Below are 115,343 nucleotides of genomic sequence, written 5' to 3'. Positions count from 1 at the left end.
GCACATCTTCGCCCCCTTCAATTTCAAAACCGTGAGATGCTAAGATTGCATTCGTCACCTGCACGCACATTACGGCCACTAAAGCATTGGGGTTTTTTAACTGACCAGGGTGAAAATCAATGTAATAAACTTGGCTCAACGCAACCTGATTAGAGCCTATCTCTATTGGCCCGATTAACGGCGTGGGTGATAACGGCTGATAATTTTCAGGTGGACGCACTTGAAACGGCTGCACGTCTACGCCCATGTATTGGGTCACTTGAGTTAAACACGCTTGTGCTAGTGCCAGTGGCGAATCCGCTTGAAGGGGAAAATATTCCGGCGTCGGTAAAATCAATTGGCGTTCAGTGGGGCTGCGTAAACCAAAGCGTTGTACGAATAAACCAAAACACATTTCTATCCATGCTTGTTGTGATTCAGTTATCAGATTTTTTTGCTGAAACAATGAAAACATTAAAACTCCCTGTTCTAACTATTGCTTGCAATCCAGATTACTGTTTATATAGGGGGCTTACCAACATTTTTTGCAAAATACTCACTCAAACGTGTTAAAGAGGTAGTTTTAACAATGAGTTCTCGTTCCACTGAAAGCCAAATACATCAAATGCTCGAGCTGCAGCACAACATGAATCTTAAAATTCATCCGCAATGGTTCAGGCAAAATTATGAATGGTATCGGGCTATTTGGGTGGAGTGTGCCGAAATGCTCGACCATTTCGGCTGGAAATGGTGGAAAAAACAAGTGCCAGATACCGAGCAAGTCATGCTAGAACTGGTTGATATCTTTCATTTTGGCTTGAGTTCACGCATCGATGGCAAAACACAGTTTGACCAAATTGCGCGCACCCTGGCTGATGAACTGGCAGCGCCCCAAAAAGCTGATTCCTTCTGTGCCACGCTAGAGGTACTCGCAGGTACAGCCATTTCTCATAAAGTGTTTGATGCGCAAGCATTTGCAGGTTGCATGGAGCAAATAGAGCTGAGCTTTGATCAACTCTATCGAGCGTATATCGGTAAAAACACGCTCAATTTGTTCCGTCAAGATCACGGTTACAAAACGGGCAGTTACATCAAGGTATGGCATGGCCATGAAGACAACGAAGTATTGATGGACATTATTCATAAACTCGACAGTGACGCGGCCGACTTTGCTGAGTTGGTGTATCAGGGATTAACCAAAAAGTACCCAGGTAAAGCCTAGTTTCGCTTAGCTTGTGGTCACTGCGGTGTGGCCGTCTAGCCAAACCTGACGATCGTAGCCATTGTTGGTTTTAACAGAGCGTGAGGCTAGCGCCCCTTCAACGATAATATGTTGGCCAAGTTGTAATTGGTTTTGCATTATCGACGCCGTTTTTCCTCTTAAGTTTACCTGCAAAGCATCACTGTCAGTTCCCACTGCCAATTGCAGATATGCGCTATTATTGACGCTGGTTAGCGTCTTTATGGCGGTCACTTCACCTTGGTGATAAGCCCGGTTCCAGTAGAGTTTATTGGGCTTTTTGACTAACGTCATTTGCTTTGCATCTATTACCTTGTTTAAGCTGCCTTGCAAATATACCGAGTCACCTGCAGCAACAGGAGCCAACAAAGACTGCGCCACCTCCCCTAACAAGCGCACGGAAAAGTAATCATCTTTGCTTTGTGTTTCGCCTTGGCCGTTTTGCCAAGATTTTTTTGTCAGCACATCTAGGTTTAACACGGCTTGGCCGTCAGCAAAAAATCGTAAGGTATTATCTTTCGACACCACGTTCGCTAACATGTTGACTTGGCACTGGCTTAAGTTTGATTTCATAGACTTAGTTATCCTTCTCACTGCCCACAGAATACAAAATTGCGCCATAAATGGGAAACATTCGCTGCTTGATGAGTTTCACAATGGCAATATAAAAAATCGCTAAACTTACCGCAAAATGGTCTTAAGTCTCATTACTGATTAGCAAAATCACTTACTCTGTCTAGACTTTAATAAACCCTATACTTTTTTATTAGAAATAACAGTATTTTGATTCAACCTTTACGCTTTACTGCCGATATCAAAAGACTCATAAAGAAATACTGTTACCGTCACAATGGAAAAACCAATGAATAAAACAAAAACCGTCACTACCGAAGACATCCTGTTGGTATTGTGTAACTCAGTGAAAGGTGTACTCAACGCAGCAACGGCCAAAGACATTCACTTCTCGGCCATGGTTCAGAAAATCAATAAAACCTGTCTTAAACCCGATATTGGTTGTTTCGTATTATTTGATGGCGGCTTTTCTGGCCTTGTTATCATTAATTTCACGGCTGAAGCGGCGATGGAAATGTACCAAAACTACATGGTTAACATGGGCTTTCCAAAAGAAGAGCTCGCCACTTTGCACACCTCAGATGATGTAGGCAACGTCATGGGTGAATTAATGAACCAAATAGTGGGCGACTTTACCGGCAACATAGGCAAACAGCTGCACACCTCTATCACCCAAAACCAACCGAAAATGTTGACCATTAATAAGCAAGTGATGGTGTCGATTGATACTAACCTAGATCGCCCACAAGCTCGCCGAGTGACATTCACGACAGAAAAGAACAACATTTTTTACCTCGAATTGGCGATGGATAAAACTGAATTCATCAAGCTTCATGACTTCGAGCCTCAAGAAGACATTGATCCCGATGATATTATTAGCTCAGAGCAAAATAAGTCGGCACAAAGCCAAAATGAAGCCGCACCTAAAGTCGATATTTCACAGGATTTATTAGATGAGTTAGGCATTTAAGCTACTGTTTAAAGATGCCTTACCTGAAAATGAAAGCCGCGTTGTGCGGCTTTTTTAGTTGTCATTGTGGCAAAATCTAAAGTAACCTTATGCCAGCGTTCACAATATAGGCTTAAACATGAAAAAACTTTTCTCTGTATTCGTTCTCAGCATTGCCACTTTATTTTCCGTTCAAGCGGCTGCCGACGATGTTAGTAACACCATTCAAGATTTTAGAAGTTCACCCGACGTTAATGCTTTCTTTGGCGACGCTTATGGCTATGCCGTTTTTCCAACCGTGGGTAAAGGCGGATTTGGCATTGGCGGTGCTTATGGCGAAGGCGTGGTGTTTAAATCTGGTAAACGCATGGGCGAAACCAATTTGGTGCAATTGTCATTTGGTTTTCAAGCGGGTGGACAAGCCTATAGCCAGATTGTATTTCTGCAAGACAAACGAGCGTACGACAAATTCACCAGTGGCAACTTTGAGTTCAGTGCCCAAGCATCTGCCGTAGCAATTACCGTCGGTGCCAGTGCCAAAGCAAGTACGGGTGGTAATACGGCTGGTACAGATGAAAAACACCAAACAGGTCACTATGTGAATGGCATGGCCGTTTTTACTTATGCAAAAGGTGGCTTAATGTACGAAGCTGCACTCGGTGGGCAAAAGTTTAACTATACGCCATATTAGTTTGACTAAACACGAACAGGCCAGCCGGTCTGTTCGTGAACCCCTTCCTCTACAAAACCATGCCAAGCTTTACATTCAACAAAATATTCAATACCTTACACGTCCCCTAGTTTTGAGCCATCACTTCATGACACAACTGACCATACCCTGGCCGACGTTACTGCCCGCAAATGCAACTTTCGCCCAGGCGACACCAGAAATGTGGCTGTTGCCATTATCAAGTCTTGAAGAAGCTTGCATCGCCAACGCTGTAGCCAAACGAAAAGCCGAGTTTCGCGCCGGTCGTCATGCATTAAAGCTGGCCCTTAAACACTTAGGGGCCAATCACGGTGACATCGTGGTCGGCCACATGCGCCAACCCGTCGTCGACCCCTCACTGGTCGTCAGTATTAGCCACTGTCAGAGAAACAGTGGGCCACAATGGCAAGGCTTTGCGGGGGCTATCTGCGCGAAGGCGAAGCCGTATTATGGCGTCGGGTTAGACATAGAGTTTAACACCGCCCTTGAACCGGCTTTAGTGGCCCAGATCATGACGCCAGCAGAACAAAACCAAGCAGCCAAGTTAGGTCTACCGGCAGCACTGATATTTTGTATCAAAGAGAGTATTTACAAAGCCTGTTTTAACGAGATGCAATGTTATTTCGACTTTCTTGACGTTGAGGTTACGTTGCGAGCAGAAGAAAACCGGTTTTCCTTCCGCTTTGTCCACTCAAAAATTGGCTTTCCTCGGCCGTATGATTTCGAAGGTCGCTTCTTTTTCAACCAGCTGTTATGCGTAAGCACAGCGACAATGAAGAAGCATTCGCGAGAGGCAGGCGAGGAGTAAATGTGAGACAGCCCCCAGACTGCCATCACTCTAAACGTAAAAATATCACTTATAACGCTATATTCGCTTCATACTTTAATCATGCCTTTAGCTGATTTTTGCTGCTGATTTATTCGCTAACTTGTTATTTATTTAACCAACTTTATAATCTGGCGGCTTACAGACATGGTTATAAATAATAAAACAATGACAAAGACATTTTTTAGCGCGAATAGCTTTGCGCTCGCTTGCAGTCTCTCAATTTTTAGTTCAACCGCGATGGCCGGCATCGATATTGCTCGCATCGAATTTGAAGATGAGAATTTTAAACGTTGCGTATTGAGCACTAATCAAACCAATACCGACCAAGTGAAACAATTAAGTTGTGTCAAAAAAGACATTGGTAGCGTGGCTGAGTTAAAGTACTTTACCCAGCTAGAGTCATTGGATCTTACCAATAATGTTATTTACGACATCGACCTTTCACAGAACAAGAAGCTAAAAAATCTGACTCTTAAAAACAACCTGTTTGAAAGCGTAGACATCAGTCAAAACATCGATTTGATTAAGCTAAATTTCACCAAAAATGATCTCTACAAAATAGACTTAAGTCATAACCCGCAACTGGAATCTGTGGACTTGGCTAAAAACCAACTCAGCGAAGTGGATACCCGTGGTAACCAGTATTTGTCAGACCTTGAAGTGTCACATAACAAGTTGGCATTTTTAGATGTCAGTCATAATGCACTGCTCAGTTCCTTGACCGCACGCCATAACCAACTGACTCAGTTAAAACTGCCCACAACCGAAACCCTGTCGCTGATAAATCTGAATAACAACCAATTACAGTCCGTCACCCTGCCCGCTCAAGATAAATCTTACGCTGCGTTAACCATCAGAAGTAACCCACTCACGAGTGCCAGTAAGGACGATCTAGACGCTTGGGCGAAAGCGGTTGAAGGGCGTAAAGTGATGTATTAAGGGGTCACTTCAAGGTGACAGAAGCAAGCCTAGTGACTTAACAAGTCGCCACTTCAGGATAGTCACCGGATAAGAGCTCTTGTACGTACTCACTTGGCGAGAGTTTATCCGCTAATAAATACGCCTGCAGTTTGGCACGCGTTAGCGCCACATAAAATAACCTGCGCTCTTCTTCACTTTGCGCACCAGAAGGCAAAGGTAACAATTGCGCCATGAGTGGTTCGCCTTGTTGCGCAGCAGGAAAACCAAATTTTCCCTGATTCATTGCCAGCACTATACTCACATCCGCTTCTTTACCTTTAGCGCCATGCACAGTATCACAACAAAATTGCCACTGTGGGTACGCTTGTTTTAAGGTCTCAATGTTTACCGTATTTGGCAGTTGATGCTTAAAACGAGCCAGCAAGTATATGGTTAATGCCGCTTTACCATGCTGCTTCTTCACCAGATTTAAGCACCGTTTAATGGCCTTCAACTGACCGTGTTGCTTGTTGTCAACTTCGTCTGATAGTGACTGCGCTTTTGGCAATGAAAACTGATGCACAAAGACTTGTGGTCCTTCTATTTGCTGTTTCGCGGTGATTTGTTTGTTGATTTGCTGCGGATTAGCCATCACAAAACGCGTAGCAACATTGGCCACTTGATTATTCAGACGAAATGTTTGATCAAGGCAGTGTTGCCGTGTTTTACCAAAATAGCGTTCAAACTCTGTTGTTAAACGCACATCAGCGCCATTGAATCCATAGATAGCTTGCCAGTCGTCTCCGACGGCAAATAAGGACGCATCACCGTGATTTTGCTGCAAAGCTTGTAATAGCTTGGCCCTTGATGGTGCGATATCTTGAAATTCATCAACCAGTAAATGCGACCACAAGCTGGAAAATTTCCCCTTAGTGACCAGTTGCGTCGCTTGATTGATCATAGAATCAAAATCAACCTGCCCTTGCTGCTTGAGCGTTTTTTGGTAGCGAACCTGAAGCTGTTTTAACCATTTCAAGCGAGTGGTTGCAACGGGATCTGTGTGAACGTTTTGCTTGATGTCATCAAGCCGCTCAGCTTGCAAAGCTTGATCGTACGCCGACAATTCATCAGCGAGTTGCTTGGTTAAGGTGTGGAAAGCATCGCTTTGAAATAACCAGCGTAGAAAGTCTTCGCATATCGGCTCATGTAATAACGCCTGCCACTGAGCTAACTGCTTTTTCAGCTTAGAGATTAAACTGGTGAGCTTTTTCATTTCATCGCCAGCGGCTAAGATCAACACCAAATAGTTGATATCCTTCTCTTTGGCCTGTGATTGACGCGCTTTCAATACCGCTAAACGTGCGCTGTCTGCATGACAACAATCAATATAGGCGTTATGGGTTGGCAAGAAAATATCGACCAATTGGCCATCGTTGAATGGACCACTTGCATTTAATTCGAAACGAATACTTTGGCTAAAGAGATAATTAGCCACTTTACGTTGTATAGGACAACTGGCTTCTAGGCCATTTAGGGTAAGCGCAGACTGAGTATCTAACCAAAAACAAAAATAGGGTAGGAGTGCTTTTTGACCACTTTGCGCAGTAAGAATTTGTTGTAAATTATTACTTAGCCAGCCTATTTTTGCATCATGACTTAATGCCAATTCACTGACTTCAGGGGAGCGGCCAGTAGCTGTATGGATGATATGCAATGCTAAACTGTGGAAGGTCCTACACGTCACAGCTTTGCAATCCGCGTGTAAAGCAAGCCGTTCTTGCATTTCTGTTGCAGCTTGTTTGCCATAAGCCAAACAGAGTATTTGATTGGCACTGGCTTGCTGGCCTCTGATCAAGTAAACCATGCGCGCAATCATCACGCTGGTTTTTCCAGAGCCTGCCCCAGCGAGCAATAAGTTATTATCATCGTCCATCACGCACGCTTGACGCTGAGCTAAGGTTAAAGCTTGCTTTTCGACACTATCAAAAAGGGACTGATGCACTGCAAGCTGGTGCTCGCTGAACCTCTGCTGTAACGCGTCAACACCTTGTGCTTGCCACTCTACCATCGCGCTCAGCTGCGACAATAACGTCGTTAAATCTTGCGGCAGGTTTGGCTGTTTATAAACTGGCAGCCAACGTTGGTGAGCGGCATTTACGGCGTAACTCAGCTTAGAAAAATGGCTGTTTCTGACGTATCGCCTTTGATAATAAGGCGTTACTTTAGCAACCAATTGGGCTAAACCTGCTTGGTGCGATGCAATCCAAAATTTTAACATGGTGGCTTCAAATCGCTGCGGGCTTTTATAACCTTGCCACTTTACCGTGACTTCACCTTCATTCGTCATTAAGTAACAGCGACAGCCCAACCACGCTTGCTGGAAATAAACCGGAGCGAGCAAGTCTTGCCAATTAATGACGTATATCGGGGTCGAGTAAGTGTCGTCACTGAAAACCACCACTCCTTTGGCATTAAAGCTAAGGCATTGCTGAGGCTTAACACGGGCGGCAATTTTGCCAAACCAACTTGGGGCTAAAGAAAACTCAGTGAGAGGCTTTGAAAGTTCAGGTTGAAGCACAGTACTGGCCTTAAAAAACGATAAGGCTCAACAATATACGGCGTTGAGCCAGTATCACCAAGCATTAATCTAACGCCATGGTGTGAATCGCACAAAATTGAATTCGGCTTAACGCGTTAACGTTGCGAAAACGTATAACAGCTATAAAAAATATCTGCTGTGAGCGTTTGCGGCGCTTCACATGTGATTAGCCTCTCAACCACAGCTTGAAATGGGTCGCTTAGGTGAAAAGCGTCGCGCAATAATTGATAACGCGATTCAGACGCCAACAAAACATGGGCAATTTGTTGGTGGCTAACAGCAATCGATAGCGTTTCTTGGCCTTGTTGTAACGGCGCAAAAATCCCGTGGTTGTCAAAATTGACTTGATGATCATATCCGCCTTCACTGGGCGGTGTGTGAATATCAAATCGTTGTAATAAAGCGTCTAAATGGACTTCAAAGTCATACACCAACACCTTGGCATCTGGTTGACATAATCGTTTCAAAGCAATGCAAAGTGACTCAGATTGTGCGTAAAATAATGAGCCTGCAAATGTCACGACATCCGCCTTATGCTCTTCTAATGAGCACTCTTGAGCCGTCGCCACCCGATATTCGACGCCTTTGATTGCTTGCGTTTGAGCTATCATGTCTGCACTAGGATCAATAGCCAAAATACGCTCACAATAAGGCGTCAGAGCCAAAGTGCTTACCCCGGTGCCACACCCTACGTCTAAACCTTGTTTGAAATGACTATTTAGCGGTATGAGCTTATTTAAAATCATTTGGTGCAGCGGCGGTCGGTATGCTGCGTAATGACGAGAAATATGGCTGTTGTACTGCTGGCTCATACCCATTCCTTATTGTAGGTAGACTGAGTTATTGATTAACTCGTTGCTGAGTTACGAGTTCAAACGTCAATTTACGTTGAGCCACTTAGGTCTGTCTCTGCTTTATGTCAACAAAATTGAAAAGTGTTCGCCCCCATGACATAAACCGTGAAGTTTGCCACATCATGAAATGGCAAACTTCACCGCGCAGGCAGCATGTATCGCCGTTGTGTCCAACAGCGGTACATCGCAATCGCTTTGCTTCACTAATAAGGTAATTTCAGTACAGCCCAGAATAACCGCTTCGGCGCCGCGTGCGGCAAGATCAGAAATAATGCGGATATAAGCGCGTTGAGATGCTGGATTGATGTCACCTAAACACAGCTCTTGATAAATCACTTGGTGCACTAATTCTCGATCAGCTTGCTCAGGCACAAGGACGTTAAGGCCATAGTTTTCGATTAAGCGCTGTTTGTAAAAGTCTTGTTCCATAGTGAAAGAAGTGCCAAGTAATCCAACACAAGTGAGTTTGTCTTGCACGATACATTCAGCGGTCGCATCGGCAATATGTAACAAGGGAATATTTACCGCCATGCTGACGTCTTCGGCGACTTTATGCATAGTATTAGTGCAAATTAATATGCAATCAGCCCCTGCGGCTTCGACTTCTTTAGCGGCTTGTTGTAATACACGCCCCGCCTCATGCCAATCTCCTTGTTGCTGCAGATTTTCGATGCTCGCAAAATCAAGGCTCACCATGGCAATTTTTGCGCTGTGCAGGCCGCCATATACTTGTTTGATGCCTTGATTAATATTGCGATAATAATCCAAAGTACTTTCCCAACTCATGCCACCGATTAAGCCAATGGTTTTCATTTACCTTCCTTGTGTGTGAACGGCACTTAAGTGGCCATCAAAGTAAAAAGTCATAAACAACAGACATTAACTTTAGTAGAGAGCTAGAAAATTAACAGTGTAGAAGGGTTGAAATGCCCTTGTATTATTGGCGCTCGCCTTTATCAGATTGACGATGAAACGGATGCACGAAAAAGTGGAATAGAAAAACACAAAAGGCAGGAATGCCTTAAGGTATTAAATGGTCAGGTTAAATGCAACTTAACGGGTTAAGCGTCACTTAATGACTGGCAGCACTATTCACACCACCAGCCGTATATATTTGCCAAGGGGCGCACTTAGTCTTGACTAGGGCGATATTTTTCACAGATAGCAAGCAACATGTTGCGCAATAATTGATCACCACAAGGTTTGTAGTTTCTACTGCCAGGTTTTCTGAATAAGGCGCTTAACTCTGATTTGGATAACGGAAAGCTAACGGCTTGCATTAATGCCAGTAAGTCTTCTTCTCTTAACTCTAATGCAATGCGGATTTTCTTCAAGATCAGGTTGTTATTTAAACGAGTCGCAGGCTGAGGTTTGTTATCACTTGGTCCTCGCTGCTTGATGATCAAGCCATCCAGAAATGCGGTTAACTGTTGATCATTACATTCCACGTAACCTTCTTCGGTTTCCTTCTTAAGTAAGGCATGAATGTCTTTTTGGGTGATTTTATGGTCAACCAAGGCAAACATCTTTTGAATATCGTCTTCGCGAAGGTTTAAAGCGTAGCGCAAGCGACGCATAACAAGGTTGTGGATCATATTGTACTCCAGTAAATTCAGGTCGTTAAATTAACACAAAATCAATATAAAGAAAAAATTCATGCAATAGCGCCTACTTATACCCCTGTGCTATTCTTAAGCCCCCTATTACAGTGCCACAGACGGAAATACGATGTCACGATTAGAAACAAACGCCGCACTCACATTTATTACTGGCAAAGACGCCGCCCTTGAAGACTCCATTGAGAGCATGCAAAACAAATTGCGACGCTTTGGGTTTGATATTGAAGAAGCCTCTTGGCTTAACCCAGTACCCAATGTTTGGTCCGTGCATATTCGTGATAAAGCTTGTCCAATGTGTTTTACCAATGGTAAAGGTGCCAGCCAAAAAGCCGCCTTGGCCAGTGCCCTGGGAGAATTTTTTGAGCGTTTGAGTTGTAACTATTTTTGGGCTGATTTTTACCTTGGTAAAAGCGTGGCTCAAGGTGAGTTTGTTCACTACCCCAATGAAAAGTGGTTCCCATTGACTCAAGATGATGCCCTACCAGAAGGTATTTTAGATGAGTATTTGCACCAGCATTACAACCCTCATCAAGAGCTCATGGCCAGCCATTTGGTAGACTTCAACTCAGGGAACGATAAGCGTGGCATCTGTGGCTTGCCTTTTACGCGTCAAGATAATCAAGAAACCGTGTACATTCCGATGAATATCGTGGCGAACTTGTACGTCAGTAATGGTATGTCGGCAGGCAACACTCGTACTGAAGCCAGGGTACAAGCTTTGTCTGAACTGTTTGAGCGAAGCGTAAAAAACAAGATCATCGCCGATGGCATCAGCCTTCCTGAAATACCGGCTAAAGTCATCAAAGCATACCCTGGCATAAAAGCTTCTATTGATAAACTTGAAGCGCAAGGCTTTCCTATCTACAGCTATGACGCCTCATTGGGCGGAAAGTACCCGGTAATATGTGTGGTGTTACTGAATCCTGCGAATGGCACATGTTTCGCCTCATTTGGGGCCCACCCGAAATTTGAAGTGGCGTTTGAGCGTACGGTAACTGAACTGCTTCAAGGTCGCAGCTTAAAAGACCTTGACGTGTTTTACCCGCCAAGCTTTGACGATGAAGAAGTGGCCGATCACCATAATCTTGAAACCCATTTTATCGACAGCGCAGGCTTGATATCTTGGGATTTATTTAAGAAAAAGCCGGACTATGATTTTGTTCATTGGGACAGCCCGGGCAGCAGCCCTGACGAATTTACCAGTTTAATGAAAGCTTTTGATGATTTAGGACAGCCGGTATACATTGCTGACTACCAGCACCTTAACGTTTATTCTTGCCGGATCTTAGCGCCTGGTTTGTCTGAGATTTATCCTGTAGAAGATCTCGTATGGCGCAATAATTCGGGCGGCAATCAACTGCGAAAGTTGATCTTTAAGTTATCCAAAGATTGGTTTAACCAAGATGTTGTCAATCAGGTCTTAGATTACCTTGACGTGCAAGATTACAGCGAACAAGAGCGTGTTTTCGAATTAATTGGCGTTGCCTTTAGTGCAGACAGCCCTTGGAAAACTCTACGGGTCGGAGAGCTCAGAGGCCTACTTCTTTTAAGCTTAGGCGAACACGAAGAAGCCCAGGAATGGATCCAGTGGACTCTGGATTACGGCCAATCAACCTTATCAGAGCAAAGACAGCGCTTTTTTGACTGCTTGAATCAAGCCTTACAACTGAACATGGATAATACTCGTAAACGCAAGCAGTATTTACCTGTGTTCAATCGCATGTATGGTCCGGCATTGGTAGCACAAGCATTTGAATTGATCGACCAACAAGCCCCTAGCCATGGTCTACATAAAATCAGTGCCAAGCTCAAAAACCTGCCAATGCATCAAAAACTGTTGCAAGCTTACGAAAAATTACAGCAAGCCAAAATAGCAGAAACCAGCAAAAAGCCGCTGTAAAAAACCAATGCAGCACACTTAAAATACATTAATCGTCTTTTTTATCAGTAACTTCAACTTAGATTACGAAGCCTGCTGATAAACAAAGGCGATTTTTTCATCATTATTTGTTGAAACCAAAAATGTAGTAAAATTACAAAACAAAACCGCCAAAACTGATTTAGATCAATTTTTAGCGTCGAGTGCTCTGCTATATTTTCAATATAGAAAATAAATAACAGGATTTCAGAGTGGAAAAAATGAGACAGCATCCAGCTTTCATCACCCAAACTGAAAGCAACACGGCCTTCACCATGTATCGCCAAGCACCTTGTTTACTTGTTATTTATTTTATTCGCACCACCCTTTCTACTTTTTATTCTTGTTTCCAGTCTGTTACCCAATCATCAAATATCGTTTCTGTTAATGACTTAATGCATATTTTGATGTTTAATTTAGTGCGCTGTGGTGATTTATTATTACCTGTATTAGCTAACGCAGACCAGACTGACGTAACAAAGGGCTAGGTGCTGAGAAGAATTTACAACTCTGCTTTGGTTTTATTCAAAAGCAGAAGTTAAAAAATTAGCAACTGAATTTCAGTTTCGATTCATAATCATACAGTAGGAATACCGTTATGGCAGAACAACAAAACAATGCAGCTTGGGATGGTTTCACCCCAGGTGAATGGCAAAATGAAGTCAATGTTCGTGACTTCATTCAAAAGAACTACACTCCATATGAAGGTGATGATAGCTTCTTAGCCGGTGCCACTGATGCCACAGACAAACTGTGGGAAAAAGTAATGGAAGGCATTAAGCAAGAAAACCGCACGCATGCGCCGGTTGACTTTGATACTTCTGTGATCTCTACCATCACTTCTCATGATGCGGGTTACGTTAACAAAGACCTAGAAACGATTGTGGGCCTTCAAACTGAAGCGCCACTGAAGCGTGCAATTATCCCTAACGGTGGTATTCGTATGGTTGAAGGCGGTATTGCTGCTTACGACCGCGAACTAGACCCTACAGTGAAGAAAATCTTCACTGATTATCGTAAAACTCATAACCAAGGCGTGTTTGACGTTTACACTGGCGACATCATGAAATGTCGTAAGTCTGGTGTATTAACCGGTCTACCTGACGCTTACGGCCGTGGTCGTATCATTGGTGATTACCGCCGTGTTGCACTTTACGGCATTGACTTCCTGATGGCTGACAAAGCGAAGCAGCATAAGTCACTAGAAGCGGAGTTGGTGGCTGGTAACCAACTTGAAGATACCATCAAACTTCGTGAAGAAATCTTCGAGCAATACCGTGCCCTTGGTCAAATGAAAGAAATGGCCGAAAAATATGGCTACGATATTTCAAACCCTGCGACAACGGCTCAAGAAGCCATTCAGTGGACTTACTTTGGCTACCTAGCTGCAGTTAAATCACAAAACGGCGCGGCGATGTCATTTGGTCGTACTGCGACCTTCTTAGACGTTTACATCGAACGTGATTTACAAGCGGGCAAGATTAGCGAAGTAGAAGCGCAAGAGCTGATTGATCACTTAGTAATGAAGCTGCGTATGGTGCGTTTCTTACGTACACCGGAATACGATACATTGTTCTCTGGCGACCCTATCTGGGCGACTGAGTCTATCGGTGGTATGGGTACTGACGGCCGTACTCTTGTGACTAAGAGTGCATTCCGTTTCTTGAATACTCAGTACACAATGGGACCTTCACCAGAGCCAAACATTACGGTTTTATGGTCTGAAAGCTTGCCGTCTAACTTTAAAGAATACTGTGCCAAAGTTTCTATCGACACGTCTTCAATTCAATATGAAAATGATGACTTAATGCGTGATGACTTTGACAATGACGATTACGCCATAGCGTGTTGTGTATCACCAATGATTGTTGGTAAGCAAATGCAGTTCTTCGGCGCACGTGCCAACCTTGCTAAAACATTGCTTTACGCCATCAACGGTGGTGTAGACGAGAAGCTAAAAATGCAAGTAGGTCCTAAGTCTATTCCTGCGATTACAGCAGAAGTACTGGACTACGAAGAAGTGGCAGCCAACCTTGATCACTTTATGGATTGGTTAGCAGAGCAATATGTTACATCGTTGAACTGTATCCACTACATGCACGACAAGTACAGTTACGAAGCGGCCCTAATGGCGCTGCATGATCGTGACGTATCACGCACAATGGCATGTGGCATCGCAGGTCTTTCAATTGCGGCGGACTCTTTAGCGGCGATTAAATACGCGAAAGTGAAGCCAGTTCGTGACGAAGACGGTATCGCGGTAGATTTCGAAATTGAAGGCGATTACCCTAAATTCGGTAACAATGATTCGCGTGTTGATGACATTGCGTGTGAGCTTGTTGAAAGCTTCATGAAGAAAATCAAAGCACGTCCTATGTACCGTAACGCACGTGCAACGCAATCTATCCTGACGATTACTTCTAACGTGGTATACGGTAAGAAAACAGGTAATACGCCAGACGGTCGCCGTGCTGGTACACCATTTGCGCCAGGTGCAAACCCAATGCATGGCCGTGACGAGAAAGGCGCAGTGGCTTCACTTACGTCGGTATCTAAATTGCCATTTGCGTACGCTCAAGACGGTATTTCTTATACTTTCTCAATCGTGCCTAACGCGCTGGGTAAAGATGATAACTCACAGCGTTCAAACCTTGCAGGTTTAATGGACGGTTACTTCAAGCACACGCCAGATTTAGAAGGCGGTCAGCACTTGAACGTGAACGTAATGAATCGCGAGATGCTGCTGGATGCGATGGAAAACCCAGACAAGTATCCCCAACTAACCATTCGTGTTTCTGGTTACGCGGTACGCTTTAACTCTTTGACTAAAGAGCAACAAAACGACGTAATTACACGTACGTTTACAAGCTCACTATAAGTCGCAGTGATTATTGATAAAGCCTTGCATTTGCAAGGCTTTTTTTTTATCTCTAGGTTAGAAAAGCGGCTTTAAAAGGCACCGACAATTGCCTTTTAAAGCTTTTACCCATGCAGTATTTTCGTTAGAATTAAGCTATTGTTGAGGGTAGACACGCCCACTTAAAGCTATCCAGTAATAAGGCCACTATGACCGCTGAACAATCTCTTATTGATATTAAAAACGAGCCCCCTGTTGGTATCGATTTCGACCAAGTAACCGGCCGTATCCATTCGGTAGAAACTTGTGGTACGGTCGATGGCCCAGGCATTCGCTTTATCGTTTTTACACAAGGTTGCTTAATGCGTTGTAAGTATTGCCATAACCGTGATACTTGGGACACAGAAGGTGGCAAAGAGGTCACCGTTGATGAATTAATGAAAGACTTAGTGCAATACCGTCACTTTATGAACGCGAGCGGCGGTGGCATTACCGCAAGCGGTGGCGAAGTGATGTTACAGCAACCTTTTGTAAAAGCCTTGTTCACCCAAGCGAAGAAAGAAGGCATTCATACTTGTTTGGACACCAATGGCTTTGTCCGTAAACTCGATCCACTTGTAGACGAAGTGCTGGATGTTTCCGATTTGGTCATGCTTGACATTAAACAAATGCACAATGATCGTCACATTGATCTTACCCACGTCAGTAATAAATACACCCTAGCGTTTGCAAAACACTTAGCTGAGCGAAACCAAACCGCTTGGCTGCGCTACGTCGTGGTGCCCGGTTATACCGACGATGAGCAATCTGCGAGAGATTTAGGCGAGTTTATCAAAGACATGAAAAACATCGAAAAGATTGAGCTACTGCCTTACCATGAATTGGGTCGTCACAAATGGATTGCCATGGGCGAAGAGTACCCATTAGAAGGCGTACATCCACCATCACGTGATGTGATGAACTTGGTCAAAGATGTGCTAAGTGAATACCACGACAACGTCATATTCTGATTAATAACGACACAAACGCAATATGCCAGACGAGCTAAGGACAGCCGTAACCCACTCTTTTACTACCTGGCAATGGCTAACCATGGTCATTGCTCTAGTGCTAACCTTATGGTCTTTCAAATTTCGCCAGTCTCCCTCGTTAGTAAGTGATAAACGCAAACAACACTTATGTTTGCTTGCTGCAATTTGCCTTATTCCCCTTTGGATCTTAAAAGCCGGGTTACACCCGGGCTTAGACATCCATTTTTTGGGATTAACAACACTCACATTACTACTTGGTTGGCGTTTAGCCGCGTACAGTGCTTTGGCTACCCTTATTTTGCTTGCCTGCCATGGTGAGCAACCTCTTGCCTACATTGGCTTACATGCTTTGGCCAGTATTGCTTTACCTGTATTAATCAGTCAAACAGTGTATTCATTGTATCTTAGGCACTGCCCATCTAATTACTTCATTTATGTTTTTGTCTGTGGCTTTTTTGCCGGCGGCATTAGCATGCTCGCCAGGCACTTATTCACTGCCAGCTATTTCTTAGTAACGGGTGACTACTCCACTGATATTATCTGGCAAGACTTTTTATCTTTGTGGCCCTTGCCTATTTTTCCAGAAGCTTTGCTTAATGGCATGTCTATTGCGCTGCTTGCCATATACAAACCCCATTGGCTAAGCCAGTCAGACCAGGATCAGTGGCGCTAAGTTGCTGTAAAGATTGTTGTAAAAACAGATGTAAAATATCCTGACACATTGCCCTATTCTGTTTATCCAAGACCAAATAGATAATGACCTTTTAATTTTTAATCGATTTATTTGCAAATTAAAACCTACCAGCAGCAAACAGCGTGGCAAATAAACGCTTAAACTTTAGTCAAACCATCAATAGATACGCTTAAACCGATCTAAAGTATCCAACCCATTATTTTAATAACTGGATAATACCGATATTGAGAACGTTCCCACCGGCTTAGCAAGCATTAATACTTACAAACTCATCAACTAATACTTATTCATTATGTCGATTTAATTTACAGATAAATGATCAAGTTATCACTATAACACGCTATGCGCTTGTTTTTATTAGGTTAACAAATAAATGTCAAATTGGTATGTAGATTGCTTTATTGATATTGAGCATATTTAGTTGTTTTGGTATGTGAACACGCAACATATTTTCGAGGACAACAAAATGAAAAAGCATACAAAAAGTTTGATTACAGCGGGAGTTGCAGCAGCATTGCTCTCCACCGCGTTTTCTGCTTCAGCAGGAAGGGATGTGATGCTGCAATTTACCGGCGTCAACTTCTTCTATGACCCCATGCAAACATTCAACGATGTTGGTTTAAACACTGACCCTGCAAATTATCCAAATTCTAATCGTCCAGGTCTGCTAGATTCTGATAATGATGGCTTCGATGACGCAACGGGCCAGTCAATGACGTTTGGCGTATTACGAGATGGCGTTAAGAATGATGGATATAGCCCTGGTGACTTTCCCGGCGGATATGACTATACATCTGATGTAGCAGGTAAATATGTAACAGGTGGCGCAACAACTCAAGATAATAAAGCTGACTCTACTTTCGGTGAATATGAGTTTGGTAGCCCAGTTTCTAGTTATAAAGCGTTTGCGAAAGACGATGACGGATTTTATACCATATTACTTGGTGAGTTCGTCAGTGAATGGTTAGCGTTAGATTTCCGTATGGTGCTAGATCAAAATCAAGTCAATGGAGATCCCGCACCGGGAGATTCCGTGAGTTATGACATTGCCACTGAGTACAGCTTCTTCGATATACTAACAGAAGAGCCTGGCACAGGTGAAAAAGAATGGGGCCTAGGTATTGACTCCATTCAAACCGGTGTATTAAATGTTTCTAACACAGGTCAATCAGAATTAGTATTTACCGCCTTGTCTGCGCGCGTATTTGATGAAGGAGCGCCCAATGGCACTACACGTACCGATAATATGCCTCTTCCAAATGCACCTGTGCTAGAGCCAATCACGTTTTCGTTTAGCTTCCAAACCGTCGGGGCTGCTAACGGCATACGCAACGCTCAAAGCTTTATAGGTTCTGGTACCGGTGAAGTAACTTACAGCATCCCAGAGCCAAGCTCTATTGCGCTATGGGGCCTAGCTTTAGCCGGGTTAGGATTCTACCAGCGTAAACGCACTATGAAGAAGTAACCCTCTGCTAAGGCAAGTAAGCCCTCTTGCCTTAGTTAACTGCTATGCCCTTTATTTTGCCACAAGTGTAACTTGTGGCTTTTTTGTGCTTCTGTCGTTACTCTTGCGATTTCATCAGCGGCGCTTTAAGCTTATCTTTCTTTAGTTATACTAATTGTCGCGATGAAACAAATAAAAGCTGTCAATCAACTGTTGCATAAACACCCTAAGCTTACCCACAGCGAAGATGTCAAAGTCGTTAGCCACACCCAAAGAGAGCTGGAAGATTGGCATCTTAACACTGTGATGATTAAGGGTTGTGATGCCCCGTTTAAATTTAAGCGTAAACACGCTTATCAAAACCTTAAAGGCGCCAGGGTCAATATTACTTATTACCCGGACGCAGAAAAAGTGGCAAACTTTGACGTTGAAGTGATGCGCGTTGTCCGGTTAAAACGCGCCTAATATCACTGAACCCTAAGCAAACCTAAGTAAAGCTCAAGCCAATATCTGCAACAAAGCACTGTTAAACCTGTGCAGGCTGGGATCAAAAATAATCCAGTAAGTCTTGGTAATAGGCGCAGCTATCGAGTAAATCACCGTGTTTACCCTGAGCGACAATGTGTCCTTGCTCCATCACAACAATGTTATCCATTTGCTGAAGCATTACGGGTTTGTGCGTGATCATGATTAAGCTTTGTTGGGTACGCGCTAAATGCAGTGACAACTTGTTCACTATGCTCTGCTCTGTAAGGGGATCTAGCCCCTTAGTGGGTTCATCTAATACCAGCACATGGCTCTCTCTTAATAACGCTTGCGCGAGCATAAGGCGCTGCTTTTGACCACCGGATAAACCGGACCCCGTTTCACCAAGCCAAGTATTCACGCCATCAGGTAAAGATGCTATCCACGCCTTTAAGCCTGCACTATCAAGGGCACTGTGCATTTGAGTCTCAGTCATGTTCGGCTGAGCTAAGCGTAAGTTATCGGCAATGGTTGACTTAAAAACATGGCCTGATTGACTCATTAATGCCGTGTACTGACGCAGCTCTTGCGCCTTTATCTTAGCGATTGGCACACCGGCAATCGTTAACTGTCCTTGCTCAATAGGCCAGAACCCCATCAGCAAGTTTACCAAGGTCGATTTTCCCGCCCCGCTGGCACCGATAATGGCCACTTTTTCCCCAGGTTGCAGACTCAAGTTGATATTCTTGAGTACCGGCTCTTTGGCATCAGGGTAAGAAAAACTGACGCGTTTGAATGCCACCTCACCTAGCACAGCGTTTTCAACCGCCGAACCTTCTGGGTGTTCACTTTCTTGAGGGACAGATTTATCCATAATTTCAAACAATCGCCGAGCACTGGCTAAAGTGGCGGGCAACAATTGCATCGCAAGTGGCAAAGCCAACACTGTCTCAACACACACCAAAATAAGTAACGCTAAACTGGCGATATATTCGGGGGCTAAATGACCTTGCTGCGCCAAAGGTACGGTAATCAGTAAGCTGATTAACACCATCATGTTGATGAGAATGAAGCTCATGCTTTCAAACAAGGTTTGTCGCCGATGTAAGGCTAGCTCTACTTGATATAGCTCCTGACTGACACGATTAATTTGCTGTTGATAACTGCCAGTGAGTTGATATACCAACACTTCTTTTATTGCGCTGACACTGTCTACCAATTGCAGCTTGAGTGTTGCTGTTAGCGCAACTTGTTGCACCGCACTGCGTTTGCACCAAAGGTAGCTAAGAAACGGGATGCCCAGACCAAGCAACAACAATGCTGCTGCCACCCAGAGTGCCAGTAACGGCGAAAAATACGCCACCGCGCTGCAAACTAAAGGCACGCTGATCAATGCTAAGGTTAAAGGCAACAATATTCTAAGATAGAAATTATCTATATGATCAATATCTTGCTGCATTCTTGACATTAAATCACCAGAGCGAAGTTGCAGCTGATGATAAGGAATCAAGGGCTCTAACTGGCGATAAAAATGCACCCTTAAATGGGCTATTACCTTGAAGGTTGCCTGATGAGTCACTAATCGCTCGGCATATTTGCCAACGGTTCTGACGATGGCCAAAAACCTAACAATGGCGCCGGGCGTGAAGTAATTAATGCTGGCCCCCGTCAGCCCCGCCATGGCCATGATGGTTAAAAACCATCCCGACACTGCGAGTAAGCTGATATTTGCCAACAAACTGAGCAAAGATACTAAGGCACCAAGTAACATCCAGCCTAACTGTGGCCGCATTAAGGCACATAACCTAAGAAACTCATTCATGGCGACCTCCCGCATGCAACATTTGTTGGTATAGGCCGGGTTGCTGACACAATAATGAATGGCTACCTTGTTGTTGTAATCTCCCTTGATGAATCACATAAATGCAGTCTGCTTGGCTAACGGTATGCAAGCGCTGGGCAATTACGATCACAAGATGATGCTCGGCGTATCGCTTAATGGCTTGTAACACAGCCGCTTCACTGTCTTTATCTAAATGACTGCTGGGTTCGTCTAAAATTAACACATCAGGTTGGTGATAAAATGCTCTGGCTAACGCCAACCTTTGACGTTGTCCTCCAGATAAGCCCGCTCCCGCTTCCCCTATTTGAGTGTTTAACCCAAGTGGCTGGGATTTAACCCATTCAGCCAGACCGGCTTGGCATAGCGCCTGTTCGATTTTAGCGAGATTATATTGTTCGCTAAGCGCGACATTGAAACCAAGCTCGCCGTAAAAAATGTGCCCTTGTTGCGCTATCCAACCGCAATGCTGAAGCCAAGCGTCTCTGTTGCCCTGTTCAAGGGCAACGCCATTAATAAGCACTCGCCCTTGTTGCGGTTGATGAAAGCCCATTAAGGTCTCGATTAAAGTCGACTTACCCGCCCCACTTGGACCAACAATGGCGTGCAAGCCTTTATTGTCAAAAGACAGCGTCACCTTATCAAGTGCTTTGTCTCGCTTGTCATATGCAAAAGAAACCTCGTCAAAGTGAATATCAAAAGGCGCGTTAAAAGGCCCTGCCTGATTTTCATTGCCGACCGGCTGCCCGCTAGTTATTTCAGACTCTCGCGCTTGCTCAGATACTGCTGCATCTTGATAGAGCGCAATCATATCTTGTGCCGCACTCACTCCCGCCATTTTGGCGTGATATTGAGTGCCTAGGTTTCTCAGCGGTAGGTAAAATTCTGGGGCCAGTAGCAAAACCCAGAGCGCTAAGAGATAGTCCACTTCGCCGTAATACAGGCGAAACCCCATGATCACAGCGACAAGTGCAATGGAGACGGAAGCTAAAAACTCAAGAAAAAAAGACGATAAAAATGCGATTTTTAAAATGCTCATCGTTTGGCGACGATATTGGTCGCTAATGCTGGCGACGGCAGCAATCTCTTGCCGTGAAGCGTTAAAAATCTTTAGCTGGGTTAAACCTTGGATAATATCCAAAAAATGACTGCTCATACGAAGCAGCTTAGCCCAGTGTTGATGGTTGAGCGCCTCTGCTTTTTTGCCAATCATTATCATAAAAAACGGGATAAAAGGCGCAGTGCAAAGAAAAATCAGTGCCGCGCCCCAATCAAAGGGAATAACAATGGCTAATATCGCCAGAGGGATCACTGAGCAATACGCAATAGCAGGCAAATAACCCGCGTAATAATCTTGTAGTGACTCTACGCCTTGATGCAGTAATTGCGCACTCTCTGCTGACCCTTTTTGCGCCACAAAACTTGGCCCGAGATGAAATATCTTAGCCAATAAATCTTTACGAAGTTGATACTTAATGGCCACTGCGCCGCGATAGCATAATCTCGATGAGCCATAGCTCAAAGCCGCTCGCACCAGGATGATAGCCAACATGGCCCACATATAGGCAGCGAGTTCATGCAGCCCCCACTGTTTGAAAATGGCGCCGTCAAGCATGTGTGCAAGTAATGCCATCTGTCCGATTACTAAAATGCCGTGGCAACAACCTAAAGCGACGCCTTTACTCAATAAACCTTCACTGTGTTGCTTTTGCTGCTTTAGCCATTGCTTACTTTCTGCTGCTGTAACGCTTGAGTCGCCGGGGTTCAAGTCAACCTCACTTTCAACGCTAAGAGATGGGCCCAATTTACCTGTGCTATAGGCTATTTGAGCGGGAATGCGGGGAACCAGCTTCTATAAGCATAGAAGCTGGTCGATGTTTTGTTAGTTCTCTGGATCTTGGTCTTTAGCGACGTTGTCCACGTGCTGCTCCATTTCGTACCACATCACATTTATGACGCCGAACGCACAAGCCAATAAAACGCCTAAAATCCAACTGAAATACCACATAAAAACTCCTTAATACGCTGAATGACTGTTTTGGTCAATTTCTGCCACAGTGACGGTGCGCCACATGCGGTAATAACACCAAATGGTATATGCCAGTACCACCGGCAGTAATACCACAACGGCCACTAACATCAGCTTTAATGTTAATTCACTGGATACCGCGTCCCACATCGTAAGGCTATGATTTGGAACGCTACTGGAAGGCATCACAAATGGAAACATCGCGCTGCCAGCCGTTAAAATGACGCCTGAAGCCGCTAAGCCACTACAGATAAATGCCAGCGCCCCCTTGCCTAAACGAATCATCAATGCAGCCAATAAAGCCATCACAATGCCTAAGCCAGGCAATAACCAAAGGATCGGCATCGTGTTAAAGTTGTTCAGCCAAGCGCCATTCGCAGTCGCCACGGTTTTCAAGGTAGGATTTGCAATACCGCCCGGCTCAAGTCCGCTGCTGACCACAAAGCCATCTATGCTGTATACCACCATGAAGCCACAAGCGATAAAACTGGCGACCATGATTATAGCCGTGACTTGGCCAATTTTGGCCGCTCTGGCAGCGACTAAACTGTCTGTTCTCATTACCAACCAGCTACTGCCGTGGGTGAGTACCATGGCGACGCTTAACACTCCTGCAAGTAAAGCGAACGGGTTAAACAAGGCAAAGAATGAACCGGTATAACTGACCCGCATTAATTCATCAAACTGAAATGGCACGCCTTGTAGCAAGTTACCAAACGCAATACCAAATACTAACGGCGGTACCATAGAGCCAACAAACAGCGCCCAGTCCCAACGATTTCGCCATTGCTTATTGTCTATCTTGCTGCGGTAATCAAAACCAAGCGGACGCAAAAACAACGCAAATAAAGTCAACATCATCGCAAAATAGAAGCCGCTAAAGGCCGTGGCATAAACCATAGGCCAAGCAGCAAAAAGCGCGCCCCCTAAGGTAATAAACCACACTTGGTTACCGTCCCAATGGGCGCCTACCGTATTGATCACTACGCGACGTTCATTGTCAGTTTTACCGACAAAAGGCAGCAGACCACCTACCCCCATGTCCATGCCATCGGTAAAAGCGAAACCTACCATTAACACGCCGATGATCAGCCACCAAATCAGTTTTAAGTTTTCGTAATCAAACATAATGGCTCCTAGTAGGCATCTTGTCTAAGTGTAGGGGTTGGCTCTGCTGAGTCCTGCTCAAAATGGTAACGGCCTGTGTGCAAAGAGCTGGGCCCTAGGCGTGCAAACTTCACCATTAACCACATTTCTATGGTCAATAAAATGCTGTAGACAATCAGAAATGCCACCATGGTAAATATCACGTCGTTAACTTGTAAATCCGATACCCCAAGGAACGTCGGCAACACTTCACTGATAGCCCAAGGCTGCCGCCCGAATTCAGCAACAAACCAACCGGTTTCAATCGCAATCCAAGGCAGGGGTAAAGCAAAGAAAATGGCTTTGAGTAACCAACGTTTTTGCTCTATCACTCGTTTGGCATTGAAATAAAACGCCAGTACAAAAAGCACAAACATAACAACGCCACAGCCTACCATTATCCTAAAGGCCCAAAACAATGGCGCTGCAGGCGGCGTTGAATCTTTCACTGCCATTTGAATTTGCGCTTCGGTTGCATCGACAACATTGGCGGTATAACGCTTAAGCAATAAGCCATAGCCGAGGTCGACCTTTAATTCTTCAAAACGAGCCACATTCTCCGGGGTATCATCGCCAGAGCGCAGTTTTTGCAAGTATTCGTATGCCACCATGCCGTTACGAATACGAACTTCATGCTCTTTTTGTAAATCTTTTAAACCTGTCACCTCTTCATTAAGTGACCGCGTTGCAATGATACCCATTAGATAAGGGATCTTGATCGCGTATTCGGTTTCCATGGTTTCATCATTAGGCAAACCGACCAAAGTAAAAGACGCGGGGGCTTCTTGGGTATGATATTCAGCTTCAATGGCAGCCAGTTTCACTCGCTGCACTTCACCGACCTCATAGCCCGACTCGTCTCCCAGTAGCAACACAGAACAAATGGACGCGAGACCAAAGCCGGCAGCCACCGAAAATGAACGTTTCGCGAACGCTAAATCCCGGCCTTTAAGGATGTAATAACTGCTAATGCTCATCACAAACATGGAGCCGGCAACATAACCTGCCGCTACCGTGTGAATAAATTTAACCTGTGCCACTGGGTTAAACACTAACTCGGCAAAGCTGGTCATCTCCATGCGCATGGTTAAGTAATTAAACTCACTGCCTACTGGGTTTTGCATCCAGCCATTGGCAATCAAAATCCACAGCGCCGACAAGTTGGTGCCCAGTGCCATTAAAAAGGTCACGGCAAGGTGCTGACGTTTACTTAAGCGCTCCCAACCGAGAAAGAACATGCCCACGAAAGTGGACTCTAAAAAGAAGGCCATCAGGCCTTCTATGGCTAACGGAGCGCCAAAAATATCGCCAACATAATGCGAGTAGTAAGACCAGTTGGTGCCAAACTCAAATTCCATGGTTAAACCAGTGGCAACACCAATGGCAAAATTGATACCAAATAATTTGCCCCAAAACTTGGTCATATCACGGTATATTTCACGCCCTGTCATGACGTAAACAGATTCCATAATAAACAGGATCCAGGTCATACCTATGGTCAATGGCACAAATAAGAAGTGATAGAGCGCGGTAATGGCAAATTGCCACCGCGAAAGCTCTACCAGGGTTTCATTAATCATGAGAGATTACTCCTAAACAAAAATTCTTGTTCTCATTTCGCCGCACAGCACATTAGCGTTCAAAGTCGTTACCTTGTGCTTTGGTTTGGCTTGGAAAAAGTTGTTCTTTCACCGACAGCATTTTGCTCACACCCGCGCCCAATTTCATAAGCGCGCTGAGATTTTCTGGCGATAACCTTTGCAGCTCACCGGCCCATTGCGTCAGCATCTCAAGCAAGTCGTGTATTTCTTGCATCTTTTGCTGCGCGTATTCTTCCTGCGGATTATTCGCCGAGACTAATAAGTTAGTACGTAATAAAGACAACGTTGGGTCTACCTCACGTTTTTTGCGTTCTTCAAATATCGTATTCGCCATGTCCCAAATGCTGCCCGTAACGCGGTAATATTCTTTTCTGTCACCTGGAATGTGACTGACTTGCACTAAACGCCATGACTGCAGCTCTTTTAGTCCCATGCTAACGTTGCCACGGGAAATGTTGAGCGCACTGGCTAAGTCATTAGCAGAGAGCGGCGATTCATTCACCACCAGCAATGCGTACATTTGCCCTACTGTGCGATTAAAGCCCCAACGGCTGCCCATTTCACCGAAGTGAAAAACAAATGCTTGGATATTGGGTGAGATTTCCATATGACACCTAACGAACTTTCAGAAATTTCTGAAAGTTTAAACTTTTTAAATATTGTTGATCAAGATCAATGTGAGTTGTTTTTCATGTTAGGTCAAAAAAAGCACAGATACGGGATAAATTTGTCGAAATATTCGACAGCTATTGGGTTTATAATCAGGTTGTAATACACTGCGGCCGAAATGAGGAGGCAGTGTGACGGTAAAAATGGGTAAACGATTGCAGCAAATTGTTGATATGGCTTGGCGGGCTCAAGAGCAAAAGCACTATCAGCATATTTGGGACATGTGTTGCGATCACGGTCAAGTGGGTATCAATTTATTGGATCGCTCTCCTGCATGCCATTTACATTTTGTCGACCAAGTGCCGTCTATTATGACATCGCTACAGCTTCGGCTAGAGCACCACTTTGCCTCTAGTAGCACACATTGGCATACCCATTGCCAAGATGCTGGTCAGATCTCTTTCTCTGCAGCTGAATCTCACTTGGTCATCATTGCTGGCGTAGGTGGCGTCAATACACTTGCTTTGATTAATCAAATGTTGTCAAAAACGCCAAGCTCGAATATAGATTTTTTATTGTGCCCCGTTCACCAACTTTGGCCACTGCGCAAAGCGCTCAATCAAAAAGGTTATGGTTTAGAGCGAGAACAGTTATTGCAAGAAAATCGTCGTTTTTACGAGTTACTATATGTTAGTGGCACCAGCCAAAAAGCAATAAGCAACACTGGCTGTCACTTGTGGCAAGCTGACAAACGTTTAAGCGAACAGTATCAGCAACGATTATTGGCACATTATCATCGCATGCAACACGCCGATGACCAGCACATCGCTACCATTATTGATGCTTATATGAAGGTTGATCGCCACTGGCGCTGAATGCGCTACAACCAAGCAAGTAATTAAATAAAGCACTGCAACGGTGCAATAGCCACACAAGCAAACTCTATCGAATTAGGTTCCCTCGATTTATGTTACTTAAAATTTCTGCTGCGCTCCCTTCCCTAGCGCCTTAAGCACATCAATCATTTATTTTTAGCCATGTCTAACTTTCTGGCCCAAACTTTGCGTTACTTGATGCATGGTGGCGATTCAATGCGTTTCATTTGCGTTGCTCTAACGCGTACCTGCCAGTCCACATCAGGAGAGAAAGATGACCAGTGTTATTGACCAATTAATAGAACCACCACAGCGCACTATCCATATCCCAGCCTTAGATAAGGCCTGTGGTCACACTCAACAAAATGAAATAATAGCGGGGCTCTCTCTTGGCAAAAAAGGCGGCCTAAATATGAATGCTTTTGCTGCAATAAAACCCAAGTCTTGGACCCAGCACTATAAAGGGATTGTTGCAACCATAGCCGATGGCATCAATAATAATTTAGCAGGGCAACAAGCCAGCCAATTAAGTGCTACGCACTTTATCACTGATTATTTAGATACACCCGAAAGTTGGACGGTCGAACAAAGTATCGATCGCGTGATCACCGCTCTCAATACCTGGCTATTTCGCTATGGCGCAGTTAAAGGACATTACACGACGCATTTCTCCAGCCTGGTTTTACATCAAGGGCAAGCCCACATTATTCACTTAGGTCACTGCCAAATAGGATTAATTAGAGATGGAAATTGGATACCTGTAGGCCAAACGCCGTTAACGACAGAGCATAGCCAGAGTTTGGGATCGCGAGATCGTTGTGCTTATCAATACGAGTCATTGGCCACGCAACCGGGCGACGTATTTGTCATGTCTACCCCGGGGTTTTACACCCGGGTGAGCCAGAGTGAAGTGTGCCGCCAAGTTACACTGGCGCGCAGCAATGGCAGTGAGTTAACCGATACAGCAGCGCAACTGTGCCGTAGCAGTCACGCCAGTTATCAAGACAGCAGCCTATTATTGCTGAAGGTGCTACAAGAGCCTTCGCAATGCAATAAAGACTCTTAAAGCATCAAAAAGTAGACTGGCGTAATAATTCAGCCAACGCGGTTTGTTCTTCTACGCACTTGCTGTGCATTTCATTGGGTGCTAACAATTGATATTGCTGGCGTTGCTGTAACAATGTTTGATTTAGAGAGTCAGTCAGTTGGCGTGCACTGTGCTGAAACTGCTGTTTCCCAATACGGACATTAATACCATCACGGTAATAGTGTTTACCGAGGGCAATTTCATTTTGGGCAACTTGATGGAATTGCATTAATTGAGCCGCGACTTGGCCACCGCAGACTTGTGCTGGATAATCAAACAGTTGACTAGATTGATACGCTTTAATGCTGACTTCGGCGTATTGCGCCTCGATGGCTTTTCTTACGCCAAGTTGACCTAAGGCTTGTTTGCTTCGCCCTGAAATCTCTGCCAGCTCTGTTAACCCTTTTTCAAGGTCTTGATCAGAGCCTGCAGCATGGTGCCAGGGCTCACTTTCACATGGCATACCTTGATATACAACGCTGCCATTTTCATGCTGACATTGAAATACTTCAGCGTACACGTTAAACGATAACCACAAGAGAGTGAGAAAAATGCGTGATTTCATTGAAAATTGAGTTAGCTATCAGGTGACGATAATTGTTAATCAAAATCGATATTTTGCCAACAAAAGCCTTTATTATTGAGAAGTAAGTCTTTGTTTTAGAATTAATTCATCAAAATGACTAATAACAATATCCGCATCACCACTGTAACTTGGTAGCGCTCCTGGGCAGTACAAACAAGACAGCATTCCAGCATTGTTTGCCGCATCGACATCGTATTTATAATCCCCAATGTACATGATTTCTGGGTGGTCAATACGCCAATGCTTAGCTATTTGTAAAAGGGCCGTCGGGTTGGGTTTCGCGGGTGCGTCTTCACGGGTGAGTAACAAAGGTATTGGAATTCGGTTGCGCTGCATTTTAACATCTGCGGCAGCAGAATAATTACGGGTGACAATGGCCATAGGGATGTTTGCTTTGGCGAGTAAATCGACATAACGCTTTGCGCCTGGCAACCAGGTCGCGTGCTGAGCGTCATCAAGTTCATGCTCGCGCACTTTTTGCTCCGCTACGCTTCGCTCTCTCGCAGGCAAAGTGCTGATAAAATCCAGAATATCCGCTCCTTTTGGGCATCGAATATCGTGTCGAATTTGTTCAAAGTTAAGTTTCGACAGCACTAAAGTGTTGTCTAAATCGAAAATGATACCTCTAATTTGCATATCTGCCTCGCGCCAATATTCCGCCTATCATTTAATCTCAGTTAGAACGAAGAAAAAACAAAAAGGATCACGTTTTCACACCTTGGCTTTGGCACAATGGCCATTTTTATGGCTATGAATCCTTAATAAATGCTTTATCGAGAGATTTGAATCCCCGCTTGAGCACCAAGGCTAAATCGCGATATTTAGGCTTGTTGACGGAATCAATATCAGGCTCTTCAATTTGTTGTAACTTTGCAAATAGCTCGTGATACCAATTTGCTAAACTCGGTGGTAATCGCGTGTTAGCCCGGTTACCTAACCAAAATAGCCCCTGAAGTGGTAAGCTGAGCATAAAAACTACCATAACCACGCTGGTGGGCCAAAACATATCCGCGCCAAATTGGTATTGGATGAGCAAGGTTAGTACGGCTAACGCTGGCATACTATGTTCTGCAAATTGAGTGACTTGCATAATGCGGTTCTCAGGAAATAAGCCGTTAAGCTCTTTTCTTCTCGGCCACAATTTCATGTAGTCTTTGCCATCTTGTAATTTTCTACCAAAAACATTCATCATTGCTTTTTATATACCTAAAATTGCATAATTCACCCGTGATTTGCTAGAAAATTGATTTTAATTAACATCACACTAGGTTCACTTTGTTATTTTCTTACATTAGCTGTATTCTTATTACACTTAACTCGCAATACGATTACCAGACGTTAACACCTGGCAATGAGAATTGTGAAGTTGCAGGACGTAACAGGTTTTTACCTATTCACAGCACTAGCTAAGTTATCGGCTAGTATTAAGGATACATTAAGCCGAGTGATTGCCATAGTCTGTTTACGCGATCACTTGTAATCAAAATGTTATTTTTAGGACTTTTGCATGAACAAACTCGTTCTCGTTCTTAATTGTGGTAGCTCTTCTCTAAAATTTGCGGTACTTAATGCTGATAACGGCGACGAGTATATTTCTGGCCTAGCTGAATGTTTCAACCTCGAAGAAGCGCGCATCAAGTGGAAACTTGATGGCGAAAAAGAAGAAGCTTCTTTGGGTGCCTTCTCTGCACACCGCGAAGCCATCGAATTTATTGTTGCTAAAATCTTATCGAAAAAGCCAGAGCTTCTTGAGAGTCTGATTGCCGTTGGTCACCGCGTGGTGCACGGCGGAGAAAAATTCACTAAATCAGTATTAATTGACGAATCTGTCGTACAAGGTATTCAAGCATGCGCGGCGCTTGCACCATTGCATAACCCAGCGCACCTAATCGGTATTCGTGCGGCACAATCTGCTTTCCCATCGCTGCCACAAGTCGCAGTTTTTGATACCGCGTTCCATCAGACCATGCCAGAGTCGTCATATTTATACGCCTTGCCTTATAAACTTTACCGCGAGCACGGTATTCGCCGTTACGGCATGCACGGCACCAGTCATCTATTTGTGAGTCAGCAAGCCGCCGCGGCGCTTAATAAACCAATAGAAGAGACCAACGTGATCACCGCGCACTTAGGAAACGGTGCCAGCATTTGTGCCGTTAAAGGCGGTAAAAGTGTTGATACCAGCATGGGCTTAACCCCCCTTGAAGGCTTGGTAATGGGCACTCGCTCTGGTGATATTGACCCTAGCATTATTCAACACATGGTTAATAAACTGGGTTACACCCTAGACGAAGTTAATAATGTGTTGAATAAACAAAGTGGTTTGATGGGTATTTCTGAGGTTTCAAGTGATTGCCGCGCCATTGAAAAAGGTTACGCGGAAGGTCACAAAGGCTGCACCTTAGCGTTGGAAATTTTCTGTTACCGTTTAGCTAAATATATCGCTTCTTACGCCGTTCCTTTAGGTCGTATTGACGCCCTGGTTTTCACAGGCGGCATCGGTGAAAACTCCAATTCCATTCGCGAGAAGGTGCTTAACCACTTAAGCATTTTTGGTTATCAAGTGGATGAAGAGAAAAACTTGAGCGCGCGTTTTGGCGGTGAAGGCATCATCACTCAAGAAGGCTCACCCATTTCTATGGTTATCGCTACTAATGAAGAGTGGGTCATCGCTAAGGATTCAGCAAGCTTAGTGCAAGGCTAATTGCGCAAAATTGATGGGGAGCTTGCTCCCCTTTTTTGAACTCAAAATAAAAGAGGTACTAGAGTGTCTCGTACAATAATGCTTATTCCTATTGGCTCAGGTGTTGGTGTCACTTCAGTCAGTCTTGGCATGGTTCGCGCCATGGAACGCCACGGTGTCGTGGTGAATTTTTTCAAACCAATTGCACAACCAAAATCCGGTGATACCGGCCCTGAGCGTAGTACAACGATTATTCGTAACGCTACCAACATACTGCCGCCTGAGCCTTTTACCATGCAGTATGCTGAAAACCTTATTTCCAGTAACCAGACTTCAGATTTACTAGAAGAAGTGGTCGCCCGTTTTAAAACCGGCACCTCTGAAGCTGACGTTGTCGTCGTTGAAGGTTTAGTGCCAACGATCAAACATCCGTTTGCCAATGAATTAAACTACCAAATTGCTAAAGCCATTGGTGCCGAAATGGTATTTGTCACGCACCCAAGTAACGACTCTAGTCAACAGTTAAAAGAGCGTATCGAAATTGCGGTATCAGCTTTTGGTGGCCATAAGAATACGCGTATCATCGGCTGTATCATCAATAAAGTAGGAGCGCCCCTTGATGATCAAGACCGTACTCGACCAGATCTTACTGAAATGTTTGAAATGCCGAGTTCGAAAACCAATACCAACCTAGAAGTGTTGCAAATGTTTGGCAAAAGCCCGCTGCGCATTCTAGGTTGCATTCCTTGGAACCCAAGTTTAGTGGCGCCAAGAGCAAGAGACTTAGCCGAGCACCTTGATGCCATCATCATCAACAAAGGTGACATGGATACTCGCCGTCTGCAAAGCGTCACTTTCTGTGCTCGCTCTATACCCAACATGGTTGAGCACTTCAAACCGGGGTCGATGTTGGTTACATCGGGCGATCGCAGCGACGTGATCGTATCGGCTTGCTTGGCTTCGATGAATGGTGTCAAAATTGGTTGCCTACTGCTAACCGGTAACTACCGACCTGAGCCACAAGTGATGCGTTTGTGTGAACGCGCGATGGAAACCACTGGCTTGCCGATCATGATGATATCAACCAATACTTGGCAAACCTCGGTTCGGTTGCAGAGTTTCAATATGGAAATTCCGACAGACGACGCCGAGCGCATTGAGTTAGTTCAAGATTACGTGGCCGGTCATGTTGATAAGCACTGGATTGAAACACTGACCCAAGGCTCTACTTTGCCACGTAAATTGTCACCACCAGCGTTCCGTTATCACCTTACTGAGTTGGCTCGCGCTGTTAACCGCCGAATTGTGCTACCTGAAGGTGATGAACCTCGCACCGTAAAAGCTGCTTCACTGTGTGTACAACGCGGTATCGCAACTCCTATCCTGCTCGGTAATCCAGATAAAATACAACTTGTTGCTGAACAACAAGGGGTGAAGTTGACTGAAGGCGTGGTAATTATTGACCCCGTTACGGTGCGCGAAAAATACGTGGCACCTATGGTAGAGCTTCGCAAAGGCAAAGGACTCACTGAAGTAGTCGCGAGAGAGCAATTACAAGATAACGTGGTACTTGGCACCATGATGTTGGCACAAGACGAAGTCGACGGCTTGGTCTCTGGGGCGGTTCACACTACGGCAAATACAATTCGTCCGCCGCTACAATTGATTAAAACTGCGCCAGGCGCGAACTTGGTTTCGTCCATCTTCTTTATGTTACTGCCTGACCAAGTATTAGTTTACGGTGACTGTGCCATCAACCCTGATCCTAACGCTGAACAGTTGGCAGACATCGCCATCCAGTCAGCTGATTCAGCAGCTGCGTTTGGCATAGAGCCAAAAGTGGCGATGATCAGTTACTCTACCGGTTCATCGGGCTCAGGCTCAGATGTAGAGAAAGTGCGTGAAGCAACCAAAATCGCGCAAGAGCGCCGCCCTGACTTAATTATTGATGGGCCGTTACAATACGACGCAGCGATCATGGAAAACGTGGCTAAGAGTAAAGCGCCAGATAGCCCTGTGGCAGGTAAAGCAACCGTTTTCATTTTCCCAGATTTGAACACAGGTAACACTACTTACAAGGCTGTTCAACGAAGTGCTGAATTGATCAGTATTGGGCCTATGCTGCAAGGCATGAGAAAGCCTGTAAACGATCTGTCTCGTGGCGCACTAGTTGACGATATTGTGTACACCATCGCCTTAACGGCAATACAAGCATCGCAACAACAATAAAATCATTAAGGCCTTGTTTAACAAGGCCTTTTTTTTAACTTCAAATCTATATCTCGCTTTTCACACCTTTTAGCATTAACACCCACAGACTTACCCACAGAATTTGTGAGTAACTTAAATCCTGCATACCTTTTATACACAGATTAATCTACCAAATCTCGTAACTACTATAAATTACACACAGGTTGTGAGAATTTCACTGCTCAAAGCCGTGCCTAAATGCTCGACCATAACTATTCTTGTCCTAAAATCAATTTCCGGCCTTACCGTGTGTGCTAAGTTATTATATGTTATATAGAAACCTGCATGTTAAAACTTACCGATTGAGGCTTATTAGAGATGGATTTCACCCGTAAACGCTTTGCATTTTTTGGCCTACTCGGTGGGATTACTCTACTGCTTTTGGCCATTAAGCTAAAGCCTTCGCCACCCATCTCACCGCAAGCTGAAACGGCAAAGTTGGTAGAAGTTATGCCCCTCGCCCTAACAAACGTCGCCCCCTCAGTTATTGGCTACGGCCGTGTAGCGCCGAAACACCAATGGCAAAGCTTGGCAGAGGTCAGCGGAAAAGTACTTTTTCGTCACCCTCAACTTGAAACGGGTCAATTCCTTCAACAAGGAACCTTAGTGCTCACCATAGATCCGTTAGAGTACGAATTAAAGTTAGCCCAAGCGCAAGCAAATATTCAGTCTAGCCAAGCTCAACTTGAAAAATTGACGCAAGAGCAAACCAACCTTGAAACCAGCTTAGAGATTGAACAACAACAATTGGCATTGGTGGCGCAAGAATACCGAAGGAAAAAAACCCTGAAACAAAAAGGCCTGGTTTCAAATTCAGAATTTGAGAGCCAAAAGCAAACGTTACTGGGAACACAAAAAGCTGTGCAGGATCTACAAAGTGCGCTGGCACTGCTGCCAGGGGATCGCGCGGTGGCAAAAGCTCAAATTAACCTTCATCAAGCGCAGCTTGAAGACGCTAAAAGGCAGCTGGCTAATACTCAAATTGTGCTTCCATTTGACGCTAGGATTGCAGAGGTAGAGGTGGAAACGTCCCAGGCGGTCAGTGTGGGAAATTTACTTTTTTCTGCCCATCAACTTGGCGCGGTAGAGATAAAAGCGGAAGTTTCTTTACAAGACACACACGATCTTATTGCCAGCATGTCAAAAGTTCCCACTAATAATCAATTGCCTGACGTCACCCAGTTCAATTTTAAAGCTGAGGTAGCAATGCGGGCAGGCAACCAAGATTATGTCTGGCCTGCTAAGGTGACGCGTATCGCCGATACTATCAACCCGGATCAAGCAACCGTTGGTTTTTTCCTCGAAGTGACACAAGCTTACCGACAAATAGATCCCCACCTTAAACCTCCCTTATCGAAAGGCATGTTTGTAATCGCTACTATTGAAGGACACGCAAGCCAGCAGCTTGAGATCCCTGAGCGGGCTTTACACGGTGATAAAATCTACTTAATGGATAAACACGATCAGTTGGTCATCCGACCAGTAAAAGTGTTGTTTCGCTCTTCAAAAGGCGTCGTTATTTCAACAACACATGCCCCACAAGAACGGCTCATTTTGAATGACTTGATCCCCGCTGTTCCCGGAATGGCCCTGAAGACAGTAAATAATAACGAGGAAGGCGGCGAATGATACGGTTTTTTACACGTCATCCCACCATCGCCAACTTACTTATGTTAGCGTTTTTTGTGCTGGGGGCTTCCACCATGGGCACCATAAAACGAGAAACATTTCCAGAGTTCTCTCCCCCCTATATTATCGCATCTGTGGTGTACCCGGGTGCATCTCCGGCTGAAGCAGAAGAAAGTTTGTGCTTAAGGATGGAAGATGCGGTCGACGGTTTAAGTAATATAGAAGAAACCAAATGTAAAGCCAGTGAAGGCATGGCGTCATTAATAGTAAAAATGAGTGAGCAAGCCGATATAGGCCGTGCATTAGTCGACATACAAACTGAAATCAACAGCATCAACGATTTTCCCGCTGAGATTGAGCCGCCAACGGTGAAAGAGCTAGACTGGGCTGAACCCGTCGTCGACATCGCCATTGCTGCAGATGCCAGCTGGCCAGACTTAAAAGCCTATGCAGAAGATGTTAAAAGACGACTAAAGATTGATGCCGGCGTCAGTCTGGTAAGCATCAGTGGCTTTTCAGACCATCAGCTCAGGGTCGAGGTTAATCAAAGCGATTTAAGGCGCCTTAATCTAACTATCAATGACATAGCTGACAAATTGGGGCGGCAAAATGTGAAAATGCCAGCCGGCAATATCGAGCTGGCTGACAAAAATCTGTTGCTACGATTTGATGAGCGAAAAGTCACGCCTAGCGATCTTGGCCGCACCATAGTCTCCTCCCACCCAGATGGCGGCGTCGTACGTTTGCGAGACATAGCAACCATCACAGACATGTTTGAAATAGAAGAAGAGCAAATTCTTTTTAACGGCTTACCCGCCGCGATCATCAACATTAAGAAAAATAAAGCCGATGACGCCTTGCGGATAAAAGCCAAGGTCATCGATTTTATTGAAGCAGAAAGGCTCAGTGCTCCTGCGGGCATCACTTTAACGTTAACCAACGATATGTCATCTTTGCTGCAAGACCGTCTCACTATGCTTCTCAATAATGGCTGGCAAGGCATCATTCTAGTATTTGCCAGTATGTGGCTATTTTTCTCGTTACGATACTCCTTCTGGGTATCTGCAGGCTTGCCCGTGGCTTTTATGGGCGGGTTGTTTTTAATGAGTGTACTGGGCATTTCCATCAATATCATGACCCTAGTGGGGCTATTAATGGCAATCGGCATTATGATGGATGATGCCATTGTTATCGCGGAGTCCATCGCTGCCCATATTGAAAAAGGCCTCAAGGTTGATGACGCTGTGGTAGCAGGGGTGAAAAAGGTGGCGCCGGGCGTTATCTCGTCGTTTCTAACCACTATCTTTATTTTTGGCAGTTTATTATGGCTTGACGGTCAAATGGGCCAAGTTTTGTCGGCCGTGCCTTTGGTGCTTATATTAGTACTGAGCATCAGTTTGATTGAAGCTTTTTTGATCTTACCTAATCACCTCAGTCACTCTTTAAAAAAAACCGGCTCTGCTCATCCGCACCCGTTTAAACTGGCTTTCCTTAAGCGGTTTGAACATTTTCAAAATGTAACCCTGCTTAACATGGTGACGGTGGTGGTCCGCCACAGGTATTTAAGCATTGGCGCTACTTTTGGCTTATTGTTTGCCTCGGTTGCGCTCGTGGCCGGTGGTGCGGTTAAATTTGTGCCGTTTCCAGAATTAGACGGAGATATTGCAGAAGCGAGGGTCATATTGGCGCCTGGGGCAACACTTGAACAAACGCAAACAGTTACCGCAACAATTATCGCCAGTGCCAAACGCGTAGCAAAACAGTTGAGCCAATCTAATAATGAACCTAGTCCGTTGCTGCGTGATATTACCGCCCATTATAATTTTAATGCTGACGCTGGTGAATCAGGCCCTCATATCGCAACAGTGAGATTGGATTTACTCTCAGCTGAAATTAGGCAAACTTTAATCAACGATTTTATCGCAGCGTGGCGGGATGAAACGGGTGAGCTCAGCATGCCAATCTCTTTGGTTTTCAAACAACCTGCTATGGGGCCAGCCGGTCGTGACATAGAGGTGCGCTTGCAACATGACGACTTACAGCAAGTTAAGCGAGCCTCCCTCGCCTTACAACAATATCTTGCACAATTTAACGGTGTAAACGGCATCCTTGATGACATGCGCCCAGGCAAAGAAGAAGTCAGTATTAGCTTAAAACCCGGCGCCGAAAATTATGGTGTCGACGGCCAGATGATTGCCAGTCAACTACGAGCCGCATATTTTGGTCAAACTGCAGATGAAATCCAAGTAGGTCCGGAGAACATTGAAATCCAAGTTCAGCTAAATGAACGCCAAGCTGGCGACATGCAAACATTGGCTAACTTTCCAATTATGCTGCCAGAAGGTCAACAAATCCCTCTTAATGCGGTGGCTAATTTGGCGTATGAGCGTGCCTTTGTTCAGATCCAACGGATTGACGGGTTAAGAACCGTCACTGTGATGGCTGATGTTGATAACCATATCGCTAATGGTGCTGAAATCCTCACTAAGGTTCGCCGTGACTTCTTGCCACAGCTTATTACACAGATTCCCGGCCTGCGAATAGACTACGAAGGTGCAGCAAAAGAAACAGAAAAAACCGGGGCGTCATTACAAAAAGGATTTACCATAGGTTTATTTGGTTTGTTTGCCATTCTTAGCTTTCAGTTTAGAAGTTATTTAGAGCCTACTGTGGTGATGCTGGCGATCCCTTTAGCTTTAATAGGCGTGTTTTGGGGTCATCTATTGACCGGGCATAACCTGTCTATGCCTTCCATCTTGGGGTTCATTTCTTTGGCCGGCATCGTCGTCAATGACTCGATATTATTGGTTCAGTATATTCGCCATCACGTTGATATTGGCGATAACGTTCAAGAAGCGGTCATTAAAGCCAGTCGAGATAGATTCCGCGCCGTATTCTTAACCTCGCTCACCACCGCGGCAGGACTCTTGCCTTTATTACTAGAAACCAGCTTACAAGCACAAGTGGTTAAGCCTATCGTTATTTCCATTGTGTTTGGCATCTTTAGTTCTACTTTACTGGTACTGTTTATTATTCCAAGTGCTTACGCCGCATTGGCAGATTATAACTTAGTGCATAAACATAAAGCGCTTTGACAGTGATTGAGCGCCAGGGAAGCAGCTACTTCCCTGGCCGAGTTTGGCCTTGTTAGCCGACGCCTTTGGCTAGTATCGGAAAGGCGCCTATCAAACCATCAATCAACATTTGAATGCCTATCACGGCCAAAATGAGGCCCATTAATTTGGTGATCATATTCATCAGACTCTCGCCCAGTAAAGACACTAAGCGCTCACCAAAGATGAAGGCAAAGTAGGTCACAATACATAAAAGAGCAAACGCACCGATCGTTAATAACATTTCACTGACACCACCATGGGCAGAAAAGCTCATGGCGGTAGCGATGGTACCAGGGCCTGCTAGAATGGGCATGGCCAACGGTGAAATTGCAATGCTCAAGTTGGTGCCCTGTTCATCGCAATTGTCTTGTTGTACTTTTGAGCTTTCTCCATGCAACATGTGAAAACCAATGAGCGCCACTAAAATGCCGCCCGTTACCCGAAACGCGGGTAAGCTAATACCAAAAAGCTCAAACACCATTTTCCCTGCCACTGAAAAAATGGCGATCAATACTAGCGCCACAAATACTGAGCGTAAGGCAACTTGTCGTTTACTTTTGTGGTCTAAGCCTGCCGTTAGCCCTAAGAAGATGGGCGCATTTGCTATTGGGTTCATGATGGCAAAAAAGCCCATAAACACCGTTGCCCCATGTACTAGAAATTCGTTCATCTGTGCTCCCCTTTATAAATTGATATAAGTATATAAAGGGAAATAGTTTTTGCCGATTTTGTTAGATAATTTCCGGGACTTTCGGGCCTTCATTATGGGGGAAGATTCGATATTCTCCGTGGTATTTTACTTTGGATTTGTAATCGCTGGTCTTAAATAAAAGTAAGCCACGATGGGCAGCTTGTTGGACCAATTCAGGTACCGGCCCTCTTACGTACAACACTAATGGCTCAACAAGGTTTGAGGATAGTGCTTGTTCAAGGTTATTTCGGCAAATCACAAGCGAAGCTTGTCCTGCGGTAAAGTGGGTTACCTTTCGATCGACAGCATGCTCAGACACAACTTGCCAACCTTGGTCGGCTAAGTCGTCGAGCAAGGCCTCAATGCGTTCGCGGCTAATGGGTGAATCATTGCTAACTAAACCTGGATGTTGGTAGGTTGCAAGAATCGATTGAAATTGCTTTTTTAACTCGGCTTTTGTCCCTTGGCTACGGGCCTGTTTCTGCCACCCCAGTAGATATTTGGCAATGCTACTGGCAAACCGTTGTTGTTTTATCGCGCGGGTTAACCACACGGCTAAATAATGGCCTTCACTAACGGGCGTTGCTGAAACCTTACCTTGTTGCTGAGCTTGAATTAAGTCAGCCAAAGCAGTTTCGACAAATGTCAGCATATCTTTTTGAAAACTCACGTTGTTCTCTGTCACTAGTTATTGAACGCATATCATACAAATATTCGATAAGGTTGCCAGTTTTGGGAGCGATTTTTGTTTATTACGTCTAAGGTTGTTGCATAAAGTGAGTATCCGGCGATTTGCTGCTGGAGCTAATAAATCACCTATTCATGCTTGAGGCTGTAGGACTAACGATGACAGAACTTTTGACTTTACTTAAAGATCAGGCTTGCTTTGGTGGACGCCAGCAAACCTATAGCCATCATGCTCATACGCTCAGCTGCGATATGCAATTCGCCGTATTTTTACCTCCTAAAATCCAATTATCGCCTGCTCCTGTCATCTACTGGTTAACAGCATCCATTAACCCTCGGATAAGCTTGGCGGCTCAAGCTGGTATACAGCGGATTGCAGCGGATCTCGGCATCGTGATCGTGATGCCGGATAACCGCCCAAGAGGGGCTCAGGTGCCAGATTTACCTGAGGACTCACTTGATCTTGAGGCAGGGTTTTATCTTAATGCCACCCAAAGCCCTTGGTCTTCTCATTACAAAATGTATGACTATATACATCAAGAATTACCCACTCTTATCAAAGATTACTTCAATGTCACTGGTAAGCAGTCTTTAATGGGACATGCAATGGGAGGTCATGGTGCGCTTACCATTGCCATTAAGCACCCCAGTGATTATTGCTCAGTGTCTGCGTTCGCCCCTATGTGTCATCCCAGTAAACACCCATGGTGCCAAAAGGTATTGAGCCAGTTTTTGGGTTCCCGTGACATTGCTTGGCTTAATTATGATGCGGTAGAATTGTTGAAAAATAACCCAGCTTCTGTTCACAAGCTGCCAATCTTGATAGATCAGGGGGACCAAGACGCCTTGTATCCTCTGCAGCTTGGTACCGATGCGCTTATTAATGTGTGTAAACAGTTTGATATCAAGGCGCAAATTAACATCCAGACAGGTTACGACCACAGTCTTTACTTCGTTGCATCTTTTATAGAAAGCCACTTACGCTTTCATTACGCCGCTCTCAATTAACCGTGAAATAACAACATATAAATAGTTCAAACCGTTATTTATGCTTGTATTGTGTCGCACAGTGACTTCGATTGACGCTTTTATCGCGAAGCGAAAGGTGTTTAGTTTTTCGACCGCGATGGCGTTGGCGCCAGCGTTTGAAGGCTCTTAAGCTCAATTGATTACGCATTAAGCGGACCAACTGTGGCTCTGTTATGTCAAAATTATAGGCGATAGCCTCGAACGGCGTTCTGTCTTCCCACGCCATTTCGATGACCCGACTGATGTCTTGCTCTGTGAGTTGATGCATGTTTACCCCCAAAATGAGATAAACGTGTCTGACTATGATTGAGGATCAGTCATAAAAGGTTTAGTTCTTCAATGGCGACCCAAAGTCGTAAGTTGGTTGGCACTCTTTAAATCTTTGCCTGTTGCTACAATTTTTAATTTAAGTCTATCGACTATAAAATATATTCTTGGCTCAACTCTGTCAGTACCTTTTTTGCTGCCGTCATTTGCCCTGGGCTAAGGGCGCGTTTCATCTCATTTAGTTGGCGGTTTTTCTGCCTTTGTTCAAATCCAGAAAGTTGCTGATGCGCTAGGCTAGCCCAAGCAAAACCTAACACAGTATCCGGTGTCTGCCCGAGCCCTTGATACTTCATTACTCCTAATGAAAATTGCGCTTGAACATTGCCGGAATGTGCAGCTTGTTGCAGGTAAATCATAGCTTGAGTATAGTCTTGATTAATGCCTTGACCATAAAGCAACATTTCACCTAGCCGCAATTGCGCTTTGTCATAACCTTGCTCAGCCGCTTTAAGAAATAAATCAAAAGCAAGTTGACTATCTTGCGGCAAAAAATCACCATTTTGATACGCCATCGCGAGCTGATACTGGGCCGGCGCGAGTCCCGCATCGGCTCCTAATTGATACCAATATAACGCATGGGCGTTTGATCTTTCCACGCCTGCGGCAAAATTATAACGATCCGCTAAAGCGACAAAAGCGGGAGCGTAATTGGCCTTCGCCGCTTTCAAGCACCAAGAAAAAGCACTGCCAGCATTGAGGTTGACGTCATTACACAACTGATAGGTCGCTTCAATATCGCCTTTATCAGCCAATTGAGTGAGCCAAAATTGACGCTGTAATATGGTAGACGATTGGTGTTGGTAAAGCTTAGCCATTTGACGCATGGCTTTAATGTCGTGATTTTGTGCCTGCTGGTAACTTTCTGACATGGTGAAATCTAACGCTGATGCGCTCGGAAGCATAATAGCTGCCGAACATAAAGCCGCGATAAAGACCTTAAGCGAATGCCATTGAAAAGGTTGTTTATTCATTAAAACGTGGCTCCGTTATCTGGCACAGTATACTGCTCAATATAACGCTCAGTAAGGGGCAAGATGCGCTGTAGCTGATTCATATTAATGCCTGATAGCTCAGGAGTATTTTGACTATTTTGTTGAACGACCGATTGCCAAACATACGCCATCACCGGGTCATGATCCGTGTCTGATAATAAATCCGCCAGGGCTTGTTGGGCTTTGGGGTGCCATTGCTTAGCGGCCGTGGTATATAAGAACTGTAATTCATCGACTTCATTAGGCATCATAAAGTCAATGTCAGATTGCTCCGCAACGATAGTGGCAATGGCCATCATCGCCGGAGCATGTCCATTTCTCGCCGCTTGATTAAACCAATGCGCAGCTATCGCATCATCCATTAGCTGGCACTCACAGTAACGAAAAATTTGTGCCAATTGATACATGGCATCAACGTTGCCCGACTCGGCAGATTGCTTAAACCAATCTGCGGCTAAACTAAACTGCGCCTTGTCTAAGAATAATTGACCTAATAGATACATGCCTTCGCTGCTGCCATTCATGGCCGCCAATTCAGCCCAGTGCATGGCGTTCTCTTGATCGGAGACGTTGCTGTAACGTTTTAAATAATAATGGGACATTTCGACCTGCGCAGCGACCACGCCTTGGTGAGCCGCACGTTTTAGCCAGAGGTACGCCGCTGGCTTGGCGTCAATTAATAACAAATGTTGACCCAAATCATATTGCGCTTGAGCGTTACCCGCTAACGCACTTTTGTAAATTTCTTTGGTCTGTTCCGGTTTGTGCTGGCTTAGGGTAAGTGGCTCGGCTTGTTGCACATATTCAATTTCTGGCGCCGAAAAAAATATATGGCAATAAAAGCCAAAGATGAATGTCGCCACAAGCAGGCCCAGCTTGGCAAGGTACTTCATAACACTCCATTGCTATCTTGCAGTACTAGGTGGATTTATAACAATTTCTTTGCCATTTAAAAAGCGCAAGCCATGAAAAATCGAAGATAAATGTGGACCAAAACCACAGCCGCATAAAAAAAATGGACTGCAAGCTTAATTTTGACTGAGAAAATAAAAGACAGAGAGGTGAGCCCATACCAAAGAAACAATGATGACTGTTTGGGTAAAGGCTCATTATCGGAAGCATGGAAGCAACCTGGTTAATCAAAAGCCATGGCCCCTCAAACAATTAAGAGGCCAGCAGGTTTAACTTTCCTTGCTAAAACGTCTGTACAACAGAGCAGGAATCATTAACAAGAATAACCAATTGAAATGACCGCCAGAGCGTTTGTAAGGCTTGTCATCTTCTTCCGCTTCGGGCGCTTCAAAACAGTTTACCTGTTCATTAATCCCGCCTGTAGCATTAGGGTTTGGTGTTAGCTTAACAATAATAGGCTGTGCATTAACTAAATTAGCAAAATCTTCTTTGGTCGGGTACTTATACGCAGTCGCTACGATTTGTCCATTTTCACTGATGTCTTTAGCTTCAGAGATTCGAATGTAAGGCACTGTTACTACGCCGCTGTCATTGCGAGAACAAATAAGATCGTCAAGTAACCAGGAATCTTGGGTTAACACATCATGTACAAATGCCGCATGTCGTCTTGGGTTACCATTAACAACAGGTTGTTCTTCACCGGGGGCATCAGCAAAACCAACGACAAGTCCGGAGTTATTAATGGCAGTTGCCTGGCTGCTTGCACCATTTAAATAATCAGATTGGCCTTCCAATCTTTGTTTCTTATTTAAAACCGATTTGTCCTTCAACGGCGTTGTATAAGTATCATTGGTCAAATTGTAAACAAAAAACTCTGATGGACGGTTTCTGCCTTTAATTAGCTCGTAAGCTCGGTTACCAACAACCAAATTACTGTTGTTAATATCTGCAGCCCAAGTATGACGAATATAATCTTTGCGATCATCGTAATCGGTCGAAATATCATATTCTACTTTTTCTAAATATTGAGGCGTTACACCATAACTGCCATTACTAGTTGGTTTTAATACCACTGCGCGTTCACGAGACCCTCGTTCATCGTTGCGATAGTAAAGCGTGGATAACCCGACCGCAATGCCGCTTTCATTACTTGATAATGACACACCGCTATAAATCGTGCCTAACCTGTCATCTCTGTTCTCAATCCAAGCATTCGTTGGATCAGCCACCATAGACTCGCCTTCCAGACTACCGCCTGCACAGCCATTTGTAACGTCCCACACCCATGGCTGTGTATTGAACCCTGGACAATATGTCAGCTGGTTTAAATCGTTTCTGCTATCTTCGTCATTGGTATTAAAGCAACGAGTAAATGCATCATCGTTATTATCTGGGCGGCTCACACTGGCACTGCCAAAAACAAGGGTTTTTATCGTACCATCTTCTGATGTGACCATTCTTACGTCATACGCAGCACTGTAACCACCATTGGTCAGTTCCAGGCTTGGTTTTAACTCACAAAAATCACCGGCGGCGCTTTGATAAAAACCTCGTCTTACGAAGTCACGCACATAGGGAGCAGAAGCACTATAAGGTGCAGAGCCATAACCCGCTATATCACCATTATTATTCACCGCAGTCACAACTTGGTCGGTTGAAAATGAACGGCCTGTGTCAAAGGGCAAATAAGCTTGTGAAGGCTCAGCCATTCCTGCAATCAGATAAGTGAAAAACTGGCTGTCATAGCCATTTTCGTCGGCAAAACTCTGGGCATTTCGCCAGAATTTCAAGCCATTTTCATATGCTGGATTAGACTCGTTATTTGAACCAATCCAATCAGCTTCACACACAGTGGTGTCGAAATAACATTCGCGTTCGTATTGAAACCTTAAACCATAATCATATTGTTTGATGCTAGAACGAGTACTGAACGCACCTATGTAATAACCATCGTCAGAAATTGCTTGGGCAAACGGGCCAAAGTTGGCGTCAATAAAGTCACCGGCTTGGTTGACCTCAACTTCTTCAATTAAATAATACGCCTCCTGGGCGGTGGCCATTGCGGCCGAAGAAAATGTTAAAGCAATAGCACTGGCTAACAATGACTGTTGAAACTTCATTAAAGGCATCCCTTTTATTGTAATTCTTCTAATTCTTCCCAACGGTTAAGCGCATCGTCTAGCGCCTGTTCCTGTTGAGCTAATAATTCTAATTGTGATTGCGTGTAATCGGCAGGCTGACTAAAAAATTCAGCAGAATTAATCTCTTGTTGTAGCCCATCAATTTCTGCCTCAAGTGATTCTAATAATGCAGGCAGTTTTTCGAGTTCAATCTTTTCTTTATAGGTTAACTTACGCGGTTTTTCTGTTTTTTTCGCTACCGCAACAGGCTGACTGACAACTTCCTTGACCTCAGTCGTCGTGTGTCTAGCTTTTCTTGCCTCCATACTGGCTTTTGCATCGGCATAGCCTCCCACTAAGGTTTCAATTTCACCTTCCCCGTGAAATACCCAACTATGGGTGGCAGTGTTATCCACAAAGTGTCGATCATGACTTACCAACAGCAATGTACCTTGGTAATTGGCAAGCAATTCTTCCAAAAGTTCCAAGGTTTCGACATCTAAATCGTTGGTTGGCTCATCTAACACCAATAAATTGCTTGGCTTCAAAAATATTTTGGCCAACAACAAGCGATTTTTTTCGCCGCCAGAAAGTGCCTTAACTGGCGTTCTTGCACGTCGAGGGTGGAACAGGAAGTCTTGTAAGTAGCCGAGTACGTGGCGGCTTCGCCCCCCTACTTCTACTTCTTGCTTGCCTTCTGCCAAATTATCCATGACGGTTTTTTCTGGGTCTAATTTATCACGGTATTGGTCAAAGTAGGCGATTTCTAATTTAGTACCACACTTAAAGTGGCCTTGTTGAGCCTCAAGCTCCCCAAGCATAATTTTGAGTAGGGTACTTTTACCGCAGCCATTTGGGCCAATCAGCGCAATTTTATCGCCGCGTAACACCGTGAAATCAAAATGCTTTAAGATAATTTGATTTTCAAATTCGTAACTTAAATCTTCTGCTTCAAACACAATTTTGCCTGAACGCAATGCTTCATCCACGTTAATTTTGGCTTTGCCCATCACATTAACGCGATCTGAGCGCTCACCACGCATTTTCTTAAGGGCTCTCACGCGCCCTTCATTGCGCGTTCGACGCGCTTTAATGCCTTGGCGGATCCACACTTCTTCTTGTGCCAGTTTGCGGTCAAACTCCGCATTTTGCTCTTCTTCAACCCTGAGCGCTTCTTCTTTACGCTCTAAATATGTTTCATAATCTCCAGGCCAAGAGCTGAGATTACCTCGGTCAATGTCGATAATGCGTGTCGCTAGGCGGCGGATAAATGCCCTATCATGGCTAATAAATACAATACTGCCGGAAAACCCCATCAAGAATTGTTCTAACCATTCTATTGTGGCTACGTCGAGATGGTTGGTCGGCTCGTCGAGAAAGAGTAAATCAGGCTCACTGACAAGCGCTTTTGCCAACGCCACCTTACGTTGCCAGCCTCCAGAGAGTTGATCTAAGCAAATATCAGCCTCGATGTTCAATCGTTCGAGGGTTTGATTAATTTTGCTGTCTAACTGCCAACCGTCGCATTGATCTAACGCTTCTTGTAAGTATTGCATGCGGTTGAGTACTTTATCACTGGGGTTATCACCCAAGCTGGCAGATATGTGGTGGTACTCAGCCACTAACGCGCCAACTTCAGCCATGCCTCCAGCAACATATTCATACGCAGTAACGCCTTCCACTTGAGGAGGATCTTGCTCTAAGCGCGATATTTTAACATCGTTATTTTTAACAATGCGGCCATCATCAAGTTGGATTTGCCCTTCTAATACTTTCAATAAAGTCGACTTGCCTGCACCGTTTCGGCCTACTAAACAGACACGTTCTTTCGGCTCAATGACAAGCTCTGCTTTGTCAAGTAACGGCGTATCGCCAAAGGCCAAGTCGGCTTGTTGTAACGTAATTAATGCCACTGCTAATTATTCCATAAATATTGCGATGGATTCAGCCGAGAACGGCCACCCAAGTTCTTCACCATTGCTTTTAACAATCACCGGAATACGCACGCCAAAACGAGCGACCAAGTCATCGTCAAGTGCGATGTCTACCACGCGATACTCCACCCCTATCTGAGCGAGCAACCTTTTCGCCTGCTCACAGAGGTGACAGCCGTCTGCCGAGTATAAAATTAACGGCACAGAGTTAAAATCCAGCACTGATGAATTTTATCGTTGCGTTTAAAATCTTCAGGAATCGATTGCTTGCTAAAGTCCTGGATCTCAAAGCCTAACTCATTCACAGCATCATGGTCTAACTTAAACCCGCGTTTGTTGTTAGAGAAAACCAACACACCGCCTGTTGTAAGATTTTTACGCGCGTTTTGTAGCAGCTCAACGTGATCACGCTGCACGTCAAACGTGCCTTGCATGCGCTTTGAGTTAGAGAATGTAGGCGGATCGATAAAGATTAAATCATATTGATGCTGACAATGATCCAGCCACTTCAAACAATCTGCTTGCTCAAAGTGATGTGCGCCTTTGATTTTATTTAGTTGAAAATTGCGTTTTGCCCAGTCTATATAGGTATTGGACATATCTACACTAGTGGTGGATGCTGCGCCGCCAAGGGCCGCGTGTACAGAAGCCGAAGCAGTGTAACAAAACAAATTCAAAAAATGTTTACCTTGCGCCAGTTCGCCCAATTTTTTCCGCGTAGGCCTGTGGTCTAAAAACAAGCCGGTGTCTAAATAATCGCTAAGGTTCACTTCAAACAGGGCGTTGTATTCACTCGCGCTAAGGAGTGATTGCTTTTTGTTTAAGGTTTGATATTGGCTTTTGCCTTTTTGTACTTCACGTACTTTCAAAAACAATTTATCTTCAGGAATCTCTAACACATGCCTTGCCGTTGCCACCACGTCTAAAATTCGACGCCGTGCTTTCGCGGGGTCAATGTTCTTAGGCGGCGCGTACTCTTGCACGACCAAATGATCAACATAGAGATCTATCGCCACATTGTACTCTGGCAAGTCAGCATCATAGAGCCTGAAACAATCTACCCCTTCTCGCTTGGCCCACTTGCGTCTTTGCTGCAGATTTTTCTTTAAACGATTGGCGAAATCCGTGGCGTAGATGGCCGGTTTATCGCTGGCCATACTGCGTTCACTGATGCTGTAGTTCTTTAATACACATTCTAATGGCCCATTGAACAACTTGTAGGTCTTGCTTGCCCTTAAGCCAATACAACTGAGCAGTTCGGTGTCGGTCGAAAACAATGATACTTGCCAGCCTGGGAAGCTCTTTTTAAAACGGTTACCCAGATTGGAATATAATTCGATTGCGCCAGTCATCTCCCCCATTCGTTCACCATACGGAGGGTTAGATATGATGTGACCAGTTTGGCCATCGAGGGGATTTCCCAGCTCTGTTGCATCTTTTACACTAAAGGTAATTAAGTCAGCGACACCGGCACGCTGGGCGTTGCTGCGCGCAATCTCGATCAAACGACGGCTTTTGTCATTGGCATAAAAACGCGTGTCAGACTTATTTTCATTGCGCTTATTTTGTACTTGAGCTTGTGCCAGCATGCTGGTCCAAAGTTCAACGTCATGATCCTTCCAATGCTCAAACGCATAACCGTCACGCAGCAGTCCAGGGGCACGGTTTGTCGCCATCAAAGCCGCTTCAATGACCAAGGTGCCAGAGCCACACATAGGATCTAACATATGGGTGTCCGTTTGCCAGCCACTGCGTCTAACAATAGCGGCCGCTAAATTCTCTTTTAACGGCGCGGCACCTGTTTCTGTTTTATAACCTCGATGGTGCAAAGGGCTACCAGCTAAATCAAGGTATACGTGGGCTTTATCTTTAAATAAACGGACGTTGATGCGGACCTGGGAATTACCTTTTTCGACATTAGGCCTATCATCTAGCTTCTTACGAAAACGATCGACAATTGCGTCCTTGACCTTTAATGCCCCGAATTGGGTATTACGGATTTCTTCATTCTTACCCGAAAAGTCAATCGCAAACGTTTTCTTTATATCAAACACGTCTTCCCAAGCAACGTAACTACAGCCAAGGTATAAATCCATTACATCATGTACTTTAAACTCACTTAATCTGAGCAGCACACGTGATGCATAACGAGACCATAAGCACACTTGATAACCTTGCTGCTTGGAGCCAGAAAAGTTAACACCAGAGCGAACGGCTTTTACTTGTTCAATACCGAAAGACTTAAGTTCTTCCTCTACAAGGGGTTCAAGCCCTTGGGCACAAGTAACAAAATAATCATATGAAGTAGTGGTAGACATTCAATTTTCCGATGTTTGATAAAGCTAAGCGGCAGCAACCTGACATGGTTGCGATTGGCGCGCATTATACCTAAAGTCTTGATGTAGGCACAGATAAATCCTAAATGTAGACAAGTTATACGATTTGAATAATAAAACAGCACTCGAAATTTTTATTGTTTAATCTGCTTGCATAAGTCAGATCAAGTCTATAGTATTCGCCGCTCTTAGACGGACGCGGGATGGAGCAGTCTGGTAGCTCGTCGGGCTCATAACCCGAAGGTCGTTGGTTCAAATCCAGCTCCCGCAACCAATCTAAGAACATTTATCAAGCGCGGGATGGAGCAGTCTGGTAGCTCGTCGGGCTCATAACCCGAAGGTCGTTGGTTCAAATCCGGCTCCCGCAACCATTTATGGTTGTAAATACGTTTGATAAATAAGATGAAATTCAGTCGCGGGATGGAGCAGTTTGGTAGCTCGTCGGGCTCATAACCCGAAGGTCGTTGGTTCAAATCCAGCTCCCGCAACCAATTTTATCAATGAATTACAGTCGCGGGGTGGAGCAGTTTGGTAGCTCGTCGGGCTCATAACCCGAAGGTCGTTGGTTCAAATCCAGCCCCCGCAACCAATTCAGCATTACCCTTTCAGTCGCGGGATGGAGCAGTTTGGTAGCTCGTCGGGCTCATAACCCGAAGGTCGTTGGTTCAAATCCAGCTCCCGCAACCATTTCTTTATTGTACATATCTTTTATTCCTCCCAATCCTCTAGCCTTGTTTAAAATCAGGTACTTGGCAAAAATTTCTAATTTCAAATGTTGAAAAAGCCAGTAATAGTTTGTGGCTGTGCAACTCACTCTGATCGTAATACAGTTGGTCCAAACTTGCTTGTTTTTGAAAGTCTCGGTAAACCTCGGCCAAAGCTTGTTCAAATTTCTCCTTAGTTGACTCACTGATTTTTCTCGCTGCGGATTGAAATGCCATGGGTGCGTCGTGATGTTGTTCGATACAGGTCTTAACAAAGCGCTGATTCACACTGATCAATACCCGTTGAAACGGACCAGCCACCGACCATTTTACCGGTCGCGTTATCAGCCACACGAATTCATCTCCCTGACCTAACTTTATCAGTTCAATTTTTTCCAGCTCACGCAAGTACAAATAGCTGTCAGCGGTGCTAATGCCTTGCTCCTGACAAATGGCTGCTACGGAGAAATCATTTAACAGCAGCATAAAAAAAGGCAACAAACCCGGCGTTTTTAATAATGCATGCTCGGCTCGCACCGGCAAACTATCCAATTTTGGTGGCGCTTGTTCCGCCACCGCCAACACATCGGTAAAAGGCACGCCTATGACTTCGCATATTTGCACAATGCGGCTCATTTTACAGTCACGGTCTTGAAATACACGTTTTACCGTCACTTCACTGATACTGAGAGATTCTGCCAGCGTTTTATAAGTGATGCCTTGTTGCTTGAGCACTCGTTGTAACGCATCAAAAATGCCGCATAGGTATTTACTTTGATCCAATTTTGAGCCTAACCCTCTGATTTAGTATCATATTTAATGCACTATTAAACCAAAGCTTGCACCATTTTGATAGCTTTCTAGAGTAGATACCGCGTTTACACTCAATCGATTAGGAAAGGAAGCTATGCAATTATTCAAACAATCGCTGCGATCTATTTTATTTACTGCCACTGTCCTGGCTGCGCCATTAACTATGGCAGCAACAGCGGAGTTATTATGGCAAGTTGACGGTTTTGACCAACCAGAGTCTGTGATAAGCAATAAGCAAGCGACCCGCTTATTTGTCAGTAACATGAACGGAGAAGGTGGTGAAAAAAATGGCTTAGGTTACATCAGCTTGTTAGATCTCCAAGGCAATATACTGCAAAAACAGTGGATCACAGGCCTCAATGCACCAAAAGGCATGGCGATCAGTTGTGATACGCTTTACGTCGCTGATATTGACCATGTTGTCGTCATCAGTATCACAAGCGGTAAAATCATCGACAAAATACCCGTTGATGGTGCGCACTTTCTTAATGATGTTACGGTGGATGCTCGTGGCCACGTTTACATCAGTGATTTAATGGGGGGCACCATCTACAAGTTGAATAACGGCGTTGTTACCCCTTGGTTTAACAACGAACGATTACCCCACCCTAATGGCGTTAGCTGGCACCAAGACCAGCTGATGGTGGCCAGTTGGGGAAAAAACATCAAAGCAGATTTTTCAACCGAACAGAACGGCAGTCTTTACAGGATAGATCCTGTAACTAAAGCCCTAAAGCGGCGATCTGCCAGTGAATACTTAGGCAATTTGGACGGCTTGGCCCATTACCGCCAGGCTCATTACGTCAGCGATTGGATCACAGGCGAAGTATTTGAGTTAAAAGGTAAGCAAATAAACCTGCTGCTACAATTGCCCACAGGTGCTGCAGATATCAGTATTAAAGAGGGAAAATTGTGGGTACCGTTAATGCTTGATGGACAAGTGCAAGGCTACCAACTCTAACATAGGGGTAATCCCTTATTGGTATGATACAAAACCTGACTGGTTTTTTTGCCGTCAGGTTTTATGATATTAATATAGGTGATGGGGTTCCACCTTATAACCGCCATGTGGCTGATGACTCCTGACATATTTCACGATTTTCGTTCGTGTAAGGTCAGGTGTTTGTTGCCCTCTCTTACCGAGCGCACAGGTAAGAGGTATTCATGCAATATTCCACCGAAGTTCAAAATATGTGTCCGCTAGCGCGCGGGCCTCATCACAGCAACGCACCCGTGCCTATCGAAGGCAATTTCATCAATGTTACCCAAGTCAACGACATCTCTGGTGTCACCCATGGCGTTGGCACATGCGCCCCCCAGCAAGGCGCGGCGAAGCTCACAGTGAATGTCAAAGATGGCGTCATAGAAGAGTGTCTTATTGAAACCGTTGGCTGTTCAGGCATGACTCACTCAGCAGCAATGGCGGCGGAAATTTTGACTGGAAAAACCTTACTCGAAGCAATGAACACTGATTTGGTCTGCGACGCCATTAACGTTGCCATGCGGGAGTTATTTCTGCAAATGGCTTACGGGCGAACCCAAACTGCTTTTTCAAAAGGTGGCCTGCCGGTGGGCGCAGGCTTAGAAGATCTCGGTAAAGGCTTGCGCTCACAAATCGGTACCAGTTACGGCACCAAGGCTAAAGGCGTTCGGTATTTAGAACTCGCAGAGGGCTATGTTACGCAACTTGCCTTAGACGAAGACAAAGAAGTGATCGGTTACGAATACGTTCAGCTAGGCCAAATGATGACACTCATTAACCAAGGCCTAGATGCCAATCAAGCCATGGCTCAGTGTAAGAATACATACGGCCGCTTTGACGAAGCAGAAAGCTATATTGACCCACGCCAGTCTTAAGAGGATTACACCATGATTACTTTTGAAAACCAAACACGTCGCATGCCTCAAATACAGGCAGTACTTGATAAATACCAGTTAACAGATTTATCGCAGGCGCGAGCGCTATGTCAAGGTTTTGGCTTTGACCCTTATAGTATCGTCAAAGAAACGCAAACCATTGCTTTTGAAGATGCGGCATGGGCTTACAGCTTAGGCGCAGCAATAGCCATCAAACGGAAACACTTTCGCGCCGAACAAGCCGCGGAGTCGATTGGCGAAGCGTTACAAGCATTTTGCATTCCCGGCTCGGTTGCTCAGCAACGAAAAGTAGGCTTAGGTCATGGCAACTTAGCAGCGCGTTTATTATCCGAACACTCTCAATGCTTTTGCTTTTTGGCAGGCCATGAATCGTTTGCTGCCGCGGAAGGCGCCATCAAAATAGCGCAAAGCGCTAATCGCGTCAGAACCTCCCCACTTCGTGTCATTTTAAATGGCTTAGGCAAAGATGCCGCCTATTTAATTTCCCGCATAAATGGCTTTAACTATGTGCAGACAACCTTTGATTATGAAGCGGGTGAGTTAGCAATCAGCAAACAAAAGCGTTTCAGTAAAGGCGTGAACGGAGAAATCAATTGTTATGGCGCTGATGACGTAATGGAAGGGGTGGCAATCATGCACCATGAACAAGTAGATATTTCTATCACAGGTAACTCAACCAATCCAACCCGGTTCCAGCACCCTGTGGCTGGCACTTACAAAAAAGAACGGCAACTGCTTAACCGCCCTTATTTTTCGGTTGCATCAGGGGGCGGTACCGGCAGAACATTACATCCGGACAATGTCGCAGCAGGTCCAGCAAGTTATGGTATGACCGATACTATGGGCAGAATGCACTGCGATGCTCAATTTGCTGGCTCATCAAGCGTACCTGCTCATGTAGAAATGATGGGGCTTGTCGGTATGGGAAATAACCCTATGGTGGGAGCGAGCGTTGCGGTGGCTGTTGCAGTGGAAAAATCATGTAACTAAATGCAAGCAAGGGCGCTAAGAATTTATTCTCAGCGCCCGCTAATGCAGTACTTATATTTTATTTATTACCAAAATCACTTCTCCCACCTGCAAGCCCCATTTATTAATGTAGCTTCTATTGATGACGGTAGTCTCGTCTACCTGATACAACCAATCATCAAACTCCACCCGATACTGACTACCCGCCACTTCAAGGTCTAATTCATATTTCCATTGTAAAGCAAAACCTATCTGTTTACCTTGAGCAGGCCCAACGACGTCACTGGCTCGGCCAACATAAACGCCAGTCCCTTGTTTTTCAAAATGCCATGTCCGAGTGGTTTTTTCACCGTCATCAAATACGAACCATTCTTCGAGTTTGCCTTTGTTTCCTTGCCAAGTGCCTAACATGGTGACCACAAAACGGCGCTGAACTTGCCCGCTTCTGTCCATGACTACGCCTTTAGCCTCTAACTCGCCCTCAAAGAAGCTTTTAACGTTCATTGTGGGTGAACTGCCAGCGTAATCCTCTAACTGTTGATGGGAGCACGCTGTCAACAAAAAGGTGACAATGATGATACTCAACCAATTTTTCATTGCTTGCTCCTGTTAATTCCTAATAACTGTTTTCTCAGAGCCGGTCGGCTGGTGTTTGGAGATAACCAAATCGCAAGAAATGCGTCTGCAAAACCGGGTTGTTCCAGGGACGCCAGCAGCTCTCCATTGTGGTAAAACTGACTGTGGGAGTTGTCGGTGACAACAAAAGTGAGCTTGTCGCCACTTTTGATGTCGGGCCAAATGCTACTTAGCTGACCTAGCCATCGCTGGTACTTTTGGCCTTCGAATGAAAGCTTGCCCCATTGGTCTTGCGTTGCGCTCACTAAATCTTCTTTGTCAATATCGACTTCATAAGTAATATCAAGGGCATGGGGGTAACTCTTCGCTTTGTATTGGCCATCTACAGAGTAGAGTTTTGCTTGGTACAAACTGATAAATAACCACTGCATTTCACCCTGCCCCACAGCTTTTAACTCATCTATGGCCATAGGCACTGTGTCATTTGATTGCTTTCCACTTGCCATCACCGCCATCGACGTCATGTAAATGGCAAAGGCAACAAGGAAGTAACAGAGGGTCAGGTTAATCCAAGACCTTTTGTGATTTGCGTAGACTGAAACGCTTACTGGTTTTTGCTGATAAATGACTTTGTCGCTGCCATTGTCGCCGTCACTGCTGTTTAGGTTGAATCGATAAGTCATGTGAATGCTCCCTGTAATACCGCACTATGGCTAAGTATACGGGAGTGGTGAGAGCCCAGATCAAACTCCAAACTAAAATTGTGGTCAAATTTCCGTTTGGCAATGCGATAGCGTCTAATTTGGCACCGGAGAAATAACTGATAGGCCCAAACACTGAACCACAGGCAACTTGCCAAATTAATGGCAACCGGGACAACCATAACATGCCATGGTTGAGGGTGACCGCAAAGTGTGCCCATAACATGGCTAACCAAAGTGTCATGATGTCTGTAGGGGCAGCGTCAAACACCATGACTTGATTGGCTGCCAGCAGAGCGTCAGTGCTAATGCCTATGACGCTCACTAATAGCATAATCTTAGCGTCTACGCGCTTAGAAGGGCTGAGTAGAAAATGCAGTATGAGCGAGCCTACTAGATAATACTCAGCAGGCTCCCCTACTACGATCGCAACAAACCATACCAACTGAAACCAGACAAAGCTGAGCCAGGTGAACCATTGCTGCGGTATTTGATATGAAATGCGTCTTAGCAAGTGTGTCTCCATAAGCCCCCCATAGCACTAGCAGTTAGGCCTAAAGCCTGGCTTTGCTGCCACCAGATGCACCGTGCTGATGTTGCGCTCTAAAAAAGCCCCTTCGCAGTAACACAAGTAAAACTTCCACAAACGGATAAAATCGTCGCCGTAGCCTAACTGGCGAATATCAGGAAGCGATGCGTCAAACCTGTTGAACCAATCTCTTAAGGTCTTGGCGTAATCTTGGCCAATGTCATGAAGGGAAGTCATCACCATGTCTGTCTTGTTTGCTAAGTTGTGGGTCATAACTTGAATCGAAGGTAAGCAACCACCTGGAAATATATAGCGTTGAATAAAATCAACCCCAGACCGATATTGATCATAACGCTGATCTGAAATTGTGATCGCTTGAATCAGCATTTTGCCATGAGGCTTTAAGTGACTGTTACAGGTTTCAAAGAAGCTAGGCAGGTATTCGTGGCCAACAGCCTCAATCATTTCAATGCTAACTAACTTGTCATACTGACCGGTTAACTCTCGATAATCTTGTTTCAGTAAGGTGATTTTATCTTCAAGACCTAATGCTTTTACCCGTTGTTCCGCGTAACTGTGCTGGGCATCTGAAATGGTAGTCGTGGTCACATTTACCCCGAAATGTTGGGCCGCGTAAATGGCAAGTCCACCCCAACCTGTGCCAATCTCCAATAAGGTTTCACCTTCTTTCAACTCTAAACGCTCACAAATGGTGTGCAATTTATGCAGCTGTGCTTGCTCTAGATCGGCGTCAGCAGACGGATAGATAGCACTTGAATACATCATTTCTTTGTCGAGAAACTGCTGGTACATTTCGTTGCCGAGATCGTAGTGGGCTAAAATGTTTTTCTTCGACCCTTCGCGAGTGTTTTTTCTGGCTTTATGGTAGAACCAACTCGGAATGCTCATCAGTCTTCCAAAGCTTTTCTCTAGCTTATCTTGCACACCTTGCTCACGTCCGAGTACTTGGATAACTTTGGTTAGATCGGGACTGGTCCACCACCCTTGTATGTAAGCCTCACCTGCAGCAATGCTGCCACCCAGCAGGACTTTCTTGTAGGTAGCAGGGTTCAGGATTACAACTTTAGCCTTCAGCTCGGCGTTCACTCTGCCAAGCACCACTTCGCTGCCGGATTCTTCAATCAGTAAGCATGCGTCTTGCATTTTGTTTAGCACTGAAAACAGAAACTTTTTAGCAAGCTTATCTGTCTGACTCAGGTTTTGAGTCGTCATGTGGAACTGGGATGTTTCAACGGACATTGTCTGCTTCCTTCTCCTCGGGCGGTGCAATATAAGGCACCTTTTTTAAATACAGTTTCAAAGCTTGCCAATAGATACCGCAAACGGTTTTTACTGTCATCGCAGGTATCGATAATATTGACCGGCGCAAGTTGTCGTTATTGAGTGCTGTACGTTGCATATTTAAACTCGCGTCAAACACCTTGGTATCATTATGATTTTCTATATGTAACGACAATTGCTTACCCGGCGCTTTAATTCGCCAATGATATTTCATCGCCAAATCCATAAATGGCGAAACATGAAAGTCTTTGTCTGATACGGGCTGATTTTCAATATCGATCAAATAATAATGCCTTTGATTCCAAGGCGTATTGCTTACTTCTGCAAGTAAATAGACAAGTTCATCGTCGTTTTTATAACAGTAGTACATATTGATAGGGCTAAAGTAGATGCCAAAACAGCGCATTTGGCCTATGAATATAACCTTGCCGTCTAAAGGTGCCCCGCCCAACTGGCTGACCTTTTCCCATATATCTTGGCGCGTCAAACTGGCCTTGCCCGTTAAATAGTCTGAACAACGGAAAGACAAGGGAGCAAAACGATTGACCTTGAACCAACGGCTTGCCTGCTGCAGCGCTGGCAACTCATCAAGATCTAACGCCAATAAAAACATTTTATAACTGAACTCATGCTTTGCTACCGCAAAACGCCGATGCCTAACAACCCCGGTGTAGATGCAGGAGTTAAACTCACCGGCTTGCGGTTGTTGCCCAATATCCGTCATAACTGTAAGCCAAAACGTTTACATACGTCTAACGCGCTTCTAACGCCATCTTCATGGAAACCGTTGTACCAATAAGCGCCAGCAAAATGCGTACGTTGATGCCCACATATTTCAGCTCTACGTTGCTGAGCGGCAATGCTCGCGGTATTAAACACAGGGTGCGCATAACGAAATTTAGCGATGACTTTATCTTGGTCTATAAGCTCATTTTGATTCAGCGTGACGCAAAATGTCGGTGCGTCACTGGGTAATCGCTGCAATATATTCATGTTGTAAGTCAACGCTGCAGGGCGCTTGTTATCTGAGTTTAGGTGATAATTCCACGCTGCCCAAGCCAGCTTTTTTGTTGGTAAAAAGCGGGTGTCCGTGTGCAGTACTACGTCATTTTCTTGGTAAGGTATTTGGCCTAACACCGATTTTTCAAGTTCGCTGCTGTCTTCGAGCATCGCTAATGCTTGATCACTGTGGCATGCCAAAATCACTTCATCAAATGCTTGAGGTTGCTGCCCTTTCACCGTCAGCCACACGCAATCTTGCTCACGTTTGATGGCCGTGACCGGGCTGTTGAGGTGGATCTTTTCCCTAAACCCTTCAATGAGAGGGGCAATATAGCTGTTTGACCCATTCGGGATGACATACCACTGCGGACGGTTATTGACCGACAGCAAACCATGGTTGTAGAAAAAGCGTACAAAGAAATACAGCGGAAAGGCTTTCATGTCGTCTAAACTTGCAGACCAGATTGCCGCTCCCATAGGTAAGATGTAGTGCTGAGCAAAGTAATCACTGAAGCCTTCTACTTCAAGGAACTCACCTAATGTCATGACCTTATCGATTTCGTTATTTTTCCAAGCAGAGGTGCAAGCGCCGTTGAATTTAAGAATATCCTTGATCAACTTAAGAAAGCTAGGTTTGAAGAGGTTACTTCTTTGCGCAAACAGGCTGTTTAAATTGTTGCCGTTGTATTCAAGGCCGGAGTCTTGGTTTCGAACGCTGAAACTCATCTCTGTTGCTAAACGCTCTATGCCAATACGGGCGAGAAGCTTTTCGAAATTTGGATAGGTTCGGTCATTAAAAACGATGAATCCTGTGTCAATTTTCCAATCTTTACCTTGATGCTGAATGGTCTTGGTTGCCGTGTGACCGCCGATGTAATCCCCTGCTTCAAAAACCTGAATATCGTGCTCTTTGTGTAATAAGTGGGCGCAAGTTAAGCCAGAAATACCGCTGCCAATGATGGCGATTTTTTTTGTCATTAAGTGCTCATCCTCATTGCCAATTTTTCCCAACACCAGTTGGGTAACATGGCTAATAATTTTAATAGTAAGGTGAATTTATAAGGGAAATGGATTTCTTTTTTGTGTTTGTTAATACCTTTGTAAATATACTGAGCCGCCTCTTCGCTGGTTATCAACATTGGCATGGCAAAATCGTTTTTATCGGTGAGAGGGGTCTTAACGAAGCCAGGGCAAATCACACTCACTTCAATATGGTGTGCCTTGAGGTCCAGCGCCAATGAACGAGCCAAGTAACCGACCGCAGCCTTACTTGATCCATATGCTTGTGCCCGTGAAAAAGGTAAATAACTTGCGCTCGACCCCATCAATGACAATTGGGAGTGTTTGCCAAGTTTTGGCAATAAGCCCTCCAAACAATAACCCAGCGCAATCAGGTTAGTGTGGATGACACGCTCAAACAAAGCTGAATCAAAATGCTTGGCATCGTCTATGTATTCACAGCTGCCTGCGTTTAAAATCGCAATGTCAATTGCTGGCAGTTGGCTGCAGGCAGCTAGTACTGCTTGTTTGTCACCGATGTCAAAGGACAAAGGGGTTAATCGGGTGTGAGCAAGGGCATCTAGACTTGCCATATTACGCCCACATGCAAAAACTTGGTGTCCTTCTGACAAATAAGCTTTCACTAAAGCTAAGCCAATACCTGAGGTGGCACCTGTTATTACGATTGTTTTCATGATGCCGCCCTGCGTTTAATATAGCGAATGGCCCCTCCCAAAATGGGAACATGTTCGTAGATCATGCAAGCAACGTCGAAGTAATCACGATGAAAACTGATTTTTCCATCTTGGTCAATTTCGAGATGGGAGCACCCTGGTACCTTTATCATTTTACCGTTTTTGATTTTGGCATGACTGAAGCTCATCACCCATACCAAGCATACTTTGTTATCGCTCTCTATCACCTGCTCTATCACAAACTGACAAGAATTAAGGTTGAGGTAAAGGCTCGAAAAATACCTTTTTAGGGCTGCCAGCCCATGAACTTCATGCATGGGGTCGATAAACGTAGTGTGCTCAGAATACAGATCACTGACTTGATCTACATTGTCTTTATTGAGCTTTTGATAGAGTTCACAAAAGTTTTTCACTACAGGGGAAGTCAATATATTTATCCTTTTTTAAGCACCGAATATCTGTCTAACGCTCTGACTCTTGCAGCTTTGTGATCAACAATTTCATTTTTGGGCAAATGTATCGTTTTGTTATCAAAAACCGCTGTCTCCGGTAAATATTTACGGATAAAGTGACCTTGGGGATCAAATTTTTCACTCTGGGTGGTAGGGTTAAAAATTCTAAAATACGGTTGCGCATCACAACCTGTACTGGCCGCCCATTGCCAACCGCCATTATTAGCCGCTAAATCCCCATCAATCAAATGCTGCATAAAAAATTGCTCGCCAAGGCGCCAATTAATAAGCAAATGTTTGGTCAAAAAACTGGCCGTCACCATGCGTAACCGATTGTGCATCCAACCTGTTTGCACCAACTGCTTCATTGCAGCATCGACTAAGGGATAACCTGTTCGACCTGCACGCCAAGCTTGCAAGCCTACCTCATCTTGTTGCCAGACAATTCCGGCCGCGAGCTCTTGAAAGTTAACGCCTTTGCATAAATCCGGCTTAAGCTGTAACCAATGACGATAAAACTCCCGCCAAGCTAACTCATTGAGCCAACAAAAGGGGCCACTCGACTTATCGTCTAACGCGTACGGGTAACGCATCAGTACTTGATGAACACAAGATTTAACACTGACTACTCCGAGGGCGAGATAGACCGACATTTGTGAAGTACCCGCAATAGCCGGAATATCTCTTTGGTTGTGGTAATGTAAAATGCCTGAATCTAAAAAATCATTCAGTTGACGGTAAATTGTCTCGGTTTCAACAGACCACGCACTGCTGTCTTTCGTCGGATAATTAAACGCTTCAGGTTGGGAGGCAGTGATGGCGCCCGCGACTGCGTTTGGTGCAGGTAATGGCCTGAGTTCAAGTTGCCTCACCTGCTGTAACCAATTATTCCTAAACGCACTAAACACCTTGTACATGCCACCATCTTTAGTGGCCACGCTGCCCGCAGTGAGAACACAAGTATCGTGGAATAGACGCAGTGGTAACCCATTGGCGATGAGCTTTTCGTCGCGCTTAACTTCATTCACTTCAATCTCGGCGTTGGCCGTGATGCGTTCCACCCGATACATTTGGCATAATTGCCTTAATTTAGGCTCAATATCAGAAAAGCTATCAACCTGCTCTACTAGCAGTTGAATACCACGTTGTGCTAATTCTTCAGTCAGTATGGCTAAACGTCGAAAAATGAAATCAGCTTGAATCGGTGCTAAGTGATGCTGGCGCCATTGTTCCGGCGTGACAAAATACACTGCCGTTGTAGGCCCCTGCTGACACGCAGCAAATAATGCTGGGTTATCTTCTAAGCGTAAGTCTTTCCTAAACCACATCAATTGCATCTAACGAATATCCCTTACTTTAATGTTCATATCTGAGTTTAAGTTCTTCAGGGTGAGGGTTGAGATAAACTTGCTGCGATAAATAATCATCTGGATACTGGGTAAGATAATGTTTGATCAAGGTAATCGGTGCCATGAGTGGCAACAAACCTTGTCGATACTTATCTATCTGCTCGGCCAAATCGACTCGTTGCTGGCTATTAAGCTGCTTTTTAAAATACCCTTGTAAGTGCTGTAAGGTATTGGTGTGCCCTTTTCTTGTTGGGATGTGCTTTAGGGCTGCCATAAAGCCTTTGATGTATTGTTCGGCAGTTTGCTCAAGGGCTAGCTCGTTTTGCCCTAGCAAAGGACCAAGGCTTTTATAGGTATTAGGATCATGGGCCATCAACAAATATTTGTGCTCGGCATGAAACGTGGTCAAAGCATGTTTGCTAACACCGTCAGCCATCAAACTTTGCCATTTATGAAAGGCAAGTACGCGAGTAATGAAGTTTTCTCTCAGCTTAGTATCATTAAGGCGGCCATCTTCTTCTACTGGCAATAAAGGATGGTCCTGCATAATTTGCTGAGCATACAAACCAATACCATCGCGTGCACCTTGATTACCGCCTTCTTTGTACACTGTCACACGCTCCATGCCACAGCTAGGGGACTTAGCACAAAAAATGTAGCCGCTGATGTGATTTAAATCCGCACTTGTCTGCTGGGCAAAGTCTCTTAACTTATCGGTCACATCAAAACTACCATCGCTGGCCACGACTTTAATGACTTCATCTGCCGAACGTACCAGGCGTATGGTTTTACGTGGGGTACCTAAGCCAATGCCCATTTCAGGGCAAATTGGCTGGAAATCAAAAAATGAAGACAGCACTTTCTCACAATAGCCACTGCGTTTGTGACCACCGTCAAAGCGCACTTTGAAACCGATCAGACAGCTGCTGATCCCCACTTTTATTTTATTCTGCTCAAAATGGTTCATGATATTGCTCTTGTTATCTAATTGTTATTTTTTTCTGGGTATAAAAGCAAAAAAAGCGCCTTTCGGCGCTTCAATGTTAGTAAAGCATCTTGCCTAAGGGGTTGAGTACCTTGCTGACACCGGATACAAAGTGCAGAGGCGCATTTTGTACCGCGTAACACAAGCAACCTTCTTTAGTATAGGGGCTATGTTGATGGTCGCCTTCCAGCCAAATAAAATCGCCGCGTTCATACTTGCCGTTTTCATCTTCAAAAGTACCGTCAAGCAACAGTGTCAGCTCGTAACCTTTGTGGCTGTGTTGAGGAATGGAAGCATCTTGGTCTATATGTAGCAAACTGCCACGCACATCGTCCGCCTCACTGACAATACGAGCACGACTCACAGCACCTATGCCAGACCACTTAAGTTGATCGAATTGACGAAATGCTCTAGGCAGGTTGTAATTTTTGCCTGCTACCTTGGTAGAGGTTGGCGCAGTTGCTTCGAAAAGTACTTCTTCCGGCGCTTGCTCCATAATACTAGACAGCATGTCACTCAAGTCTTCGTTAAAGGAAGAAGAGTCGGCAGTTAATGTCTCTACTGCTGCGTCGACAGAATTACTACCAGAGCTATGCTTACAAGGGACTGTCCACGCGGCGTCTGATTCTTGCTCTGTCAAAGCCTGTTGGATTTTTTGACACTCTGGGCACAGCTCAATGTGCGCACTCACAGCTAAAGACAGTGATAGCGGTAATTCGCCTTTCGTGTGTAGCAATAGTATTTCATTTGATGGATGGTGCTTAATCATGGCTAGCCTCCAATTTTGACTTCAACTTCGACATAGCCAACCTCAGTCGTGATTTCACGGTGCCTAAGGGGACCCCTAAATGTGTCGCAAGCTCTTGTTGTGTCATTTCTTTGATGTAAATGGCTTCCACTACAAGCTTTTGTTGTTGTGGCAAGCTCTCAATATGGGATAACAACTCTCTGGACATAAGATGATCGTGCTGCTCACCACTGCTGTGGTCGCACTCTAACATCGGCCATAAATCGTCACTCATGGTATCTTCTTTTTGGCTTTGCATTTTCCTTAGCATGTCAAAGCAATGGTTTCGCATCACTGTGTATACCCAAGTTGTCGCTTTGCCCTTGTCTGGATTGAATAATGCTGCCTTGCGCCAAACAAGCAGCATGGTCTCTTGTACCAGCTCTAACGCTTGTGCTTCTTGACGAAACCGCTTCATGCCGTGTGCTTTTATCTTTGGCGTAAACCATTTAAATAGTTGTGCAAAAGCTGCTTTGTCTTGTTGCTCAGCGACCAAACGCATCCATGTATTGATTTGCTGGTCTTCATCACTCAAATTAGTAACGTCTATTGGATTCAATCTCTTGTCCGTCGAGTTGCTCGATACACTCATCATTGTTGTAGGCTTCCTTAATTATAAGACGAACTTTATAGATAACTTACGCCATTGAAAGAGGTTTGGATCAAAACTTTCAATATTTTGCCGATTTTTATTGCTTGATTACTTGGCAAACAAAGTCGACCACAGCATTGAGATCGTTTTGCTGCGCGAGATAATATTTTTTGTCTTTAGCAATAGGAAGGATCTCGAGCCAACGCTGGCAAACCCATGACAAATCTTGCAGTTGTCTGTCAGATTTACTGTTGTCGTATAAGGGGTGAGCATCCAGTGCCTTCTCAAGTGAATCGGCAATAAAATGATACTGGTCCGGGACTTCGCGTATGTCCCAACTGTCTACAAGCGCAACCTCACCGTGCATTAATCCGTCTGCATCTTGTGAAACATTTTCGATGATGAACCTGTCTTTACCCACAATGTCTATGGTTAAGTAGCCATCATCACCCTGATCAAAATCGTATATCTCAACCTGGGTGCCAAGCTCATAAATGCCGTCTTCATCTGTAGGTAAGCACAAGCCGAAGCCTTGCTGACTAGACATAGCTTCGGATACTAATCGCAAGTATCTTGGCTCAAATATTCTTAATCGGGTTCTTCCACCTGGCAGTAAAAACACCGAAAGGGGAAACAAAGCTAATTCCATTACACTCTCCTCGTTTGATTGATATTACGAGGCAATGCACCATTTTGATCAGCTGTGAGAAACGAAAAAGCCGACGTACGTCGGCCTTGAGATGTGTAGCTTGTGCACGGGCGCTTACTAAATGATGCGCTTTACCATATTGTCAGCACGGATCACACGCATGCGACTCAGTAGCTTTTGAACCCGCTCAGGGTAATCCTTAATATCTTCAATATCCTGATAACTCGATATTTTTTGACAGTTTTCTAATATTAAAGCCAGTTCACGCTGCTGCATTTCAGCCAACTGGTGCGTTTCATCGTGCAACAATAAACCATTCTCTAGGTCCAGTCGCCAAGCTCTCGGGTTTAGGTTGTTGCCCGTTAGCAGCATGTATTTGTCATCGCTGTAAATGCCTTTGAGATGGAAACTATTATTGTCATGCTTCCAGATATGGATATCGAGCATGCCTTCAAGCAAAGATTTGTGATGACGACGGGCAAACTTTCGTAGATTGGTTTCATACAAGTACGGTAAGCCGCCTATGGTTCTGAAATCTTGCTCCGGACTAATATAAAAGTCATTGGCCGTTTTATCACCTACGACTAAGGTGATTTTTACGCCACGTTTTAACATTGCTGAAATGTCACGTGAGATGGCTGCGGGAAAGTTAAAATACGGAGTGAATAATACCGCTGAGTGCTGACAGCTTTGCAGTAATTGCCTGATTGTTTTGTTGAGTAAATTGCCTCTGCCACCAAAGCCGAGTAATGGCGTGATGCCGATATCTTTGTGTTGACGCACTTGCGGGCTAAATTGGTATTGCTGACGCTTAAGAAAACGCTTCAAACGTTTATGTTCGGGTTTTATCTCTGCAATCTTAGGCACTTGCTGCTGATTTAATGGCACCACACCAAAGTCACCCAACCTCAATTGGTCTATGTATTCAACCATAGACTGCGCCAAGCCAGAGTGTTTAATTAGACAGTACCGGTCGTATCGATATCGTTCTTTCTTATTCAGATAAATATTGTTGAGGCTGGCCCCGCTATAGAGCACTGTATCATCAAACACAAAACCTTTTAGATGCAGCACGCCAAATAATTCGCGGCTTTTCACTGGAATGCCAAGGATATCAAAATGGCACTGATTATCTTCACAGTATTGGCGGTAAAAGTCGGCGTTGGTATCCCCGGCATCATGGCCAATTAAGCCCCGCTGGGCACGATGAAAGTCCACTAAGATCACGATTTTTAGCTCAGGGCGCAGGCGTTGTGCTTGATGTAACTCGGCTAAAATTTCTTGCCCTGCTTCATCGTTTTCAAGGTATAAAGCGGTTAAATAAATTCGTTGCTCAGCCTGTTGTATATGCTGAATAATGTGGCACCGAAAGTCAGCAGCGTCGTAGAGAAAATTGATATCTTCACTGCGGACGTTAAGCTGGGGTTGCTGTTTTAAGAAAGACAGGCTTCGATTAATCGCGTCTACCATTATGTTTGATTGTTACTCATTTAATAAGACGGTTGCATTATAACAAGTTTTTTATCAAGACTGAAAAAACTTAAGCTTTTCAAATAAGAATGTAAAAATATCAAAAAAAAGCCCCGCGTTAGCAGGGCTTAAATTATAGCAGTTTTCGCTCAGTTAAACATTCAAGAATTGTTTAACTTGTGCAACCACTGATTCAGCCGTTGCTTGATCTTCCATCTCTGCGAAAATACGTAAAAGCGGCTCTGTACCAGAGAAACGCGCTATGACCCAGCCGCCATTTTTAAAGTAAACTTTGGCGCCGTCTTCGTAGCTTACCTTATCAATTTCATAATCGAAATCAGGTAATTCTTTATCTTCATAAATACGCTTGTAAAGCACTTCTTTTTGCGAAGGTTTGAAAGTGCAATCGCCTTCTGCAGTGTAAGCGTAACCGTACTTGGCATAGATTTCTTCGAGCAGCTCGCCAAGCTTTTTACCTGTAACACAAATCATTTCTACCAATAGGCTAGAGGCAAATACGCCGTCTTTACCTTTGATGTGACCGCGAATGGTTAGGCCACCAGAGCTTTCACCACCAATCAGTGAGTCATCAGCTTCCATTTGTGAGCTAATATGCTTAAAGCCAACAGGTACTTCAAAGCTTTTTTCACCGTGATCTGCGGCGATTTTGTCCAGAATATGCGTGGTAGCAATATTGCGTACTACTGAGCCTTTTAACCCTTTGTACTTAAGCAGGTAGTAGTAAAGCAACATTAAAACTTCGTTAGGATGAATGAAGTTACCTTTTTCATCGATAATGCCTAAACGGTCAGCATCACCGTCGGTACCAATACCGATATCGTAACCTTCGTGGGCTACTTCATGCTTCAAGCGGTACAAGGTAGCAGCACTTGGGCTTGGCATTAAACCACCAAAGCCTGGGTTTTCACCGTCGTTGATCACGTCTACTTCACAACGCGCAGTGATCAATACTGTTTGCAACGCATTTTTTGCAACACCGAACATAGGATCAATCAAAACTCTTAAGTTTGCTTGCTTAATCGCTTCAACGTCCAAGTAGTTCAAAATTGAGTCTACAAACTCATTCATTGGGTTGATAATTTTGACACTGCCTTGCGCAACCGCCTCTTCAAAGTCGATGGATTTAACGTCGGCTAATGTTAAATTGGCAATTTGTGACTCAATTTTTTCAGTGATGATTTCATCTGCATCACGGCCACCTTCAATAAATACCTTAATGCCGTTGTAATCAGCTGGGTTATGAGACGCAGTCACACATGCTGAGTATTGGCAACCCATTTCACGACATTTGTACATCACGATAGGTGTCGGTACATACTTATCAATAAAGCTGACATTTACGCCATTACCCGCCAAGACTTCCGCCAACCACGCAGATGCTTTGTCAGATAAAAAGCGGCGATCGAAACCAATTACAAAACCGTTTTCACCGGCGTTTTCTGCGGCAATGATATTAGCTAAAGCTTGGCCTACTAATCTGACGTTGTCTTTAGTGAACTCTTCACCAATAAAGGCGCGCCAGCCACCTGTTCCGAACTTAATCATTTATCTACACTCATCATTTCATTATCAAAAACAAAAAAGGGACGTAGCATCGCTGCCCGCCCCTTTAACATTCAGTCTAAAGTGGTCGGGGCTTAACCCAGTACCACGATTACCTCATTTACGCTGCCATCAGCTTGAGCAGGAACCACAGCACCTTCAATTGCGCTACCGTTCACAGTGATAGACTTAACGCCTTTGCTTACACTGCTTGGGTTTTCAATTTTGATGTTGTATGTCGCACCACGCCATTGGCGAGTTACTTCAAAGCCAGGCCAGTTAGTTGGGATACATGGATCGATAGTTAGACCATCAAAACCTACTCGCACACCTAGAATAAAGTTAGTAACCGCGAAGTAAGCCCAACCGGACGTACCTGTTAACCATGGGTGGTTTGCACGACCGTGATCTTGGTGGTCACGACCCATGATGAACTGCACGTATGAGTATGGTTCAGCAATACGTTTTTCGATAATGTCATTTTGGTTGTATGGGTTAAGCGCGTCGTAGAACTTCATCGCTTGATCACCGCGACCAAGTTTCGCTTCTGCTACCCAAGCCCAAGGGTTTGGATGTGAGAATATAGCGCCGTTTTCTTTCACGCCTTGATATACGCGTGTCACAAAACCAATGTCATCGTTTGGTGTAGCAAATGATGGTGCATTTAGGTGCAAACCGTATTCAGAGAACAAGTGCTCATCTACACTGTCCATTGCACGCTCACCGCGCTCTTGAGATACCGCGCCTGATAATACCGCTAAGGTATTTGACTCAAGGTGAATTTTACCTTCAGTTTGTTGCGCTGTACCGATTTTGTCGCCGTCTTTCGTTAGACCGCGAATGTACCAACCGCCTTCGTCGTCCCAAAGGTGCTCTTCACACGCTTTTTTAACGCCTTCAGCCATGGCTGTGTACTTAGCAACGTCTTCGTCTTTACCAAGGTATTTAGCAAGGTCAATGAACTCTTGCAGTGCCCAGAAGTGTAGGAAAGACACCATTGAAGACTCACCACCGCCTAAGTTTAGACAGTCGTTCCAGTCTGCACGAAGGCCTTTACAGATACCCGTTTGGCCAACGTACTCGGCAGAGAAATCAAGCGCTGCTTTCATGTGCTCGTATACGGTTGCGTCGCCACCGTTGGCGTAAGGGATCACTTCCTCAAAGAAGCTTTCTTCGCCCGTTTCTTGCACGTATTTAACGATTGTTGGCACAATCCATAGGTGGTCATCAGAACAAGTGTCATCGATACCGTGAATTTTGTCGTCATCAGACGGTGTTGGCACTACCGTTGGTGATTTAGAAGGCTCAACATCTGCTTTTTCTGGGTCAAACCAATCTGGATCGAACAAGTGTAGACCGTAACCTTCTTTCACTTGACCGCGTAGAAGGTCAACTAGACGTTTACGAGTCATTGCTGGGTTCGCGTGAGGTACAGAGATTGCGTCTTGCGCAGTATCACGGTAACCAAGGCCAGTACGACCACCTACTTCGATGAATGAAGCAAAGCGAGACCATACAACACAGGTTTCAGCTTGGTAAAGGGTCCAAGCGTTGATCATCGTATCTAAACCAGCGTTTGGCGATTTAACTTGGAACTTGTCACAACGCTCGTTCCAGTGTTCTTTGATACCTGCAAATGCAGCATCAACGTTGGCTAAGTCTTGGTATTTAGCACGTAGACGCTCGCCGTTACCTTTGCCGATACCCAGTACGATAGCAAAACGTACTTCTTCGCCAGGTGCGATAGTGAACTGTTTGTGCAAAGAACCACAGTGGTTGTAACACGTTTGCGCACTGTTAGAACATTTACCTTGCTCAACCGCAATAGGGTTAGACTCGTCGCGGTAAGCACCTAGGAAAGTGTCACGTTGGCCGTCGTATGAATCTGGGTCAAAAGTAGACGCTAGGTAGTAGTAACCTTCAAAATCGTTGGTGTTGTAGTACAAGTCATATTCAATTACGCCGTCATTGTATGACGTACCCGCAGAGTACAAAGACATCTGATGGTTTTGGTTATCTGATTGAATGTGAGAGAAAGAGAACTCAACAAAAGAGAATGCAGAAATTGTACGAGGCTTGTCACCTGTGTTTTTGATCACAACGTCCCATACTTCCGCATCTTCACCTTTTGGTACAAACAAGGTTTTCGTAGCAGTAATACCGTTGTACTCACACTTGAATTTAGAGTAAGACAGGCCGTGACGAACTTCGTATTTTGCTTCTTCAAGGCTCTTAGCAACTGGCTGCCAAGAAATCGACCAGTAGTCACCTGTTTCATCATCACGTAGATAAACGTAATGACCAGGGCGGTCTAGCGTCGCATTCGGACGGAATTTTGTCACACGATTGTATTCTGGAGAGTTATAGAATGAATAACCGCCGGCATTGTGTGAAATAACAGTACAGAACTTTTCTGTACCTAAGTAGTTTGTCCACGGAGCAGGAACGTCAGGTTGAGTGATGACGTATTCCCGATTTTCGTTATCGAAATAACCGTATTTCATGTGTAAACCATCCTTACAATTGTTGAGTCACTAACTAAGAAAAGCGACCTAAACTATTACTCGCAAAAAAATAAAAAAAAATAAAACACCGTCAATCCACTGACAAAAAGGCTAGCGTGTTATCAGTGTACATTTGTTGTACAGGCCCGATAGCTCAAGCAACGTCCATGTGAAATTTTATGACTAGCGGCGTGTTTTTTACCATATTGTACCCATGAAGCAAAGCAGGAAAAGCCCTGTCCGCGCGTCAGTGTCAGTTAGTGTGATGACTGTCACCTGAGCGCATACATTTCAACTCAAGTTACTGTAATATATAGACTTTAACAACTCAGGAGTAGGATGACCCTGGATTAAACCCAGCGTTATTAACGAATTTGTCGCATTTATTAACGAAATTAACGTGATTACGACCATATTTTGACTGTGCGATCGCGACTAATTGGCGTTATTTCTCCCCCAAGCTTGATCGCTGAAGGCGCGAGTAAAAAAGAGTAAAAGTTTAACTAATCAAGAGTTGAATAAAAAAACGCCGCGAAAGCGGCGTTTATACAAATATCACAATGTTTCGTGATTGGCAGTTAATCGTTTACACGACAGCTGCAATAGCGGTACATAATGCGTCCATGTTGGACTTAGTCATGCCTGCCACAGAAATACGGCCTGAGCCTACAATGTAAACACCGTGCTCATCTTTTAGTTGCGCGACTTGCTCAGGGCTTAAGCCCGAGAATGAGAACATGCCGTTTTGACGAATGATAAAGCTGTAGTCACCTGCCACACCTTTGTCTTTCAACGTTGCCACAAACAACTCACGCATCTCTTGGATACGATCACGCATGTCCGCAACTTCCTTATCCCACTCTGCGTAAAGCGCTGCATCGTTGAGAATAATGGTAACAATCGCCGCGCCATGTGCTGGTGGGTTTGAGTAATTAGAACGAATGCCTGACTTAATTTGGCTAAATGCCTGTTCAGCCGTTGCCGTGTCTTTCGCAACTAAAGTCACGGCACCAACACGTTCATTGTATAAACCAAAGTTCTTTGAAAAAGAATTCGCAACTAATAGCTCGGTATTGTGCTGAGCAAAAATTCGTAAGCCTTGCGCGTCTTCTTCTACGCCCTTAGCAAAACCTTGGTAAGCAAAATCGAATAAAGGCAATAAGCCTTTTTCAGCACATAGCTTAGCCAGTACTTCCCATTGCTCTAGCGTAGGGTCAATACCGGTTGGGTTGTGACAGCAGCCGTGAAAAAGCACTAAATCGCCAGCTTGGGCGTGCGCTAATGACGTTAACATGGCGTCAAAGTCCATGTCCTTGGTTTCGGCATTGTAATAATCGTAAGTTACGACTTCCAAACCGGCTGTTTTAAACACGTTACCATGGTTTGCCCACGTCGGATTACTGACCCAGATTTTGTTAGACGGTAGGTGTTTGACGGCAAAATCCGCAGCAGTGCGAAGAGCACCTGTGCCACCCGGCGCTTGCGCAGTACAAGCACGTTGCTGCGTGACCACGTCGCTGTCTTGGCCAAATAATAGCTTTTGAACCGCAGCGCCATATTCTGCACTACCTTGAATAGTCAGATAGCTTTTGCTGGTTTCTTCATCTAATAGACGGGCTTCAGCTTTTTTAACCGTAGCCAAAACAGGGGTTTGACCTGCTTCATTTTTATAAATACCTACGCCTAAGTTGATTTTGTTGCTGCGTTCATCTTTTTTAAAGGCTTCTGTTAAGCCAAGAATCGGATCAGCAGCCGCTTGAGTGACCTGTTCAAACATTGTAATCCCTACCATATTTTATTAACTAAATTCCAAGCTAGTTTATACCATCAGGGATTAAATTCAGATAGCGAAAACCGCTTTTTACTGCTATTTATTACATTTTGATGGCGAAAGCCTTGTAAATTGCAAAATTCGTTCTAAAAATTTAGCAATTTATTAACAATTTTGGGTCTTGCCCTGGACTCAATGTTCAGGGCGTATGAGGTGATTAATCGTCCAGCGACAGTTCGTCAATATCGCCATCATTGTCAATATCTACCAAATGAATAGACTCAAATTCCGGATTTTTAAACGCGGCTGCGAGCGATTCATATTCATCAATGTCGAGCTCTACATCTGCATCTAAGGTGTATTTGAGCCCCAATACATTAATCGTTTGGCTATCTGCTTGATACGTGTCCTGATCAACAGGGGCGGTAATATTAATCCCGTCTTCATCTTCAGTTCTAGTTACCTCAGAGGCCAGCCATACACCCTCTTGTGGTTGTTGCAGCGTTACCTCTAAAGCATCGCCATTATTAAGGGATGCAAGATTGACCCTTCGCACATCATCGCGCTCATCTTCCCATTCAGTTCGATTGTTAGTATTGAAGCTAAATGTATCTCCATTAATATCTAACGCGATGCTTTGTTGCTCAGCATCTACAGATGAAACAAAAGCCATGATTTCGTATTCATCAAAATTTGGACCATCAATATACTCGACGTCACTCGCGATAAGGACACCACTTGATATTGTACCTTCTACTTCGACTTGGCTATTGAGCTGAAGATCTTCTTGATAGTCCCTTTCCGCCTCACTTGCATTGACGTGAATACCATCGACAATAAAATCTGTTTGGCTAGTTAATTCCGTTATCAGGCCTTGTATCTCGATATCACTGTCTTCCCCAAGATCCACTAGCTCAATTTCAGAAACTAAAATAATATTGCTGTTTAGGGCTGTCAGAGCTCCCTCAATTAGCACCATTTGGCCTGTTTGATAGTCACTTGAATCAACGCCAGTTGTATCTAAAACAAACTCTTTACCACCGGCAGCTAATAACCAGGTGTCATTGCCATCATTGCTGGCTATTAATTTACCTCGAATTTCGACTTCGGTTTCATTGGCGCTAAAAACGTCATCGTCAAACTTAATGTAGCTAGCCTGCAATACACCGTCGGCATCATATTGACCGCTCACTTCAACCAAGCTTCCCGCCGTTATTATGCTGAGATCTTGTTGCAAGGTGTCATACGACAAAGCATTGAAATGCGTGGCAGAGCTTATGTTTACCTTTACCCCAAGCACTGACAAACGGATCAAATTTGCTTCGTTTGGATCGACTTGTGCAGCCTCTGTTACAGGCCCTTCAAGTTCTCCATCAAAGTGTATTTCAGTGGCCGTACCTGTGCCATCTGATTTCACTTCACCTTCAATTCTTACCACCATGCCAAGGTTGAGTGCATCTTCTGAACTTGCTAACCCATTAATAAAAAAGTTGCTGTTGTTAGTATCAAACCTTACGCCATTCACATAAACGCTGCCAAATGCTGTTACAGGGCCTACCACCGACACATCCGGGCTTGCAACCGATACTCCTGTTCCGCCTATTCCCCCTCCTCGGCTAGCACTGCCCTCTTCACAGCCAAAAAGACCAAGCGTCAACAAGGGTAAACTGGCTAAACTCAACAGTTTCATTTTATACATGGGTGTCCTTACAGTCTTTATAGAAATAGATGCCTACCGTCACCTGCTGGCATTGTGATTCATCTTCACCCAAAGGTACCTCGTGTTCTACAAGCCATTGATTGAAGTCTTCGAGTAACAGCTGTGAGCGTTTGTTGCTGTATTGCTCAAATTTAATTGCATCTGCAGGATTTATCAGACGATTAGAGACTTTACGCTGGAAGCGAGCTCTGCCTTCTTTACAAGTTAAGTTGTGATTTATAGTGGCGATCAATTCTGAGCTGTCTTGACCTAATATTCTCAGTTTAACTTCTTCATCACCTTGAGGAATATAAGCATGCTTAATTAAACTCACACCTCGTTCAGACTGTACAACGTTACCCGCTAACAGCAACACGTCCAGCATAGCTTTGGCCGGTATATCGCCACTGTATTTCTTAACTAGTTGGGCAAACGAGCCTTTTTCACCCTCTAAGGTTAATTCTGCAGCATTCATCGGGGTGATGTAATAATCGGGATCATTTAACCAACCAGAAATTACCCGGGTAGCGCGATTAAACTTTTGGCCAGTTTGATCTTGATGGGCTTCCTCAAGTTCGCGCAAGCGCTTAACTTCTTTGCGTGTCAAACCAGTAAGTGCCGCCACACTCGATATCGTTGGTTTTTTATTGTTAGAAGTGAAATCATCGAACGCTACATCGACGTAAGATTTTTTGACCAATTCAGAGAAAGCACTGAAAACCACGCCATTTCGTAATAAAATATTCACGAGCGGTTTAAGTAATACAAGTATTGCTTTGTGCAGAGCAGCATTGATTATCGAGTTCATAATTGGGATTTTATTCCCAAACGAATTAGTACACACTCACTCACTAAATTTTTTGTGACTCCCAACACATTAAACGCCTTATTTAAATAAATATGATGACAAACAAACTCGGACGGATAGGTAATTCTACCTATTAAAAAGCCACCCGAAGGTGGCTGTTTGGCTTACTTGTTTAGGGCTGACATGTCTTCTATTTTGGCTTTCCAAATAGCCGGCCCTTCGGTATGGGCATTCACCCCATTAGAATCTACCGCCACGGTCACAGGCATGTCTTCAACTTCAAATTCATAGATGGCTTCCATACCCAGATCTTCAAACGCAACCACTTTGGCTTGCTTGATAGCTTTAGCCACTAGATATGCTGCGCCGCCAACCGCCATCAGGTAAACGGCTTTATGCTGTTTAATCGACTCAACGGTTGCCGGTCCACGTTCTGCTTTACCTATCATGCCCATTAAGCCCGTTTCCTCGAGCATAAAGTCAGTAAATTTATCCATCCGCGTTGACGTTGTTGGGCCCGCAGGTCCAACCACCTCATCGCCAACAGCATCAACCGGGCCAACGTAATAGATAAAACGGTCTTTAAAGTCCACACCTGCCGGCAAACCTTCGCCACCGTCCATTAACTCTTTAATGCGCTTATGTGCGGCATCACGGCCGGTTAAAATTTTACCCGAAAGTAACACGGTTTCACCCGTCTTCCATTCCAACATTTCTTCTTTTGTTAACGTATCCACGTTAACACGGCGCGCATTGTCTCCCACTTCAAACGTCACTTCGGGCCAGTCAGATAATTTTGGCGCTTTCAGGTTGGCGGGGCCAGAACCATCCAAGGTAAAGTGAGCATGGCGGGTTGCTGCGCAGTTCGGGATCATCACCACAGGTTTCGATGCCGCATGAGTCGGGCAACTTTTGATCTTGATATCCAGTACCGTTGTCAAGCCACCTAGCCCTTGCGCACCTATGCCTAACTTGTTGACGCGCTCCATGATATCTAAGCGAAGTTTTTCATCTGCTGTTTCTGCGCCACGGGCTTGCAATTCGTGTATGTCCACAGGGTCCATCAACGACTCTTTTGCCATTACCGCCGCTTTTTCAGCTGTGCCACCAATGCCAATACCAAGCATTCCTGGCGGACACCAACCGGCTCCCATAGTCGGCACCGTTTTTTCGACCCAAGCTGCCACATCATCAGAAGGGTTAAGCATGACCATTTTAGACTTATTCTCTGAGCCACCGCCTTTAGCTGCGACCATGACTTCAACTTTGTCTCCTGGCACCATTTCAATGTGCACTACGCCCGGCGTATTATCTTTGGTGTTTTTCCTGCCACCAGCAGGATCGGCAACAATCGAAGCACGTAAGGGGTTGTCAGCATTGTTATAAGCCTGACGAATGCCTTCATCCACCATTTGTTGCACGGTTAAGTCAGTGTCCCACTGTACCTGCATACCAATTTTTACAAAGGCCGTCACAATACCCGTGTCCTGACAAATAGGACGACGGCCTTCGGCCGACATACGTGAGTTGATAAGGATTTGGGCCATCGCGTCTTTTGCTGCCTGGCTTTGTTCTTTTTGATAGGCCTTGTCTAAGGCTTGGATGAAATCAAGGGGATGATAATAAGAAATATACTGCAACGCATCCGCTACACTTTCAATTAGATGCTCTTTTTTTATCACGGTCATAACGACAATGCCTCATTGTTCCTTGTGCCCAGATAGGCGTGAATAGATAATTTATCTTTATTGTTGTGGGCCTTATGATACTCTTGCGCGGCGCTTGCATCCAGCGGTGCATGTTAAAAAAACTCTGCTACGGTTCGAATAAATGTCGATTGTTATTAACAAAACCTTGCCTTTTAGCCAACAAAGCCTGCAAATTATCCAATCTCAATTAGCGGCATTAGAGTGGTCAGTACTAATGGGCTGCCCGAGCCAACATCAAGACAGTCAATTTGAGATTTTCACGGCGAACCCTATTGCGACGATTACCACTTTTGGCCAAAACTCAGAAGTTCGTCAGGTCGTTGAGGGCCAATGGCAAACGCGCCGCAGTAAAGAAGATCCTTTGACCTTAGTAAAAGCACTGCGTCATGCGGTTTTGCCCGATGTAAACCAACAATCGCTGCCTTTTTACGGCGGCGTACTAGGGGCGTTTAGCTACGACTTAGGGCGACGCTTTGAAACCCTTCCACAACAAGCAGAGCACGATATAGCCATGCCAGATATGGCGGTTGGCATCTATGATTGGGCATTATTGCATGACTTACGCAGCCATCAATTAACCTTGGTCACGATTGGCGAGCAATGCCAACAAAAAGCCCAACAAATCGAGACCTGGTTGCATCAACTAGTGCAACAAGGCACAACAGGATCGCCATTTAGTTTAACCACGCCTTGGCTGTCTAATATGGACAAAGCCAGTTATGCCAATAAATTTCAATCCGTGAAAGATTACTTACTCAGCGGTGATTGCTACCAAGTTAATTTAGCCCAGCGCTTTTCGGCGCAATATACTGGTGATGAATTTGAAGCCTATCAACGATTACTCAATCAAAACCAAGCGCCCTTTTCGTGTTTTATGCGTTTACCCTCTGGTTGTATATTGTCAATTTCTCCAGAACGATTTTTAAAACTCGAGCAAGGAAACATTGAAACAAAGCCCATAAAAGGCACTCGACCCCGTTCAAAAGTTCCGAGTGAAGATCACGCCTTGAAACTGTCACTGCAACAAGCAGAAAAAGACCAAGCCGAGAATTTGATGATTGTGGATTTGTTACGCAATGATATTGGTAGGGTGAGCAAACCTGGTAGCGTCGCCGTACCAAGCCTGTTTGACATTGAAAGTTTCCCCGCGGTGCATCACCTAGTTAGCACTGTCACCGGGCAGCTTGATAGCGCTTATGAAGCAGAGGATTTATTGCGAGCATGCTTTCCAGGCGGCTCGATCACTGGCGCCCCGAAAATCCGTGCGATGGAAATTATCGACCAGCTTGAGCCTCATCAACGCAGCTTTTACTGTGGCAGCTTAGGTTACATCAGTGCCAATGGCAATATGGATACTAACATTGCTATCCGCACGCTAGTTTGCCACCAAGGTCAAGTCCATTGCTGGGTTGGCGGGGGGTTAGTTGCAGACTCGCTTGTGGACGATGAATACCAAGAAACCTTTGATAAAGTTAGTAAAATTTTGCCGGTACTTGCCGATGAACCACCTCACTAGTCGTTATCGCTTACACCTTAATCAAGCCATTGATGATCCTGCACAAAATCAACGATGGCAGCAAGCAGCAAGGCAGTCTGCCGTTTTAGTTGGCTTAGTAAAAAACGGCCAACAGTGGCAAATTCTCCTGACTCAGCGTGCTTTTCATTTACGCCACCACGGCGGACAAATTGCGTTTCCAGGGGGGAAGCTTGAACCCAGTGATGCCTCACTGACGGCAACAGCTTTGCGAGAAAGCGAAGAAGAGATTCAGTTAAAGCAGCAATATATCCAAGTATTGGGAAATTTACCGCCTTTCTATACCGCTACCGGGTTTGAAGTCACTCCCGTTGTCGCGACGCTCAGTCAGGGTTTTCAATTAGTCCCAGACCGCAATGAAGTAGCAGACATTTTCTTTATGCCACTGCAGCACGCGATGCAAAACAGGCACCACAGTAAGCATAAAATGCATTATGGCCCGCAACGTATCACCTGGATACCCTATCAAGGAAAGCTGATTTGGGGAGCAACAGCAGCCATTATCGATAGCTTATGCCGACAGGTTAGCCTGTAACAAACAGGTTTTATGTTTGGGCTCAATGTTGCGATATACCAAAATACTTCAACTTTAGCGCTGAAATTTCGCCATTACGGAACATGGTTAATAAGCCCTCTCTCAATTTTTGTTTGAGTTCTTCGTTAGCATAATATTTTGAAATACCTAAATAGAGTGCAACGTGAGAATTAGGCACATATTGCGCTTTTTTTATCTTATGCCATAACTTCAGATCCGAGATTTCGTAATCGACCTGACAATCTGTGCCCACCATTACCGCGATGCGGCCCTTCGCCAACATGTTGATGAGTTGTCGCTCAGTCGCAAGGCCTTTTTTAAAAATTTGTTGATCACTGTCAAAGGGCTCAAAATATGCTGAATCAATAACATAGCCAACACTGTGGTGGTATAAATCGTCGTAACTCTCAATGTCGTAGTCACTGTGTTTGGGAATGTAGAAAGCAGGATTGCAATAAAAATAGGCCGGTTTCACATAGTCAATATACTGTGAACGCTCAAAAGTAAAAGCCAGTCCGGACATCATATTCACTTGACCATATTCCATGCGTTTTAACGCCCTCGCCCAAGGAAACCGCTGCACACTAAAATCAATACCTGTGTGTTTTGACAAACCGTGTAGCAATTCTATATCAAAGCCCGTGAATTGGTTTTGTTGGGTTAAAATACGAAATGGGGGCCATTGGTCGGTGGCAACAGACAAATTTTGCCTGGCAGACAGAGAGTGAGAAAATAATGTCAAAAAGATACCAGCAACAGCGCGAGAGATAATCTGGCGCCGTCGCTGAATTGATGAAACAGGCACACGAGTCATCAGCCTGTTCATTGGCTATTTCACAGGCAGTTGTATGTCTTTGAACATATTTTCGATCTCTACATTGCTTTTCAGCATGGTCGCTTTATCAACGACATCTCGGGTGAGGTGAGGCGCGAACCGCTCCATAAAATCATACATATAGCCACGAAGAAAAGTGCCTTTGCGAAAGCCAATACTGGTGGTACTGGAATCAAATAAGTGGCTCGCATCAAGCACCACAAGATCGTCATCTTGGTCTTTATCGATTGCCATGGTGGCAATTACGCCAACACCAATGCCTAAGCGTACATAGGTTTTAATGACGTCAGCATCGGTGGCGGTAAACACAATCTTTGGCTGTAAACCGGCGGCGTTGAAAGCGGCATCAAGCTCTGAGCGCCCTGTAAAACCAAAAATGTAAGTGACCAGTGGAAATTGTGCCACATCCTCCACCGAAATTTTTGACTTACTCGCCAAGGGGTGATTTTTCGGCACCACTACGCTGCGATTCCAATGATAACAAGGTAGCATCACTAAATCGTGATACAAATGTAATGCTTCGGTGGCGATGGCAAAATCCGCGGTGCCTTTGGCAACTGCTTCACTGATTTGTGAAGGCGTCCCCTGGTGCATATGCAAGGACACCTTAGGGTAGCGCTGGATAAAGCCTTTAATGACGTCTGGTAAGGCGTAGCGAGCCTGCGTATGAGTGGTAGAGATATTTAGGTTACCTTCATCGGGGTGAGTATGTTGGCTCGCCACCGATTTAATGCTTTCCACCTTGCCAAGGATCTCCGCTGAAATGCGGATGATATCTTTACCCGCAGGGGTCACTTGAGTGAGGTGTTTGCCACTTCGCTCAAAGATTTGTACCCCCAACTCATCTTCCAACATCCGCACTTGCTTGCTGATGCCCGGTTGAGACGTATACAAACTTTCAGCCGTTGCTGATACGTTTAAACTATGATTAAGCACTTCGACAATATATCTCAGCTGTTGCAACTTCATGAATTCACCATGCGACCTGATATTATTCTGCTAATTTTAATCTACAAAGGGAAAGAGACTTTTTTAACTTTACCGCAAAGATAGCAAAAGGTAAGCTGAAAGCCGTTAATTTTAGTCAATTTTATGGTGTTTTATGGCCCAAGATGACAATTTAGACTTCGCTGCGGTACTTGTTACCGCAGTACACGACATGAAAAACTCATTGTTCATGTTACTGCAGTCAATTGAAACCTTGGCGGCAGACATCGAAGACACATCCCCAGAAAAATCCAAACAAATTGCGACTTTACACTACGAAGCCTCGCGCTTAAACAGCGGCTTAATGCAATTGCTTGCACTTTATCGCTATGAAAAACAAAAGTTGCCTATCAATATTTCAGAGCAATTTGTGTTTGAACTATTAGAAGAGCAAATAACACGCAATCAAACTTTGTCTGAAAACAAAAAAATAGACATTCATTTAAACGTTGATCCTGACCTTACCTGGTACATGGATACTGAGCTTATTACCTATTTAATGAATGATATTCTTGTGAATTCATTACGTTACACTAAAGACAAAATCAAAATATCGGCTAAAATTCATAATATGCAGCTGGAAATCCTGGTTGAAGACAATGGTCCTGGCTACCCAGAACAGATGTTACAATTAGGGGAAAACGAATTGGCAGATTTTGATTCTACCCGAGGACGAACCGGGCTTGGTTTATTCTTGGCGAAGAAGATCGCTTCGGCCCACCAGATAAATGACAATACAGGTCACATATCTTTAAAAAATGGCGGTGAGTTGGGCGGCAGTCAGTTTATGCTTACCTTACCATGACTTATTCATACTTTATGATGGGTGTTGCCACTTATTTAACCACGACACTTATTTAACCACGAACTGAGGGATGTATGGTTCTTCCTTTGATACTTTTATTAGCCGGTGTTTTACTTTTTCTGATCATTGGTTACAACATAATCCAACAATACAAACAAAAAGTAGAAGCTGAAAAGCGCGCTACCATAGTTAAACAAAAGGCCATCATTACTGAAACCGATGAAATGCTGCTACAAGCATCTCGAATCCCGTTTAGTAAAGAATTACTGATCATCTTGCATAATCGTATTCTCGACGCGTTGACGTCGATCCAACAAGTCGATCCTGGACTGAAACAAGTTAATCAAAGGATCAAGGACATAAATGGCCAGTTAACTCAAATCGCTCAGAATTATACTCAACCTTCAGATGCCAGCCTACGCATGCCGGACAACGACAAACAAGCGGTTATGATGCTTCAAGTGGTCAAAAAAATCCGTGCTATCGTGCGCTCAGAGCACTCAAAAGGTAAAGTGCAAACACCTATCTTTGTGGCTGAAAACCGCCGTTTAGAACTCATGCAATTAAAAATTAATATTGAGAATGCCCTCACCCGTGCCAACGGCGCAAAACTGAATCGCCAATTTGGTACCTCTAAGCAATTGTTAGATAAAGCGATTGAAACGTTAAACTCGCTGCCAGACCGCGACGAATACCTGCAATCTAAGCTAGAACAAATGATGCAAATGAAACAGGATTTACTGAAGCAGCTTAAACAAGCCAGTGATTCTGATTTAAAAGAGCGTCAAGACAAAGAAGTCGACGAATTAGACGTACTCTTTCAACCCAAGAAGAAATGGTAAACTCCATTCGCCTGCAGCGTTCAGTTGCAGGCAACACTGCCCCTTTGCTCTAGCCTTTGTCGCTGAAACCTACAAACAATAAATCAATACTTCTTGCTCTAACCATAACTCATTTTCGATTAATGGCGCTAACCGTGCAGCCAACTCAGGCGACAATGTACTCAGCTGCCAGGCTGATTTACCCGAGTCTGCGACCGGTTTGGCGTAAAACCTAATAGCTTGCTTAAAATGTCTTGGTATCAGCGGTTTACAGGGCCTTCCTGTGTCTACTGCTAATTGCTTAGCTTGGTTAATACTGTCTTGGGCCAAATCGGCAAAGTGGTACCACTTGATACTGGCTGGCAATAATTTGAGAAAGTCATGGGCCAGTGCCGATTGCTCATCTGGGCAATACAAATAAATACATTGTGGCTTCATTGGCATTTCGATAAATGCACCAAGTTGCTGCACAGTGATCACGTATTGAAAGTCGGTGTTTGCTGGCAAAACTTTGCTGATGCCCATTAACATACGTTGACTAAGTGCCACTTCATTGGAGAGTTTCAACATGGCGCTTAGGTCCAATAAACTGCCGTCAGTTAAATACAAGCTAAAAGCCGTTTCCGCTCTTATTCTCAGTATGTCGTCGGTGCTGGCAGTCAATTGCGTATCCGCTAACAATGCTTGTGTAGCTTGGCTTAACGAGCTGAGCCTATCCCGCTGTAACAATGAAGCGATCACTTGTTGGTTAACAATGGCAGGCAGCGCTATATGCAAACTGAGTAGGTCGGCCTCAGGATCATCATGCTCTACGGTAGTGGCCTGTTGCATTTGCTGCCTGAAGTATTGCTTGCCTTGAGGAGTCAACGATACCCGGTCACCGCGGACAATGGCGAACAGTTTATGTTGTGAAAAGAGGTGTTTAAGGGGTTGTAAGGCGCTGTGATTCAATTGTATCTCAGCGCCTAACATAAGCTGGCGAGCGGCTTGTTGGATGTATTCGTTATCGAAAATTCCAGCCACCTCACCCTCACTTACGGACAAATATTAGACGGTTAATTCTACCTCTTGTTTACCATATCCAAAGCCGCGTAAACCAACAACGTGAACATGTTCATGATTTCCATGCGTTTTTCTGATCAACTTGTACGTTGTGCCGTTTTCTGGACTGATATTTTCAGGAGCTGCAATCACAAGCTGCATATTTTGCCTTTCACACAATTCAAACAAGGTATTGATTGAACGAGCATCGAGTCGTGCAGCTTCATCTAAGAATAGTAAACGACACGGTAAAATGTCACGGGCACGGAACCGACGCGACTCTTCTTCCCATGAATGCAATACCATCAATAAGATAGCTTGGCCAGTACCGATGGCTTCACCCGTTGATAAAGCACCACTTTCCGCTCTTAACCAGCCTTCAGTGCCACGGCACACCTCAATCTGCATCTCAAGGTAGTTACGATAATCCAACAAGGCTTCACCAAGCACTTGGTGACTGCGCTCACCTTGGTCGATGTGTGGATTTAAGCGCTGGAACAATTTCGCCATGGCTTCTGAGAAACTAAGCTCACTGTTACCAAACAAATCTTGGTGCTGAGAGCCCTGCTCTGCTAATGCATTAAGCAAAGAGGAATACGCCTCGCGCAAAGAAACATTCAATCTTACGCCCGCAACTTGACCAAAGGCGATGCTTTGTAAGCCTTGATTTAACGCCCGAATTCGGTTCTGTTCGCGTCGGATGGTGTTGTTTATCTTGCTCGCGACCTCATGGGCTGAAATAGACAAGTGACCTTCTCGTTGTTTCAACTCATCAGTGAGTCGCGCCAGTTCAATTTCCATTTCTTCGATCGCTTCAACAGGATCGTCACTGCGAATAATATCGTGTCGGATACGTTGTTTTAAATATTGATACACGGTCACATAAAACATGACCTTGCGCTCAGGTTGACGATTGTCTTCAGAAAAACGCAATGCATCCCTTAAGTCTTCATCATGTGCCACTGCAGCGCGTAAAGAGCCCAGCGCCTTATCAGACATTGACTTCAGCTCTTCCGCATCTAAATACGCCAATTCAGGTCGGTGCAAACGTCTCGCAACATCATTATCAGCGGCCAGCGTTTTCACTGTACTCCAACCCAGTTTGTGCTTCACTAATGCCGCTCGGGCTTGTTGGTATGTTTTACGTACCGCTTTTAGGCTAGCACCTAAGGTCGTGACTTCTTTCTTAGTGATCGTCAGATGGGCATCGCTGCTGGTACGCTTTTGTCTGGTTGCGACCAAGTCTTGTTGCAGATCCGCTTTTTTTGCCTTCGCCGTGCTTTCGCTGTCAGCGCTAATGGCCACGCCCAAGGCAGATAATTCGGTTTGGTTTTCTGTTAACGTTTGCAACTTGGCTTTTAACCCAGCATCAAGTGCTACCTTGGTTTGTTGTTCTTGGTTGAAACGCTCACGAGTTTGCTTTTCTGCACTGATCGCTTGCTGGCGTAAGGTATCAGCTTGAGCGAGTTTATTTTTCAGTTCATCGTTAATTTTACTGGTTTCACTTAATAACGATTGCGCGTCGCTGTAAGCAAAGTGGGCTAATCTTGCCTGCACCTGCTCGAGTGCATAGCTTTGCTGTTTAGTTTCGGTTAAAGCCATTTCCGCCTGCGTCACGCGAAGGCTTAACGCGTCAATGTCTGCGGGATCATGCTTGAGGTAATCGACCTGTTCAGCAAGAATGGCAAGCGCTTGCTGATGCTGTTTAAGGTACTGCTCAGCCTCTATTAACCCCTGCTGCTGTTGCTCTGCCTCTATCAGGCGTGAGGAGACCTCTTGATCAAATACAGTATCAGCAATCGGCTCAATTTGACCAAGCAGTCGTAGACTGTGCTTTAACTCATTAAGTTGATTGGCTAAGGTTTGTTGCTGGCCCTTACTTTGCTGATTTTGTTGAGCTAATGTTTTAGCCAGTCGTTGGTTTTCAGCAATGGCTGCTTGTGGATCCTCGGCAAAAGCGGCGGCGAGGTGGCTAGAAATGAAGTCATTAAATTGATTGTATAAGCGCAATAGCTTTTGCTGCTCAAACGACACAGTGCCAAACTCTTCAATAAGCTCATCTCGCGCCTTGTCACACTGCGCGATCCGCGCTTCACGAGCAGCGCGACCAAATAATGGCGTGGCAGGAAATGGTGAATAACGCACTTGACGCTGGTCAGTTCTGATCAGCAGGGCTTGGTCCAACTCTTGAGCATCGTTAAGCTGTTCATCAAAGGCATCAGGATCCCCTTGGATCAAATATAAATCTTCCGGGCATTCGCTTATTTCAGCCAACTTGGCTATCGCTTGGTCTAGGTCTCTGACAACCACGCCGTAACGTGCAGGGCCGTATAGCGCAGAGTAATAAGGGGCGTCTTCTAGCGGTATGTCGTCGTACACGTCGCTAAGCAATACGCCGCCGAGCTCAAACGCTATGCTGCTTAAGGTTTCATTTGCTTCGCCACCGGCATTTTGCAAACTGCGAATTTGAGCTTCGAGTTGTGACTTTTCTTCATTTAACACATCTTTTCGATGTTTGAGACTTTGTTCTTTCGCCAACGTTTGTTGCATCACTTGGCTAACGTCTGACGCACTGTTTAACGCTTGCTCACAGCTTTGCTCAAGCTTTTCTTTCTCGGTATTCGCCACTAGCCATTTAGGGGCAAATTCAGTCAGCGAACTGTTAGTTTGCTCCAGCGCGACTAAACGTTGTTTATTGGTGGCCAAGGTATCAACCAGCTCGGCTTGTTGCGCCTCCACCATTGCCAACTGTTCATTTAACGCGTCTTGCTGCGGCGCAATAGCATCCGAGTCAACCAAACTTAACGCGCTTAACTGTTGCAATTCAGCAATTAAGTCCTGGCCTTTTCTCTGCTGCTGAGCCTGGCGCTGCGCATCTTTTAGTGCGGTGTGGATGCTGTTGCGGTTATGTACTCTTGTTTGATATTGCTGGCGCTGTTGTAATGCTTGTTGAGCGTGTTCAAAGGCAGCTGAGCGGCTGACTTGCGGCACAATTTGTGCCACCGCATTAAACGCACCTTGATACTTTTCAAGCGCAGCATTCGCCAACGATAAGGCTTGTTTCGCGGCCAAGACTTGTTCCGTTAACTCGGCCTCTTTACGTTTTACTTGCTTTAACTCTTGATTAGCCAGCTCTGGAACCAGCTGCGGTGTCTGACACAGTGCTTGTGCCTGAGACAGCGCAGTAACGGCTTGATTATATTGAATTGCACGGGTTTGCTGGATATCCAGCGCCTGCTGGTAATCACTTAACTGGGTTTTAAGGGAGTCGACTTCCGCTTCGCTGAGCTGTTTTTTCTCCTCGCTTTCCAGTAACAGCATATTGGCTTCTTCGCACTTTTCTTGCTGCTCTTCAAGTTGTGCTTGAGTTAACTCAATATCTTGCTGGTATTGCGTTATCTTATTGCTTAACGCGACGCCTTGTAACACCCGCTGCAAAATATCGCTGGCGTGCTCTAACTCTTGTTCCAGCATCTCTTCTTTTTGCCCTAAATGGGTCAATTCATTTTGCAGAAAGAGGATCCGGTGTTGCTCTTCTTTTAATACTTGCTTGGTATGTTGCAGTTTTTCTCTTTGCCCGAGCGCGTCAGAGGATAAAGCTTGCTTTTGACCATTAAGGCGTACGTATTCAGCCGCCACGTAATGGGTGGTTTCAGTCAACAGGTTTTTGAACAGATCCCTGTCGGTTTGGGTTTGTTTAATGCGCTCTAAGGTGTATCGGTTTTCTTTTATCGCCGCTTCCATGTCTTGGAAAGCTTTACGTATACCGCTGTTTTCTGGCAATAAGTAATCTCTTAACGAGCGCGTAATCGTGCTGGAGATACCGCCGTAGAGGGAAGCTTCAATGAGACGGTAGAATTTACTACGATCTTTTTGATCGCGCATTTTCTTAGGAATCACACCCATCTCAAACAAAAAGTTATGGTACTCACTGATGGAGTTAAACTTTGCCACACGTGTGCCTTCAATGTCAGCAACCGCTTGGCGCAATTCATTCAATGGCCTTACTCTGGCTTGGCCAGTGGCAAGTGTTTCCAGTAACAACTCGGTAGGCTTGACCTCTGCTGGTAAGTCAACCACTGCAAAAGGCGTTATGTTCACTTTTTTATCACGGCCCGCTATCTGCTCTAAGTGAACGCCTAACCAAATTAATTGGTCATGAGAGTTTTTGACTTGCAATACGCTATAGCAAGGGCCGGATTTTAGCTTACCGTAAAGGCCTTTATCTCGAGAAGCATTTGAGCTGCCAGCTTCGGTAGTATTTCGAAAATGGAGCAAGCTTTGATCTGGGATCATGGCCGTGATAAACGCCGCCATAGTGGTGGATTTACCAGCCCCGTTACCGCCTGACAATGTCGTCACTAATTGGTCTAATTCGAAGGTTCTGGCAAAAAAACCATTCCAGTTGACCATGGTTAAAGAAAGAAACTTACCGCGGTTTGCCATGTTATACCTCTAGCCCTAATTGTTCTTCGTTGTCACTGTCTTGATTATTTTGCAAAGCATCAGCTTGGGGTAAATCCGCATCGTGCACGATGGCCTCGCCAGACTGAATTAACCTTAACTGCACTGCTCGCGGATCTTCATCGGTGCGCACATCGGCGCCAAATCGAAAGACAGACTCATTCAGTGAAAACTTTTCAACGCCAGCGATAAAGGTCAGCATGCCGAGCCTTTTCAACCGTCGTAAGCTGCCTTTCACCTTGTCTTTTAATTTTTGTTTATCAAGATCAGAACCACCGCTGCGCTGATTAACCATGCGCAACAGCTGTGTTTCATCGGCCAGATTCGACAACTCTTCAAGCAGTTCAAGCTGGGTAAAGACGCCTTCATTGGCCAGTCTCTCCGGGCTTAAGTACATGTAACACAGTACTTTACCGACCAGCATGTCTAACTCGCTTAGCATGCTGGTACCAATCAAGGCTGTCGATTTGGGCCGCAGGTAATAAAATCCTTCCGGCGCTTTTATTAGCTCGACTTGATAGCGGCGATAAAATAAATCCAAAGCATCATAAGCATCGGATAAAAACTGATGAAACTGAAAATCGTCACTACTGATATGACGGCCACTGCGAAGTAAGGCATCAATTTGGGGAAATAAAGGGTTGGCTATCGCTCTTGCTAAATCGCTCGGTAGATAGTCAGATGGCGCTTGAGCATCATGTAGCTGCATCAGCTAATCACTCCTAGAGTCAGTAATAACAAATTATTCTTCATATGTATCAATTGCATGGGCTTGTACTTTTGCGCCCGTTTGGTTAATGGGCTGCCACGGCGCCTGCATTCCTGTATGCTGAATTTCGGCGCTTGATAAACCCAATTTACACGCTTCATCTATCATTAATCTGGCAATATCAAAATGTTGCACGCTGGGGTAATCGGCCAGCATGTCACGCAATAAGTCGGCAATAGCCAGTGGCTTACCTTGTTGTTTGAGCTCATTTAATTGCAGCTCAATTCGTGCTGCCACCACATTTTGAATATCGACAAGCTCTTGATATTCCATTTCCTGAGGCAATTGGCCAGTGACTTCCTGCTCGTCCATCACTAAGGTTTCATCTCTGAGCTCCAGCAACTTGTCGTCTTGCGCTACTAGCAGACGCCAGTTATGTTCACTGAAATTTTGCACAGATTCGCGTAATCGTTGGCTAAAGGCACGGTTTTTATCCATATCAATGGAAGTACGGATAAATTTGTGAACGTGTCTGTCATAACGGGTCCACAAATCGATAGACTGTTGACCCCATGCAATAATGGCATCCAGCCTGGCCTGCAAGGTAAAAGTGAGATCTTCAATGTGATTAAGCGCGCTTTGACCATGCACCGTCTCTTGAATATTTAGCAAGCCTGATTGCAACTGATCGCCGGCTGAAGTCAGGGTGTCTTGCAATTCTTTTAGATGAGATCCCGTCTCAGATAATAGTTTTTCACAAGCCGAAATGGCCTGACTCCAATCTTGATGTAACAGTTTGGCAATATCGTCTTTCACACTCTGCTGCTGACTGTCCATCGCTCGCTGAGTTAAATCAATTCGCTCAAAGGTGTCTTCTACGGAATATTTAAGCACGCTAAACACCTGCTCTTCCCAATAGTTCTCATCGCCACCGTGTTGCGCAGCGTCAAACACCTTGTCTATCTCTGTCGCAACCCGCGTCAGTAATATGGATAACTTGACGTTGGTATAAGCTTTTTGTTCGACGTAAAAATTGACAATCCCGAGCGCTAACGGCGTGAGTCGATAAAGGCTTGACGTCTCGAGGGTATCGGCGCCAAAACGATTAAGCAGTTGCTGCCGACAAAACTCATTGATGGCGTTATTGGCCCGCTCTGTTTGAGTCTCATCTACCTGCTCAAAGATATCGCTCACCAAGCGAAACGCATCCTGCAGCTGAGCTTCAGAAAGTTCCGCAGCCACTTCTTGTTCGGCGACAGCAGCAATCGCAATCAAATAGGCAAGGCGGTCGCTGGGCAAAGACAAACTGAAATGCTCTTGTTGCACCCAACCGATCAACTCTGGGATATTCTTCTGTGAAACGGCTTCACTATTTATTGTCATGATATTCCTATTGTAACCGCGCCATCAGCGACCATTTTTGCGTCATAAAAATTGGCGCAATGTGGCTGATAGTGTGACAACCAGGTTTTAATTCGTTACCTGTATCATTCAGGTCGTTATCGTGCTGCGAATTTTGCAGCGGCCGGATATTCTGGCACAAGCCGGTAACGCTTAAAACTGTTAATATGCCAACTCATTCTCAAATACGATGTTTAAGGACGAGAAATTGTGTTTTTGATTAAAAAATGGCTAGGTAGTTTGTTAATGCCTCTGCCCTTTAGCCTAATTTTACTTGCTATTGCCGGTTATTTTGCCTGGCGTGGGGCCAACAAATTACTCACAGTGATGCTTTATTCATTAGCCTTTGGCTGCTTAATCGCATTCAGTTCTGAGCCTGTTAGCGGCGCGTTAGTTCGCCACCTGGAGCGACAATACCCCAGTTATCACCTGGCTGACCAACCGCGCGACTTCTCACCTGACTATATTATGGTACTGGGAAATTATGGCTTAGCCGATCCACAGCTTGTCATTACCGGCCAGCTGTCTGCTACCGCCTTGGCACGCTTTAGCGAAGCATACCGTTTATTACAACTTTACCCCCACGCGCAGTTGGTCGTGTCTGGCTCTGGCTTTGGCGACACCCAGTCTCATGCTGCGCTAATGGCGCAATTGGCGCAAAGTTTCGCGATAAAGCCGGCTAAGATTACTCGTTTCGATGACAGCAAAGATACTGATGACGAAATACAGCGTTTAAAGCAACTCATCCATCAGCAAGACGCGATTTTGGTTACTTCAGCGATGCATATGCCAAGAGCGATGCATTTAGCAAAACACCATGGTGTAAACCTGGTTCCTGCACCCGCAGATTACAAGCAACGCACCAGTTTAGGCAGTCAGCCCGCCACTCGCTACATTCCTTCTGCCTATTATTTGCAACGTTCAACGTTAGCTATGCATGAATATTTAGGCTTGGCGTGGGCAAAATTACGACAACCAGCCCCTTAAAAAGTGACTTAGATCACATTAGCGGCATTTATGAAAATTTATTACGATAATATTGTTCAAATCGCTGTTTAATGACGTCAGCTATTTTTATAATTTGCTTAATTTTTACAATGATTGGAGATATGAATAATGAGAACACCTCTTGTAATGGGTAACTGGAAGCTAAACGGTACTAAAGAGTCTATCAACGCACTTCTTGAAGGTTTAGCACCAGCAGCTGCAGCCGCTACAGGTGTTGAAGTGGCAGTATGTCCTCCAGCAATTTTCCTTGGCCAAGTTGAAAGCCTAGTAAAAGACGGTGCAATTGAATTTGGCGCACAAAACTGTGACTTAAATACTGCAGGTGCATTCACTGGCGAAACTTCAGCGGTTACTGTTAAAGAGTTTGGCGCTAAATACAGCCTAGTAGGCCACAGTGAGCGTCGTACACTTCACAATGAAACTGACGAAGTAGTTGCGGCTAAATTCAAAGTCATCCAAGAAAACGGTCTTGTACCTGTTCTTTGTATCGGTGAAACGCTAGAAGAGCGTGAAGCTGACAAGACAGCAAGCGTTGTTGAAACTCAGCTAAAAGCTGTTATCGACGCACACGGTGTTGCATCTTTATCTAACTCTGTCATCGCATATGAGCCAGTATGGGCAATCGGTACAGGTAAAGTAGCTTCTAAAGAGCAAGCACAAGAAGTTCACGCTCACATCCGTCAATGGCTAGCAGCACAAGACGCAGAAGTTGCGCAAAAAGTACAAATCCTTTACGGTGGTAGCGTAGGCGCTGCAACAGCTGCAGACTTGTTTGCTCAAGCAGACATCGACGGCGGCCTTGTAGGCGGTGCTTCACTTAAAGTTGAAGATTTCTCTGCTATTATTGCTGCAGCTAAAGCTTAATCGCTGTTAGCTCTGCATATGAAAAGACGCCCCTTGGCGTCTTTTTTTGTCTCATATTTCTATATATCACCGCAAAGCCTGGCTTCCCCTTTGCTATAGGGGTTATCACCAATATCTTCCCCCTTTAAAACTGGTCATAATCTAACCTCCTATTTGCAGAGGAACAGACTATGGCAGACCAATTGATCCAAGCTTTTAAGCAACGTCAAAACGCCGTAAACCTAAAGTCCATGACGATGCAAGAGTTCAGTTTACTGCTTGCCGAGTTAAAGACAAAACGCTTACAAGGGACTGCAAATTAAGCGAGGTTTTGGTAATCATCTGCGCTAACTCACAGCAATCAATTGTTGTTGTAAGTTAGCGACTTCATCTCTGATCTTCGCTGCTTGTTCAAACTCCAAGTTTTTAGCATGAGCGAACATGGCATTTTCAAGTTCACTGATTTGCTGCAAAATGGCTTTCGGGTCGCGCAGTTTATACGCCGCTTTATCTTCTGCTACCTTCGCCACTTTAGACTTACCAGTGCCTAAAGCCATAATGTCGGGTATAGCTTTGTTTAGCTTGGTTGGGGTGATACCGTTGTCTTTATTGAATTGTGCTTGTATGTCACGACGGCGCGATGTTTCATCCATCGCTTTTTTCATGGATTTGGTGATCGAGTCGGCATATAAAATGGCTTTTCCTTTGATGTTTCGCGCAGCGCGGCCTATCGTCTGGATCAAAGATCGCTCCGATCGCAGAAAACCTTCTTTATCGGCGTCTAGGATAGCAACCAAAGAGACCTCTGGCATGTCTAAGCCTTCACGCAGTAAGTTGATGCCTACCAGCACGTCAAACTCACCTAAACGCAAATCTCGAATGATTTCAACGCGCTCAACCGTGTCGATATCGGAATGTAAATACCTGACCTTTATGCCGTGTTCAGCCAAGTACTCGGTCAAGTCTTCCGCCATACGTTTGGTTAACGTGGTAACCAGTACACGTTCATTGATGGCGCTACGTTGGCGCGCTTCAGACAATAGATCATCTACCTGGGTGCCAACCGGTCGCACTTCTATCTCTGGATCTAACAAACCCGTTGGCCTAATGACCTGCTCTACAAACTCGTCATTGGTTTGTTCTAGCTCATAATTTCCCGGAGTCGCAGAAACATATATAGTTTGCGGTGCGATCCGCTCAAACTCATCAAATTTGAGCGGTCGGTTGTCCAATGCAGACGGTAAACGAAAGCCATATTCAACCAATGTTTCTTTACGAGAGCGGTCACCTTTATACATGGCACCAACTTGCGGCACGGTAACGTGACTTTCATCAATCACCATTAACCCGTCTGCTGGTAAATAATCCAGCAGTGTTGGCGGCGCTTCACCTGGCATGCGCCCAGACAAATAACGTGAATAGTTTTCAATTCCAGAGCAATAGCCTAATTCTTGCATCATCTCAATATCATATTGAGTACGTTGGCTGATCCTTTGCTCTTCAATCAATTTATTGGCCGTTAGTAACTGCTGCTTACGCTCTACTAACTCTTGCTTAATATTATCAATCGCTGTGAGGATGGTTTCTCGTGGCGTGACGTAATGCGTTTTTGGGTAAACTGTGATCCTCGGCACGGAGTCGACACTTTGGCCGGTCAGTGGATCAAATAAACTTAAGCGCTCTACTTCATCATCAAACAGCTCGATTCTTACCGCATGCTTGTCCGATTCAGCTGGAAAAATGTCAATCACTTCTCCCCTCACTCGAAATGTGCCGCGCGCAAAGTCCATATCATTCCGGGTGTATTGGATTTCTGCTAAGCGACGCAATACATCACGTTGCGAGATGGTATCACCCACCGTCAAATGCAGCATCATGCTAAGGTAAGATTGCGGATCGCCCAGACCATAGATGGCGGACACAGACGCCACAATCACTACGTCTCTTCGTTCCATCAGAGCCTTAGTAGCAGACAGACGCATTTGCTCTATGTGATCATTGACCGAGGCATCTTTATCAATAAAGGTGTCGGTACTCGGCACGTAAGCTTCTGGTTGGTAGTAGTCGTAATAAGAAACAAAGTATTCAACAGCATTATTGGGAAAAAACTCTTTCATTTCACCATAAAGTTGCGCCGCTAACGTTTTGTTGGGCGCTAGCACTATAGTAGGTCTATTAACGGTAGCGATAATATTCGCGATAGAGAATGTTTTACCCGAGCCAGTGACTCCAAGTAGCACCTGATGTGCCAAACCATCTTCTAAGCCTTCTAACAGCTGCGCAATCGCACCGGGTTGATCACCACTGGGTTTAAATTGGCTGACGAGTTGAAAGGGTTTGGCCATTTTGTCACCTATAGATAAGTCGAATTGTCATCAATAATAAAGATCGTTTTTACGAGTTAACAGTAAAATCTGGCTTGTTATACTTTAAACATATATAGCATGCGACTTTTAAGCATTCTAACTGTCACAAAAAAGCCATAAATAGCAACTTAATTGTGCGTGACTCGAAATACGATGTGTAAAGGCGTGCATTTCAAGCTGACAAAAAACTCAACAGTTCAAAGCCAAGACATAAACCGATAAGCAAGCCTGACAGGGGGCGCTTTTGGTTAAAAATCACCCTGTACATTTATTGTTCATCCACATAACTTTTATGCCTAGCAAGATTTAACTCACAGCAATTTTGTCAAGGGGCAATAACGAAAAAAATTTACTCATATTTTTTGACTCCAGCCAATTGACTTTTGTAACTTACTGATAAATATAGATATAATAAAATATTAAAAATTTCACTCAATTGTCGCAAAGTCATGCATCACGGGGCATAGCGGCATTTAGTCGCTGCCATTCCACACACTTATCCACAAAAATAGTGGATAACTTTTTCAAACCGCGTGGATACTGGGCCCTAAGGGCATGTGCATAACTACCCCGCCGTTAAACCTTATTTACAAATATCAAATAAATGTGATTTCAGGCCAGTTTTTATCATTTTGCTAATCAGGAGTTTTGCTGCCATTTAAAAAACACACAAAAACACCGGTTTTCTAAAATTTCGCCTTCAAACGCTCAAAATATCATGTTTACTGAGTAAAACAGCGCCTGACAGTCAATCTCTGAGCAACTTGATCATAATTTCAGCAAACAAACCATTGAGAGCATTTTTATCTGCAATTGGTATTGACAGCTAAGTGTCAGGGTCTTAACATTCGCCTCGTTGAATGTAGTTCCTCTTTAGCTCAGTTGGTAGAGCGACGGACTGTTAATCCGCAGGTCGCTGGTTCAAATCCAGCAAGAGGAGCCAACTCAACAAATAAGACTATAAAATATGATTCCTCTTTAGCTCAGTTGGTAGAGCGACGGACTGTTAATCCGCAGGTCGCTGGTTCAAATCCAGCAAGAGGAGCCAACTCAACAAATAAGACTATAAAATATGATTCCTCTTTAGCTCAGTTGGTAGAGCGACGGACTGTTAATCCGCAGGTCGCTGGTTCAAATCCAGCAAGAGGAGCCAAATTTTACACGCATACTATAAAAATATGATTCCTCCTTAGCTCAGTTGGTAGAGCGACGGACTGTTAATCCGCAGGTCGCTGGTTCAAATCCAGCAGGAGGAGCCAATTTCATCATGTTGTATCTCTCTCAAAGACATTTATCTGTCTAACAATTTTTAAACAAAAATTTAAAACTCATTGCTAATCCATATCTGATGGATAACAATCGTGTTAGACTAAAAATACATCGGGTCAGGGATGAATCTGCCTCAATAGAGCTTGGATGCCATTATGAAAGAGTATAAAAATAGTCTGATCATCACGAATGTGGTTATGCTGTTAGCTGCAATTGCTGTCATCATTGCTGTTAAACTGCACTTTTCCCCCATTATTGCCGATATCAATAACAATCTTAAGGATGAGATTCGTTTAACTATCGCCAGCAGTGGACTCAGCCAAATCACGGTTGACAATATCGCCAGGCAACAGCAATTAGTTGCTTTGCAAGTTTCTGATAACGCTACCAACGCCGCTTTTGTTGCCAATGCAAGCGCTAGCCTTAGCCCGGCATTTCAATTGTTGTTTCCAGAAGCCACAACGAAGCAAGCCGTTAACTCTAGCGACTACACATTTAACTTTACCAGCAGTTTTAGTAACATTTCTGCAAACATCACCGCCCTTTTGTGGCAACTTGTGGTCTTGCTCGGCGTGTCTGCGTTGATCATTAATTGGGCCATTTTCCGCTTATTGAAGAACCTCGAGAAACGTTTAATCGCAGAAGTCAGCAGCGATACCCCGCAAACCAGCACCTTTACTCAAGTCACTGAGCAATTGCTGGAACAACGCCAACGTTTCCACCAAGAAATTCAACAGCAACATCAAAAAATACAGTTACTGGTAAAACAAGTCAGCATGGACAACCTCACAGGTTTGACCAATCGCCATGGCTTTAGAAAAGATTTGACTGATATTTTGTCAAACGAAGGCGAAAACAAAACCGCCATCTTGGCGTTGGTAAGAGCGTCTGAGCTAAATAAAATTAACCAACACAGCGGTTATCAGCAAGGCGACGCTTATTTGTCTGACATCAGCCGCATCTTGATTCAAGTTGCGAAACGATTTGCAGAAACACAATGTTATCGAATTTCCGGTTCCGATTTCGCCATCCTAGCCCCATCTATGTCGGTGAGTGATGCGCAAAAATTAGCGAAACACCTTAAGCACCTGTTTGATGAGTACCAGTCGTTAAACAACTACGATACCGTTGCTTATACCGGTTTATCATCGGTCTCTTCTGGCCAGCTGCCTGAGCAAGTGTTATCCCGGGCAGACATCGCCCTGTCGAAGGCGCAAACAGAATCGGTCAATGCTTGGGCATTTGAGCAAAATGACAATCAAGACCAAAACCTCGGGCAACTCCACTGGAAAAAGGTCATAGAGTCTATCATCGACAATCGCGCGGTGATGCTGCTGAACCAGCCTATTCAAGCAATCCACCGCAACATGAAAGGCTACCAAGAAATATTCACCCGCTTTGTGGGTCAAAATAATGCCATGATCCCAACGGACACCGTATTTGCCATGGCACAACGTTTAGACTTGATTGTGAAACTTGAGCAGGTCATTTTAGAAACCATGATCAGTCAATGTCGCCACAAAACGGACGGCAATGCGCGCTGGGGGGTAAACGTTTCTGCCACTTCACTGCAAAATAGCGCTTTCATAGTTTGGTTAGAACGATTATTGCTGCGTGAGCCTAACATCGCAGCAGCCCTAGTATTTGAGTTCGATGAAGATGTATTAGATCGCAATTTGGTGGCCAGTAAGCGCGTTTTTGACATGCTTAAACGTACCGGCAGTCGCAGTGCTATCTGTAAGTTTGGTAAAGGCATAGGCTCGTTCAGGCTATTTAAAGAACTCAAGCCTGATTTTGTTAAAGTAGATGCCAGCCTCATCAGTAACATTGAGCGTGACAGTGCGAACCAGCAGTTTTTGCGCATGATCGTCGACGTCGCCCATCGCATGGGTTGCCAAGTAATTGCAGAAGGCGTTGAACACCTAGAGCAAAAACAATTACTTGAAAACATGTACGTCGATGGCTTGCAGGGCTTTTTAATTTCGCGCCCGACTCCCCTTGCCAAGGTTAACGCCTGATCCATCAGTAATTTATGCTCAATTAGCCCCAGCCATGCTGGGGCTTTTGTTTACAATTACAGCAGCTAAATGGCCCCGCGTTAAATTCCTCATTTAATGACTTATTTCAGCCTGTAAAACTTGCTAATATAGGATTAAATCTGGAATACATTATTTCTAATGAGCGACTACCTTCTTTTACTTATTGGTACGGTACTGGTTAATAACTTTGTACTGGTTAAGTTTCTTGGCTTATGCCCTTTCATGGGGGTGTCGAGCAAGATAAGCACTGCCGTCGGCATGTCATTTGCGACCACTTTTGTTCTCACGTTAACCGCAGCGGTGTCGTATTTGGTCAATCAGTACGTATTGCAACCGCTGGGCATTGAATACCTGCGCACGTTAAGTTTTATCTTAGTGATTGCTGTTGTGGTGCAATTCACTGAAATGGTTGTACACAAAACCAGCCCAACCTTATATCGCTTGTTAGGTATTTTCCTGCCCCTTATTACCACCAACTGTGCCGTATTGGGTTTAGCGCTGTTAAATGTGAACGAGCGCCATAATTTTGTTGAGTCTTTGGTGTATGGCTTTGGCGCTGCAGTGGGGTTTTCACTGGTGTTGGTACTGTTCTCGGCCATGCGCGAGCGCTTAGCCGCTGCAGATGTGCCCTTACCTTTTCGAGGCGCTGCGATAGCCATGGTAACCGCAGGTTTAATGTCCCTTGCTTTTATGGGCTTTACCGGCCTAGTCAACATTTAATCGGAAGTATATAAATGGACATAGGTTACGCCATCATCGCTATTGGTATCATTGCCGTTATATCCGGTGTGATCTTGGGTTTTGCCGCCATTCGCTTCAAAGTGAAGTCAGACCCTATCGTCGAACAAATCGACGCGATTTTACCACAAACTCAATGTGGCCAATGTGGTTACCCAGGTTGTAAGCCCTACGCGAATGCGATTGCCGGCGGCGACGAAATAAATAAATGCCCGCCCGGAGGTGAAGCCGTCATAGCTAAACTCGCCGATCTGATGGGCGTAGAAGCGACCGCGTTAGAAGGAGAAGAAAAACCAAAAGCCGTGGCTTTTGTTCACGAAGCTGAATGCATCGGTTGCACCAAATGTATTCAAGCTTGCCCAGTAGACGCCATACTGGGTGCAACGCGTCAAATGCACACCATCATTGCTGACGAATGTACCGGCTGTGAATTGTGCGTCGATCCCTGTCCCACAGACTGTATTGAGATGATCCCGATTGCCGCCAATACCAAAACTTGGCAATGGCAGTTAAATGCTATTGAAGTCAAAAACATTAATCCGCAGGTACAAGGCGAATGAAAGAGCTGTTAAACCGAATTCGCAGTGGCAAGTTATGGCGATACGCTGGCGGCGTTTTCCCTGCAGAGCGCAAGCATTACTCTAATAAAACGGCAATCGGCCAAGCAATCATCCCAGAGCAATTGGTCATACCTGTCAGTCAGCACCTTGGCGAGTCTGCTGATATTTTGGTAAAAGTGGGTGACCTTGTTCAAAAAGGTCAACCGCTAACGGCTTGCAATAATTTTCGGGCTTTACCCGTGCACGCCAGTAGCTCTGGCACGGTCTCGGCGATTGAGCTGAGGCCAAGCTGCCATGCGTCGGGCATTTTTGAACAAGCCATCGTCATTAACACCGATGGCTTAGATACATGGCAACCGCGCTCACCCCGAGATGACATCAGCAGCTTGGATAAGCATCAACTAATAGACATAGTGCATCAGGCTGGCATTGCCGGTAAAGGCGGCGCCGGTTTTCCCGCTCATCTTAAGTTATCGGGTAAAGCCGATATCGAAGTGCTCATCATTAACGGTATTGAGTGTGAGCCGTATATCACATCAGACGACGTGTTAATGCGTGAGTATGCGCAAGAGCTTTTTCAGGGCATTGAAGTCCTTGAGAAAATCACTCAGTGTGGTCAAACAATTATCGCCGTTGAGCATAACAAACCAGAAGCCGCTAAGGCACTCGAAGCTTTTGCTACTGACACTCGACAAGTTAAAGTGGTACCGACCAAGTACCCTACCGGCGGTGAAAAACAATTAATTGAAGTGCTAACCGGCATGCAAGTACCAGCAAATGGCTATGCCATTGACATGGGTATATTAATGCACAATGTCGGTACCACATTAGCGATTAAGCGCGCCGTGTTTGACGATGAGCCGCTTATTTCGCGTATTGTCACCCTGACAGGGCAAGCCATGCTTCACCCTGGCAACCGCCACGTACTACTGGGCACACCGGTTGCATTTATGTTACAGCAACATCAATTCAAGCCCACATCGCAACCTCGGGTGATTATAGGTGGCCCGATGATGGGTTTTACCTTACCCAATTTTAATGCTCCGGTTATCAAAACAACCAACTGTATTTTAGCGCCAACAGAAGCAGAACTGCCCCTGTTCGGTAAAGAACGAGCGTGTATTCGTTGCGGTGAATGTGCCGAAGCTTGCCCAGTTGACTTATTACCACAACAACTATACTGGTATGCCAAGTCGCAAGACCATGAAAAGCTAGAAGAATATAATTTATTTGACTGTATTGAGTGTGGCGCCTGTGCATACGTATGCCCAAGTGAGATCCCTCTGGTCCAATATTATCGTGTTGGCAAAGCGGAAATTAAAACCCAGACCGTTGAAGCCGATAAAGCCGAAGTAGCGCGAAAACGGCATGAGGCAAGAGCCGAACGCCTCGAGCGAGATAAACAAGAGCGAGAAGCAAAACACAAAGCCGCGGCAGAAAAGCGCAAAGCTCAGTTACAACAAAAGTCCGACAATACAGCAGCCGATACGCAAAAGGATGCGGTGGCTGAAGCATTGGCAAGAGCAAAACAAAATAAGGCAAGCGATGATGACTCCCTCGATCCTGCCGCAGCGAGAAAACTACGTAAAGAACAAGCGCGGGCAGCAAAAGCGGCAAAACAAGCATTGGAGAATGAGCAGAGCCAATCAGAAGCTGTAAAAGAAGATAAGGCCATCAGTCCTGTTGCTGCAGCCATTGCCCGAGCGAAAGCGAAAAAAGCAAACAACAAGGCAGAAGACGAGGATAATGGGAAGACTGCGGCTAAAACATCCCAAAACCCCGCTGTTGCGGCGGCTATTGCTCGTGCTAAAGCCAAAAAAGCTCAAGCCAATGATTCTGAAACTCAACACGAGAGTGATGTTGCAGATACAGAACAAGATGAAACTGCTAAGACTCACGAGTCAAAAGCCAGTAAGAATACTGCTGTAGCCGCTGCCATTGCCCGAGCTAAAGCCAAAAAAGCCCAAGCTAATAATGCTCAAGCTCAAGCTGAAGCTGAAGCACAACAGGAGAGTGATGTTGCAGATACAGAACAAAATGAAACCGCTAAGACTCCAGAGTCAAAAGCCAGTAAGAATCCTGCTGTAGCCGCTGCCATTGCCCGAGCTAAAGCCAAAAAAGCCCAAGCTAATAATGCTCAAGCTGAAGCACAACAGGAGAGTGATTTTGCAGATACAGAACAAGATGAAACTGCTAAGACTCACGAGTCAAAAGCCAGTAAGAATCCTGCTGTAGCCGCTGCCATTGCCCGAGCTAAAGCCAAAAAAGCCCAAGCTAATAATGCTCAAGCTGAAGCACAACAGGAGAGTGATGTTGCAGATACAGAACAAAATGAAACCGCTAAGACTCCAGAGTCAAAAGCCAGTAAGAATCCTGCTGTAGCCGCTGCCATTGCCCGAGCTAAAGCCAAAAAAGCCCAAGCAAAAGGGGCAGAAACACAACACGAAAGTGATGCTGTAGATAAAGCGGAAAATGAAACCGCTAAGGCGCAAGAGTCAAAAGCCAGTAACAACCCCGCTGTTGCAGCTGCCATTGCCAAAGCAAAGGCTAAAAAGGCGCTGCAACAAGCCGTAAAGGACAAGGCTGTTGATGACTCTGGCCACAAGGATAAGACAATGGCTGTCGTCAAAGAAGACGTCAGACCAAAACCTAAAAGCGCAGCCGTAGCGGCGGCCATTGCCAAAGCAAAAGCCAAAAAAGCTCAACAACAGGAAAACGATCACTAATGCGACCTATCATAGCTTCATCACCTTTTGCTCGGCGCACATTCAGCACCTCTCAGCTAATGGCCTTGGTGATCGCATGTTTGATTCCCGGCATGATAGTGCAATGGTACGTCTATGGTTGGGGCAATATCATACAGGTTTTACTGGCTAGCATCGTGGCACTCGCCACAGAAGCCGCAGTGATGCGCGTTCGCCGCAAACCCATTCGCTTTACTCTTAAAGATAATTCAGCTTTGTTAACCGCGGTTTTAATAGGCATAAGCTTACCGCCCTTAACACCTTGGTGGATCACCGCAATTGGTGTGGTGTTTGCCATTCTAGTGGCAAAACAACTGTATGGAGGCTTAGGCCAGAATATTTTTAACCCGGCCATGGTGGCTTATGTTCTATTGCTGATTTCTTTTCCGGTACAAATGACGAGCTGGCTGCCGCCGACGCAATTTCTTAACTTAGAATTAGGCTTACTCGACAGTTTGAACACCATTTTTACCGGATACTCTCTTGACGGCTACAGCGTCAATCAAATTCGCAGTACGGTAGATGGCGTCACCATGGCAACGCCTTTAGACACCCTCAAAACCGACCTTAGTCAAGGTCTAACCAGCAGTGAGAGCATGACTAAGCCGGTATTCGGGGCATTTGCTGGTGTCGGCTCTGAATGGATAAATTTAGCCTTTCTTGTGGGAGGGCTCATTTTGGTGAAAAAACGCGCCTTGGCTTGGCACATTCCTGCCAGTTTTTTAGGCACCTTGTTTATCATTTCCAGCATTTTTTATTTGGTCAGCCCTGATGGCGTCGCCTCGCCCATGATTCACTTGTTTTCTGGAGCCAGTATTTTTGCGGCTTTTTTTATCCTGACGGATCCCGTGACAGCTTCTACCACAGTGAAGGGCCGTATAATTTTCGGCGCTTTAATTGCTATATTAACTTACTGTATTCGCACTTGGGGTGGCTACCCAGACGCGGTAGCATTTGCCGTATTATTGGCAAATATGACGGTGCCTTTGATTGATTATTATACTCAGCCGCACCCATATGGCAGGAAACCGCAATGATAAAGTCTATGAGTAAACACGGCGCTACTTTGGGGGTATTTGCCATTGCCTGCACTGCGATTGTGGCAATAGTTGCCGCGCTCACAGCGCCAATCATTGCCAAGCAAGAAGCCAAAAAGCTGCTCAGCACCATGGAGCAATTATTGCCCAGTGACAGCTATGATAACGATTTATTCAATTCTTGTTTTCTTTCACAAGACACCCATTTATTAGGCTCGGAACTAGCACAAAAAACTTGGATTGCAACGCGCGAAGGCCAACCTGTCGGCCTCGCCATTGAAACCGTTGCCCCAGATGGTTATAGCGGTAATATCTTATTATTGGTAGCGCTGCATTATGACGGCAGTATTGCGGGAGTGCGGGTGCTTAACCACAAAGAAACCCCGGGATTGGGGGATAAAATTGACCTGCACAAGTCTGATTGGATCACCCGGTTCAATGGCTTAATGGTAGACAATGAAAAAGACCCACGCTGGGCAGTTAAAAAAGACGGGGGCGATTTTGACGCCTTCACTGGGGCAACCATCACACCAAGGGCCGTGGTCAAAGCGGTTAAACGCGCGGTGCTTTATTATCAACAGCACCAAGCAACCCTGTATCAACAAGCTGCGAATTGTGAGAGTTAATCATGAGTGAAACAGAATTAAACCCAGCCGTTGATGAACAAGACACACCTTCACAACCCGAGCATAAAGCTGGATTATCCGAGCAGTCAAAAGACATTATTTGGCAAGGATTGTGGAAAAACAACCCTGGTCTGGTGCAGTTGCTGGGGCTTTGTCCCTTGCTTGCCGTTTCAAATACCTTTATCAATGCGCTGGGCTTGGCCATTGCCACCACCTTGGTACTTTTACTTTCTAACATCACAGTCTCTAAAATTCGCCAATGGGTGCCAAATGAAATTCGCATTCCCATCTTTGTAATGATCATTGCGGCCTTGGTAACAGCGATTGAGCTACTGATGCACGCCTTTACCTATGAGCTGTATTTAAGCTTGGGCATTTTCATCCCTTTGATTGTGACAAATTGCGCCATCATTGGCCGAGCAGAAGCTTTTGCCAGTAAAAACCCGCCCAAGTTAGCGGCATTAGATGGCTTAATGATGGGCATTGGCTTTAGCTTGGTGTTGATTGTACTTGGCGCTATTCGTGAGATTTTAGGTAACGGCACCTTATTTCACGGCGCTAACAACTTGTTTGGAGATTGGATCGGAGACATCACCATCCACATTTTTACCACAGACACCAGTTTCTTATTTGCTATTTTACCCCCCGGAGCGTTTGTCATTATGGGCTTTTTAATCGCCCTTAAAAATGTCATCGACCATCGAGGCTAAATCATGAATAATCAAAAGCGAAAAGAAATCCTGACACGATTGCGGGATGATAACCCTGAGCCAACCACTGAGCTCAATTTCTCAAACCCATTTGAATTATTGGTTGCTGTTACCCTGTCAGCCCAAGCAACAGATGTCAGTGTCAACAAAGCCACAGACAAGTTATTCCCTGTCGCGAATACTCCCCAAGCCATTTACGACCTTGGCGTCGATGGACTAAAGCAATACATTAAAACCATTGGCTTGTATAACTCGAAAGCTGAAAATGTCATTAAAGCGTGCCGCATGTTACTAGACTTACACGGTGGCGAAGTGCCAGAAAGTCGTGAAGCATTAGAAGCACTGCCGGGGGTCGGCAGAAAAACAGCCAATGTGGTACTCAACACAGCTTTTGGCTGGCCCACCATCGCCGTTGACACCCATATATTTCGAGTCAGTAACCGTACCAAGTTTGCCATGGGAAAAAATGTCGACCTGGTTGAGCAAAAACTGCTCAAGGTGGTCCCAGCAGAATTTAAAGTGGATGTGCACCACTGGTTGATATTACTCGGCCGCTATATTTGTGTCGCAAGAAAACCGAAATGTAACGCCTGTATCATTGAAGACTTGTGCGAATTTAAAGAAAAAACATCATAACAACAAAGGAATTAACATGCGTTTATTACACACAATGTTAAGAGTGGGCAATTTAGAGCGTTCGATTAAGTTTTACACCGAAGTGCTTGGCATGAAGCTATTACGCCAATCGGAAAACCAAGAATACAAATATACCTTGGCATTTCTTGGTTACGGTGATGAAACAGATACAACAGTGCTAGAGCTGACATACAATTGGGGCACTGAGTCTTATGACTTAGGCAACGCTTATGGTCATATTGCGATTGAAGCAGAAGATATTTATGCGACCTGTGAAGCGATTCGTGCGGCCGGCGGTAACATTACACGCGAGCCAGGCCCGGTAAAAGGCGGTAAAACCGTGATAGCGTTCGTACGCGATCCTGACGGTTATGCTATTGAACTTATCAATAAAAAAGATACAGGCACAGGTTTAGGCAATTAACGGCTAACGGAGAAAGCCCTGCGCTTTCTCCTTTTTCATTTTATCTCCCACAACAATTGCTTTAGCATTAACTTAACCCTCTGTTAATTAATTGCTTTTGTTTCCATAACACTTTCTTCAATCTTCTCTGTGCACCGTGTTGATATGGACACGCAAAATTTCCTCTGCCGCGAGCATTACAAAAACGGTTGGGATCGGTATAATCGCGCCACTGATTTTAGAGGCGTTATCATGTACCCAGCAATTAAGAAAATTTACGACTACAAAAAGTATTGGGCAGAATGTTTTGGTCCAGCACCTTTTTTGCCCACCAGTCGCAAAGAAATGAAAAAACTTGGCTGGGACAGCTGTGACATCATCTTGGTCACAGGTGACGCTTATGTTGATCACCCCAGCTTTGGCATGGCGGTTATCGGCCGATTGTTAGAAAGCCAAGGCTTTCGTGTGGGCATTATTGCCCAGCCGGCATGGCAAGATAAAACGGCTTTTACTGAGCTTGGTGAGCCTAATCTGTTTTTTGGCATCACTGCCGGTAACATGGACTCCATGATCAACCGTTACACCTCTGATCGTAAACTACGACACGACGACGCCTACACCCCGAATAACGAAGGCGGTAAGCGGCCTGATCGCGCGGTACTGGTTTATTCCCAGCGTTGTCGCGAGGCCTACAAATCTGTGCCTATCGTATTGGGTGGCATTGAAGCCAGTTTACGCCGCATTGCGCATTACGATTACTGGTCAGATAAAATTCGTCGCTCCGTACTTGCCGACGCCAAAGCAGACATTCTATTGTTTGGTAACGCCGAACGCGCGTTAGTTGACGTAGCCCATGGCTTTGCGGAAGGCAAAACCATCGAAGACATGCAGCATATTCGCGGCACTGCTGTGCTGCGTAAGACATTACCGGATCACTTTAAAGTAGTGGACTCTTCACGCATCGATAAACCAGGTAAAGCCATGGTGATGCAAAACCCTTATCAAGAAACGTCCGCTTGTGCTACCGAGAAAAAGGCCGAGCCCGCTAAAGTGGTGCGCATGCAAACCTCTCGCCATGACGCTAATAACACGGCAGTGCGTTTGCCTTCATTTGAAAAACTGAAAAACGATCGCATCCTATACGCTCATGCCAGCCGTGTAATGCACTTAGAAACCAACCCGTATTCTGGCCGAGCCCTGGTACAAAAGCACGCAGACAGAGAGTTATGGGTTAACCAAGCGCCTATTCCACTCACCACAGAAGAAATGGACTACGTGTTTGGACTGCCATACGCTCGGGTACCTCACCCTCGTTATGGCAAAGCAAAAATTCCGGCGTACGACATGATCAAAACCTCGGTAAACATCATGCGAGGTTGTTTTGGCGGCTGCAGTTTTTGCAGTATCACCGAGCACGAGGGACGGATCATTCAAAACCGGTCTAAACAGTCTATTTTGGATGAAATGGCCGATATTCGCGATAAAGTACCCGGCTTTACCGGTACGATTTCAGACTTGGGGGGACCAACGGCCAACATGTATCGCTTAGGTTGCTCCGATCCTAAAGCTGAAATTAACTGTCGTCGCCCTTCATGCGTATTCCCTAAAATCTGTGAGAAGCTCAATACTGACCATAAACACACGGTAGACCTTTACCGAAGCGCGCGTAAAGTAAAAGGCATTAAAAAAGTCATGATTGCTTCGGGCGTACGTTACGACCTGGCCATTGAGTCACCTGAATACGTCAAAGAGTTGGTGACCCATCACGTTGGAGGCTATTTAAAAATTGCCCCAGAGCATACAGAAAAAGACACCCTAGATCAGATGATGAAACCTGGCATGGGCGCGTATGATAAATTCAAAGAAATGTTTGAAAAATTCTCTGCCATGGCGGGTAAAAAGCAGTATTTGATTCCTTACTTTATCGCTGCACACCCAGGCTGTACCGACGAAGACATGTTAAACCTGGCCGCCTGGCTGAAATCTAACGATTTTCAGTGCGACCAAGTACAAAACTTTTACCCTTCGCCCATGTGTAATGCCACGGCCATGTATCACGCCGAAACAAGCCCATTGACCCGGGTGAAGTACAAAAAGCGCAAAGAACTGTTTGTGGCAAAAGGCGATAAACAGCGCAGGCTGCATAAAGCATTTTTGCGTTATCACGATCCCGCAAACTGGCCGTTACTGCGAGAAGCCCTTACTGATATGGGCAAAGCCCATTTAATCGGAGATAAACCCCATTGTATAGTACCTTCTGCAGACGACGAGCGCGCCATGAACATGCGCGGTACACGTCGACAGTCTGGGCGCCATGGCACCAAGCGCTTTGCCACCAAACACCCTAACCAACCCGATATTCGTAAAGGCGGCACAGCAAAAGCAGGCGCTAAGGGTAAGCACAAGCCAAGCAGTAATCAAAAAGCCGGCGCAAAAGCAGCCTCGCCTTACCAAAAACCTTACGGTAGTAAGGGTAAACCTAAGGCCAAAGGCAAGCCAAAATCGACTCGCCAAGGCCGTTGATAAAGTGATTAACTGAAAAAGCCAGCGAGAGCTGGCTTTTTATTATCGCTTTGTTTAACTTCGCGTTTTAGTTTCAAGCCTTGCTTTGCACCAAACCACGCCGCCACGTTAATAGCAACCAAGGCAACATGACTAATACAGTGGTCACCATGTCTAAAAACGTGTGATAGTGCATCAGCTTCATCAAAACCATATATGCAACTAGGCTCCCCACCGTCAGCCATCTCCACGCGGTATGTAAACGCCGGGGCAAAGGCCATGCTGGCAGCATACAGACAATAATACACACTAAGGCGACAGCAATGGCGGTGTGTGTACTGTAATCAGCGCCAAAACTTGGCCAGATAGACAACGCTTCATCAAGTAACATAAAAACATAAGCGCCGGCACAAGCAAGCACACTCAGTAAAGTGCAGCGCCAAGAGGCGGATTGCCGATATTGCTTAATAAGGAGCGTGATACAACCGGCAATGAGCAAAGGGGTATACACGTCGGCTAATACTGCGCCAATTTGTTCCATTGAATTTACCAAATAGTTCATTAAATCATAAATATACCGCATTAAGGTCACCGCTAGATCACAACGCCTTTGGGGCTGAATCTTCACGGCCTCTAAGCGGTGCCTTATTTAGGCTGTTTTTAGGCATCCCCTTAGGCTAAATACACCTCATCAACTTTGTAACCCTCGCTACATTGATTGCTTTGTAAGTTAAAGAGTTGCGGCGTGATTCATAACAACGAGGCGTTATCACTTTCCTTGCCGGGGTCTCACCGAATAACTGTCGACGATGTTACCGGAAATACCGGCGTCATCAAATCGGCGCTTCACCCCTTCAGATACTTGCCACTTGGCTTCGTCAATTAAGTCAGAGGCGATCCAAAAGCGCGCAATATATTTCACTTCTGACTCACCTAACTCATAAATACGCACCTGTGAGCCTTTGTCTTGCAAGATGATTGTATTAGTGCTCACCTCTTCCTTAATGGCTGTCAACACGGCTTGTGAGTCAGCGCTAAATGGCACTTTAAACAATACGTCTAGTCGCACTTGCGGCTGCGAGGTTATGTTATGAATGGTGTCTTTCCAAATTTTATTGTTTGGCACGGTAAGATGATGATTAGCCGAAGTGAACACTGTGGTACTCACTAAATTCATCTTGCTCACCCTGCCCTCTAAACCTGAGACGCGGATCTTGTCACCCACGTCAAACGGCCGGTAAATAAGGATCATTAAACCTGAAGCAAAATTAGACAGGGTTTCTTGCAGCGCAAAGCCAATAATAAAACCTAAAATGCCTAAGCCCGCCAATATTGGGCCAATTTGAATCCCTAAGTTACTTAAGGCAAACAGAAATCCAATAAACACGATAACTCGCAGCGTCATTGACTCAATAAACTTTTTGGCCAGCTGCGACATGTTAGGCTGAGCGCGGCGAAACAAGCCGCGTACCGCTTTTCTGGCGATCACTGCCGCAACATACGCCAACAATAAAATGCCAAAAAACGTCACCGAATTACTGATAATAGTGGGCGCTTGATGTTTAAACCATTTTTTTACCCCATGCCACCATTCGGTAATAAGGTGAGACACCACCCGCTCGTCTAACATGTCTGCGCTGAGGCTTTTCTTGGCTTGTATGATGGTTTTTTTATACAAGGCAGTAGCTATGTCTTCGTTTGACAGCATTTCCACGACACGCTGTAACCGCTTAGCGTAATCCTGAATTTCCAGATTTTTTAACGCAATATCGGCAATCAATTTCTTACCCGTTGCAGATTCACTGCGCACCACAGACAAGCTTTTTTCAAGCTTGAGTAGCTTGTCTTCATTAATACCGATTAAGCCAGCTAAAATGTCTGCTTGTTGCAACAGCAGGCCTTGTGCCTTGGCCATATCCCCGCTCACGTTTTGCCCAAAGGCGCCAAGACGTTTGCTGTTATTATACAAAGCCAAATAGCCTTGCTCTTGGTGCTGGCGCAGCAAATAAAGTTGCCATTGTAACTGCTCTAAACGAGTCTTTGCTGGCGCTTGATTTGAATTAAACAAGCGTTTTTTGCCTTCGCTTATCTGTTTTTCCAGAGAATTGGCGGCCAATAAGTCTTGCGCGATGCCCGCTTTTACCCCCTCACTGGCGCTGTTAAGTTTGCTGATAACCAAAGGGCTTAACGCCCTAAGCTCTTGTGCTTGCTTGGGTTGCAATAAATAGTCTGCCCACTGCCACAACAGTAAATGGTAGGCTTGCTGCGTCAGCGCTAAGTGTTTATTCAATGCTTTAGCCGCGTAGCCAGTTTGCCCCGGTTGTTCACTGCGAATTTGCACCATCAGGCGCTCGTATTCCGCCAGTTCACCTTGCACTTGCTCCGAATGAGGTGTCGTTGCAGCCATGCTAGAGCTTACAAAAAAGGCACAAAAGCAAATAATGGCCAACACATGGGCGTAAAAGCGGGCAAAAGATAACGATGAGCTCAAGGTAAAAGTCTCTTTAAATTGAATACGTTAAATAAGTTTAGAACAAAATAACAAACAATCTGAGTGAGGTGTTAACGTTTTATCGAGGTGTTTTATTTAAGAGTTTTAGCGCAGCGTGTCATCGCCTTGTTTGCTTTTTCTTTTAGCACTGAACTGGCTCGTCTAAACACGGCTACAGCAAATTATTCAGGCAATAAACCGAGGGATTTTTGTAACTTTTTGCTCAATCCTGCTGAGACAAGACGGTGCGACTGCGTCAAATAATAGCGCAACGACTCGTCATCAGGTTGCGCACGATATTGCTGGATCCATTTCATGCCGCGGCTGGCCATGTAAGGCGCAGGGCGATAACCGGGTTCATCACTTAAAATATTAAAGTTAAGCTCTGACGCTTTAAAGACAAAAGCAGGCTGGTTGTCTTTCTCCCAACCACCAATGGCAAACACCTTTGTGCCTACCTTCCAAACATGAGCATTGCCCCATTGCACTACGTATGTGGTTGCCGGCAAATGACGACAAAAATCATTGAACTCTTGGTATGTCATATCAGTATTGGCTAAGATGCTTGATGGCTTATCCCTACATTATTGATGATAATGATAAAAATATTCAAGCCCAGCGTAGAGCTATAAAAACCAGCCTTAAGCCTAGTGCGTCAAAGAAGCCCATTTATCTGCCAATAGGCCTCCTACTTGCTTTTATACTTTCTTACCCAGCATTCGACTGACGGTGCCGTCTTTATCTATCCATTGATGCTTGAGCGCGCCGACAATATGCAATACCAATGCGACGATGATGATATCTGCGGCGATGCCATGCACGCTATGACTGATACTGCCCAGCCACTCAATTTTATCGCCTGCCGCAACAATTTCATAGCCAAACACCTCCACCGCACGGCCTCCTCCAATGCTCATCAAAACGCCTGAAATAGGCATCAGTAACGTGCCCAGTAGTAATAAATGATGAATGCTCTTAGCAAGTATTTCTTGATAACGGGGCAGCGGTGAGATGCTATTAACAGGCCCTTCAAACATGCGCCAACTTAAACGCACAATGGCAATTAATAGCACGATAAAGCCAACGGATTTATGGATGCCATAAAGCTCAAACTTGTCCGGACTTTTGGGTAAGTCGACCATATATAAGCCCAAGCCTAATACGCCAATAAATAACAAGGCGGTTAGCCAGTGCAATAACACAGTTTGCTTAGAAAGTGACGCGGCCATGATTGTTTCCCTGTAATTAACCTTGTAAATAGTATGGCTAATATCAGCGGGTTACACCATAGTCGGCAATGTAAATCAGTGTAATGCTTAAAGCGGATGCGGCGGCGACTGTCGCTCCATGGCGATAAAGTAAATTTGCCGCGCTAAGCCTTTATCATCTCGCAGTGGATAAGCTTGTGGCTCATTATCTTTAGCCGCCTTAGAGCTTGGGAAAGTAGACCAATACGCAGGCAAACTTGCACTGAGCATCAGTACAAAAGCATCCACTATGTCGTCTTTTAGCACGTCTTTGCGTTTGGTATTGGCCAAAATGTTCGCCATTAGCGCACGGCTATCAAACGGTCGTAACAACTTGTTACGCTGCGCTAACCCCAAGGCCGATTTCTTGTTATGACTTAAAGCTTGCCCCTGTGAAAGACCGGCAAAACACAGCTCTGGATGAGACTCTCGCACTTGGGGTATAAGTTGCGGATGGCCTTGCAATAACCGGTCGAGTTCGGCGATTTTATGGCAAATATACCAAGTTTGTTTAGACAACCTTTTGCCTGTTGCCGCTTGGTTAATGTCACACGCACTCAAGTAATCTTTGGCGTACACAGCTTGGCGACATGGCACAGGAAATATACTGCCACTGCGCGCAGGTGATAGCGCTTGGCGAGCTTGCCTATCACACGCTCGGTATTGCTCGTCTGGCAAGACCAGGCCCACCGGCATATCAATAAAGATGGCGGCCTTGGCCGGTATGCGGCGCACCAAATCGTCTAGCGTGGCCGTAACAAAATAGTGTAAATGCCCCTTGTTATTAATCACCGCAAGCCAACCGGCTTTGCACCCGTCTATACCCACCGCAACGTCTTTAAAACGTAGAAATTCAGCGATGAGCTGTGCCATAAGTTCTTGCTCTTGATTCACCGCGTTATCACTGAAGCTTGGTTTGTCATCATTAATGCGCCCCATTAAATGCGCTTTTTAATGTATGACGCCAGAGTCACCACAATCAGTACAATAGCGCCTGCGCAAAAACCCACTAGCCCATTGAATAGACTTGGTAACAGTGCTTGCACCATGGTAGAAGCAGGAAAATAGTTCATTATTGCCACCAAATAATGATGCAACGCATCAATACTGTGCACGACGATACCGCCGCCCACTAAAAACATGGCGATGGTACCCACAACGGCAAGTACTTTCATCAAATATGGCGCAGCCTCTACCAATAGCCTTCCCATTTTCGCCCGCATACTGCCATTTTCATAATGTTCGACTAAATACAATCCGGCGTCGTCTAATTTTACAATGCCAGCCACTAAGCCGTACACACCTACGGTCATCACAATCGCAATCAAAGCAACCACCAGAAATTGCGTGATAAGATCTTGGTTTTGCACCGTTCCAAGAGCGATTACGATAATTTCAGCCGAGAGTATAAAGTCGGTACGAATGGCCCCGGCAATTTTCTTTTGTTCAAAGGCAACAACGTCTTCCAATTCAAGCTCAGGCTTCGTTGACTGGTCGTCTGAGTGATGAAAGAACGTGTGAAAAATTTTCTCACAACCCTCAAAACACAGGAATAAACCGCCGAGTAACAGCATAGTAGTGATCAACCAAGGAGCAACCGCGCTGATAAGCAGTGCTGCAGGCACTAAAATCAATTTATTACGAAATGACCCCTTTGCCACCGCCCACACGACAGGGATTTCACGCTCGGCCCGCACGCCAGAAACCTGCTGAGCATTGAGGGCTAAATCATCGCCCAAAACACCTGCGGTTTTACGAGCAGCCATTTTACTCATCACCGCCACGTCATCTAACACGGTGGCAATATCATCCAATAGCGCTAATAAACTGACCCCGGCCACAGCGGCTCCTTAGCGAAGAGTTATCATCAATAGGCTACAACTGCAGCCTGCTCTGCTTGAAGATATGCCGATGTCTATTTTTTATCAAGCTCGAACACTCTCGTGAACGACATTAACACGCGCCGGCTATAACATTATCGGCGATGAGACACTTTATGCTTACGCTTGTGCTTTTTTAGCTTGCGCTTGAATTTGCGCTTTTGATGATGCTTTCCCTTATGATTTACATGGTGAACCACCTTATGCCGACGAGGCCCGCGGCGGCGATAATCATCGTCATCATCTGCGGCGTTACTAATGATGGCGCCAAGCACCGCGCCGCCGATTAAGGCCCCCGCAATTTCCCCTTTGCGATTGTCATCATAGTGCTGACTGTGCGTGTGACCCTGTTGCTGGGTATGATTATGTCCGGTGTCAGCATGGTGCGCAGTAGCCGGCACACTGGCAAGCGCCATTAACATCGTCAGGGTAATTGCGATTCGTTTCATATTGCGCCTCATAGGAGTGATTAACGGGGTTGATGCGCACAATATAAACCATGACGTCCAAACAAACTTACCAAAATGCGCCATAGCAATAAATAGGTCAACGTTATGTCTTTACTGCATCAAATAACTCCAAAATAAACGGGTTGATTTAACACACTCAGCACGTTTGGCGTTAACCCTTCACCGCAACGCATAAGCCGAGCTTACGCACCCCTAAATAGCTGCTTGGCACCGTCTTCAAGGTTGAATTCGTCACGCCAGTCAAGTATGGTCTGCGCAAAAATTGTTGAGGTTAATATGACTCCGGTACTTTATTCATTTCGTCGCTGCCCTTATGCCATGCGCGCACGCTTGGCCATTGCTTACGCCAACACGCCAGTGGCCTTAAGAGAAATAGTGCTAAAAGCAAAACCTGAGCATATGCTGCAAATTTCACCCAAAGGCACGGTGCCAGTGCTACAAATTGCAGAACAACAAGTGATTGAAGAAAGCCTTGCCATTATGTTTTGGGCTTTACGCCAACAAGATAAAGACCAATGGCTCGGTTTTGATAGCGCGCAAATGCGCATGTTGATTACTGAAAACGACGGCGACTTTAAGCAGGCTTTAGATAAATACAAATACCACGATCGCTTTCCTGAGCAAACGCAAGCAGAATATCGTCAACAAGGTGAACGCTTTGTGGCCAAATTAGAGCAACGCCTTAGCCAAAATAGCTACTTAATGGGCCCAAGAGTAAGCTTGGCAGACATGGCCATTTTGCCGTTTATTCGCCAATTTGCGCATGTAAATTGGCCGTGGTTTGAACAAAGCCCCTATCCCCATGTAAAAGCGTGGTTAAATCAGTTCAAAGAGTCTGATTTATTTAAGAGCATCATGGTAAAATATCCTACTTGGTTGGAAAGCCAGCAACACGTGGAATTTCCGGCATAAACAGCCAAACATTAACTGGCATTATGGGCTTATGCTACTCAGTTAAGCGTTGAGCCCTTCACGACCACTAGGATCACTATGACCCAAGCCAACAACCCTCTGCACGGCATCACTCTTGAGAAAATGGTTACAGAACTTCAACAGCATTATGGCTGGGAAGAATTAGGCTCGCGCATCAATATTCGCTGTTTCACCCATGATCCGAGTATCAAGTCTAGCCTTAAATTTCTGCGCCGTACCCCTTGGGCGCGAACAAAAGTAGAAGCCTTATATCTGGATATGATTGAGCGCCCTTGGTAAGATGCGCGCGAACATAAGGAAGTCGATATGAAAATTATTCGCTGGCTATTGGGCCGATTAATCTTAGCTGGAAATTTTGTCTTTAGCCCAAAGGGGGTGAAGCGTGATCCGGCATTGCAAGATCAAATTGATCAGCAAACGCAAAACCTCAGCTTGTATCAATACGAAGCCTGTCCATTTTGCGTTAAAGTGCGTCGTAGCATGAAACGCTTAAGCCTCAATGTGGCGTTAAAAGACGCCAAAACCGCACCACACCAACAAGATTTGGTGAACGGTGGCGGAGCCCTTAAGGTACCTTGTTTGCGCATTGAAAAAGACGGCAAAACCACCTGGATGTACGAATCTTCAGATATCGTTAGCTACCTTGAGCAAGAATACAGTTAATTACATTTTTAAACAGGCAGTTAACCTTGCCTCTGCTAAGGTTGTAAATATTTTAACGCCTTAGCCGTCATTAGGAGCCATCATGGCATTAGACTCAGAGCAAATTGCCAAAGTAAACGGCATGAATCCAGAACAAAGAATGCAATACCTTTTTAAGCAATGTGTTGCAGAACAAGCTGTATGGATATTGACCGACGAACACGGCTGCGTGATGCTCAATACCGACGACGAAGACTGTGTACCGGTGTGGCCTGACCAAGCTTTTGCCGAGCAATGGGCAACCGGTGACTGGCAAGACTGTAAAGCAAAAAGCATAGCCCTAGAAAAGTGGTTACAGAAATGGACCCCAGGGTTACTGGACGACGAACTTGCGGTGGTCATATTTCCGCAACCAGGCGAAGACGGCTTAGTCATAGATCCCGAAGAGCTGGATTTTGAGCTCAACCAACAATTAAAGAAACAACGCCGCCGCTAAGCCCGCGTTAAGGAATCACCATGAGCCACAATAAAGAAATACAAAAGCTGAACAACCGCCTAGACAAATGCCGTCATAAGCTTAACGCCGCAATTGAGCGCGAAGACACGCCTATTATTCGCCAGTTCAAACTTGAAATTGAACAAATAAATAAAAAGCTGAAAGGCCTTAAAGGCAAGCAGCAATTTGAAGTTGGCAAACAAGGCAGCGCAGTACTTAAATTGCCATTTAACCGTGTATTAACCAAAGCCGAACAAGCAGACATGGGTAAACTCAAAAAGTCAGTAAAGGGTTTAGTTGTCGTTCACCCAATGACTAAACTGGGCAAAGAGCTTGGAGTAAAAGAAATTACCGGTTACGCACCTAAAGCGTTTTAAGCTCTGAGTTTAAACGCGGGTTCAACTCCCGCCAGCTCCACCAATCCAATGAATTAAGACGTCCCAGGACGTCTTTTTTTATATCTGCAATAACGAAAAATCAATAACTTATCGTCATTTAACATCCCATAGTATCCCACCGTATCTTTGACTTTTAGTAACCACTGTAGTAACCATAGATTATGGATACTAACTAATGGTTACTACGATGCCTAGAATCACGAAACCTCTAACAGCAACAGAAGTTAAAAACGCAAAGCCTAAAGAAAAGGAATATCGTCTTTCAGATGGGCAAGGGCTACAACTACGTGTACTTCCAAGTGGTTCTAAACAATGGCAGCTTAACTATTACCGTCCAACAAATGGAAAACGAGCGAATTTCAATTTAGGCCGATTCCCAGATGTTAATCTTGCACAAGCAAGAAAAAGTTCATTATTAACAAAAGAGCTGATCGCACAAGGTATAGCAGGGCGCGAGCATACTTTGGTTAATTTATAGCCCAAAGAAGACTTGCGCTCTATAATCATCGCACCAACCAGCTTTTTTAA

The 115,343-nt window shown here is 45.0% G+C and carries 102 protein-coding genes, 9 tRNA genes, 2 pseudogenes and 1 riboswitch (1 of these 114 running past the window's edge); of the genes and pseudogenes, 54 read left to right on the top strand and 59 right to left on the bottom strand.

The window, feature by feature from the left end; translation table 11 throughout:
- Positions 1 to 454 carry the 5' portion of a hypothetical protein gene (locus D1Z90_RS08955; protein WP_119910410.1) on the bottom strand. Its footprint begins 299 nt before the window's first position, so the window shows 454 of its 753 coding nt (coding positions 1–454); its start codon is at positions 452 to 454; its stop codon lies beyond the left edge, outside the window.
- Between the two features lie 114 nt (positions 455 to 568).
- Here D1Z90_RS08955 and D1Z90_RS08950 point away from each other — a divergent pair, with 114 nt between their 5' ends.
- Positions 569 to 1,201: a dUTP diphosphatase gene (locus tag D1Z90_RS08950; protein ID WP_119910409.1), complete on the top strand. Its 633-nt coding sequence runs from the start codon at positions 569 to 571 to the stop codon at positions 1,199 to 1,201.
- 6 nt (positions 1,202 to 1,207) lie between these two features.
- Here D1Z90_RS08950 and D1Z90_RS08945 read toward each other — a convergent pair whose 3' ends face one another.
- Complete coding sequence (locus D1Z90_RS08945; RefSeq protein WP_158587094.1) at positions 1,208 to 1,792, bottom strand: single-stranded DNA-binding protein; 585 nt, start codon at positions 1,790 to 1,792, stop codon at positions 1,208 to 1,210.
- Between the two features lie 289 nt (positions 1,793 to 2,081).
- Here D1Z90_RS08945 and D1Z90_RS08940 point away from each other — a divergent pair, with 289 nt between their 5' ends.
- The 4 genes from D1Z90_RS08940 (at position 2,082) to D1Z90_RS08925 (ending at position 5,218) form a co-directional block, all read left to right on the top strand.
- Positions 2,082 to 2,762, top strand: a complete 681-nt coding sequence (locus D1Z90_RS08940) for a DUF3334 family protein (protein ID WP_119910407.1) — start codon at positions 2,082 to 2,084, stop codon at positions 2,760 to 2,762.
- 118 nt (positions 2,763 to 2,880) lie between these two features.
- Positions 2,881 to 3,432, top strand: coding sequence for a lipid-binding SYLF domain-containing protein (locus tag D1Z90_RS08935; protein WP_119910406.1), 552 nt, complete (start codon positions 2,881 to 2,883; stop codon positions 3,430 to 3,432).
- 127 nt (positions 3,433 to 3,559) lie between these two features.
- Positions 3,560 to 4,258 (top strand): 4'-phosphopantetheinyl transferase family protein, encoded by a 699-nt coding sequence (locus D1Z90_RS08930; protein WP_119910405.1) that lies wholly within the window; start codon positions 3,560 to 3,562, stop codon positions 4,256 to 4,258.
- Between the two features lie 186 nt (positions 4,259 to 4,444).
- Positions 4,445 to 5,218 carry a leucine-rich repeat domain-containing protein gene (locus D1Z90_RS08925; protein WP_147378748.1) on the top strand — a complete coding sequence of 258 codons (774 nt, stop codon included), beginning with the start codon at positions 4,445 to 4,447 and terminating at the stop codon, positions 5,216 to 5,218.
- Positions 5,219 to 5,255: 37 nt separating this feature from the next.
- Here the strand turns inward: D1Z90_RS08925 and D1Z90_RS08920 are convergent, their stop codons facing one another.
- The 4 genes from D1Z90_RS08920 to D1Z90_RS08905 all read right to left on the bottom strand — a co-directional run bounded on the left by D1Z90_RS08920 (position 5,256) and on the right by D1Z90_RS08905 (position 10,227).
- On the bottom strand, positions 5,256 to 7,757 hold the full coding sequence (locus D1Z90_RS08920) for a UvrD-helicase domain-containing protein (RefSeq protein ID WP_119910403.1): 2,502 nt from the start codon (positions 7,755 to 7,757) through the stop codon (positions 5,256 to 5,258).
- Positions 7,758 to 7,873: 116 nt separating this feature from the next.
- Positions 7,874 to 8,590 (bottom strand): class I SAM-dependent DNA methyltransferase, encoded by a 717-nt coding sequence (locus D1Z90_RS08915; RefSeq protein ID WP_158587093.1) that lies wholly within the window; start codon positions 8,588 to 8,590, stop codon positions 7,874 to 7,876.
- Between the two features lie 162 nt (positions 8,591 to 8,752).
- Positions 8,753 to 9,445 carry an aspartate/glutamate racemase family protein gene (locus tag D1Z90_RS08910; RefSeq protein ID WP_119910401.1) on the bottom strand — a complete coding sequence of 231 codons (693 nt, stop codon included), beginning with the start codon at positions 9,443 to 9,445 and terminating at the stop codon, positions 8,753 to 8,755.
- A gap of 317 nt (positions 9,446 to 9,762) precedes the next feature.
- Positions 9,763 to 10,227: a YehS family protein gene (locus tag D1Z90_RS08905; RefSeq protein ID WP_119910400.1), complete on the bottom strand. Its 465-nt coding sequence runs from the start codon at positions 10,225 to 10,227 to the stop codon at positions 9,763 to 9,765.
- Positions 10,228 to 10,360: 133 nt separating this feature from the next.
- On the opposite strand from D1Z90_RS08905, the gene ycaO reads away from it, so the two are divergent.
- The 7 genes from ycaO to D1Z90_RS08870 all read left to right on the top strand — a co-directional run bounded on the left by ycaO (position 10,361) and on the right by D1Z90_RS08870 (position 18,660).
- Positions 10,361 to 12,151, top strand: a complete 1,791-nt coding sequence (gene ycaO / locus D1Z90_RS08900; protein ID WP_119910399.1) for a 30S ribosomal protein S12 methylthiotransferase accessory factor YcaO — start codon at positions 10,361 to 10,363, stop codon at positions 12,149 to 12,151.
- 230 nt (positions 12,152 to 12,381) lie between these two features.
- Positions 12,382 to 12,657: a hypothetical protein gene (locus tag D1Z90_RS08895; protein WP_119910398.1), complete on the top strand. Its 276-nt coding sequence runs from the start codon at positions 12,382 to 12,384 to the stop codon at positions 12,655 to 12,657.
- 110 nt (positions 12,658 to 12,767) lie between these two features.
- Positions 12,768 to 15,047: a formate C-acetyltransferase gene (gene pflB, locus D1Z90_RS08890; RefSeq protein WP_119910397.1), complete on the top strand. Its 2,280-nt coding sequence runs from the start codon at positions 12,768 to 12,770 to the stop codon at positions 15,045 to 15,047.
- A 188-nt stretch (positions 15,048 to 15,235) separates the two neighbouring features.
- Positions 15,236 to 16,036: a pyruvate formate lyase 1-activating protein gene (pflA, locus tag D1Z90_RS08885; protein WP_119910396.1), complete on the top strand. Its 801-nt coding sequence runs from the start codon at positions 15,236 to 15,238 to the stop codon at positions 16,034 to 16,036.
- Positions 16,037 to 16,058: 22 nt separating this feature from the next.
- The gene (locus tag D1Z90_RS08880; protein ID WP_119910395.1) at positions 16,059 to 16,730 is read left to right on the top strand and encodes an energy-coupling factor ABC transporter permease; all 672 of its coding nucleotides are present in this window, start codon (positions 16,059 to 16,061) and stop codon (positions 16,728 to 16,730) included.
- A 487-nt stretch (positions 16,731 to 17,217) separates the two neighbouring features.
- A complete protein-coding gene (locus D1Z90_RS08875; protein ID WP_119910394.1) occupies positions 17,218 to 18,216 on the top strand; it encodes a PEP-CTERM sorting domain-containing protein in 999 nt (332 codons plus the stop codon).
- A 162-nt stretch (positions 18,217 to 18,378) separates the two neighbouring features.
- On the top strand, positions 18,379 to 18,660 hold the full coding sequence (locus D1Z90_RS08870) for a hypothetical protein (protein ID WP_119910393.1): 282 nt from the start codon (positions 18,379 to 18,381) through the stop codon (positions 18,658 to 18,660).
- Between the two features lie 82 nt (positions 18,661 to 18,742).
- Here D1Z90_RS08870 and cydC read toward each other — a convergent pair whose 3' ends face one another.
- The 6 genes from cydC to D1Z90_RS08840 all read right to left on the bottom strand — a co-directional run bounded on the left by cydC (position 18,743) and on the right by D1Z90_RS08840 (position 25,883).
- Entirely contained in the window at positions 18,743 to 20,482 is a 1,740-nt protein-coding gene (cydC, locus tag D1Z90_RS08865; RefSeq protein WP_119910392.1) for a thiol reductant ABC exporter subunit CydC, read from the bottom strand.
- Entirely contained in the window at positions 20,475 to 22,304 is a 1,830-nt protein-coding gene (gene cydD / locus D1Z90_RS08860) for a thiol reductant ABC exporter subunit CydD (RefSeq protein ID WP_232525227.1), read from the bottom strand. Before cydD ends, cydC begins: the two co-directional genes overlap by 8 nt.
- A gap of 78 nt (positions 22,305 to 22,382) precedes the next feature.
- Positions 22,383 to 22,508, bottom strand: coding sequence for a cytochrome bd-I oxidase subunit CydX (gene cydX / locus D1Z90_RS08855; protein WP_119910391.1), 126 nt, complete (start codon positions 22,506 to 22,508; stop codon positions 22,383 to 22,385).
- A 9-nt stretch (positions 22,509 to 22,517) separates the two neighbouring features.
- Positions 22,518 to 23,657, bottom strand: coding sequence for a cytochrome d ubiquinol oxidase subunit II (cydB, locus tag D1Z90_RS08850; RefSeq protein ID WP_119910390.1), 1,140 nt, complete (start codon positions 23,655 to 23,657; stop codon positions 22,518 to 22,520).
- 8 nt (positions 23,658 to 23,665) lie between these two features.
- On the bottom strand, positions 23,666 to 25,255 hold the full coding sequence (locus D1Z90_RS08845; RefSeq protein ID WP_119910389.1) for a cytochrome ubiquinol oxidase subunit I: 1,590 nt from the start codon (positions 25,253 to 25,255) through the stop codon (positions 23,666 to 23,668).
- Between the two features lie 52 nt (positions 25,256 to 25,307).
- A complete protein-coding gene (locus D1Z90_RS08840) occupies positions 25,308 to 25,883 on the bottom strand; it encodes a GbsR/MarR family transcriptional regulator (RefSeq protein ID WP_119910388.1) in 576 nt (191 codons plus the stop codon).
- Positions 25,884 to 26,076: 193 nt separating this feature from the next.
- On the opposite strand from D1Z90_RS08840, the gene D1Z90_RS08835 reads away from it, so the two are divergent.
- Together D1Z90_RS08835 and D1Z90_RS08830 are read left to right on the top strand one after the other, a co-directional pair.
- Positions 26,077 to 26,760: a tRNA (adenine(22)-N(1))-methyltransferase TrmK gene (locus D1Z90_RS08835; RefSeq protein ID WP_119910387.1), complete on the top strand. Its 684-nt coding sequence runs from the start codon at positions 26,077 to 26,079 to the stop codon at positions 26,758 to 26,760.
- Positions 26,761 to 27,034: 274 nt separating this feature from the next.
- Positions 27,035 to 27,826, top strand: a complete 792-nt coding sequence (locus tag D1Z90_RS08830) for a SpoIIE family protein phosphatase (RefSeq protein WP_119910386.1) — start codon at positions 27,035 to 27,037, stop codon at positions 27,824 to 27,826.
- 4 nt (positions 27,827 to 27,830) lie between these two features.
- Here the strand turns inward: D1Z90_RS08830 and D1Z90_RS08825 are convergent, their stop codons facing one another.
- The 3 genes from D1Z90_RS08825 to yfbV all read right to left on the bottom strand — a co-directional run bounded on the left by D1Z90_RS08825 (position 27,831) and on the right by yfbV (position 29,625).
- Positions 27,831 to 28,412, bottom strand: coding sequence for a hypothetical protein (locus D1Z90_RS08825; RefSeq protein WP_119910385.1), 582 nt, complete (start codon positions 28,410 to 28,412; stop codon positions 27,831 to 27,833).
- A 72-nt stretch (positions 28,413 to 28,484) separates the two neighbouring features.
- Positions 28,485 to 29,069, bottom strand: a complete 585-nt coding sequence (locus D1Z90_RS08820) for an HAD family hydrolase (protein ID WP_119910384.1) — start codon at positions 29,067 to 29,069, stop codon at positions 28,485 to 28,487.
- 112 nt (positions 29,070 to 29,181) lie between these two features.
- Positions 29,182 to 29,625 (bottom strand): terminus macrodomain insulation protein YfbV, encoded by a 444-nt coding sequence (gene yfbV / locus D1Z90_RS08815; RefSeq protein ID WP_119910383.1) that lies wholly within the window; start codon positions 29,623 to 29,625, stop codon positions 29,182 to 29,184.
- 315 nt (positions 29,626 to 29,940) lie between these two features.
- On the opposite strand from yfbV, the gene D1Z90_RS08810 reads away from it, so the two are divergent.
- From D1Z90_RS08810 to D1Z90_RS08795, 4 genes are all read left to right on the top strand, one after another.
- Complete coding sequence (locus D1Z90_RS08810) at positions 29,941 to 31,137, top strand: acetate kinase (RefSeq protein ID WP_119910382.1); 1,197 nt, start codon at positions 29,941 to 29,943, stop codon at positions 31,135 to 31,137.
- Positions 31,138 to 31,200: 63 nt separating this feature from the next.
- Entirely contained in the window at positions 31,201 to 33,345 is a 2,145-nt protein-coding gene (gene pta / locus D1Z90_RS08805) for a phosphate acetyltransferase (RefSeq protein WP_119910381.1), read from the top strand.
- Positions 33,346 to 33,684: 339 nt separating this feature from the next.
- Positions 33,685 to 34,995 carry an efflux RND transporter periplasmic adaptor subunit gene (locus D1Z90_RS08800; RefSeq protein ID WP_119910380.1) on the top strand — a complete coding sequence of 437 codons (1,311 nt, stop codon included), beginning with the start codon at positions 33,685 to 33,687 and terminating at the stop codon, positions 34,993 to 34,995.
- A complete protein-coding gene (locus tag D1Z90_RS08795; RefSeq protein WP_119910379.1) occupies positions 34,992 to 38,090 on the top strand; it encodes an efflux RND transporter permease subunit in 3,099 nt (1,032 codons plus the stop codon). Before D1Z90_RS08800 ends, D1Z90_RS08795 begins: the two co-directional genes overlap by 4 nt.
- Positions 38,091 to 38,142: 52 nt before the next feature.
- Here D1Z90_RS08795 and D1Z90_RS08790 read toward each other — a convergent pair whose 3' ends face one another.
- Positions 38,143 to 38,781, bottom strand: a complete 639-nt coding sequence (locus D1Z90_RS08790) for a MarC family protein (protein ID WP_119910378.1) — start codon at positions 38,779 to 38,781, stop codon at positions 38,143 to 38,145.
- Positions 38,782 to 38,842: 61 nt separating this feature from the next.
- Complete coding sequence (locus tag D1Z90_RS08785; RefSeq protein WP_198419085.1) at positions 38,843 to 39,472, bottom strand: DUF2913 family protein; 630 nt, start codon at positions 39,470 to 39,472, stop codon at positions 38,843 to 38,845.
- A gap of 176 nt (positions 39,473 to 39,648) precedes the next feature.
- Here D1Z90_RS08785 and fghA point away from each other — a divergent pair, with 176 nt between their 5' ends.
- Positions 39,649 to 40,497, top strand: coding sequence for an S-formylglutathione hydrolase (fghA, locus tag D1Z90_RS08780; protein WP_198419084.1), 849 nt, complete (start codon positions 39,649 to 39,651; stop codon positions 40,495 to 40,497).
- A 34-nt stretch (positions 40,498 to 40,531) separates the two neighbouring features.
- On the opposite strand, the gene D1Z90_RS08775 is transcribed toward fghA, so the two are convergent.
- The 7 genes from D1Z90_RS08775 to rlmKL form a co-directional block, all read right to left on the bottom strand.
- On the bottom strand, positions 40,532 to 40,786 hold the full coding sequence (locus D1Z90_RS08775) for a TIGR03643 family protein (protein ID WP_119910377.1): 255 nt from the start codon (positions 40,784 to 40,786) through the stop codon (positions 40,532 to 40,534).
- 151 nt (positions 40,787 to 40,937) lie between these two features.
- Positions 40,938 to 41,816 carry a tetratricopeptide repeat protein gene (locus D1Z90_RS08770; RefSeq protein WP_119910376.1) on the bottom strand — a complete coding sequence of 293 codons (879 nt, stop codon included), beginning with the start codon at positions 41,814 to 41,816 and terminating at the stop codon, positions 40,938 to 40,940.
- Positions 41,816 to 42,730, bottom strand: coding sequence for a tetratricopeptide repeat protein (locus D1Z90_RS08765; protein WP_119910375.1), 915 nt, complete (start codon positions 42,728 to 42,730; stop codon positions 41,816 to 41,818). The genes D1Z90_RS08770 and D1Z90_RS08765 overlap by 1 nt, the downstream gene beginning before the upstream one ends.
- 288 nt (positions 42,731 to 43,018) lie before the next feature.
- Entirely contained in the window at positions 43,019 to 44,869 is a 1,851-nt protein-coding gene (locus tag D1Z90_RS08760) for a DUF3466 family protein (RefSeq protein WP_158587091.1), read from the bottom strand.
- A 14-nt stretch (positions 44,870 to 44,883) separates the two neighbouring features.
- Positions 44,884 to 46,782, bottom strand: a complete 1,899-nt coding sequence (uup, locus tag D1Z90_RS08755) for an ATP-binding cassette ATPase Uup (RefSeq protein WP_119910373.1) — start codon at positions 46,780 to 46,782, stop codon at positions 44,884 to 44,886.
- A gap of 6 nt (positions 46,783 to 46,788) precedes the next feature.
- Positions 46,789 to 47,007 carry a glutaredoxin family protein gene (locus D1Z90_RS08750; RefSeq protein ID WP_119910372.1) on the bottom strand — a complete coding sequence of 73 codons (219 nt, stop codon included), beginning with the start codon at positions 47,005 to 47,007 and terminating at the stop codon, positions 46,789 to 46,791.
- The gene (rlmKL, locus tag D1Z90_RS08745; protein ID WP_119910371.1) at positions 46,998 to 49,121 is read right to left on the bottom strand and encodes a bifunctional 23S rRNA (guanine(2069)-N(7))-methyltransferase RlmK/23S rRNA (guanine(2445)-N(2))-methyltransferase RlmL; all 2,124 of its coding nucleotides are present in this window, start codon (positions 49,119 to 49,121) and stop codon (positions 46,998 to 47,000) included. Before rlmKL ends, D1Z90_RS08750 begins: the two co-directional genes overlap by 10 nt.
- Positions 49,122 to 49,336: 215 nt before the next feature.
- On the opposite strand from rlmKL, the gene D1Z90_RS08740 reads away from it, so the two are divergent.
- From D1Z90_RS08740 to D1Z90_RS08720, 5 genes are all read left to right on the top strand, one after another.
- Positions 49,337 to 49,413: transfer RNA gene (locus D1Z90_RS08740), tRNA-Met, on the top strand.
- Between the two features lie 20 nt (positions 49,414 to 49,433).
- Positions 49,434 to 49,510: transfer RNA gene (locus D1Z90_RS08735), tRNA-Met, on the top strand.
- Positions 49,511 to 49,553: 43 nt separating this feature from the next.
- A tRNA-Met gene (locus D1Z90_RS08730) sits at positions 49,554 to 49,630 on the top strand.
- A 21-nt stretch (positions 49,631 to 49,651) separates the two neighbouring features.
- Positions 49,652 to 49,728 (top strand) — tRNA-Met (locus D1Z90_RS08725).
- Positions 49,729 to 49,749: 21 nt separating this feature from the next.
- A tRNA-Met gene (locus tag D1Z90_RS08720) sits at positions 49,750 to 49,826 on the top strand.
- Positions 49,827 to 49,864: 38 nt separating this feature from the next.
- Here D1Z90_RS08720 and D1Z90_RS08715 read toward each other — a convergent pair.
- The gene (locus D1Z90_RS08715) at positions 49,865 to 50,626 is read right to left on the bottom strand and encodes a helix-turn-helix domain-containing protein (RefSeq protein ID WP_158587090.1); all 762 of its coding nucleotides are present in this window, start codon (positions 50,624 to 50,626) and stop codon (positions 49,865 to 49,867) included.
- Positions 50,627 to 50,750: 124 nt separating this feature from the next.
- Here D1Z90_RS08715 and D1Z90_RS08710 point away from each other — a divergent pair, with 124 nt between their 5' ends.
- The 3 genes from D1Z90_RS08710 to D1Z90_RS08700 all read left to right on the top strand — a co-directional run bounded on the left by D1Z90_RS08710 (position 50,751) and on the right by D1Z90_RS08700 (position 53,524).
- Positions 50,751 to 51,617 (top strand): YncE family protein, encoded by an 867-nt coding sequence (locus D1Z90_RS08710; RefSeq protein WP_119910369.1) that lies wholly within the window; start codon positions 50,751 to 50,753, stop codon positions 51,615 to 51,617.
- Between the two features lie 68 nt (positions 51,618 to 51,685).
- A riboswitch (Fluoride riboswitch) is annotated at positions 51,686 to 51,748 on the top strand.
- A 72-nt stretch (positions 51,749 to 51,820) separates the two neighbouring features.
- A complete protein-coding gene (locus D1Z90_RS08705; RefSeq protein ID WP_119910368.1) occupies positions 51,821 to 52,513 on the top strand; it encodes an iron-sulfur cluster assembly scaffold protein in 693 nt (230 codons plus the stop codon).
- 12 nt (positions 52,514 to 52,525) lie between these two features.
- Positions 52,526 to 53,524, top strand: coding sequence for a GGGtGRT protein (locus D1Z90_RS08700; RefSeq protein WP_119910367.1), 999 nt, complete (start codon positions 52,526 to 52,528; stop codon positions 53,522 to 53,524).
- A 51-nt stretch (positions 53,525 to 53,575) separates the two neighbouring features.
- On the opposite strand, the gene D1Z90_RS08695 is transcribed toward D1Z90_RS08700, so the two are convergent.
- From D1Z90_RS08695 to D1Z90_RS08600, 20 genes are all read right to left on the bottom strand, one after another.
- The gene (locus D1Z90_RS08695) at positions 53,576 to 54,100 is read right to left on the bottom strand and encodes a DUF3833 domain-containing protein (protein ID WP_119910366.1); all 525 of its coding nucleotides are present in this window, start codon (positions 54,098 to 54,100) and stop codon (positions 53,576 to 53,578) included.
- A complete protein-coding gene (locus D1Z90_RS08690; RefSeq protein ID WP_119910365.1) occupies positions 54,097 to 54,762 on the bottom strand; it encodes a chalcone isomerase family protein in 666 nt (221 codons plus the stop codon). Before D1Z90_RS08690 ends, D1Z90_RS08695 begins: the two co-directional genes overlap by 4 nt.
- A complete protein-coding gene (locus tag D1Z90_RS08685) occupies positions 54,731 to 55,306 on the bottom strand; it encodes a DUF2878 domain-containing protein (RefSeq protein ID WP_119910364.1) in 576 nt (191 codons plus the stop codon). Before D1Z90_RS08685 ends, D1Z90_RS08690 begins: the two co-directional genes overlap by 32 nt.
- 15 nt (positions 55,307 to 55,321) lie before the next feature.
- Positions 55,322 to 56,569 carry an SAM-dependent methyltransferase gene (locus D1Z90_RS08680; protein ID WP_119910363.1) on the bottom strand — a complete coding sequence of 416 codons (1,248 nt, stop codon included), beginning with the start codon at positions 56,567 to 56,569 and terminating at the stop codon, positions 55,322 to 55,324.
- Complete coding sequence (locus D1Z90_RS08675) at positions 56,559 to 57,335, bottom strand: DUF1365 domain-containing protein (protein ID WP_119910362.1); 777 nt, start codon at positions 57,333 to 57,335, stop codon at positions 56,559 to 56,561. Before D1Z90_RS08675 ends, D1Z90_RS08680 begins: the two co-directional genes overlap by 11 nt.
- Positions 57,332 to 58,591: an NAD(P)/FAD-dependent oxidoreductase gene (locus D1Z90_RS08670; protein ID WP_119910361.1), complete on the bottom strand. Its 1,260-nt coding sequence runs from the start codon at positions 58,589 to 58,591 to the stop codon at positions 57,332 to 57,334. Before D1Z90_RS08670 ends, D1Z90_RS08675 begins: the two co-directional genes overlap by 4 nt.
- Positions 58,591 to 59,307: an SDR family NAD(P)-dependent oxidoreductase gene (locus tag D1Z90_RS08665; RefSeq protein WP_119910360.1), complete on the bottom strand. Its 717-nt coding sequence runs from the start codon at positions 59,305 to 59,307 to the stop codon at positions 58,591 to 58,593. The genes D1Z90_RS08670 and D1Z90_RS08665 overlap by 1 nt, the downstream gene beginning before the upstream one ends.
- On the bottom strand, positions 59,304 to 59,735 hold the full coding sequence (locus D1Z90_RS08660) for a nuclear transport factor 2 family protein (protein WP_232525226.1): 432 nt from the start codon (positions 59,733 to 59,735) through the stop codon (positions 59,304 to 59,306). Before D1Z90_RS08660 ends, D1Z90_RS08665 begins: the two co-directional genes overlap by 4 nt.
- 5 nt (positions 59,736 to 59,740) lie before the next feature.
- Positions 59,741 to 61,096 (bottom strand): deoxyribodipyrimidine photo-lyase, encoded by a 1,356-nt coding sequence (gene phrB, locus D1Z90_RS08655; protein WP_119910358.1) that lies wholly within the window; start codon positions 61,094 to 61,096, stop codon positions 59,741 to 59,743.
- Positions 61,097 to 61,115: 19 nt separating this feature from the next.
- Positions 61,116 to 62,075, bottom strand: a complete 960-nt coding sequence (locus tag D1Z90_RS08650; RefSeq protein WP_119910357.1) for a YbgA family protein — start codon at positions 62,073 to 62,075, stop codon at positions 61,116 to 61,118.
- Positions 62,076 to 62,151: 76 nt separating this feature from the next.
- Positions 62,152 to 62,862 carry a ChrR family anti-sigma-E factor gene (locus D1Z90_RS08645; RefSeq protein WP_119910356.1) on the bottom strand — a complete coding sequence of 237 codons (711 nt, stop codon included), beginning with the start codon at positions 62,860 to 62,862 and terminating at the stop codon, positions 62,152 to 62,154.
- Entirely contained in the window at positions 62,855 to 63,475 is a 621-nt protein-coding gene (locus tag D1Z90_RS08640) for a sigma-70 family RNA polymerase sigma factor (protein WP_198419083.1), read from the bottom strand. The genes D1Z90_RS08645 and D1Z90_RS08640 overlap by 8 nt, the downstream gene beginning before the upstream one ends.
- 94 nt (positions 63,476 to 63,569) lie before the next feature.
- Positions 63,570 to 64,121 carry an LON peptidase substrate-binding domain-containing protein gene (locus D1Z90_RS08635; protein WP_119910355.1) on the bottom strand — a complete coding sequence of 184 codons (552 nt, stop codon included), beginning with the start codon at positions 64,119 to 64,121 and terminating at the stop codon, positions 63,570 to 63,572.
- Between the two features lie 117 nt (positions 64,122 to 64,238).
- Positions 64,239 to 65,591 carry a CDP-diacylglycerol--serine O-phosphatidyltransferase gene (gene pssA, locus D1Z90_RS08630; RefSeq protein WP_119910354.1) on the bottom strand — a complete coding sequence of 451 codons (1,353 nt, stop codon included), beginning with the start codon at positions 65,589 to 65,591 and terminating at the stop codon, positions 64,239 to 64,241.
- Between the two features lie 153 nt (positions 65,592 to 65,744).
- On the bottom strand, positions 65,745 to 67,157 hold the full coding sequence (locus D1Z90_RS08625) for a phosphoglucomutase/phosphomannomutase family protein (RefSeq protein ID WP_119910353.1): 1,413 nt from the start codon (positions 67,155 to 67,157) through the stop codon (positions 65,745 to 65,747).
- Between the two features lie 92 nt (positions 67,158 to 67,249).
- Positions 67,250 to 69,658 carry a glycoside hydrolase family 94 protein gene (locus D1Z90_RS08620; protein WP_119910352.1) on the bottom strand — a complete coding sequence of 803 codons (2,409 nt, stop codon included), beginning with the start codon at positions 69,656 to 69,658 and terminating at the stop codon, positions 67,250 to 67,252.
- A 586-nt stretch (positions 69,659 to 70,244) separates the two neighbouring features.
- Positions 70,245 to 71,435, bottom strand: a complete 1,191-nt coding sequence (locus D1Z90_RS08615) for an amino acid aminotransferase (protein ID WP_119910351.1) — start codon at positions 71,433 to 71,435, stop codon at positions 70,245 to 70,247.
- Positions 71,436 to 71,646: 211 nt separating this feature from the next.
- Positions 71,647 to 73,128, bottom strand: a complete 1,482-nt coding sequence (locus D1Z90_RS08610) for a DUF5666 domain-containing protein (RefSeq protein WP_119910350.1) — start codon at positions 73,126 to 73,128, stop codon at positions 71,647 to 71,649.
- Positions 73,121 to 73,936 (bottom strand): DUF6502 family protein, encoded by an 816-nt coding sequence (locus tag D1Z90_RS08605; protein ID WP_119910349.1) that lies wholly within the window; start codon positions 73,934 to 73,936, stop codon positions 73,121 to 73,123. The genes D1Z90_RS08610 and D1Z90_RS08605 overlap by 8 nt, the downstream gene beginning before the upstream one ends.
- 164 nt (positions 73,937 to 74,100) lie before the next feature.
- Positions 74,101 to 75,624 (bottom strand): fumarate hydratase, encoded by a 1,524-nt coding sequence (locus D1Z90_RS08600; RefSeq protein WP_119910348.1) that lies wholly within the window; start codon positions 75,622 to 75,624, stop codon positions 74,101 to 74,103.
- A 142-nt stretch (positions 75,625 to 75,766) separates the two neighbouring features.
- Here D1Z90_RS08600 and pabB point away from each other — a divergent pair, with 142 nt between their 5' ends.
- Both pabB and D1Z90_RS08590 read left to right on the top strand, forming a co-directional pair.
- Positions 75,767 to 77,161: an aminodeoxychorismate synthase component I gene (pabB, locus tag D1Z90_RS08595; RefSeq protein WP_119910347.1), complete on the top strand. Its 1,395-nt coding sequence runs from the start codon at positions 75,767 to 75,769 to the stop codon at positions 77,159 to 77,161.
- A complete protein-coding gene (locus D1Z90_RS08590; protein WP_158587089.1) occupies positions 77,145 to 77,714 on the top strand; it encodes a CoA pyrophosphatase in 570 nt (189 codons plus the stop codon). Before pabB ends, D1Z90_RS08590 begins: the two co-directional genes overlap by 17 nt.
- A 22-nt stretch (positions 77,715 to 77,736) precedes the next feature.
- On the opposite strand, the gene D1Z90_RS08585 is transcribed toward D1Z90_RS08590, so the two are convergent.
- Entirely contained in the window at positions 77,737 to 78,528 is a 792-nt protein-coding gene (locus tag D1Z90_RS08585; protein ID WP_158587088.1) for a substrate-binding periplasmic protein, read from the bottom strand.
- 15 nt (positions 78,529 to 78,543) lie between these two features.
- Positions 78,544 to 79,518, bottom strand: coding sequence for an HTH-type transcriptional regulator CysB (gene cysB, locus D1Z90_RS08580; RefSeq protein WP_119910344.1), 975 nt, complete (start codon positions 79,516 to 79,518; stop codon positions 78,544 to 78,546).
- A 133-nt stretch (positions 79,519 to 79,651) separates the two neighbouring features.
- Here cysB and D1Z90_RS08575 point away from each other — a divergent pair, with 133 nt between their 5' ends.
- Positions 79,652 to 80,341, top strand: coding sequence for a sensor histidine kinase (locus tag D1Z90_RS08575; RefSeq protein ID WP_119910343.1), 690 nt, complete (start codon positions 79,652 to 79,654; stop codon positions 80,339 to 80,341).
- A gap of 86 nt (positions 80,342 to 80,427) precedes the next feature.
- A complete protein-coding gene (locus D1Z90_RS08570; RefSeq protein WP_232525225.1) occupies positions 80,428 to 81,183 on the top strand; it encodes a DNA repair protein in 756 nt (251 codons plus the stop codon).
- A gap of 69 nt (positions 81,184 to 81,252) precedes the next feature.
- On the opposite strand, the gene D1Z90_RS08565 is transcribed toward D1Z90_RS08570, so the two are convergent.
- Genes D1Z90_RS08565 through mukF form a run of 4 tightly spaced genes read right to left on the bottom strand, consistent with a single transcriptional unit; the run spans position 81,253 to position 88,759 of the window.
- Positions 81,253 to 82,185: a hypothetical protein gene (locus tag D1Z90_RS08565; protein WP_119910341.1), complete on the bottom strand. Its 933-nt coding sequence runs from the start codon at positions 82,183 to 82,185 to the stop codon at positions 81,253 to 81,255.
- A gap of 24 nt (positions 82,186 to 82,209) precedes the next feature.
- On the bottom strand, positions 82,210 to 86,649 hold the full coding sequence (mukB, locus tag D1Z90_RS08560; RefSeq protein WP_119910340.1) for a chromosome partition protein MukB: 4,440 nt from the start codon (positions 86,647 to 86,649) through the stop codon (positions 82,210 to 82,212).
- Position 86,650: 1 nt separating this feature from the next.
- Positions 86,651 to 87,376 (bottom strand): chromosome partition protein MukE, encoded by a 726-nt coding sequence (gene mukE / locus D1Z90_RS08555; RefSeq protein ID WP_119910339.1) that lies wholly within the window; start codon positions 87,374 to 87,376, stop codon positions 86,651 to 86,653.
- Positions 87,377 to 87,409: 33 nt separating this feature from the next.
- Positions 87,410 to 88,759, bottom strand: coding sequence for a chromosome partition protein MukF (gene mukF / locus D1Z90_RS08550; RefSeq protein ID WP_119910338.1), 1,350 nt, complete (start codon positions 88,757 to 88,759; stop codon positions 87,410 to 87,412).
- A 228-nt stretch (positions 88,760 to 88,987) separates the two neighbouring features.
- On the opposite strand from mukF, the gene D1Z90_RS08545 reads away from it, so the two are divergent.
- The 3 genes from D1Z90_RS08545 (at position 88,988) to D1Z90_RS21955 (ending at position 90,951) form a co-directional block, all read left to right on the top strand.
- Positions 88,988 to 89,764, top strand: coding sequence for an ElyC/SanA/YdcF family protein (locus D1Z90_RS08545; RefSeq protein WP_119910337.1), 777 nt, complete (start codon positions 88,988 to 88,990; stop codon positions 89,762 to 89,764).
- A 129-nt stretch (positions 89,765 to 89,893) separates the two neighbouring features.
- Complete coding sequence (gene tpiA, locus D1Z90_RS08540) at positions 89,894 to 90,649, top strand: triose-phosphate isomerase (protein ID WP_119910336.1); 756 nt, start codon at positions 89,894 to 89,896, stop codon at positions 90,647 to 90,649.
- Between the two features lie 170 nt (positions 90,650 to 90,819).
- Positions 90,820 to 90,951, top strand: coding sequence for a hypothetical protein (locus tag D1Z90_RS21955; protein WP_269777034.1), 132 nt, complete (start codon positions 90,820 to 90,822; stop codon positions 90,949 to 90,951).
- 24 nt (positions 90,952 to 90,975) lie between these two features.
- On the opposite strand, the gene uvrB is transcribed toward D1Z90_RS21955, so the two are convergent.
- Positions 90,976 to 92,973: an excinuclease ABC subunit UvrB gene (uvrB, locus tag D1Z90_RS08535; protein WP_119910335.1), complete on the bottom strand. Its 1,998-nt coding sequence runs from the start codon at positions 92,971 to 92,973 to the stop codon at positions 90,976 to 90,978.
- Positions 92,974 to 93,861: 888 nt separating this feature from the next.
- On the opposite strand from uvrB, the gene D1Z90_RS08530 reads away from it, so the two are divergent.
- The 14 genes and pseudogenes from D1Z90_RS08530 (at position 93,862) to D1Z90_RS08465 (ending at position 106,279) form a co-directional block, all read left to right on the top strand.
- Positions 93,862 to 93,937, top strand: a tRNA-Asn gene (locus tag D1Z90_RS08530).
- Between the two features lie 29 nt (positions 93,938 to 93,966).
- Positions 93,967 to 94,042, top strand: a tRNA-Asn gene (locus D1Z90_RS08525).
- 29 nt (positions 94,043 to 94,071) lie between these two features.
- Positions 94,072 to 94,147: transfer RNA gene (locus D1Z90_RS08520), tRNA-Asn, on the top strand.
- Between the two features lie 30 nt (positions 94,148 to 94,177).
- A tRNA-Asn gene (locus tag D1Z90_RS08515) sits at positions 94,178 to 94,253 on the top strand.
- Positions 94,254 to 94,418: 165 nt separating this feature from the next.
- Positions 94,419 to 96,281, top strand: coding sequence for an EAL domain-containing protein (locus D1Z90_RS08510; protein WP_119910334.1), 1,863 nt, complete (start codon positions 94,419 to 94,421; stop codon positions 96,279 to 96,281).
- 159 nt (positions 96,282 to 96,440) lie between these two features.
- Entirely contained in the window at positions 96,441 to 97,022 is a 582-nt protein-coding gene (gene rsxA / locus D1Z90_RS08505) for an electron transport complex subunit RsxA (protein WP_119910333.1), read from the top strand.
- A 14-nt stretch (positions 97,023 to 97,036) separates the two neighbouring features.
- Complete coding sequence (gene rsxB, locus D1Z90_RS08500) at positions 97,037 to 97,600, top strand: electron transport complex subunit RsxB (protein ID WP_119910332.1); 564 nt, start codon at positions 97,037 to 97,039, stop codon at positions 97,598 to 97,600.
- Positions 97,597 to 100,326 carry an electron transport complex subunit RsxC gene (gene rsxC, locus D1Z90_RS08495; protein ID WP_119910331.1) on the top strand — a complete coding sequence of 910 codons (2,730 nt, stop codon included), beginning with the start codon at positions 97,597 to 97,599 and terminating at the stop codon, positions 100,324 to 100,326. Before rsxB ends, rsxC begins: the two co-directional genes overlap by 4 nt.
- Positions 100,326 to 101,381, top strand: a complete 1,056-nt coding sequence (gene rsxD / locus D1Z90_RS08490) for an electron transport complex subunit RsxD (RefSeq protein ID WP_119910330.1) — start codon at positions 100,326 to 100,328, stop codon at positions 101,379 to 101,381. The genes rsxC and rsxD overlap by 1 nt, the downstream gene beginning before the upstream one ends.
- Entirely contained in the window at positions 101,378 to 102,007 is a 630-nt protein-coding gene (gene rsxG / locus D1Z90_RS08485; RefSeq protein ID WP_119910329.1) for an electron transport complex subunit RsxG, read from the top strand. Before rsxD ends, rsxG begins: the two co-directional genes overlap by 4 nt.
- 2 nt (positions 102,008 to 102,009) lie before the next feature.
- A pseudogene (locus D1Z90_RS08480) lies at positions 102,010 to 102,711 on the top strand (electron transport complex subunit E); the annotation flags it as partial.
- Positions 102,712 to 102,720: 9 nt separating this feature from the next.
- On the top strand, positions 102,721 to 103,353 hold the full coding sequence (gene nth, locus D1Z90_RS08475; RefSeq protein ID WP_119910327.1) for an endonuclease III: 633 nt from the start codon (positions 102,721 to 102,723) through the stop codon (positions 103,351 to 103,353).
- A 16-nt stretch (positions 103,354 to 103,369) separates the two neighbouring features.
- Positions 103,370 to 103,777, top strand: coding sequence for a lactoylglutathione lyase (gene gloA, locus D1Z90_RS08470; RefSeq protein WP_119910326.1), 408 nt, complete (start codon positions 103,370 to 103,372; stop codon positions 103,775 to 103,777).
- Positions 103,778 to 104,008: 231 nt separating this feature from the next.
- On the top strand, positions 104,009 to 106,279 hold the full coding sequence (locus D1Z90_RS08465; RefSeq protein ID WP_119910325.1) for a YgiQ family radical SAM protein: 2,271 nt from the start codon (positions 104,009 to 104,011) through the stop codon (positions 106,277 to 106,279).
- Positions 106,280 to 106,352: 73 nt separating this feature from the next.
- Here D1Z90_RS08465 and D1Z90_RS08460 read toward each other — a convergent pair whose 3' ends face one another.
- From D1Z90_RS08460 to D1Z90_RS08430, 7 genes are all read right to left on the bottom strand, one after another.
- The gene (locus D1Z90_RS08460) at positions 106,353 to 106,841 is read right to left on the bottom strand and encodes a hypothetical protein (RefSeq protein WP_147378747.1); all 489 of its coding nucleotides are present in this window, start codon (positions 106,839 to 106,841) and stop codon (positions 106,353 to 106,355) included.
- Between the two features lie 186 nt (positions 106,842 to 107,027).
- Positions 107,028 to 108,665, bottom strand: coding sequence for a mechanosensitive ion channel family protein (locus tag D1Z90_RS08455; RefSeq protein ID WP_147378746.1), 1,638 nt, complete (start codon positions 108,663 to 108,665; stop codon positions 107,028 to 107,030).
- A 266-nt stretch (positions 108,666 to 108,931) separates the two neighbouring features.
- Entirely contained in the window at positions 108,932 to 109,294 is a 363-nt protein-coding gene (locus D1Z90_RS08450) for an MmcQ/YjbR family DNA-binding protein (RefSeq protein ID WP_119910322.1), read from the bottom strand.
- A gap of 153 nt (positions 109,295 to 109,447) precedes the next feature.
- Complete coding sequence (locus tag D1Z90_RS08445; protein WP_119910321.1) at positions 109,448 to 109,978, bottom strand: cytochrome b; 531 nt, start codon at positions 109,976 to 109,978, stop codon at positions 109,448 to 109,450.
- A gap of 87 nt (positions 109,979 to 110,065) precedes the next feature.
- Positions 110,066 to 110,935, bottom strand: coding sequence for a DUF429 domain-containing protein (locus D1Z90_RS08440; protein ID WP_119910320.1), 870 nt, complete (start codon positions 110,933 to 110,935; stop codon positions 110,066 to 110,068).
- Positions 110,935 to 111,837 (bottom strand): DUF808 domain-containing protein, encoded by a 903-nt coding sequence (locus D1Z90_RS08435; RefSeq protein WP_119910319.1) that lies wholly within the window; start codon positions 111,835 to 111,837, stop codon positions 110,935 to 110,937. Before D1Z90_RS08435 ends, D1Z90_RS08440 begins: the two co-directional genes overlap by 1 nt.
- Before the next feature lie 134 nt (positions 111,838 to 111,971).
- The gene (locus D1Z90_RS08430) at positions 111,972 to 112,325 is read right to left on the bottom strand and encodes a hypothetical protein (RefSeq protein WP_119910318.1); all 354 of its coding nucleotides are present in this window, start codon (positions 112,323 to 112,325) and stop codon (positions 111,972 to 111,974) included.
- Between the two features lie 297 nt (positions 112,326 to 112,622).
- On the opposite strand from D1Z90_RS08430, the gene D1Z90_RS08425 reads away from it, so the two are divergent.
- From D1Z90_RS08425 to D1Z90_RS08400, 6 genes and pseudogenes are all read left to right on the top strand, one after another.
- Positions 112,623 to 113,258 carry a glutathione S-transferase gene (locus tag D1Z90_RS08425; protein WP_119910436.1) on the top strand — a complete coding sequence of 212 codons (636 nt, stop codon included), beginning with the start codon at positions 112,623 to 112,625 and terminating at the stop codon, positions 113,256 to 113,258.
- A 78-nt stretch (positions 113,259 to 113,336) separates the two neighbouring features.
- Positions 113,337 to 113,552, top strand: a pseudogene (locus tag D1Z90_RS08420) (VF530 family protein); the annotation flags it as partial.
- Positions 113,553 to 113,585: 33 nt separating this feature from the next.
- Positions 113,586 to 113,942, top strand: a complete 357-nt coding sequence (locus D1Z90_RS08415; RefSeq protein ID WP_119910316.1) for a glutathione S-transferase N-terminal domain-containing protein — start codon at positions 113,586 to 113,588, stop codon at positions 113,940 to 113,942.
- A gap of 82 nt (positions 113,943 to 114,024) precedes the next feature.
- Positions 114,025 to 114,417 carry a DUF2750 domain-containing protein gene (locus D1Z90_RS08410; protein WP_119910315.1) on the top strand — a complete coding sequence of 131 codons (393 nt, stop codon included), beginning with the start codon at positions 114,025 to 114,027 and terminating at the stop codon, positions 114,415 to 114,417.
- A gap of 20 nt (positions 114,418 to 114,437) precedes the next feature.
- On the top strand, positions 114,438 to 114,794 hold the full coding sequence (locus D1Z90_RS08405; protein ID WP_119910314.1) for a YibL family ribosome-associated protein: 357 nt from the start codon (positions 114,438 to 114,440) through the stop codon (positions 114,792 to 114,794).
- 208 nt (positions 114,795 to 115,002) lie between these two features.
- Positions 115,003 to 115,293, top strand: a complete 291-nt coding sequence (locus tag D1Z90_RS08400; RefSeq protein WP_198419082.1) for an integrase arm-type DNA-binding domain-containing protein — start codon at positions 115,003 to 115,005, stop codon at positions 115,291 to 115,293.
- Positions 115,294 to 115,343 lie beyond the last annotated feature (50 nt).

The sequence above is a fragment of the Motilimonas pumila genome, assembly GCF_003596335.1.
Lineage (GTDB): Bacteria > Pseudomonadota > Gammaproteobacteria > Enterobacterales > CBDFNC01 > Motilimonas > Motilimonas pumila.
The sequence above is the reverse complement of the archived record's forward strand: the minus strand, read 5'-3'. Positions and strand labels throughout refer to the sequence as shown.

What these genes read in the sequence shown, in the direction of transcription:
- rsxD (WP_119910330.1), top strand. Translation starts at nt 100,326, where the DNA reads ATGCGACCTATCATAGCTTCATCACCTTTTGCTCGGCGCACATTCAGC.
- D1Z90_RS08510 (WP_119910334.1), top strand. Translation starts at nt 94,419, where the DNA reads ATGAAAGAGTATAAAAATAGTCTGATCATCACGAATGTGGTTATGCTG.
- D1Z90_RS08760 (WP_158587091.1), bottom strand. Translation starts at nt 44,869, where the DNA reads ATGAAGTTTCAACAGTCATTGTTAGCCAGTGCTATTGCTTTAACATTT.
- D1Z90_RS08465 (WP_119910325.1), top strand. Translation starts at nt 104,009, where the DNA reads ATGTACCCAGCAATTAAGAAAATTTACGACTACAAAAAGTATTGGGCA.
- D1Z90_RS08590 (WP_158587089.1), top strand. Translation starts at nt 77,145, where the DNA reads ATGAACCACCTCACTAGTCGTTATCGCTTACACCTTAATCAAGCCATT.
- D1Z90_RS08795 (WP_119910379.1), top strand. Translation starts at nt 34,992, where the DNA reads ATGATACGGTTTTTTACACGTCATCCCACCATCGCCAACTTACTTATG.
- D1Z90_RS08695 (WP_119910366.1), bottom strand. Translation starts at nt 54,100, where the DNA reads ATGAAAAATTGGTTGAGTATCATCATTGTCACCTTTTTGTTGACAGCG.
- D1Z90_RS08790 (WP_119910378.1), bottom strand. Translation starts at nt 38,781, where the DNA reads ATGAACGAATTTCTAGTACATGGGGCAACGGTGTTTATGGGCTTTTTT.
- D1Z90_RS08460 (WP_147378747.1), bottom strand. Translation starts at nt 106,841, where the DNA reads ATGCGGTATATTTATGATTTAATGAACTATTTGGTAAATTCAATGGAA.
- D1Z90_RS08700 (WP_119910367.1), top strand. Translation starts at nt 52,526, where the DNA reads ATGATTACTTTTGAAAACCAAACACGTCGCATGCCTCAAATACAGGCA.
- pflA (WP_119910396.1), top strand. Translation starts at nt 15,236, where the DNA reads ATGACCGCTGAACAATCTCTTATTGATATTAAAAACGAGCCCCCTGTT.
- cysB (WP_119910344.1), bottom strand. Translation starts at nt 79,518, where the DNA reads ATGAAGTTGCAACAGCTGAGATATATTGTCGAAGTGCTTAATCATAGT.
- cydB (WP_119910390.1), bottom strand. Translation starts at nt 23,657, where the DNA reads ATGTTTGATTACGAAAACTTAAAACTGATTTGGTGGCTGATCATCGGC.
- uvrB (WP_119910335.1), bottom strand. Translation starts at nt 92,973, where the DNA reads ATGGCCAAACCCTTTCAACTCGTCAGCCAATTTAAACCCAGTGGTGAT.
- D1Z90_RS08690 (WP_119910365.1), bottom strand. Translation starts at nt 54,762, where the DNA reads ATGACTTATCGATTCAACCTAAACAGCAGTGACGGCGACAATGGCAGC.
- D1Z90_RS08675 (WP_119910362.1), bottom strand. Translation starts at nt 57,335, where the DNA reads ATGACGGATATTGGGCAACAACCGCAAGCCGGTGAGTTTAACTCCTGC.
- D1Z90_RS08455 (WP_147378746.1), bottom strand. Translation starts at nt 108,665, where the DNA reads ATGGCTGCAACGACACCTCATTCGGAGCAAGTGCAAGGTGAACTGGCG.
- tpiA (WP_119910336.1), top strand. Translation starts at nt 89,894, where the DNA reads ATGAGAACACCTCTTGTAATGGGTAACTGGAAGCTAAACGGTACTAAA.
- pflB (WP_119910397.1), top strand. Translation starts at nt 12,768, where the DNA reads ATGGCAGAACAACAAAACAATGCAGCTTGGGATGGTTTCACCCCAGGT.
- D1Z90_RS08910 (WP_119910401.1), bottom strand. Translation starts at nt 9,445, where the DNA reads ATGAAAACCATTGGCTTAATCGGTGGCATGAGTTGGGAAAGTACTTTG.
- D1Z90_RS08610 (WP_119910350.1), bottom strand. Translation starts at nt 73,128, where the DNA reads ATGTATAAAATGAAACTGTTGAGTTTAGCCAGTTTACCCTTGTTGACG.
- D1Z90_RS08775 (WP_119910377.1), bottom strand. Translation starts at nt 40,786, where the DNA reads ATGCATCAACTCACAGAGCAAGACATCAGTCGGGTCATCGAAATGGCG.
- D1Z90_RS08640 (WP_198419083.1), bottom strand. Translation starts at nt 63,475, where the DNA reads ATGATGAGTGTATCGAGCAACTCGACGGACAAGAGATTGAATCCAATA.
- D1Z90_RS08880 (WP_119910395.1), top strand. Translation starts at nt 16,059, where the DNA reads ATGCCAGACGAGCTAAGGACAGCCGTAACCCACTCTTTTACTACCTGG.
- D1Z90_RS08625 (WP_119910353.1), bottom strand. Translation starts at nt 67,157, where the DNA reads ATGATTAAGTTCGGAACAGGTGGCTGGCGCGCCTTTATTGGTGAAGAG.
- D1Z90_RS08450 (WP_119910322.1), bottom strand. Translation starts at nt 109,294, where the DNA reads ATGACATACCAAGAGTTCAATGATTTTTGTCGTCATTTGCCGGCAACC.
- D1Z90_RS08645 (WP_119910356.1), bottom strand. Translation starts at nt 62,862, where the DNA reads ATGATTAAGCACCATCCATCAAATGAAATACTATTGCTACACACGAAA.
- D1Z90_RS08440 (WP_119910320.1), bottom strand. Translation starts at nt 110,935, where the DNA reads ATGGGGCGCATTAATGATGACAAACCAAGCTTCAGTGATAACGCGGTG.
- D1Z90_RS08400 (WP_198419082.1), top strand. Translation starts at nt 115,003, where the DNA reads ATGCCTAGAATCACGAAACCTCTAACAGCAACAGAAGTTAAAAACGCA.
- D1Z90_RS08605 (WP_119910349.1), bottom strand. Translation starts at nt 73,936, where the DNA reads ATGAACTCGATAATCAATGCTGCTCTGCACAAAGCAATACTTGTATTA.
- D1Z90_RS08615 (WP_119910351.1), bottom strand. Translation starts at nt 71,435, where the DNA reads ATGTTTGAACAGGTCACTCAAGCGGCTGCTGATCCGATTCTTGGCTTA.
- D1Z90_RS08830 (WP_119910386.1), top strand. Translation starts at nt 27,035, where the DNA reads ATGACCAGTGTTATTGACCAATTAATAGAACCACCACAGCGCACTATC.
- D1Z90_RS08925 (WP_147378748.1), top strand. Translation starts at nt 4,445, where the DNA reads ATGACAAAGACATTTTTTAGCGCGAATAGCTTTGCGCTCGCTTGCAGT.
- D1Z90_RS08430 (WP_119910318.1), bottom strand. Translation starts at nt 112,325, where the DNA reads ATGAAACGAATCGCAATTACCCTGACGATGTTAATGGCGCTTGCCAGT.
- D1Z90_RS08665 (WP_119910360.1), bottom strand. Translation starts at nt 59,307, where the DNA reads ATGAAAACAATCGTAATAACAGGTGCCACCTCAGGTATTGGCTTAGCT.
- D1Z90_RS08635 (WP_119910355.1), bottom strand. Translation starts at nt 64,121, where the DNA reads ATGGAATTAGCTTTGTTTCCCCTTTCGGTGTTTTTACTGCCAGGTGGA.
- D1Z90_RS08685 (WP_119910364.1), bottom strand. Translation starts at nt 55,306, where the DNA reads ATGGAGACACACTTGCTAAGACGCATTTCATATCAAATACCGCAGCAA.
- cydX (WP_119910391.1), bottom strand. Translation starts at nt 22,508, where the DNA reads ATGTGGTATTTCAGTTGGATTTTAGGCGTTTTATTGGCTTGTGCGTTC.
- nth (WP_119910327.1), top strand. Translation starts at nt 102,721, where the DNA reads ATGAATAATCAAAAGCGAAAAGAAATCCTGACACGATTGCGGGATGAT.
- rsxA (WP_119910333.1), top strand. Translation starts at nt 96,441, where the DNA reads ATGAGCGACTACCTTCTTTTACTTATTGGTACGGTACTGGTTAATAAC.
- D1Z90_RS08930 (WP_119910405.1), top strand. Translation starts at nt 3,560, where the DNA reads ATGACACAACTGACCATACCCTGGCCGACGTTACTGCCCGCAAATGCA.
- D1Z90_RS08770 (WP_119910376.1), bottom strand. Translation starts at nt 41,816, where the DNA reads ATGAATAAACAACCTTTTCAATGGCATTCGCTTAAGGTCTTTATCGCG.
- rsxB (WP_119910332.1), top strand. Translation starts at nt 97,037, where the DNA reads ATGGACATAGGTTACGCCATCATCGCTATTGGTATCATTGCCGTTATA.
- D1Z90_RS08765 (WP_119910375.1), bottom strand. Translation starts at nt 42,730, where the DNA reads ATGAAGTACCTTGCCAAGCTGGGCCTGCTTGTGGCGACATTCATCTTT.
- D1Z90_RS08845 (WP_119910389.1), bottom strand. Translation starts at nt 25,255, where the DNA reads ATGATTAATGAAACCCTGGTAGAGCTTTCGCGGTGGCAATTTGCCATT.
- D1Z90_RS08620 (WP_119910352.1), bottom strand. Translation starts at nt 69,658, where the DNA reads ATGAAATACGGTTATTTCGATAACGAAAATCGGGAATACGTCATCACT.
- pabB (WP_119910347.1), top strand. Translation starts at nt 75,767, where the DNA reads ATGTCGATTGTTATTAACAAAACCTTGCCTTTTAGCCAACAAAGCCTG.
- D1Z90_RS08650 (WP_119910357.1), bottom strand. Translation starts at nt 62,075, where the DNA reads ATGAACCATTTTGAGCAGAATAAAATAAAAGTGGGGATCAGCAGCTGT.
- D1Z90_RS08820 (WP_119910384.1), bottom strand. Translation starts at nt 29,069, where the DNA reads ATGCAAATTAGAGGTATCATTTTCGATTTAGACAACACTTTAGTGCTG.
- D1Z90_RS08800 (WP_119910380.1), top strand. Translation starts at nt 33,685, where the DNA reads ATGGATTTCACCCGTAAACGCTTTGCATTTTTTGGCCTACTCGGTGGG.
- fghA (WP_198419084.1), top strand. Translation starts at nt 39,649, where the DNA reads ATGACAGAACTTTTGACTTTACTTAAAGATCAGGCTTGCTTTGGTGGA.
- D1Z90_RS08585 (WP_158587088.1), bottom strand. Translation starts at nt 78,528, where the DNA reads ATGACTCGTGTGCCTGTTTCATCAATTCAGCGACGGCGCCAGATTATC.
- D1Z90_RS08810 (WP_119910382.1), top strand. Translation starts at nt 29,941, where the DNA reads ATGAACAAACTCGTTCTCGTTCTTAATTGTGGTAGCTCTTCTCTAAAA.
- D1Z90_RS08935 (WP_119910406.1), top strand. Translation starts at nt 2,881, where the DNA reads ATGAAAAAACTTTTCTCTGTATTCGTTCTCAGCATTGCCACTTTATTT.
- D1Z90_RS08445 (WP_119910321.1), bottom strand. Translation starts at nt 109,978, where the DNA reads ATGGCCGCGTCACTTTCTAAGCAAACTGTGTTATTGCACTGGCTAACC.
- D1Z90_RS08710 (WP_119910369.1), top strand. Translation starts at nt 50,751, where the DNA reads ATGCAATTATTCAAACAATCGCTGCGATCTATTTTATTTACTGCCACT.
- D1Z90_RS08575 (WP_119910343.1), top strand. Translation starts at nt 79,652, where the DNA reads ATGGCCCAAGATGACAATTTAGACTTCGCTGCGGTACTTGTTACCGCA.
- D1Z90_RS08825 (WP_119910385.1), bottom strand. Translation starts at nt 28,412, where the DNA reads ATGAAATCACGCATTTTTCTCACTCTCTTGTGGTTATCGTTTAACGTG.
- rsxG (WP_119910329.1), top strand. Translation starts at nt 101,378, where the DNA reads ATGATAAAGTCTATGAGTAAACACGGCGCTACTTTGGGGGTATTTGCC.
- D1Z90_RS08705 (WP_119910368.1), top strand. Translation starts at nt 51,821, where the DNA reads ATGCAATATTCCACCGAAGTTCAAAATATGTGTCCGCTAGCGCGCGGG.
- D1Z90_RS08410 (WP_119910315.1), top strand. Translation starts at nt 114,025, where the DNA reads ATGGCATTAGACTCAGAGCAAATTGCCAAAGTAAACGGCATGAATCCA.
- mukF (WP_119910338.1), bottom strand. Translation starts at nt 88,759, where the DNA reads ATGACAATAAATAGTGAAGCCGTTTCACAGAAGAATATCCCAGAGTTG.
- mukE (WP_119910339.1), bottom strand. Translation starts at nt 87,376, where the DNA reads ATGCAGCTACATGATGCTCAAGCGCCATCTGACTATCTACCGAGCGAT.
- D1Z90_RS08915 (WP_158587093.1), bottom strand. Translation starts at nt 8,590, where the DNA reads ATGAGCCAGCAGTACAACAGCCATATTTCTCGTCATTACGCAGCATAC.
- D1Z90_RS08600 (WP_119910348.1), bottom strand. Translation starts at nt 75,624, where the DNA reads ATGACCGTGATAAAAAAAGAGCATCTAATTGAAAGTGTAGCGGATGCG.
- D1Z90_RS08905 (WP_119910400.1), bottom strand. Translation starts at nt 10,227, where the DNA reads ATGATCCACAACCTTGTTATGCGTCGCTTGCGCTACGCTTTAAACCTT.
- mukB (WP_119910340.1), bottom strand. Translation starts at nt 86,649, where the DNA reads ATGGCAAACCGCGGTAAGTTTCTTTCTTTAACCATGGTCAACTGGAAT.
- D1Z90_RS08425 (WP_119910436.1), top strand. Translation starts at nt 112,623, where the DNA reads ATGACTCCGGTACTTTATTCATTTCGTCGCTGCCCTTATGCCATGCGC.
- D1Z90_RS08945 (WP_158587094.1), bottom strand. Translation starts at nt 1,792, where the DNA reads ATGAAATCAAACTTAAGCCAGTGCCAAGTCAACATGTTAGCGAACGTG.
- yfbV (WP_119910383.1), bottom strand. Translation starts at nt 29,625, where the DNA reads ATGATGAATGTTTTTGGTAGAAAATTACAAGATGGCAAAGACTACATG.
- D1Z90_RS08950 (WP_119910409.1), top strand. Translation starts at nt 569, where the DNA reads ATGAGTTCTCGTTCCACTGAAAGCCAAATACATCAAATGCTCGAGCTG.
- gloA (WP_119910326.1), top strand. Translation starts at nt 103,370, where the DNA reads ATGCGTTTATTACACACAATGTTAAGAGTGGGCAATTTAGAGCGTTCG.
- D1Z90_RS08415 (WP_119910316.1), top strand. Translation starts at nt 113,586, where the DNA reads ATGAAAATTATTCGCTGGCTATTGGGCCGATTAATCTTAGCTGGAAAT.
- D1Z90_RS08940 (WP_119910407.1), top strand. Translation starts at nt 2,082, where the DNA reads ATGAATAAAACAAAAACCGTCACTACCGAAGACATCCTGTTGGTATTG.
- D1Z90_RS08405 (WP_119910314.1), top strand. Translation starts at nt 114,438, where the DNA reads ATGAGCCACAATAAAGAAATACAAAAGCTGAACAACCGCCTAGACAAA.
- rsxC (WP_119910331.1), top strand. Translation starts at nt 97,597, where the DNA reads ATGAAAGAGCTGTTAAACCGAATTCGCAGTGGCAAGTTATGGCGATAC.
- D1Z90_RS08840 (WP_119910388.1), bottom strand. Translation starts at nt 25,883, where the DNA reads ATGGAAATCTCACCCAATATCCAAGCATTTGTTTTTCACTTCGGTGAA.
- pssA (WP_119910354.1), bottom strand. Translation starts at nt 65,591, where the DNA reads ATGGTAGACGCGATTAATCGAAGCCTGTCTTTCTTAAAACAGCAACCC.
- D1Z90_RS08670 (WP_119910361.1), bottom strand. Translation starts at nt 58,591, where the DNA reads ATGACAAAAAAAATCGCCATCATTGGCAGCGGTATTTCTGGCTTAACT.
- D1Z90_RS08875 (WP_119910394.1), top strand. Translation starts at nt 17,218, where the DNA reads ATGAAAAAGCATACAAAAAGTTTGATTACAGCGGGAGTTGCAGCAGCA.
- phrB (WP_119910358.1), bottom strand. Translation starts at nt 61,096, where the DNA reads ATGCAATTGATGTGGTTTAGGAAAGACTTACGCTTAGAAGATAACCCA.
- rlmKL (WP_119910371.1), bottom strand. Translation starts at nt 49,121, where the DNA reads ATGTCTACCACTACTTCATATGATTATTTTGTTACTTGTGCCCAAGGG.
- ycaO (WP_119910399.1), top strand. Translation starts at nt 10,361, where the DNA reads ATGTCACGATTAGAAACAAACGCCGCACTCACATTTATTACTGGCAAA.
- D1Z90_RS08870 (WP_119910393.1), top strand. Translation starts at nt 18,379, where the DNA reads ATGAAACAAATAAAAGCTGTCAATCAACTGTTGCATAAACACCCTAAG.
- D1Z90_RS08680 (WP_119910363.1), bottom strand. Translation starts at nt 56,569, where the DNA reads ATGTCCGTTGAAACATCCCAGTTCCACATGACGACTCAAAACCTGAGT.
- D1Z90_RS21955 (WP_269777034.1), top strand. Translation starts at nt 90,820, where the DNA reads ATGGCAGACCAATTGATCCAAGCTTTTAAGCAACGTCAAAACGCCGTA.
- cydC (WP_119910392.1), bottom strand. Translation starts at nt 20,482, where the DNA reads ATGAATGAGTTTCTTAGGTTATGTGCCTTAATGCGGCCACAGTTAGGC.